The sequence below is a fragment of the Labrys sp. 22185 genome, from assembly GCF_052045555.1.
In the GTDB taxonomy this organism is placed as follows: Bacteria; Pseudomonadota; Alphaproteobacteria; order Rhizobiales; family Labraceae; genus Labrys; species Labrys neptuniae.
Genome location: NZ_JBQEPH010000008.1, coordinates 57,672 through 169,835 on the forward strand (window position 1 = coordinate 57,672; position 112,164 = coordinate 169,835).

Here is a 112,164-nt window from a genome sequence, read left to right on the forward strand (position 1 = left end):
GGCAATTGCCCGATCGTCTTCTCCTCGACCTGCGCCCTCTATGGTAACGCTCCGGCTCTTCCGGTGACCGAAACCTCTGCCACGGCGCCCGTCAGCCCCTATGGCACCACCAAACTCATCGGCGAGCAGGCTCTCCGGCACTATGACGCGGCCTATGGCCTGCAGAGCGTGGTGCTCCGCTATTTCAACGCGGCCGGCGCCGACCCCGACGGCGAGATCGGCGAGCGGCATGCGACGAGCAGCCTCGCCATACCCAAGGCCATCCGGGCTGCCCTGGGCCTCGGCCCCGCCTTCAAGCTATTCGGCACGGACTACGCCACTGCCGATGGCACCGCCATGCGCGACTACGTCCATGTCGCCGATATTGCCGATGCACATCTGCGGGCCCTCGATCACCTGCAGGCAGGACGCGGCAGCCTCACGCTCAATCTCGGCAGTGGCCGTGGCGTCACTGTACGAGAACTGCTGAAGGCGATCGAAGCCGTCACCGGACGCCCGGTACCGATCGAGCCCCGCCCCCGTCGCAGCGGCGACCCGGCCGCCCTCTATGCGAATATCGACAGGGCAACCGATGTGCTGGGCTGGACCCCGGCCAACAGCGACCTCCATGGCATCGTCGCCAGTGCCGCGGCCTGGATCGAGAAGTCGCCGGGCTGAGCGATGCCAATGGGCTCCAAACTGTAGTCGCGGCTTCCATTTGAGTAGGATTTGGCGTGTCGGCCTCCGGCTGGCATCTTGAAACAAACCGCTTGCCGGCAGGCTAAATGCCAGCCCCGCTCCATCACCTGATGGAGCTGTGAGGCTGACATCCCGAAATCGCCGAACCACAAATGCAGTTGTTGTATTAAGCTCCGTCTGTTCCCAGCAGGCGTGCATATTTGTCTGTGGCCTCGACCAGACGATGCAGCGTGCCCGGCTCGGAGAAGGAATGGCCGGAATCCTCCACCATCTGCAATTCCGCCTTGGGCCAGCGCTTGGCCAGTTCCCAGGCCGTGACCGGCGGACAGACCACGTCATAGCGCCCCTGTACGATGGTGCCGGGAATATCGGCGAGCTTGCCCGCGTCGCGCAGCAACTGCCCCTCCTCCATCCAGCCGCCATGCACGAAATAATGATTCTCGATGCGGGCGAAGGCCAGGGCGAACTGTTCCTGGGCATGGCCGGTGGCGGGGCCTTCCGGCATCAGGGTCGAGGTCTCGCCTTCCCACACGCTCCAAGCCCGGGCCGCTGCCAAGCGAACCGCAGCATCGTCGCCCGTCAGGCGCCGGTGATAGGTCAGGATCGGATCGGCCCAGGCATCCTGCGGCAGGTCCTTGCGGAAGGCTTCCCATTTGTCCGGGAAGAAATAGGAAGCGCCCTCGCGATAATACCAGTCGAGTTCCATGCGGCGCAGCGTGAAGATGCCCCGCAGCATGAGTGCCTGCACCGTCTGGGGATGGGTCTGCGCATAGGCGAGCGCCAGGGTCGAGCCCCAGGAACCACCGAACAGGCTCCAGCGCTCGACCTTCAGCACCTCCTTGCGCAGGCGCTCCATGTCAGCGACGAGATGCCAGGTGGTGTTGGCGTCGAGATTGGCATGCGGGCGGGAACGGCCGCATCCGCGCTGGTCGAACAGCAGGATGTTCCAGTGGCGCGGATCAAACAGGCGCCGATGCTTGGCCGAACAGCCGGCGCCCGGGCCGCCATGCAGAAAGGCCACCGGCAGGCCGTCGGGATTGCCGGCCAATTCCCAATAGATGGAATGGCCGTCGCCGACATCGAGCATGCCGGAGCGATAAGCCTCGATTTCGGGATAGAGCCCGCGCCTCGGCGTGCCGTCGGGCTCGCTCGAGCGATCAAACGCCATGATGAAATTCCTGCGTACTGAAGTGATCCCTGCCGATGGACGCAGGGAAGCCCTGACAATGCGAATGGCTGGCTTCGCGGGAAGCCAGCCACGGAAGTGGCTGCGGCCGACGAGGCCGGCCGCGCTGTAATCCTCAGTGCAGAATCTGGCTGAGGAAGAGCTTGGTGCGCTCGTGCTGGGGATTGGAGAAGAAGGCGTTGGGCTCGTTGCTCTCGACGATCTGGCCGGCATCCATGAAGATCACCCGGTCCGCAACTTGGCGGGCAAAGCCCATTTCATGGGTGACGCACAGCATGGTCATGCCGTCATTGGCAAGGCCGACCATAGTGTCGAGCACTTCCTTCACCATTTCCGGATCGAGAGCCGAAGTCGGCTCGTCGAATAGCATGATCTTGGGATTCATGCACAGGGCCCGGGCAATCGCCACGCGCTGCTGCTGGCCGCCCGAAAGCTGGCCCGGATATTTGTTGGCCTGCTCGGGAATCTTCACGCGCTTGAGGAAGTGCATCGCCTTTTCGGTGGCATCGGCCTTCGACATCTTGCGCACCCAGATCGGGGCGAGCGTGCAGTTCTCCAGCACGGTCAGGTGCGGGAACAGGTTGAAGTGCTGGAACACCATGCCGACTTCGCGCCGCACCTCGTCGATGCGCTTGAGGTCGTTGGTGAGCTCGATGCCATCGACGACGATCGAGCCCTTCTGGTGTTCCTCCAAGCGATTGATGCAGCGGATCATCGTCGATTTGCCTGAGCCCGACGGCCCGCAGATCACGATGCGCTCGCCCCGCTTCACGGTGAGGTTGATGTTCTTGAGAACGTTGAACTCACCATACCACTTGTTCATATCGGTGATCTGAACGGCGATCGGGCTGAGTTCTCCAGCAGTGTTTTGAGCGGCGTTAGCCATTTTTCCCCTCAACGTTTGTAACCGGTATCGAGACGACGCTCCAAGCCCTGCGAGTAGCGCGACATCGAGAAACAGCAGATCCAGAAGAAGATAGCGGCGAATGCATAGCCCGTATAGTAGGTCACGGGCGTCGCCCAGTTCGGATCGGGAATGGACGCCTCGATCGTCTTCAGGAAGTCGAAAATGCCCACGATGGCCACCAGCGTAGTGTCCTTGAACAGGGCGATGAAGGTGTTGACGATGCTGGGAATCACCAGGCGCAGTGCCTGCGGCAGGATGATGAAGATCAGCATGTAGGAGTAGTTCAGGCCCAGGGCCTGGGCCCCCTCATACTGGCCCTTGGGAATGGCCTGCAGGCCGCCGCGCACCACTTCCGCCATATAGGCCGACCAGAACAGCGCCACTCCGACGAGCACGCGCAGCAGCGAATCCGGACGCCAGCCCTCGGGCAGGAACAGCGGCAGCATGACGTTGGCCATGAACAGCACGGTGATCAGCGGCACGCCGCGCCAGAACTCGATATACATGACCGAGATGGTGCGGGCGATGGGCATGCGCGAACGCCGCCCGAGAGCGAGGAGCACACCGAGCGGCAGGGACGCCACGATGCCGACCACGGCGATCACCAGCGTCACGAGAATGCCGCCCCACAGATTGGTGGGGACATGCACCAGCCCGAAGAAGCCCCCCACCAGCAGCCAGAAGGCCAGCAGCGGGAAGACGACGAAGAAATAGAGAACGCCCCAGCCCTTCGCCCCGATCCGCGGCCAGAGCAGCCAAAGGACTCCGATGGCGGCCAGCAGGCCCGTGAGGTTGACGCGCCAGCGCTCGTCGACCGGATATTGGCCATAGATGAAATATTGCAGACGCGTCTCGACGAACGGCCAGCAGGCACCGACATGCCGCCCGACATTGGCCTCGAGGCAGGCATTGCGGTCGGTGCCGGTCCAGACGGCATCGAAGATCATGAAGCGCAGGACGCCCGGCAGCACCCAGAGCACCAGCAGCACCGCCAGAATGGTGAGGATGGAGTTGGTGACGGACGAGAACAGGTTCTTTTTCAGCCAGCCGAGCACGCCGGTGGTCGCAGCCGGCGGCGGCTGCGGCTCGAAGGTCGTGGTCGAGACGAAAGCCGGGCTGCCGGCGGCGGAAGTTGCGTCGCTCATGGCCCTACCTCTCCACCAGCGCAACGCGCTTGTTGAACCAATTCATGAAGCCGGCAATCGACAGGCTGATGATCAGATAGACCGCCATGGTGATGCCGATGCATTCGATCGCCTGGTTGGTGTTGTTGAGCACCGTGCCGGAAAACACCTGCACCAGATCCGGATAGCCGATGGCCACTGCCAGCGACGAGTTCTTGGTCAGGTTGAGATACTGACTGGCGAGCGGCGGCACGATGATGCGCATCGCCTGCGGGATCACCACCAGGCGCAGATTGTGGCTCGAGCGCAGGCCGAGGGCGCCGGACGCTTCCGTCTGGCCATGCGGCACGCCGCGGATGCCCGAGCGCACCGTCTCGGCGATGAAGGCCGCGGTGTAGATGGTCAGGCCCAGGAGCAGCGCCACGAATTCGGGCTGCAGCCGGAAACCGCCGGTGACGTTGAAGCCGCCGACCTTGGGGTAATCCATGGTGAAAGGCATGCCGGAAGCGAAGAAGGCCAGCAGCGGCAGGCCGATGACCAGCGCCAGATTGACCAGCAGCACCGGTGGCCGCTTGCCAGTCTCCATCTGCTTGCGTTTGCCCCAGATGGAGAAGCCGATGGCACCGAGAACACCGACCAGAAAGGCACCACCGACCAGACCGGCACCCGCCTGCGGCATGGCCGCCGGAAAGAAGATGCCGCGATTGTTGAGAAAGATGCTCTCGCCGAAGGTGATCGACTGGCGCACGCCCGGCAGGGGCTTGAGCACGGCGCCATACCAGAACAGCAACTGCAGCAGCAGCGGGATGTTGCGCACGACCTCGATATAGACCATGGCGATCTTGGCCACGATCCAGTTGTTGGACAGGCGGGCCACGCCGATGATGAAACCCAGGACCGTCGCAAGGATGATGCCGAGAGCGGCGACGATCAGTGTGTTGGTGATGCCGACCAGCAGCGCGCGGCCATTGGTGGACAGCGAGGTATATTCGATCGGCGTCTGGCCGATGTCGAAGCTCGCCGTGCGTCCCAGGAAGTCAAAGCCAAGCGAACGGCCCTGCCTGGCCAGGTTTTCGACGGCATTCCAAGCGCCCGTCAAGATGATGAGCAAGACGATTGCCAGCAGCACGATCTGGAAGACAACAGCCCGTAACTTCGGATTGTTGAACCAGTGGGTACGCCCGCCGCCGTCTCCCCGGTCGACTGCCAACGTCATTGTCTCATTCTCCCCAACACGCAGATAGTCCTCACCCTTTTTTACGGATTCCTCTGGAGCAAGATGCACTCACGGCTGAGCCTCCTGCCCCAACACCTTGTTTCCAGGCCAATCCGACGGATTGGCTGGAGCGTCCTTGCGATTTTGACTGCCCCCCGCCCGATCGCACGACGCTTTGAAAAACCACCCGGCAAATACGGAATGCATCTTGCCGGGGCCGTGCGCCCTCAACGAATGGGCGGTGAATATTGCAGGCCCTTGTCGGTCCATAGGGCATTGAGCCCGCGCTCGATCTTGAGCGGTGACTTCGAGCCGAGATTGCGGTCGAACACCTCGCCATAATTGCCGACCTGCTTGATGATGCGATAGGCCCATTGATTGTCGAGGCCGAGTTGCTTGCCGAAATCCCCCTCGCTACCGAGCAGGCGCTTGATGTCCGGCTTGTCGGACTTCAGCATGTCGTCGACATTGGCCTGGGTCACGCCGGATTCCTCGGCCTGGACCAGGGCAAAATAGACCCATTTGACCACGTTGAACCATTGATCGTCGCCCTGGCGCACGGCGATGCCGAGCGGTTCCTTCGAAATGATCTCGGGCAGCACGACATGCTCGTCGGGATTCTTGAGGGCCAGGCGCACGCCATAAAGCCCGGAGGCATCGGTGGTGAAGGTGTCGCAGCGGCCGGACTCATAGGCATTCTGCGCCTCGCCGATCGTGGCCAGCGTCAGGATCTGGTAGGGCTTGCCGATGCTGCGGAAATAGTCGGAGAGGTTGAGCTCGTGCGAGGTGCCCTGCTGGACGCAGACGGTTGCGCCATCCAGTTCCTTCGTCGATTTCACGCCCAGCGACTTCTTCACCATGAAGCCCTGGCCATCATAGTAATTGGTGGCGGCGAACAGGAAGCCACCGGTCTCACGCGTCAAGGTCCAGGTGGTGTTGCGCGGCAGGACATCGATCTCCGAGGCTTGCAGCGCGGTGAAACGATCCTTGGCGGAGAAAGGCACGAATTTGGTCTTGTCGGCATCGCCCAGCACGGCCGCAGCGAGGGCCCGGCAGTAATCGACGTCGAAGCCTGCCCATTTGCCCTGTTCATTGGGGATGCTGAAGCCCGCCAGCCCCTGATGGGCGCCGCAGATCAACTGGCCGCGCTGCTTGATGGTATCGAGCGTTGCCGCATCTGCCATGGAAACACTCAAGGCAGCGAAGAAGCCAACGGTCGCCGCGCAGAGTTGTTGCCTCATCAATGTCCCCCTTCGATCTCGGCCCGGCCCGACAGCGCCCCCGCCGAAGTGCCCTGCCGCCCTGTCTGCGTGCCAGCCCCGGAGGCAAACCTCCGGGGCTGGTCTTGGCGATCTCAACGGATCGGCGGGGCGTATTGCAGGCCCTTGTTGGTCCACAAGGCGTTGAGGCCGCGCTCGATCTTCAGCTTGGATTGGGAGCCGAGATTGCGGTCGAAGATCTCGCCGTAATTGCCGACCTGCTTGATCGCGCGATAGGCCCACTGATTGTCGAGGCCGAGCTGCTTGCCGAAATCACCCTCGGTGCCGAGCAGGCGCTTGATGTCCGGCTTGTCCGACTTGAGCATCTCGTCGACATTGGCCTGGGTCACGCCGGATTCCTCGGCCTGGACCAGCGCATAATAGACCCATTTGGCGATGTTGAACCACTGGTCGTCGCCCTGGCGCACCGCGATCGCCAGCGGCTCCTTGGAGATGATTTCGGGCAGCACGACATGCTCGTCCGGATTCTTGAGGGCGAGGCGCACGCCGTAGAGCTGAGACGAATCCGACGTGAAGGCATCGCAACGACCGCCTTCATAGGCGTTCTGCGCCTCGCCGATCGTGGCAACCGTCAGGATCTGGTACTTCTTGCCGAGGCTCCGGAAATAGTCGGAGAGATTCAGCTCCTGGGTCGTGCCCTGCTGCACGCAGATCGTGGCTCCGTCGAGGTCCTTGGCCGACGCCACGCCGAGCGACTTCTTCACCATGAAGGCCTGGCCGTCATAGTAATTGGTGGCGGCGAACAGAAAACCGCCGGTCTCGCGCGACAGGGTCCAGGTCGTGTTACGCGGCAGCACGTCGATTTCGGAGGACTGCAGCGCCGTGAAGCGGTCCTTTGCCGAGAGCGGCACATATTTGGTCTTCTCGGCGTCTCCCAACACGGCGGCCGCGAGAGCGCGGCAATAGTCGACGTCGAAGCCCGCCCATTTGCCTTGCTCGTTGGGGATGCCGAAGCCGGCAAGGCCCGCATTCGAACCGCAGACGAGCTGGCCGCGCTGCTTGACAGTATCGAGCGTCCCGGCATTCGCGGCCGCAACACCCAGGGCGACAAACGCACCTGCAATCGCCAGAGAAAATTGCTTCTTCATGAATGAAATCCCTTCGTCAGTGGCTGGCTTGGAGCGGGGCCGGAGCAGCACAGTCAGTCGCCACCCGAATTCCGCTCCGCAACGGTCCCTCAGGACTTATTCCGCAATTCTCAACGGATCGGCGGGGCGTATTGCAGGCCCCCCTTGGTCCACAGATTGTTGAGGCCGCGATCTATCTTCAGCACGGTCTTGGGGCCGAGATTGCGGTCGAAGCTTTCACCGTAATTGCCGACCTGCTTGACGATCCGGTAGGCCCACTGATTGTCGAGGCCGAGCTGCTTGCCGAAGTCACCCTCGGTGCCGAGCAGGCGCTTGATGTCCGGCTTGTCGGACTTGACCATCTCGTCGACATTGGCCTGGGTCACGCCGGCCTCTTCAGCCGAAAGCATGGCGTAGTGCACCCATTTGACCACGTTGTACCATTTATCGTCGCCCTGGCGCACGGCCGCGGCCAGGGGCTCCTTCGAGATGATTTCGGGAAGCACGACATGGTCGTCGGGATTGGCCATCTTGACGCGCACCGCATAGAGGCCGGAGGCGTCGTCGGTGTTGACGTCGCAGCGCCCGCCCTCATAGGCCCTTGCCGCTTCTTCCGGCGTATCGAAGCTGACGATGTTGTAGGGCAGATTGTGGGTCCGCATGTAGTCGGAGATCGTGAGCTGGCCGGTCGAACCCTGCTGGGCGCAGATCGAGGCTCCCGAGAGTTCGGTCGCCGATTTGACGCCGAGTGACTTCTTCACCAGGAAGCCTTGGCCGTCATAGAAATTCACGCCGGCGAAGAGCATGCCGGCGGTGTCGCGGCCGAGCGTCCAGGTCGAGTTGCGGTTGAGCACGTCGATCTCGCCGGACTGCAGCGCGGTGAAGCGGTCCTTGGTGGAGACCGGCACGAATTTGGCCTTGGTAGCGTCGCCCAGCACGGCTGCGGCGATTGCGCGGCAATAGTCGACGTCGAGGCCGGTCCATTCGCCCTTCTCATTGGGGGCGGCGAAGCCCGGCAGTCCGGTGTTGACGCCGCAGATCACCTGGCCGCGCTGCTTGATGGTATCGAGCGTATCGGCGTGTGCGCCGACCCCACTCAACGCCAGCGCCGCACCGGCTACCGCGGTAAGAAGTGTCTTTCTCATGGATGGAGGCCCCTGTTCGCTTCGTTGTCAGTGTAACGAGAAGGCCCTTGGACGGCTGGCCGCGGCGTCAGAACCGGGCCGCCCCACCGGGCATGTTTGACGTTTCCAAAGCTCAAAGCGCGTTCTGTCGCGAGCGCCCTCTGACTCTGGTTTCTTGTTTCGACGCGTCGTGGCGATCTTCGGCGTATCCGCCAAATCCCTCAACGCTTTAGGACAAAACACGCTTAGACGGAACGCATTTTGAACCACATCTTTGTTATCGACGACAGGGCGAGGCCTGAAACCATCGCCAGACTGTTGAACGTCGTGATTTTTTTGAACTGCCGCCACCTCTTCCTGCGTTCGCGAATGGATGTTTCGAGCGTTCCCGGTCAATGGCCGGGAGGAACGGGCGTTCCGTCGAGGAGGTATGATGACGAGCTCAACGATCCGGACATGCCTCGCCGGAGATGAGGAACGACCTGCCGGCCGTGCATGCTGAAGCGGTCATTGCAAGGTCCCCCGTATCGATCTGTCCCGCGGCAAAAGCGCCCAGCTTGTTCTCGCCGGTTACGACCTGTGCCTTGCCGCCGATTGCAAGCGCTTTGGCCGCCCACGTCAAGCGGAATTCGCGAAAAGCGGGCGAATATTCACAAAACTGGCCTGTGGAAGATGTCGCGGCCTTCGAGATTGACGCAGGGGCGGCCGGGGACGAATGTAACCGTTTCAGGACCCAATCGAATCTATCATGAAGAAGATCAGCAAGGACGAGATCGCGACCTTCGGTGAAAATACGCGTCTGGTCATCGGCGGGCGTGAACCATCCGAATATCACGGCTTCGTCAACCCGCCCGTCTATCACGGCTCCACCGTTCTCGCTCCGACGACGAAGGATCTCATCAACCACACGCCGCGCTACAGCTACGGCCGCCGCGGCAATCCGACCAGTGACGCCCTGGAAGAAGCGCTGAAGACGCTCGACGGCAGCGCCGGTGTGGTGCTGTGTCCCTCGGGGCTATCAGCTGTCTCGACCGCCCTTCTCTCCTGCCTCTCGGCCGGTGACCATTTGCTGATGGTCGATTCCACCTATCAGCCCACCCGGCAGCTTTGCGACAAGGTGCTCGGCCGTTTCGGCATCGAGACGACCTATTATGATCCGCTGATCGGCGCCGGCATCGAAACGCTCATCCGCCCGAATACGAAGGCGGTCTATCTGGAAGCCCCGGGATCGCAGAGCTTCGAGATGCAGGACGTGCCTGCGATCGCCGAGGTCGCGCACCGGCACGGTGCCACCGTACTGCTCGACAATACCTGGGCCACGCCGCTGTTCTTCGACGCCTTCGGCCATGGCATCGACCTTTCGATCCAGGCCGGCACCAAATATATCGTCGGCCATTCCGACGCGATGTTCGGCGTGGTCTCGGCCTCGCGCAAGGCCTGGCCGGCGCTGAAGGGCTTCCACGGCGATTCAGGCCAATGCGTCGCGCCCGACGACATCTATCTGGCGATGCGCGGGCTGCGCACCATGGGCGTGCGCCTGCGCCAGCATCAGGAAAGCGCGCTCAGGGTAGCCAAATGGCTGGCCAAGCGCCCCGAGGTGCAGCGCGTCCTGCATCCTGCGCTGGAGGGTGATCCGGGCCATGCCATCTGGAAGCGCGATTTCAAGGGCTCATCCGGCCTGTTCTCCATCGTGCTCCAATCGGCGCCGATGGAGGCCATCAGCGCCTTCCTGGACGATCTGAAATTCTTCGGGCTCGGCTATTCCTGGGGTGGCTATGAGAGCCTCGCCCTCCCCTTCGACTGCAAGACCTATCGCAGCGCCACCAGCTGGGATCCGGGCGGCCCCTGCGTGCGCCTGCATATCGGCCTGGAGGACGTCGCCGACCTGATCGGCGATCTCGACGCGGGCCTGGCCCGCTTCAGGGCGGCGAGGGGATAGGACGCAGGCCTGCTGCAATGCGATTCATTCAAGAAGGAAACGCTCCGAATTGTCACAGCCGGGCTTGACCCGGCAATCCGGAATCCGCACGCGCAACACTGGCTTCCGCACTCGATTGCCGGGTCAAGCCCGGCAATGACAAAGGTCGAGCAACCACATAGATGCTTAAGTGAGCTGCATTGCGGCTCTGGTGCTTTTTTGACTTCGGCAACGATGTTCTGGAACCAATAACGGGGGCCAGCCACCACCGCAGCCTCCGTCCTAACTCGAGGCGCCCTGTCCCTGCTCCCTCGCTTCCCGCTTTTCCTTCAGCACCAGCGAGACGTTGCGGATATAGATCGCAAGGCCCGAGCCCTGGCCGATGATATAGACGAGGTCGGCCCTGACCAGGGCATAGAGGAAGAGCAGGCCGCCGCCGCCGATCGACAGGATCCAGAAACTGAAGGGGATGACGCTCTTGCCAGCCCGCTCGCTCACCCACCACTGGATGACGAAGCGGGCGGTGAACAGCGCCTGGGCGAACAGGCCGAGGATCAGCCAGAAGTCGAAATTGGTGTAGAAGACATTGTGGAGATAGCCGCCGAGGGCATTCGACAACTCAATCAGCATTCTGTCCCCCTCCGCTGACATCAGGCACGCGCTTGCGCCGGCGGATCAGCCACCATACGCCGACGAGATCGAGAATGCCGACCCACAGCCTGTCGAAGAAACCGTAGTTGGAAACGCCGGTCAGCCGGGGCCGGTCGACCACATCGACATGGCCGACCTCGAAGCCTTCGCGCTTGACCAGGGCCGGCATGAAGCGATGCAGCGCATCGAAATAAGGCAGGGCCAGATAGACGTCGCGGCGGATGGCCTTGAGGCCACAGCCGGTGTCGCGCGTGCCGTCCTTGAGGACAGAAGCGCGAACCTTGTTGGCGGTACGCGACTGCCAGCGCTTGAAGCCGGTGTCCTTGCGGCCGAGCCGTTGCCCCGCGACCATGCCGGTCGCGGCGCCGCCGGCGATCAGGGCGTCGACGAGGGCGGGGATATAGGCCGGGTTGTTCTGGCCGTCGCCATCGATGGTGACCATCAGGCGGCCCCGCGCATGGCGAATACCCGTGCGCACGGCGCAGGACTGGCCGCAGGATGCCTCGTGGCGCAGGCTGCGCAGGTAGGGCAGTTCGCCCTTCAGCCTCTCCAGCTCCGTCGGAGTCGCATCGCTCGAGCCGTCGTCGACATAGACGATCTCGAAACTGCGCCCAGCCAGGGCCGCGGCGATTTCCCGGATCAGCGGCTCGACATTGCCGGCTTCGTTGCGGACCGGAACGATGACGCTGATCTCAGGCGCATTGTCTTGTGATGACATGAAGAGTCGAACCTCAGCGGCGCGCTCGCCACGCCTCGATCAGCGTCTTTGCCGCGTCTTGCCCCCGCAACGCAAGAGCACCATCGCGGTTTTGCCGGAAAACAAGCCCCCGACGACCCAGAAAGTCGGCGAACCAGAAGGTGGCGAACCAGCCGAACAGGGCGCCGGCGACCACATCGGCGGGATAATGGGCACCGAGGATCACCCGGCTGAGGCAGACCAGCCCGCCCAGCACGAACAGCCAGGGACGCCAGCGCGCCCCGCAGAGCAGGATGATCACCGCAGCCACCGTCCAGGCCGTGGTGGCATGGCCGGAGGGGAAGCTGGCATTGGCAGCGCGCCAGGAAAAGGGCTCGAAACTCCAGCTTGCGCCCGCCTCGACATGCAGCGGCCTGACTCGGCCGATCGCGCGCTTGATGACATTGACGGCAAGCCCTGTTCCCGCGATGGCGACGAAGGCAAAGGCAAGCTGCAGCCAGAGCTGGCGCAGGGCGGCATCGAGCCGTGGCGGCAACTCCAGATCGACCACGGCGAGCAGGACAAGTGCCACGCCGAGCGGAATGAGATAAAGGCCGGAATCACCGAGATAGGTGACGAAACGCGCCAGCCGCACCACAAGATGTGGCCATTCGGGCAGGATGTGCAGGGAAGCCGGATCGGCGAGCACCATCAGGGCGATGACGAGCACGCTGCCAAAGGCGATGGCGGCGGGCGTCGCCACCCGTCCGAACAGCGGCCGTGCCGGCAGGCGCGCCGGTGCCCGCAGCCGCTGGCCGAGCGCGCGCCAATTCTGCGTATGCGACCATTGACGAATGGCATTTCTCATGACGCGTGGCCGGTCTCTACAGCGCCATCGGGCGAAGGCACGAGCTTGGCGCGGCCGGCGCCGTCCCGAAGGCCAGCCCACCGCATCATGCCACTCACTTGCATTCCGTCTGCGGCAGGAAATCGAGCGACACCATCGTTCCCTTCAGGCGGAAATCGCCATAATCCAGGGTCAGGCTGCCTGAAATGCCATCGGCATAGAGCTCGAAGGACATGGTATAGACGGGGGTCTCCTCGCCGACGGCTTTCTTGGTCGGGTCGAAATAGGAAATCGTCACGGGCCAGCGATCGACGCCATCGAGTTGCTTGGCCTTGGCCTCGACGCCTTCGCGCGGCTTGTCGGGGCCGATCTTGGCACCGATCACCGCGAGGGTGTTGTAGATCTTCTGGCCGCCATCCGATCCATCATAGACCTGGCTCTCGAACACATGCTCGCCGGCCCGCGCCGCCAAGACGATCGCCTTCATCTGGCCCGTAGGGAAGAGAACCCGGTCGGACAGATCGAATTTGGTGGATTTGGGCTTCTTCAGCGCGACGCCGACCGTGCCGCTCTCGGCCCGGTTGGCCTGGCCATCGACGCTGCCATCCAGCTTCTGGTTGGTGAAATTCTGGGAATTGAAGCGGAAATTGCGCCCCTTCTCATCCTCGAACGTGGTGGAGCGCAGATCCGAGGTGTTGACGCCGCCGCCGCTCAGGCCGATTTCGGTGACCTGCCGGAAATTGAGCGCATAGCCGCTGCAGGCATTGCCCGAAAAATCATACACGATGCGCCCGCGCATGCTGTCGACGCTCGACTGGTCCTTGCGGCGGTCGAGATTGAGGTCGTAGACGGCCCGGTGCGCGACGAAGGGAACGGTCGCCGCCGCGGGGATCGCAGCGCTTGCCGCCGCCTTCTGGGGTGCAACGCTGTCCTGCGCCAGGGCCATCCCCGGCACAGCCAGGAAGAGCACGGCCGGCAGAAGCACGATCCTTGGATGGACCGGAAGTGTCATCCGCATGAAGCAAATTTCCGTTTCAAAAATCGGCATTACCATAAGTGGCATGCCCTGATGCCACAATGCTCAAAGAGCCTGCCAATCATGACGGAATTAGGCCCAAAGATTGTGCCATTCCACATTCATCAACAACACCGTTTACGATCCGTTCGCGGCCGCGATACGAACATGCCATAATGAGCCGAACTGCGAATCGCCAAGCAGAGTTGGTGCGCTTCACNAGTGAAGCGCACCAACTCTGCAAATGTCCGAAATCTTGCGGGTTATCCCTGATCGAACCTGCGATTCGATCAGGGATAACCCGCTCAGCGAAACGCATTGTGCGAGATACCGACTGCATGAGTGATACCTCCGATCTGTTCGGGAGCGACAAGCCCGCCCAATCCAAGACGAGCACCGACAAGGCTGAGAATACGAAGCGCCCCTCGACCCAGTCGATCGCGGCCGCCTTGAAAGCGGGCCTTGCCCCCAAGCCCGCCGCGGCGAAAGGCGGCGAGGACGGCTATGGCGCTTCCTCCATCCGCGTGCTCGAGGGCATCGAAGCCATTCGCATGCGCCCCGGCATGTATATCGGCTCGACAGGGCCGGAAGGCGACGGCCTGCACCATCTCTTCGCCGAGGTGATCGACAACTCGATGGACGAAGCTGTGGCCGGCCATGCCACCTTCATCGATGTCGAGCTCACCGCCGATGGCTTCGTCTCGATCACCGACAATGGGCGCGGTATCCCGGTCGAGCCCCATCCCCAATTTCCGGACGAGTCGACCCTGCAGGTCGTGATGACCAGGCCGCATTCGGGCGGCAAGTTCAACTCAGACGCCTACCAGACCTCCGGCGGCCTCCACGGCATCGGCGTCACTGCGGTGACCGCCCTGTCGGAGCTCATGGAGGTGGAGGTGGCGCGGGGGCGCGAACTTCACCGCCAGCGTTTTGCCCGCGGCGTGCCGCTCGGCCCGGTCGAGCATATCGGTGCTGCCCCCAATCGCCGCGGCACCCGCGTGCGCTTCAAGCCGGACATCGAGATCTTCAAGCACGGCATCGCCTTCGATCCCATGCGCCTGTTCAAGATGGCGCGCTCCAAGGCCTATCTCTTTCGCGGCGTCGAGATCCGCTGGAAATGCGCGCCGGAACTGCTGGCCGGCCACAGCGACGTACCGGCCGAGGAGAGCTTCAAATTCCCGCGTGGCCTGGAAGACTATCTGCGCTCGGCCAGCGAGGGCCTCGAACTCGTCACCGAGCAGATGTTCTCCGGCCGCGTGCCCAAGCCGGAGGGACACGGTTCGGTGGAATGGGCCATCGGCTGGTTCGCCGAGGACGAAGGCTATGTCTCCTCCTATTGCAACACCGTGCCCACCCGCGAAGGCGGTACCCATGAGGCGGGCCTGCGCATCGCCCTGCTGCGCGGCCTGAAGGATCATGCCGAGCGGATCGGCAACAAGCGCGCCAACCAGCTCACCACCGAAGACGTGATGGCCTGCACGGCCGCCATGCTCTCGGTGTTCATCCGCGAGCCGGAATTCTCGTCCCAGACCAAGGCCAAGCTGGTGACCACGGAAGCCAGCCGCATCGTCGAGCAGGCCTTGAAGGATGCCTTCGACCATTGGCTGGCCTCGATGCCCTCCCAGGCCGCCAAGCTGCTCGACTTCGTGGTCGAAAGGGCCGAGGAGCGCCTGCGCCGCCGGGCCGAGAAGGACGTGGCCCGCAAGACCGCCACGCGCAAGCTGCGCCTGCCCGGCAAGCTCGCGGATTGCTCGAACAATGCCGCGCAAGGCTCTGAATTATTTATCGTCGAAGGTGATTCCGCCGGCGGCTCCGCCAAGCAGGCGCGTGACCGCGCCAACCAGGCGGTGCTCCCCTTGCGCGGCAAGATCCTCAACGTCGCCAATGCCGGCAAGGACAAGCTCGCCCAGAACCAGCAATTGCAAGATCTGGGGCAGGCGCTCGGCTGCGGCATGGGCACGCAATATCGCGACGATGATCTGCGCTACGAGAAGATCATCATCATGACGGACGCCGACGTCGACGGCGCCCATATCGCTTCGCTGCTGATCACCTTCTTCTGGCGCCAGATGCCGCGCCTGATCGAGCGCGGGCACCTTTATCTCGCCGCCCCGCCGCTTTACCGCCTGACGCAGGGTACCAAATCGCTCTATGCGCGCGACGATGCCCATAAGGACGAGCTGGTGAAATCGGCCTTCAAGCCCAATCAGAAGATCGAGATCGGCCGCTTCAAGGGCCTGGGCGAGATGATGCCGGCGCAGTTGAAGGAAACCACCATGGACCCCAAGAAGCGCACGCTTCTCAAGGTGATGGTGGTTGACGAGGAGCGCGCTGAAACCTCCAGCTCGGTGGAACGGCTGATGGGCAACAAGCCCGAAGCCCGTTTCGCCTTCATCCAGGAACAGGCGGCCTTCGCCGGCGAACTGGTCGATATCTGAGACCGAGTGGCATTGGCGTGCTCCCGACAGGGGAGCACTTCTCCGGGTGCGCGGACGTCTCGTCCGCCTTTCTCTGCAAACGAAGCGGTCCAGGAACGGGTGAAACGTCCGCGCACCCGGGCATTCGCCGCGTCGAGGCTCAGGTCTCGAAATCGCCGAAGATGTCCTGGAGCCGCGTCAGTTGTTCGACACGCTCGCTGACCTCCTCGCCCAGCACGACGATGACATTGCTCAGCATCAGGTCGAGCACGGCCGTGATCGTCGCCGCCCCGTCCCAGAGCGGGCCGTGGGATCCCGGCACCACCAGGCAGATATCGGAGACTTCCGCGCCCCAGGGGCAGAATTCGTCGGTGATCATCACCACCTTCACGCCGGCGCGGCGCGCCTCGATCGCCAGGGGCCGCGCCTTGGAGGCGAAGCGGCGGACGTCATGCAGGAAGAGCAGCCTGCCGCTCACCGAGCCGTCGAGCAGTTCGGCATAGGTGCCGTTCAGCCCGTCAACGAATTGCACGCGCGGCCGCGTGTAGGAGAGCTGGCTGGCGAAATATTGGGCGATGCCCCGCACATTCTGATAGGCGGCGACATAGACCTCGCTTGCGCCGACCAGGGCCTCGATGGTCTGTTGCCATTCGGCCGAGGTCGTCAGCCCGTAGATCTGGCCGAGATTGTCGATCTGCTGCTGGATCAGGCCGGCCAGCAGCTTGCCGCCGCTGATATCTTCGCGCAGCCGGTCGACCGGTCCCTTCACCTGCCAGGCCGGATTGGAGCTGCCGCGCCGCAATTCACGCTTGAGCTGGTCGAGACCGTCGAAGCCCATGCGCCGGAGAAAACGCCCCACCGTCATCGGCGACAGCTCAAGGCGTTCGGCAATCGACTTGGCAGTCTCGAACGGAAGATCGGCGATGTTCCGTTCGAGATAATTGGCGATCAGCTTGTCGGACTTCGACCGCCGCAATGCCTCGTCTTGCAGGAGCTTCAGGATACGTTGCGCCACATCACCTCCCCAGGGCGTGCCGTCGGCCTCACTGGGCCGTCTTGACCTTGGTCCAGACGCGGTCCAGCTGGCGAATGCCGGGGCCGAGATCCTGGAAGATCTGCAGCCTCTGCATGGTTTCCTGCGGCGGATTGATCTCCTTGCTATTCTTGATGTTGTCGGGGGTCAATTGCCGGGCCGGCAGATTGGGCGTGCCGTTGGTCTGCTGCGAGACGTTCAGGGCCGCAATCTCGGGCCGGGTGTAGAATTGCAGGAACTTGATGGCGTTCTGCTTGTTCGGCGCCGATTTGAGGACGCAGATATCCTCCTGATACATGGTGGCCCCCTCCTCCGGGATCACGAAGCCGAGATCCTTGGGGTTGCCGAAGACGTCGATCATCGCGCCGATGAAGAAATGCGCCGCAGCGACATCGCCCGCCCCCACCATCGGGCGTGCGTCATAGGTGAAGGCGGCAACCTGCGGCTTCATGGCGATCATGGTCTCGGCCGCCTGCTGCAGTTCGGCCGGATCGGTCGAGTTGACCTTGTGGCCGTTGAGGATCAGTCCGACCGCGAGCACCTCGCGCATGTCGTCGAGCAGGGTGAATTTCAGGCCCTTCGCCTTCACGGTGGCGAGCAGATCCTTCCAACCGGTGACATCCTTGCCCAGCACCTTGCGATTATAGAGTATGCCGACCGAACCGAAGGCATAGGGCAGGCAATATTCGCCCTTCGGATCGCTCTTGGCCCTGAGGAAGCTGGGCTCGATATTCTTGAAACCCTCATAGGTGTCGATATCGGTCTTCTCGAGGAGACCGAGCTTGTCCATGATGTCCTGCATGTGGACCGACGGAAAGACGATGTCGTAGCCCGTCGCCCCGCCCTGGATCTTGGCGAGCATCTCTTCGTTGGAAGAGTAGGTGGAGAGATTGACCTTGATCTTGGTCTCTTCCTCGAACTTCTTCAGCACTGCCGGATTGATGTATTCGCCCCAATTATAGACGTTGAGCTCCTCCGCCCGGGCGCTGCCCGCCGCCAGCAGCGCCGCCATCGACAGGGCCAGGCCTGCGCACCAGGCGCGCCGCTTCGTCCGGCCTCGAGCGGCCGCATCAATGGTCTTGGTCATCGAAATTCTCCTCTGGTGACTTGCGCCCGGCACGAACCTCCAGGGTCCGATTTTCCTTCGCGCTTTGCAGGCCACGGCTTCTGTCGGCCGTTGACTTCACCCGATAAATGGTATCCAAATATCTTAACATAACAAGAGTTATTTTGATAACATTCCGAGGGAAGACAGATGCAGGACCAGATCGTCCGGCTGGTGGGAGCGGCCAAGGCCTTCCCCACCCCGGAAGGGCGCAGCGTGACGGCACTGGACGCGATCGATCTCGATGTGCGCCGCAATGAGTTCCTGACGCTTCTGGGGCCCTCCGGCTGCGGCAAGACCACGCTGCTTCACGCCATCAGCGGTTTCGTCGAGCTCGATTCGGGAAGGATCCTCATCGACGGGGAGGACATGACCGAGCGCCCGCCCTATCGCCGCCCCGTCAATACCGTCTTCCAGAACTACGCCCTCTTCCCGCATATGACGGTGGGCGAGAACACCGGCTATGCCCTCGAAATCGCCGGCGTCGGCAAGGCCGAGCGCCTGCAGCGCGTCACCGCCGCATTGCGCATGGTCGGCCTGGACGGCACCGAAAGCCGGCGGCCGCGCCAGCTATCCGGCGGCCAGCAGCAGCGCGTCGCCCTCGCCCGGGCCATCATCGCCCGGCCCAAGCTCGTCCTTCTGGACGAACCCTTGTCGGCGCTCGACAAGAATCTGCGCCAGGCCATGCAGATCGAGCTCAAGACGCTGCAGCACGAGCTCGGCATCTCCTTCATCTTCGTGACCCACGACCAGCAGGAAGCCCTGACCATGTCCGATCGCGTGGCCGTGCTTTCAGGCGGCCGCATCCAGCAACTCGACACGCCGCGCAACGTCTACGACCACCCCGCCAATGTTTTCGTCGCTACCTTCGTGGGCGCCAGCAACCTGTTCGAGGGCGAGGTCCGGGGTGATGAACTGGTGACGGAAGACGGCACGACGATCCGCCATCGCACGGTGCGGACGCCGGCATCCGGCAACGCCACCGCACTGATCCGCCCCGAGCAGTTCCTCCTGGCTGACAATGCCGCCAGTCTTCCCGGCCTCGATATCGAGCTCAGGCAGATCGTCTTCGTCGGCTCGTCCTTCGAATTGTTCGGGCATACGGTACAGGGCAGGCCGATTGTGGTCGAAGTGCCTGCCACGCGCCGCGAGGCCGTCGGAGCCATCGAGCAAAGCCGCCGGGCGCGGATCTCCTACGATCCCGACGCCGTCCATCTCATCGAGCCGAGCGCGAGCGCCTGACATGTCCATCGCCAGCCGCCGCCGCGTCGAACTTTCCCTGCTGCTCGGTCCTGTCAGCGTTTTCCTCGCGCTCTTCTTCCTGGTGCCGCTTGCCATCATGATGGTCACCAGTTTCCTCGCCCCGGGCCTCTATGGCGGGGTGGAATGGAGCTTCTATCCGCATAATTTCGGGCGCATCCTCGGCTTTGCCGATCCGGCCTTCGAGGAATTCGATCCGATCTACATCGCGATCTTCCTGCGCTCCCTGAAGATCGCCGCCTTCACGGTGCTGACCGCCTTGACCGTGTGCTATCCGGCTGCCTTCTGCATCGCCGGCCTGCCGGCGCGCTGGAAGAATTTCTGTCTCTTCCTGATCACCCTGCCCTTCTTCACCAGCCTGATCGTGCGCCTGTTCGTCTGGGTGCTGATCCTGCGCCAGACCGGCCTGGTCAACGAGGCGCTGCTGTCGAGTGGACTGATCGCCCGTCCGCTCGATCTGATCTACACCGACGGCGCCATCATCTTAGGCATGGTCTATGTCTACATCCCCTTCATGTTCATGCCGGTCTATGCCAGCGTCGAAAAGCTCGACTGGACGCTGGTGCGCGCCTCGCTCGATCTCGGCGCCGGACCGGTCCGCACCTTCCTGCGCATCATCCTGCCTTTGACCGCACCCGGCATCGCCGGCGGCGCCATCATCGTCTTCATCCCGGCGCTCGGCAATTTCGTGGTGCCGGCCATTCTCGGCGGCGCCAAGGTGATGATGCTCGGCAACCTGATCGAGCAGCAATTCCTCTCCGCCCGCAACTGGCCCTTCGGCTCAGCGCTGGCCATGATGGTGATGAGCGTGATGCTCGTGCTGCTGATCGTCTATGTCTTCGCCTCCAGCCGCCGCCCCGCGGCGGCGATCCAGGGAGGCAAGGCATGAAAGCCGTCCGCTTCCTCGCCCGTGGCGGCCTCGTCGCCTATACGGCCCTGTTCTTCGCCTTCATCTATGTGCCTCTCGCGGTCATCGCGGTCTATTCGTTCAACGCCAATCCGGTGAACATGATGACCTGGAGCGGCTTCACCACCGAGTGGTACGCCCAGGTCCTTGGTTTCAAGACCGCGATCTCGGAGAGCGCCCTTTATATCGAATCGACCGACCAGCTCCTGCGTGCCGTCAGGAACAGCCTCGTCATCGCCGGGGCGACCACGGCGATCGCCACCATCTTCGGCACGGCGCTCGCCATCGCCCTGCACCGCTATGCCTTCTTCGGTGCCCGCTTCTATCGAGCCTCGCTGTTCATGCCCATGCTGATGCCGGACATCGTGCTCGGCATCGCCCTCTTGATCTTCTTCGTCAATGCCGGCATCGAGCTCGGGCTGAAGACGATCATCATCGGCCAGTGCACCTTCCTGATCTCCTATGTCTTCATCGTCGTCTCGGCCCGGCTCGCCGGCATGGACCGCACGCTGGAGCACGCTTCGGCCGATCTCGGCGCCAATGAATGGACGACCTTCCGCAAGGTGGTGTTTCCGCAGCTTCTGCCCGGCATCGTCGGGGGGGCGTTGCTCGCCTTCATCATCTCGATGGACGATCTGGTGATCACCTATTTCATCGCCGGCGTCGACGTCACCACCTTGCCGATGTTCATCTTCGCCATGCTTCGCCGCGGCATCAAGCCGGAGATCAACGCGATCGCCGTGATGATGCTCGCCTTCTCCTTCGTGGTCGCCTCGCTCGGCCTCTACCTCCGCTCCCGCCAGAATTGACCAGCATGACACAAGCCAATCCTCCCGGGCGCAAGCCCCGTGCCCGCGACCTTGGCCTGCCTTTCTCCGGCAGGACAGGGCCACACAATGCCATCACCGATGTCGAAGGCGTGGCCGTCGGCTTCACCACGATCCTGGAAGACAGTCCCCGCCCTGGTCGCAAGCGGCCTTTGCGCACGGGCGTCACCGCCATCCTGCCGCATGCCTCCTCGCCGACGCCGGTGCCTGTTTACGCCGGCGTGCACCGCTTCAACGGCAATGGCGAGATGACCGGCACGCATTGGATCGAGGATGGCGGCAGCTTCATCGGGCCAGTCGTGATCAGCAACACCCACGCCATCGGCATGGCGCATCACGCCACGGTGAAATGGATGCTCGAGCGCTATGCCTCGACCTATGACACCGACGATTTCCTCTGGATCATGCCCGTCATCGCCGAGACCTATGACGGGGTGTTGAACGATATCAACGCCCTTGCCGTGTCCGAAGCCGATGTCCGCGCCGCCCTGGACAGCGCCGCCGGCGGCCCGGTCCGCGAAGGCAATTGCGGCGGCGGCACCGGCATGATCACCTATGGCTTCAAGGGCGGCACCGGCACGGCCTCACGCATCGTCGACTATGACGGCACCGCCTATACCATCGGCACGCTGGTGCAGGCCAATCACGGCCAGCGCGATTGGCTGACCATTCGCGGCGTGCCGGTGGGCGAGCATCTTCGCGACGGCACGCCGCAGAGCCAAATGCAGGAGCGCGGCTCGATCATCGTCATCATCGCCACCGACCTGCCGCTTGCCCCGCACCAGCTCCAGCGCCTGGCACGCCGGGCTGCCATCGGCATCGGCCGTAACGGCACGCCCGGCGGCAACAATTCCGGCGACATCTTCCTGGCCTTCTCCACCGCCAACGCCAGACCCATGCTGCACCGTGCCCCGTCGCGTTTCGGCATCGAGATCCTTAACGACGAACGGCTCGATCCGGCCTATCTCGCCGTGGTCGACAGCGTCGAGGAGGCCGTGGTCAACGCCATGCTCGCCGCCGAGGATGCCGGCGGCACGCCCTATGATCGTTTCCTGATCAAGGCCCTGCCGCACCCGCTCCTGATGGAGCTGATGCGGCGCTATGGTCGGGTGGCGTGAGGGCTTGCACTTTCAGCGCAAGGGCAACCGCTTGTAGCGACCCGGCTCTTCCGGGTCGTGATGCTGGCTGTAAGGCCCCTCCTCCAGGAACAGCCTGTGACAGAAGGCGAGCTTGTCCTTCGACAGGGTGACGCCGAGGCCGGGTCCTTCCGGTACGGCGACGAGATTGTCGACCGGCGCGAAGACCCCCTCCTCCACCACGTCGTAAGGCTGCATGCGAAACAGCGACTGGCTGGGCTCGCGCAGATGGGAGAAGGCAGCGCTCAGATGCAGATAGACGGCGCTGCCGATGCCGGTATTGGCGCTGTAGCACCAGAAATCGATGCCCATCGCCTCGCAGGCGCCGATGAAGCGCACGGTGCGGCCGATGCCGCCATGCACGTTGACGTCGGTGACGATGGCATCGGGCACGCCGAGCGCCACTGCCTTCTGGATATCGACATTGTGCCCCGAGAAGGGAATGGCGGTGTGCCGGCGCAGGCTCGCCATCTCCTCGAAGGTGGCGCAGGGCTCCTCCCAGTTGCGGATGTCGAGATCCTCGATGCGGCTGGCGATGCGTTTGGCCTCCGTCACCGAATAGGCCATGTTGGAATCGATGCGGATGATCGCATCGGGTCCGAGCTGCCGGCGCATCAGCCTGAGCGCCTCGATGCTCGGCTCGGGATCGCGGGTGCAGAGCTTGCCCTCGAAGATGGTGGTGCCGAACCGCTCCTTCAGGCCAACGCAATAGTCCGCCACGGCCTCCGGCGTGAGTTCGCCGCCCTTGCCGTTTCTGGCCTGGCGAAAGCCGAAATAGTCGGCGAAGGCGATCTTCTTGCGCACGGCCCCGCCGAGCAGGTCGTAGAGCGGGCGGCTCGCCGCCTTGCCCTTGATGTCCCACAGCGCCGTCTCGATGGCGGCGAAGGCCCGGATCGAGGCGAAGTCGACATTGGAGGTCACGCCGCGCCAACTCGGCAGGCTGGCGAGTTCGGCGCCGGCGACGTCATGGGCATCGCGCCCGATCAGGGCCGGCGTCATCCGCTCGACGATGGCGCAGGCCTGCCAGGAGGCGGCTTCGCCGAGCCCGGTGATGCCTTCGTCCGTCTCCACCTCGACGACGCAGCGCGAGGATCCCGGCAGCCAGCCAAAGGACCACCAATACGGCGCCTCGATCGGCAGGTTGATCGGCGTGGCACGGATGGCGGTGATCTTCATGGGATGGGGGTCCTGGCGGGCTGGGAGAGGTAAGCTGTGGCGGGGATGAGGAGGATTGGCAAGTACCCTGGGAGCGCGGACTTCCAGTCCGCTCTTGGAAACGCCGCCTTATCAGAAGAAAGAGGCGGACAGGATGTCCGCGCTCCATGCACCTATTCCAATCGGCGCCGGAACAGCCAGCTGGCCGCCGCCAGCGAAACGGCCGCGATGACTGCCATCGGCCAAGTGTTGGCGAGCACGGCGTCGAAAGGCAGGTCGCGCAGGAACACGCCCTTCACGATCACCAGGAAATAGCGCAGCGGGTTGATCACCGTGATCGGCTGCAGCCAGGCCGGCATGTTCTCGATCGGCGTGGCGAAGCCGGACAGCAGCATGGCCGGCACCAGAAAGAGGAAGGCCCCGAGAATGGCCTGCTGCTGGGTGGTCGACAGGGCCGAGATGAACAGGCCGATGCCGGCCACGGCGAGGAGATAGAAGACCGCGCTGCCGTAGAGCAGCAGCAGGGAGCCGCGTAGTGGCACCCCGAAGATCAGGACGGCGGCCACGATGTAGACGGTCAGATGGAAGGTGCCGATCAGCATGGGCGGCAGCACCTTGCCCAACATGATTTCATGCGTCCGCAACGGCGAGACCATGAGCTGATCGAAGGTGCCGAGTTCCCGCTCGCGCGCGATCGACAAGGCCGTGACGATCAGCCCGATCAGGAGCGCGATGGCCGCCACCAGATTGGGCACCATGAACCATTGGAAGATCAGGTTCGAGTTGAACCAGTTGCGCGCGACCACGTCGATGGCCTGCCCTCCGGCCGCTTTGCCGAGGGCGGTATCGGCGCCGAGGCCGGCGGCGATCTGGTTGAGATAGCCCGCCACGATCTGGGAGGCATTGGACTTGCGGCCATCCAGGACGAGGCCGAGATCGGCCGGCCGGCGCGCCTCGATGTCGCGCGAGAAGGTCGGGCCGATCTCGATGGCGGCGATGACCTCCTGCCTGTCGATGGCGGTGCGCAGTTCTCCCGGATCCTGCGTGCGGCGGACGGAACGGAAGGTGGGCGAGCCTTCGACGCGCCAGATGAGCTCCTGGCTCCAGGCGCCATTGTCGCGGTTGAGCACGAGAACATCGACATTCTTCACCTCCAGCGTGGCGGCGAAAGAAAACACCAGGAGCTGGAGAATGGGCGGCACCACCAGGATGATGCGGCTCTTGGGATCGCGCAAAATCCCCAGCAACTCCTTGATGATCAGGGCCTTGAGGCGAATCCAGGCCATCTCAGCCGATCCTCTTGCGGGTGCTGCGGGCCGCAGCCAGGAAGAAGACGAAGCCGATGAACAGCATCACCGCGATGGCCTTGAGAAACATCGGCCAGATGTCTCCGGCCAGGAACACCGATTGCAGGCTGGGAATCAGATAGCGCACGGGCAGGATCAAGGTGATCCACTGGATTACCTGAGGCATCGAATTGATCTCGAACAGGAAGCCCGACAGCAGGAAGGCCGGCAGGAAGGCCGAGATCAAGGCGAGTTGCGAAGCCAGGAACTGGTTCTTGGTGGCGGCCGAGATCAGGAGCCCTTGTCCAAGCGCCGGGATCAGGAAGCTCGCCGACAGGGCATAGAGCGCCAGCAGTGAGCCCCGGAACGGCACGCCGAACAGCAGGACCGCCACCAGCACGCACAGGGTCATCGAAGTCAGGCCGAGCAGAAAATAGGGTATGAGCTTGCCGGCCAGCAATTCAGCGGCGCTGACCGGCGTCGCCATCATCGCCTCCATGGTGCCGCGCTCCCATTCGCGGGCCACCACCAGCGAGGTCAACAGCGTGCCGATCAGCGCCATGACGATGGCGATGGAGCCGGGAACCAGGAAGTTTCGGCTGGTCAGCTCGGGGTTGAACCAGAAGCGCTGTTCCACCTCGATCGCCGGCCGGCCGACGCCGCGCTCGCCGCCCCGGATCGCCGCCCAGCTGGCGATGACGCCGCGGGCATAGTTCTGCACGAAATTCGCATTGTTCGGATCGGAGCCGTCGACGAGGACCTGGATCGCTGGCCCGGTGGCGGAGGCGAAATCGGCGGCAAAAGTCGAGGGAATGACGATGATACCCTTGATCCGGCCGAGGATCAGCGCCTCCTCGAAGTCGCGCCGGTCATGCCCCTGCTCGACCTCGAAATAGCCGGAGGCCTGGAAACTCGCGGCAATGTCACGGGTCAAAGGCGACGGATCCTCGACCACCAGCCCCACCCGGGTGCGGGTGGCGTCGAGCGACACGCCATAGCCGAAGAGGAAGAGCAGAATCAGGGGCAACACGAAGGCGATCAGGATGGAGCTGGGATCGCGGACGATCTGATAGCTTTCCTTGCGAACCAGGGCGGCGAAGCGCAGCAGCCGGGCGGAGCGGTCCGCCGCGACGGATGGCTGCGCGGTTTCCCCCGCCGCCGTAGAGCGCCCTGGTCCGTGCTCGCTCATGCCGCCTTGGCCTCCGAACCCTTGGCCTCCGAACCCTGCACGAGCGCGACGAAGGCATCCTCCATGGTCGGATCGGGATTGCCGGCATCGGCCACCCGTGCCTTGAGTTCGTCAGGCGAACCCAGCGCGATCGAACGCCCGCGATAGATCAGCGAAATCCGGTCGCAATATTCGGCCTCATCCATGAAATGGGTGGTGACCAGCACGGTCACGCCCTTTTCGACCAGCGCATTGATATGGGTCCAGAATTCGCGCCGCGTGATCGGATCGACACCTGATGTCGGCTCGTCGAGGAAAAGCGCTTCGGGCTCATGCATGACGGCGCAGGCGAGCGCCAGGCGCTGTTTGAGGCCGAGCGGCAGATCCTTGGCGGACATGCTCCGGCGCCCTCCGAAATCGAAGATCTCGGTCATCAGTTCGATGCGCTCGCGTTTGCGCGCGCCGGTCAGGCCATAGACGCCGGCAAAGAAGGCGAGATTCTGCGCCACGCTGAGATCGCCATAGAGCGAGAATTTCTGGGCCATGTAGCCCAGGCGATTGCGGGCCTCGGCCGAGTCGCGCCTGAGGTCGAAGCCGGCGACGCGCCCCTCGCCACCGGTGGGCTTGAGCAAGCCGCACAGCATCTTGAAGGTGGTGGACTTGCCGGCACCGTTCGGTCCCAGGAGCCCGAAGATCTGGCCGCGTGGGATCTCGAAGGAAATGTCCTGTGCGGCGGCGAAATCGCCAAAATGCTTGGTCAACCCCCGCGCCTCGATCACGGGCTGGCCTTCCTCGACGGGCAGCGCCCGCGTCGCCTCGGCAAGGAGCGAGCGTCCGCCGGGGCCGCCGCCGAGCAGGTCGACGAAGGCATCCTCGAAGCGCGGCTGTATCGGCTGCGGCTTTGCGCGGGCACCCGCGGCGCGCGCCGCCTCCTCGGCAAGGCCTGCCTCCTGCCCGGTCACCAGCCGGATGGCCTGGCCCTGAATGACGCCGTCGACGACCCCCGGCACGGCGAGCGCCCGCGACAGCGCCGGACGGCGGCGGCCCTCGATATCGCCGAGACGGAACACCCGGCCTTCGACCTTGCCGGTAAGTTCGGAGGGCACGCCGGTAAACAGCAGCTTGCCCCGATTCAGCAAGAGCACGCGGTCGCAGGCCTGGGCCTCGTCGAGATAGGCGGTGGACCAGACGACGCCGATGCCCTCATGGGTCAGGTCCTCCACCATCTTCCACAGGTCCCGCCGCGAAATCGGGTCGACGCCGACTCCGGGCTCGTCGAGCAACAGCAGGCGCGGCTTCTTGAGAAGCGCGCAGGCGAGGCCGAGCTTCTGCTTCATGCCGCCGGATAGCCGTCCCGCCAGGCGCGTGGTGAAGGAGGCCAGATCGGTGAAGGTGAGGAGTTCATCGAAGGTGGCGGCGCGTTCCGTTTTCGGCAGCCCGCGCAGATCGGCGTAGAGATCGAGATTCTCCTGCACCGAGAGGTCCTCATAGAGACCGAAGCGCTGGGGCATGTAGCCGATCGCCGCCTGGATCGAGGCCGCATCGCGGGCGGTGTCGAAGCCGAGCACCCGCAGGCTTCCCTGATCGGGCAGCATCAGGCCCGTCATCAGGCGGATCAGCGTGGTCTTGCCGGCACCGTCGGGGCCGACAAGCCCGGTGATCTCGCCCGGCCGGATCGAAGCCTCGATGCCGTCGAGCGCCTGGATCGCCTCGCCGAAGCGCTTGCTGACACCGCAAATCTGGACGACCGCGTCGGTCATGATCCCTAGCCTTTCAGGGCTTGCCGCCCGGCTCGGCGGCCGTATCGGCGAGGCGCACCGTCACCGGCATGCCCTGCAGGAGCGCATTGTCGGGCTCGTCGACCACGATGCGCAGGCGATAGACCAGATCGGTGCGCAGTTCCGGCGTCTCCACCGTCTTCGGCGTGAATTCGGCGACCGGTGAGATGAACCCCACGCGTCCCTTGTAGCGCTTGGCCGGATCGGTATCCGAGCGCACTTCCACCATCGTACCGGTATGGACGCGCCCGAGATCGGTTTCGGCGATGAAGGCCCGGATCCAAACGGGTTTGGTGAGCGACAGCACGAAAGCGATGTCGTTGGGCGCCAGGATCGCTCCCTTCTCGTGGACGCGCGAGAGGATGACGCCATCGGCGGGGGCAACCAGGATCGTATCGGCGGTGGTCGTCCGGGCAGAGGCGAGATTGGCCTCCGCTGCCTCCAGGCTGGCCTTGGCAGCCGCGATATCCTCAGCGCGCGTGCCCAACTCCAGCAGGGTCAGGGCTTCCTTGGCCGCGTCGACCCGGGCTTGTGCCGCATCACGCGCGGCGACCGCCTGGTCGAGACCGCCCTGGGAAACGGTGCCGCTCGGCCGAAGCTGGAAGGACCGGGTGTAGCTTTGTTCGGCATTGATGAGATCGGCCTGGCGTTCGGCGAGTACGGCCTTGGCCTGTGCGATCTCGGCAGCGCGGGGACCGGCCTCCAGCTTGGCGAGCGTGGCGCGCTGGCTGGCCGCCTGGGCCTGCGCCACCTCGACCAGGTCCTGATACGGCCTGACGTCCAGGCGAGCGAGCGTATCGCCGGCCTTCACGCTATCGCCCTCGTCCACCAGAGTCTCGGCAAGTCTGCCGCTGACGCGAAAACCGAGCTGCACTTGGCGGATGTCGACATTGCCATAGAGCACCAGTTCCTTCCCGGTGCGTTCGACCCAGCCCATGCGCTGGGGCAGATCGAACCACCAGCCGGCGAACCCGGCACCGGCGATTGCGAGCAGGACGACGGGAATGGCAGCTTTCTTCATGAGCGGCCTCCTTCCGCAACCAGCGCGGCAACGAGTTCGCCGGCATGGCGCCGTACGGTTTCGACCTCGTCGGCGCCAATGGTGTCCCAGGCGAGATGACGTTTCACGGCCGCATGCGCGACGCGGAAGACCATCAGGCCGCCGAGCAGGGAAAGGGTGCGCAGCCTGACATGGCGGGAAGTCCCCTCCTCGCCGAGGATGATGCCCACCAGCAGGCTCGCGGCCTCGAGCATGGGCTTCATCACCTGTGCAAAGATACGCTCGAAAGCCTCCGTCGGTTCCATCTGCTCGCGAATGAGGAAACGCGCCAGCGGCTCGGATATCGGTCCGATGAACAGGGTCGCCATGGTTTGGGTCAACTCGGTCAGGAAGGCCTGTGCTTCCTGCCGGTCGATGGCGCCTCCCCCGCGCGCGGCTTCGGCAAGGCGAGCCCGGATATGCCCGCCCAAACCGCCGACATGGGATGAAATCAGGTTGGCAATATGGTCCGCGGTGGCGACATAGAGCCCTTCCTTGGAGCCGAAATAGTAGGTGATCGCCTGCAGATTGACGCCGGCGGCATCCGCCAGCATGCGGGTCGAAGCACCGTCGAAGCCATAACGGCCGAACACGCCGATCGACGCATCGAGCAGCTTCTCACGGGTTGCATCGCCTCGGCCGTTCGAGGCCGGAGGAGGAGATTGTTTCTTGACCATGACGCAACCCATAGACGAAATTTGCATTTCAATCAATCGATTGAATTATACAATTGGAAGATAACACCCCGAATGACGGGCTGGCGAGGTCAAGTCTGGCGTAGGCCAGCCACACCGAGGTCCCAGGGTATTGCTGGCGACATTTTCCTTGAAACATTTCCACGGGGATGGACATTGGCAACCCAAGGCGAAACGAAGCAGGCCAGATGACGCAACTCGACGAATATGCGCAGGGTGACGGCACCAAGAAATCGAACCGGCAAGCCGAACTGCTGCGGCTGCTCGAGCGCAGCCATTACCTCTCGATCGAGGAAATCGCCGAACGTTTTGCCGTGACGACCCAGACAGCCCGTCGCGACATCGTCGCGCTGGAAGCCACCGGCCAGGTGCGCCGCCTGCATGGCGGGGCCACGATCGCCACACCGGTGGATGCCGTCACCCGCCGCCAGCGGCGCATCGAAAACGCCTCGCAGAAGGCCCAGGTGGCAGCTCTCGTCGCCCAGGCTATTCCGGACGGGGCCGCCGTCTTCATGGACACCGGAACGACCTGCGAAGCGGTCGCCTATGCGCTGCTGCAGCGGCGAGACCTGCGGATCGTCACCTATAGCCTGCGGGTGGCCACCATCTTCAGCGAGAATTCCAGTTTCGCCCTGGCGATTCCCGGCGGCTCCGTGCGGCCGGTGGATGGTGGCGTTTTCCGGGAGGATACGGCTGACTATATCCGCCGCTTCAAGTTCGACTTTGCCGTGATCTCGGTCAGCGGCATCGACCAGGCCGGCGACATCTGCGACGACGACCTGGCCGAGGTCTCGGCCGTTACCGCCGCCCTGGCGCAGACCGAGCGCACCATCCTGGCCGTGGACAGCACGAAATTCGGCAAGCGTGCGCTGGTCAGGCTCGGCTCCCTCGAGGATGTCGACATCCTGGTCAGTGACGACATTCCCGCCCCCTTTCGCGACAGGGTACACCGCAGCGGCGTGGAAACCCGTGTCGCCGTCGCGGACGCGCAGGAAGCCCCTCTCGAATTGTAGCGGTCAGCGTCGCCTCGCAGCCCATGACCGCGACGTGACGGCGGCGCCGATGCCGTGGCTTTGAACATCGACACGGCGGCGCCGGAAGAGGCATCACCCGTCTCGGCGATGCCAAGCTGCCGTACCGAGCACATGAGCACCACCAATTCTGGTTGTTTTGGTCCGGGACTTGCATCAGACCAGCTTGGCATCGATGGCCAGCCACACGAGATGGGCATCATTGCGGGCACCGAGCTTGGTCTTGATCTGATAATGGTAATTGCGAACCGTCTTGAGGCTGAGATGCATGGACGTGCTGATCGCCTCGGCCGACCAGCCCGATGCGACCAGGCGCAGAATCTCGGTCTCGCGCGGGCTGAGCTCGGCCAGCGGCGATGAGGCATGGGTGAGGCGTTCGGCCGCGATCTCGCGCGCCACGTCATTGCTCATCGCCCGTTCGCCCTTGGCCACCAGGGCAACGGAATTGACGAGCTCGGCGGCATCGCTGCCCTTGGTGACATAGCCGGCGGCCCCCGCCTCGAACGCCTTGAGGGCGAAAGCGGCCCCGCTGTGCATGGTAAAGATGAGAACCCGGGCGGCATGATCCCATTGGCGGATATGGCGCAAGGCTTCGATGCCGCTGAGGCCCGGCAGGGAAAGATCCATCACCACCACGTCGGGCTTGGCTTTCCGGTAGGCCTCATAGGCCGAAACGGCATCGCTGGCTTCGGCCACCACGCGATAGCCGGGCACCTTTTCGAGCAACCGCCGATACCCCTCCCTGACGACGGGATGGTCATCGACCAGCAGGATGCTGAGATCGCTCATGCCGGGACAGGCTGGGCCGGGCCGCGCATCCGATTGGCGCGATCCGCAAGCAACGGAATGATTGCAGCGATGCGAACGCCGTGTCGCGCCTGGCCGATGGAAAGGCTTCCGCCCAGTGCCGTCACCCGTTCCCGCATGCCGAGAATTCCATGCCCGGCCTCCATGGTCAGCCGTAGCGGATTGCCGCCGCCGTCATCCTCGACGCTGAGCTCGACAGCGCCCCCCTCCTGCAGGCCTGTTCGCTTGACGAACAGGCGGATATCGCGCGGCTTGCCGTGGCGCGCGGCATTGGTCAGGCATTCCTGTGCAATGCGATAGATGCTGAGGGCGATGGCGTGCGGAAGGCCGGTGAGATTGCCGGCGATATCAAGGTGGAATCGGGCGCGCGTGGTGTTGCCGACATTCCAGCCAGCCACGAGTTGGGCCAGACTGGCCTCCAGGCCCAGTTCCTCGAGCTCCTGCGAACGCAACCGTTGCAGGGTGCCGCGCAAGGTCGCATTCATCCGCCGGGTCACTTCGGCGATGGATCGAGCGTCCTTGGCAATCTCCGGCCGGTCCTCGGCCTCCAATTCGATGGCGCCGGCAAGGGCATTGACGGCCGCCAGACACTGGCCGAATTCGTCATGGAGATCGCGCGCCAGCGTGCGTCGTTCCTCCTCCTGCACCTGGAACAGGCGGTTGGTGAGGGCGACGCGCTGGGCCGTGGTCTCGGCCAAACGGCAGGTGAGATCGTTCAAGGCGCCGGCGATGCGATCGAATTCCGCCGTCCGGTAGCCGGGCAGACGATAGCCGTAATCCCCACGTTCGAGGCGGCGCAGGCCGGCGACGATGGCACGCGCCGGCAGAAGGGACTGGCCGATAAAAAGCCCGGCGAGTACGCCGATGGCGACCGCCAGCAGGCCCGCCACGCTGAGCACGATGGTGATGCGGTCCCAGGCCAGCCGCACGGCGGCACCGTGGTCGGGCACGGCCTCGATCGTGCCGGCCTGACGCTGGCGGTCACTGAGGGGGCGCTCGACGGCCTGGTTGGGCCCGAACAGCCAATCATAGGACGTTTCGAACCAGGCCGGCGCGGGACGGCCGATCGTCTCGAGCTGGCTGCACAGGCGCCGGGGCGCTTCCTGGCCGAGCGTGACGGTTATGCATATGCCCGGCGAAATCACCTTCATCGTCACGATGGTGTTCCAATCGGGCAAGGGCAGGATGAGGTTGCGCGAAAGTCCGCCGCGCCAGAGCAGCTCGCGCCAATAGAGAGCTTCCAGCGCTTTGGAGACCCGCTCGGCCGAGGCGCGTGTCTCCGTTTCGGTGGCATGGCGCGTATCGTGCAAGACCCAGCCGATGGCACAGGCGAGGCAGAGAACGATGGCGGCTGCGAGCCGCAAAACCAGATGACCGAAGAGGTTCATGGCCCACTCTTGCTGGATCGACCCCCTCGAATAGTGAGCATGGCCCACAGGGCTGGCAAGCACAAAGGCTGCGAGACGACGCCCGGAAGCCAATGTCGGGCAAAATGCCCAAATGAGATCGGGACCTCTACCCAGGCTGCCGGCTTTCACCGTTGCTAGCCTGGAACATGATCCATCGATCCATAGCAACCGTCAGCAAGTCCCCTGAGTCCAAACGTCCAATGAGTCCGACCGTCCCATGAGCGAGCGTCAACCGCGCCTTTCCGGTGCAGATCCCCTGCTGCCCTGGCTCATCTTTACCGGCGTCAGCATCTTCGCCTTCCTCGTACTCTGGTATTTTGGCTTCATCGCCAAGATGATCGACGAGGACAGGACCTATATCTCCGTTGTCATCGTCCTCCTCTATGTCGCAAGCAGTCTACATTGCCTGTGGCGTATCGTTTTCATCGGGCGCGAGGGGGAGGCTGCCCGCCGCACGGCCCAGTGGGTCATTCGAGGTGGCAAGTCCGCCCTGGCGACCATGGGTTCGGTGCCCGACGGAAAGCTTGGGCAAGGCCTGGTCGCCGGCCACATACGCGACCTCGTCACCAAGGCCCACCTGCAAGGCTCGGCCCGCCTCGACCAAACCTTGCTGTTGCGTGTCCTCGCCGACCGGCTGCGGGGTTCCAACCGCTATGGTGCCTTTGCCAGCGATACGTTGATGAAGCTCGGGCTGCTCGGCACCATCGTCGGCTTCATCATGATGCTGGCTCCGATCGCCGGGCTCGACACCGACAGCAAGGAAGCCGTGCGCAGTTCGATGTCGCTGATGAGCGGGGGCATGGCGGTTGCCATGTACACGACGCTGGTAGGCCTGATCGGTTCGATCATGATCAAGGTGCAATATCATTTCCTCGACGGCGCCACCTCGCGCATCTTCTCCTTCGCGGTCGATCTCACCGAAGTCCATGTGATTTCGGCGCTGGAAGCGCAAAGGGCGCCGGGATGATCGATGACTTCGATCTCCACGGACGGGAAGAAGCCTTCGACCCGTTCAGCGTGGTGCTGTTCAAGGCCCTGCAAGTCATCGCCTTCCTGTTCTTCGTGGTGTTCATCATCATTTCCCCCAAGGCCAATGAGGGCAAGGTCGACAGCAAGGCCGAGTTCATCATCACCATGGATTGGCCCGACAATCATCCCGACGACATGGACATCTTCGTCCAGGATCCCCTCGGCAACATCGCCTGGTACCGCCGGCGCGAAGCGGGTTTCCTGGTGCTCGACCGCGACGATCGCGGCGGCCTCAACGATTTCGTCATCGTCAACGGGCGCAAGCAACAGACCAAGGTGCGCGAGGAGCTCGTCAGCATTCGCGGTTTCGTCGCCGGCGAATACACCGTGAACGTCTATCACTTCACCGCCCTGACCAAGCAGCCGGTGCCGGTGACGGTAACGGTGCAAAAGCTCAATCCGGTCGCCAAGATCGTCGCCCGGGAGACGATTGAAACGGCTGACGGGGGAAGCGAGCAGACCGCCATACGCTTCACCATGGACGCGCAGGGCGAGGTCACCGGCACCAGCCGAGAGGCCAAGTCGATCTTGCGCGGCATGCACAATGCCTGGAGCAAGAATCTATGACCGCGGCAATGACGGTGGGCGGCGATCATGCTTGAGACCAACCTGCTCTGCCTGGTGCTCGCCTATGTCTTCCTCAGCCTCCTGATGCTCACCGTGCTGATCGGGCTGGCATTGCCGCGTCTGGTCAAGATCGGCGCGATCGTCGTGGCGAGCCTGTTCTATGTCGTCGTGTTCTTCTCGATGCAAGGCTTGCTGGGCTGGTCGGCACCCGTCGGCGTGCCGGCCCGCTTTCAGGTGCTGTGGACGAGGATCGTCGAACCCAATGTCGTCCAGGGCGAAACCGGTGCCATCCATCTCTGGCTCGAGGAGCTGGATGCGGCCAACCTGCCGACCGGCGAGCCGCGCGCCTATCGCCTGCCTTATACGACGAACCTCGCCGGCCGGGTGGCCAAGGCGCAAAAGGAGATCGAGAAGGGCAATCTGCAGGGGGGACGCGCGGAATTTTTCGGAACGGGAGCATCGCAAAGCGTCCCCACCGGCCCGCTGCAAACCGGAGCACCGCCCGGAGGGGATCCTTCCGGCGGCGGCCTGTTCGACCCGGCTTTTCTCGGTGGGCAATCGCGCAACGTCGATCTCGTGCCGCTACCGAAACCGGCGTTGCCGCCGAAGGACATGCCCTGACACTGCCTTGCCGTTCATCGCGGCAGCGACGCTGCCTTCCATGATCTGAACCATGCGGTCTTCAACAGAATTGGAAATGGGACATGCCGGACACGAAGGACGACAATGTCCAGGGCAAACTTCTTCTGAGGGGCGGAGCCCTTTGGCTCATCGTTGCCCTTGTCCTTGCCTGGTGCCTGGTGGGACTGGCCTTGCAACTCCCGGGATTCGGTGCTGTCTTCCCCGGAAAATATCAGCGTGACCTGCAGGCGCATATCGACTTTCTCTTGATGAGCGCGCTGCTTTTGGGCTTCTACGGCACCAGGATCGCGCTGCCATGGCATATCCGCTGGGCCATGGTCATCGGTGCGTTCACAAATTCGATGCTCTTCCTGCTGATGGCCATCTTTCCTGCCCTGGACCCGACCGGCCCGTCGCCCGTCACGGGATTTGCCCGCACGATTTTCATCGGCCTCAATCTGTTGAGCTTCTTGATCACCAGCTATGGCTTTGGGCGTGGAGCTGTCCTGGCCTTGCGATCGACCTTCACACGCTGATCGCTCTTTCAACCGGCCAAACGACGAGGGGGTGAAACGCCGGTGCGTTTCACCCCCTCGGATGTTCGGTAGCCGTCCTTGCGAGGCAGGCTATTCCGCGCCGGCTGGTGCGTCGGGCTCGCGCTGCGGCGGTCCCTTCGGCTTGGCCTTCGGTTTCTTGGCCGAGGCCTGACTGTTGTCGGCCACCACCGGTTCGGGTTTGGGCTTGGCCGGGCCTGCGGGATATTCGAAGCCCAGTTCCTGCCTGCCCTCTTCGTTGGTGACAACCGTCACCCGCACGGCGCCGCCCGACTTCAGCCGGCCGAACAGCACCTCGTCCGCCAGCGGCGTCTTGATCGCCTGCTGGATCAGGCGAGCCATCGGCCGAGCACCCATGAACTCGTCATAGCCATTGGCCACCAGCCAGGTGCGGGCATCGTTGGAGAGTTCCACCGCGACATGGCGATCGGCAAGCTGCACTTCGAGCTGCGCGATGAACTTGTCGACGACCTGGCTGACGATCTCCTGCGACAGGTGGTCGAAGGCGATGGTCGCATCCAGGCGGTTGCGGAACTCCGGCGTGAACAGGCGGTTGATCGCCTCGGTGTCGTCGCCCTCGCGTTTGTTCTTGGTGAAGCCGAAGGCCGCCTTGGCCAGATCCGCCGCGCCGGCATTGGTGGTCATGATCAGGATCACATTGCGGAAGTCGACGCTCTTGCCGTTGTGATCGGTGAGCTTGCCGTGATCCATCACCTGCAACAGGATGTTGAACAGGTCCGGATGGGCCTTCTCGATCTCGTCCAGCAGCAGCACGCAATGCGGATTCTGGTCGATGCCGTCGGTGAGCAGGCCGCCCTGGTCGAAGCCGACATAGCCGGGAGGCGCACCGATCAGGCGCGACACCGTATGGCGCTCCATATATTCGGACATGTCGAAGCGCAGCAGGTTGATGCCGAGCACCGAGGCAAGCTGGCGGGCGACTTCGGTCTTGCCGACGCCTGTCGGCCCCGAGAACAGATAATTGCCGATCGGCTTTTCGGGATCGCGCAGGCCGGCACGGGCCAGCTTGATGGCAGCCGAAAGCTGCTTGATCGCCTTGTCCTGCCCGTAGACCACCCGCTTGAGGTTGGTCTCCAGATTCCTCAGCGTCTCCGTATCGTCCTTCGACACGGTCTTGGGCGGGATGCGCGCCATGGTGGCGATGGTCGCCTCGATCTCCTTGACGCCGATCGTCTTCTTGCGCCGGCTTTCAGTCACCAGCATCTGCGAAGCACCGGTCTCGTCGATGACGTCGATCGCCTTGTCCGGCAACTTGCGGTCATTGATGTATTTGGCCGAGAGCTCCACCGCCGCCTTGATGGCGTCGTTGGTGTAGCGCAGCTTGTGATATTCCTCGTAATAGGGCTTGAGGCCCTTGAGGATCTCGATGGTGTCGGGGATGGAGGGCTCCGCCACGTCGATCTTCTGGAATCGGCGCACCAAGGCGCGGTCCTTTTCGAAATACTGGCGGTACTCCTTGTAGGTGGTCGAGCCGATGCAGCGCAGCAGGCCGGCGGCCAGGGCGGGCTTGAGCAGATTGGAGGCATCCATGGCCCCGCCCGAGGTAGCGCCGGCGCCGATCACCGTATGGATCTCGTCGATGAACAGGATCGCGCCCGGATAGGCCTCGATCTCCTTCACCACCTGCTTGAGGCGCTCCTCGAAATCGCCGCGGTAGCGCGTGCCGGCGAGCAGCGTGCCCATGTCGAGCGCGAACACGGTGGCGCCGCGCAGCACTTCCGGCACGTCGCCTTCGATGATGCGGCGCGCGAGGCCCTCGGCGATCGCCGTCTTGCCGACGCCGGGATCGCCGACGAACAGCGGATTGTTCTTCTGCCGGCGGCAGAGCACTTGGATGGTGCGCGTAATCTCGCTGTCGCGCCCGATCAACGGGTCGATCTTGCCGTCCCGGGCCTTCTTGTTGAGATTGACGCAATAGGCGTCGATGGCGTCCTGCTTCTTCTTGGACGCATCCTCGCCATTGGCCGTCGCCTTCGGGCTGTCGCCATCGGTCTCGTCGACGCCGCGCGGTGCCTTGGCTTCCGACAGGCCAGGACGCTTGGCAATGCCGTGCGAGATGTAGTTCACGGCGTCATAGCGCGTCATGTCCTGCTCCTGCAGGAAATAGGCGGCATGGCTCTCGCGCTCGGCGAAGATCGCCACCAGCACGTTGGCGCCGGTGACTTCCTCGCGGCCCGAGGACTGCACGTGAATGACCGCGCGCTGGATGACGCGCTGGAACCCTGCCGTCGGCTTGGCGTCGTCGCGGCCGTCGGAGACCAGATTCTCCAGTTCGGTGTCGATATATTCGACCAGGTTGCGGCGCAGAATGTCGAGATCGACATTGCAGGCCCGCATCACAGCCGCCGCGTCCTGATCCTCGATCAGGGAGAGCAGCAGATGTTCGAGAGTCGCATATTCGTGATGGCGCTGATTGGCAGCGGCCAGAGCGCGATGGAGGGACTGTTCGAGGTGTCTTGAAAAGGATGGCACGATCAGTTCCTCACTTTTCTTCCATGACGCATTGCAGCGGATGCTGATGCTTACGGGCAAAATCCATGACTTGAGTCACCTTGGTCTCCGCGACCTCATAGGTGTAGATGCCACACTCTCCCACGCCATTGTGGTGAACATGCAGCATGATGTGGGTGGCACCGTCACGATCCTTGTTGAAGAAGCGCTCCAGCACCTCGATGACGAATTCCATCGGGGTATAATCGTCATTCAGCAACAGGACCCGGTAGAGTTTGGGGCGTTTGGTCGCCGGCCGCGTCTTGGTGATCACGGCCGCGTTAGTGCCCTCACCGCCACCTGGAGCTCGGGGTTCGCGGGCCATGCCGATCAGGGGAAACGGCTTGTGCGCGGCGCTCACTGCAATATCCAGAATCGTTGAATCTTCCATTTCGACAACTGCAATCGCCTGCAGCCTAACATGATCTCGACGAGGAAAAAGGCTTCCACGAACTGAATTTATGATCGCCCCCGACTTTCCGCTAGTGCGACAACGCGCAATAATGGGTTCCACGTTCCGAACAGCGGGTGAAGTGCCTCTTTTTCATTCATTCTCAACCAATCGGACAATCATGCGACCAAAATGCCGCGCTGGCTGGGCACTTAACCGATCCGTAACCGCGTCCGCCTAGGTTCATTGACTGTGTCGTCCCTGCAGCGGCACGGTGAGACGGCCTCCCTCCGGCAACGGGGTGGGGTGAGCCCCGGACGAAGGGCGAATGAGACCACCGGTCTCGCAGGGACATGTAATGGACGGTGCGGTCGCGCCGGTGAGTATTGGGGACTTTGCATGCTATCGCGTTGGATCGGGGGCGGACTGGCCCGGACCACCACAATGGTTGCAGCCGGCTTGGTAGTGTTCACGACAACCCTGGCCTTTCATCCGGATGAAGCGGATGCGCGCCGCCGCGGCCATCATGCCGCCCCGGCGCAGAAATCGATGAAGCATGCGCGCAGCAAGCGCGTGCGCTCGGAATCGGCCGCCTCGGCCATTCCCGCCGACATGCGCAACAATCCGCGCTATGCCGCCATCGTGGTTGACGTTAAGACCGGGCGCACGCTCTATGAGGCCTCCCCCGAAGCCTTAAGGCATCCCGCTTCCATCACCAAGGTGATGACGCTCTATCTCCTGTTCGAACAGTTGCAGGCCGGCCGGCTCTCGATGGCGACCGAGCTTCCCGTTTCCGCCCACGCCGCCTCCCAGTCCCCCACCAAGCTCGGCCTGCGCGCCGGCCAGACCATCCGCGTCGACGACGCCATCAAGGGCATGGTGACGCGCTCGGCCAATGACGCCGCCGTGGTGGTGGCCGAAGCCCTCGGCGGCTCGGAAGGCAATTTCGCCAACTACATGACGCGCAAGGCCCGTGCGCTGGGCATGTCGCGCACCACCTTCGTCAACGCCTCCGGCCTGCCCGATAACCGCCAGATCACCAGCGCCCATGACCTCGCCATCCTCGGCATGGCCATCCAGAAGCGCTTCCCGAACTATTATCGCCTGTTCTCGACCCGCAGCTTCGTCTATCGCGGACGCCCGATCCCGGGGCACAATCGCCTGCTGGGTTCGGTGGAAGGCGTCGACGGCATCAAGACCGGCTACACCAATGCCAGCGGTTTCAATCTGCTGACCTCGGTCAAGCGCAACGACAGGCAGTTGGTCGCCGTGGTGATGGGCGGCCGCAGCGCCGCCTCGCGCGACGTCGTGATGCGCCGCCTGATCGATGCCTATCTGCCCGTCGCCTATGCCGGCAATGCGGTCGACCGCTCCGCCACCCAGGTCGCCCGGGCCGAACTCCCAAACGATGCCGAGCCTATGGCCGCACCGCCCCGCCCGCCGGTTGTCCGGCCGGCCGTGGTCGCTGAAGCGCCGAAGGCCCGCCAGGCTGCTCCGGTGGCGGCGCCGATGCCGCCCGAAATCGTCGGGGACGCGGCGCCCGCTTCCGCTCCGCAGGCCCGCCCCCAGCCCGTTCCTGCCAAGCCGGTCATGGCCTTCGCGGCGCCCAGCACCCCGAGCATGCGTTGGGTCCAGGGTCTCCAGCCGGTCACGACCGCGCCTGCTACGCCGCCTGTTCGCGCCGGCCAGAGCAGCGAGGCCAGCCCCGACACCACCGCCACGGTGCAGAATGTCCGCACCGTTGCCATCACCCGTGATTCCGTCGCCTTGGCCGCGCCGCAGCGCAGCGGCTGGATCATCCAGATCGGCGCAACCGACAGCGAAGGAGCCGCCCGGCAGTTGCTGTCCAGCGCCAAGGCAGCCGGCAACAAGGCGCTCTCCTCCGCCCGCCCCTTCACCGAGACGGTCAGCCGCAACGGTTCGACCCTGTGGCGGGCACGCTTTGCCGGCTTCAGCGATCAGAACCAGGCCCAGTCGGCCTGCAGCGCCCTCAAGGCGGCCTCCTTCGCCTGCGTTGCCGTGAAGCTCTGATCCTTCGGCCAGAACAAGTATTCCCGTTCAGGCGCGGCCTTCTTCGGACAGGCCGCGCCTTTGTTTTGCGGGAATTGCGCTTTCACACAGAAGGCGCAAAGCAAGGGGGCGATAAACAAGACACCCTGCGATTTCGCTTAGTCGCAGGGAACGCAAAGACACTTCCAGCCCACGGCTTGGAGCCAGCAAGCGCTCAGTCTTGAACGCCGTTGGCCCCAGGATAAAAGCGGCTTTCGCCGGAACACACTTTGCGCTGGGAAAAGGTCGCAAGCTTAATCGTTGCGTAACCATGTTCTGCGACGCTCAAGCATCGTCGGAACCGAGCAAGTTCGGTGGAGTTAGCGTCAATGGCCTTCAAGAAGCATGTCCCTGGCCCGGTTGACACGAGCAGCCATCTGCGTCGTGCCCCCCTTGTCGGGATGGATTTTCTTCATGAGCGCCCGGTGCGCTCGACGAATTTCCTGGGCGCTCGCCCCCGGCTGCACCCCAAGGATCTGGTAAGCTTCCTGCTTCGTCATCGCGTCGGACGCCGCCGCTCCGAAGCCCCGCGCGTGCACATCATCCTTGAAGTGTTCACGCCATCCGGCAAGCCTGCGGTCCAGATAAGCTTCAAGGATTGAACGACCGACAAAGTCGGCGGCGATCTCCGCCCGCAGTTGCATCAGTTCCCCTGCCCGCATGGCCGAAAGGCGCCGGCCCGAAAAACGCCCGCGAATGACCTGCCCGTCCACCGGCTGCCTGCTGGCGTCGAGCATGATCACCAGATCCGCGGTGCGTACCGAGCTTGGTCTCGTCGTCGAACCCGGAATGACGCCATCCGGCAATTGCGGCAGCCAGCCTCGCATGCCCGCAGCCAGGACCAGCAGAGGCAGCCCCATGCCCCAGACGCCGCGTGTCAGCAGATAGAGGCCGAAGGCAAAGGCAAGGAAACTGCCGCCGCGCCGCAGCAGGCTGTCCAGGACCGGCGTCTTCGACAGCATGCCTGGCTTGAGAAACGGCCACAGGCAGAACAGCACCACGCATGCGAAAATAAGCTGGCCCACTTTTATCCGATCTGCGAAACAGCCATCGATTCGAATCTTGGAATCCGAGTCTTGCCAGTTGAGCGTTCCCCGAGCAAAGCGCGTTTAAACGCAAACGCGGCCTTGCTCAAACTCTTTGGTTCGACGCGTCCTGGGATTTGGAGTGACCGCCAAGTCACAAGACGCTCCAGAACCCTGGTCAAGCGAATACGACACTATGCACCTGCGGAGTAAGGGATGGCACGCCAAACCCTGGTGGTTCGAACCGTGGCGGAGTTGCGCCAAGCCGTGAAACGCTTTCGCGAGGTGCAGGAGACGGTCGCCCTGGTGCCGACCATGGGCGCCCTGCATGACGGTCATATCACCCTGGTGCGGCAGGCCCGCCAGCGGGCAAGCCGGGTAGTGGCCACGATCTTCGTCAATCCGACCCAGTTCGCGCCGACCGAAGATCTCGCCAAATATCCCCGCACGGAAGCGGCGGATCTAGCCAGGCTGCGGGATGTCGGCTGCGATCTCCTGTTCGCTCCCGACGCCAGCCAGATCTATCCGCACGGCTTCGCCACCACGGTCTCGGTTGCCGGGCCGGCGCAAGCCGGGCTGGAGGACCGCTTCCGCCCCGGCCATTTCGCCGGCGTGGCGACGGTGGTGGCCAAGCTGTTCTGCCAAAGCGGCGCCGATTTCGCCCTGTTCGGCGAGAAGGACTATCAGCAGCTTTGCGTCGTCACCCAGATGGCGCGCGACCTCGATTTGCCGATCACGGTCGTCGGCATCCCCACCGTGCGTGAAGCCGACGGATTGGCGATGTCGTCGCGCAACCGCTATCTCGCGCCGGAACAGCGGGCCAAGGCCCCTCTCCTCCATCGCACCCTCCGGCAGGTCGCCGATGCCCTGATCAAGGGCGCCGACATCGAAGCCGCCCTGGCATTCGGGCGCAGTGCCATCACGGCCGGAGGCTTCGAGCTCGATTATCTGGAAGCACGGCAGGCGGTGAGCCTCGCCCCGGTTACCGGACTTGCGGAGGGGCCGGTGCGATTGCTGGTGGCTGCCCGGCTGGGTGCGACCCGCCTCATCGACAATATCGGCGTCGAGACGCCCCGGCATTAACCAAATTGCCGTCGGGAAAGGTGACGAAACCGTGGCAATCATGCCACGCATCCCTTCGTTGCCCGCGCGTGTTTGAAAACGGGAAATCGTGGTTAATCCACCGTTAACATGAGATTTTTCAAAGAGTTACGACAGCTCATACCCCGTCCGGATCTTGTTTTTTCTGCGGCAAGAGCGTTGTGCGGCCCCTGCCCTTGTGCGAAGTTGGCTTCGGGAACGGGTAATTGGCCCTGCTCTCTGGGTAAACATCCGGTGGCGGGCAAAACGGGTCTGAAGATTGTGATGCGCTTCGGGATCAGGATCAGGTCGAATTTGAGCCGAATGGCCCCTAAAGCCGCCTTGGCCGCCGTGGCGCTCGCAACGGCATTTCTGCCGCATTCGCAGGCTGCCGCCGCCGGCCACAGCGCCATGCCGATCTATGCTCCCGTGGGCGATGTCACCACCCCGCCCTCTGGCTATCTGCAGTTCTGCAAGGACAATCCGGCCGACTGCAAGTCGGGCTCGCAGGAAGCACGCGATATCGTGCTCTCGCGCCAGGCCTGGAAGGATCTGATCGCCCTGAACGACCAGGTCAACAAATCGGTCAAGCCCGTCACCGATCTCGACAATTACGGCAAGGTCGAATGGTGGGCCTACCCCACCAATGGCAAGGGCGACTGCGAGGACTATGTCCTGCTCAAGCGCAAATTGCTGATCGACGCCGGCTGGCCGCGCTCGGCCCTGCTGATCACCGTGGTGCGCGACAAGAAGAACGAAGGCCACGCTGTCTTGATGGTGAAGACCGACCGCGGCGAGTTCGTGCTCGACAATCAGGAAACCAAGATCCTGTCCTGGCGCGCCACCGGCTATCGCTACGTCAAGCGCCAGTCGCAATCCGACCAGAATGCCTGGGTCTCGCTCGGCGACACGCAGACCACCTCGATCGTGTCGGCCAAGGGCAACTGAGTTTTTTCCGGGTGCGCGGACGTCTCGTCCGCCTCTTCCCCACGGCGCGTGTCATGTTTCCAAGAACGGACGAGACGTCCGTGCACCCGGAAATACGCTCCCCGCGACTTAATCCACCCTCTTCAACCCCTTGGCAAAGCGCTTGGCGTTGGCGACATAATGCGCCGACGACTGCCTGAGCTTGGCGACGGCTTCCGCGTCGAGAGGACGGAGCACTCGGGCCGGCGAGCCGACGATCAGCGAATGATCCGGAAATTCCTTGCCTTCGGTGATCAGCGCATTGGCGCCGACCAGACAGCCCTTGCCGATGCGTGCGCCGTTCAGGATGGTGGCCCCCATGCCGATAAGGCTGCCGGCACCGATGGTGCAGCCATGCAGGATGGCGGAATGGCCGATCGTGCAATCCTCACCGATGGTGAGGGGAAAGCCGGGATCGGAATGCAGCACGGCACCATCCTGGATATTGGAGCGCGCACCGACGGTCATCGGCTCATTGTCGCCGCGCAGCACCGCACCGAACCAGATATTGGCGTCCTCTGCCAAAATCACGCGACCGATCACTTGCGCATCGGGCGCAAGCCAGTAGCGGCCGTCGGCCGGCACCGACGGCGCAATATCGTCGAGCGCATAGAGGGGCATGGCAGAGCTCCGTTCCTGGGATCGCTGGCGTCCTCGCCTATGAGCGCTAACGCTGTGGTCGTGGCGTAGCATGGGATGGTCGATCTCCAGATCGACCATCCTGAAAACATCACGCGTGATTATGGACGAAGATGGCCGATCTGGAGATCGACCCTCCGTGTTTCATGCGCTCCGACCAGTAAAGCCAGCGCCCAATACCCGCGATCCCGCAAATAGCCGATCAGTCCTCGAGGTCGATGTCGAGGATCGCCATGTGGAAGTCGTAGGAGGTCTCTCCATCTTCCTTGTCCTCGGAGACCACGCCGATCGACTCCTCGCCGATATAGACTTCCGCGCTGTCAGTCTTGCGGGCACGAGGCACGACGCGAATGGTGGCATTGCCGAAGGTGCGACGAAGATAGGCTTCGACGCGCTGCATGTCTTTCTTGTCCACTAGACTTCCTCGGTTGAATGCGCCGGGCGACTTTGCCGCCCCGCCATCCCCGGGCTTTGCCATGCCGAAGCCTGCTTCGCAAGAGAATGCGGGCCGACACCCTGTGCAATCGAGCAAGTTAGGGCATGCCGAAGGCGGGAAACGCGCAATCTCCGCAGATCATCGGATTGATCGAAAGCTGATGCGATGGCGAACGATCGCGGGACGGGATCATCGCATCGAAAAACGGCTGCCAGTTTCCGGTGGAAACGATGCGGCGATTGGCTCTTGCGGCATCCGTTCCGTTTCCGACGCTGTTTGCGATGCCACGGTCACCTCACGCTCATTAGAACACCGGCCCGACGATGGTGAGCAGATTGTCGTATATTCGACGCAGCCTCGGACGCTTCTCGACGTCTTGTTCATCGACCTGCGTCGACGACGAAATATAGATATCCTGCCGGGCCCGAACATCGCCGGAGTTCTTGTCCGAATAGAAAAGGATGTTGTTTTCGAAATTGAGATAGAGACTGCGGAAATCCATGTTTGCCGAGCCCACCAGCGTGAGCTGGCCGTCCACGACCACGGTTTTCGCATGGAGGAGGCCGCCATGATATTCGTAGATCTTCACGCCCGATGCGAGAAGCCGCGCATAATGCGCCTTGCTGATCGCGCTCACGACATGTGAATCGTTCCGGGCAGGAAGAATGAGGATGGTCGTCACCTTACGGCGCGCCGATGCCATCAGGCTGGCGAGAAGCTGCAGATCCGGGACAAAATAGGGTGTCGAGATCACCACCTCCTGCTGGGCGCTCTGGAGCAACGAGACGAACACGTCCGACATCGACCCTTTCGGAGACATCGGCCCCGTCCCGAAGGCCGCCGCCGCGCAGTCCCCCTCCAACTCTCCCGGGAAGGGTTCGCCGAGCAGGCTGGACAGGTCTTCGCCATATTCGACGGCCCAATCATTGGCGAAGACGAGTTGGTTCTGGCGAGCCACCGGACCTTCAAACCGAAGCATGATGTCGATCCAGGGCGCGAACCGCGGCTTGATACGGAACTCCGGGTCCGCACAGTTCTGGCTGCCGCAATAGGTGATGCTGTTGTCGACGACGACGATCTTGCGATGGTTGCGCAGATCCGGGCGGCTGATCGATGCCAGCGACACACCGAGAGAGGACACCAGCGAGACGCAGAGCTTGATGCCCGATTGCTTCATCGCGGCCCAATAAGCGGAGCGGATGAGATCGCGCGATCCGAAGGCGTCCACTACCACACGGCAGGTGACGCCGCGCGCTGCCGCCCGCCGCAGGGCCTCGACGACGAGCCTGCCATTATTGTCCGTCAGCCAAATGTAGAACGAAACGTGGATGGTCTCTCGGGCGAGGTCGAAATCGCGGACCATGTCGCGGATCGCGGCGTCGGAGTCGGCGGCTAGGCTCGCCACGTTCCCGATTGCGGCCCCGCATCCGTTCAAGGACGCGCAGGTCTCGAATACCGGCCTGTACCGATCGGGAATGAGGCCGGAGGACATGCCGGCCGACATGGCGGATATGTTCGCTATGGGCTGTTCCCAGACCGTAGCGGCCCGCCGGCGGAAACTGCGCGCCATCCAGGGCTCGCCCAGAAAAAGATAAACCACAATTCCGATGATCGGAAAGCCGATGAGCACGAAGAACCACGCGGCGCGCGCGTCTGAACTCATGTCATCGTTGAGCAGCACCCGGCAGAGAACCGCTACGTGCACGGCAAGGACGAGCGCCAGGGCTAGGAGGTGATGCCACATGATATATCCTGCTCGGGAAGCGACCGGGCGAAGCGCGATATAGGCTTAAAGAACGTGCCTGAAACCCTGAAGGATTGCGATCAAATGGACGTCACTTTCGCTGCGAAGTTCCTGGGCGCGCTGTTCGCCATCATGAATCCCTTTATCAACCTGCCGATCTTTCTCAGCATGGTGAGCACCAAACCCGTCGCTCAACAGCGCGGCATGGCGGTGACGATACTGTTCTATACGGCAGCGATGTGCATCGTCATTTCAATGTTTGGCGGGTACATCATCGCTTTTTTTGGCGTCACCATTGCCTCTTTCCGCGTCGCCGGTGGCCTGGTGCTTCTTGGCATCGCCTTGTCCATGCTGAACGGCAGGCCGGTCACCTCGCACGAAAGGGGCGAGCAGGAAAAACAAGCCGACAGGACGGCTGAAAGCGATACGGACGGTGATCTGGCGTTCTATCCGATGACATTTCCGATGGTCGTGGGACCGGGCACCATGGCCACGCTGATCGTCTACGCAGCGCAAACCCATAACGCCGCGCAATACGCTTCGTTTGCCCTCGTGCTTGCGAGCGTCCTGCTCGCCCTGTTCATCGTCCTGTTCTTCGCCGCCGAGATTGGCGAACTCCTCTCCGCCAAGGTGCGGGTCATCATGACCCGGATCATGGGCATGATACTTGCTGCGATCGCGGTCGAAATGGTCATCGAGGGAGCCAAGGTGATGTTGCCGGGCCTGGCTTGAGAGGCACGGAAATGCTGCAGATCTAGGCGACGATGAAATGACGGCTCGGCTCTACGAGCCGAAGGGCACGAAACAGGGGGAACCGTCATCCTCAACTCCTTCGAGAAATGGAGCGGGATCGGCCATCTTAGCCTGTCGTCGCGAATGACCCACCCTACAGTACCAGACCCGATTTCGAATCGGATCTGGTACTATAGGTTATTGTTGTCGCATCGTTTTTGCCAAAAACCGGCATCCACTTTTCGGCACGATGCTCTAGAGCCCGACGTCATGCCAGAAGATGTCGTCCGGCAGCGGACCATGCAGGATCTGGTCCATGCTGCGCGACGGCTCGGCGCAGCCCGCCTCCCCGACCACGCGGGCCGGAACGCCCGCCACGGTCGTATTGCGTGGCACCGCCTTGAGCACGACGGAGCCCGCCGCCACGCGGGCGCATTGGCCGATCTCGATATTGCCGAGGATCTTGGCACCCGCCCCGATCATCACGCCGCGGGCGATCTTGGGATGGCGGTCGCCGGACTCCTTGCCGGTGCCGCCCAGCGTCACGTCCTGCAGGATGGAGACGTCATCGCCGATCACCGCCGTTTCGCCCACCACCAGGCCGGTGGCATGGTCGAGGAAGACACCGCGCCCGATCGGCACGTTCGGATTGATGTCGCACTGGAACACGGCCGAGGAACGGCTCTGCAGGTAGAGGGCGAAATCCCTGCGCCCCGACTTCCAGAGCCAGTGAGCCAGGCGATGGGTCTGCAGGGCGTGGAATCCCTTGAAGTAGAGGATCGGCTCGATATAGCGATTGGCGGCCGGGTCGCGATCGATCACTGCCGCAATGTCGGCGCGGATGGCCGAGGCGATGCTCGGATCAGCCTCGAGTGCCTTGCCATAGGCCTGGGCGATCAGGGTCGCCGGCATGTCCGAATGATCCAGGCGCGAAGCGATGCGCTGCACCACGGCGCTTTCCAGCGAATTGAGCTGCAGGATATTGGCGAAGATGAAGCTGGAAAGCTGCGGCTCGGCATGGGTGACCGCTTCAGCCTCGGCCCGTACGCGGCTCCAGACCGGGTCGACGATTTCAAGCCCATGGGAAACCAGGCGCTTCGACTGATTCATCTGCCTATCCGCTGAATGGAAGGTATCTCCTTCCTTTTTAGCGCAGTGATGCCGGCAGTGCCAATGTTCATTTAGACGCCCTGCTCTGCGAGGAATGCCAAAACGCCTTGCTTGTAGACCTTGTCGCCGACGGCGGGGTTGTGATCGCGGTTGGGAATGTCGAGCACGGCGGCATTGGGCATCATCGCGGCCAGTTCCTGCGCGGAGCCGGCGATCGGGTCGCGCGTGCCGACGGCGATCAGGGTCGGCTGCAGGATTCTGGCGACCTCGGCCGGATTGAGCTGGACCCGCGAGCCACGGATGCAGGCGGCCAGGGCCCGCCGGTCCGCACCGCTCTTGTCGGCAAAGGCACGGAACATCCGCCCGATCGCATCCGGCACGTCGTCGAGCGAGGGCGCCTCCATGGCTGCCGCGATGGTGGGCGGCAGGGCCTCACCCTGCACGAGCCGCACGCCCAGGCCGCCGAATATAACCGCATCCACGCGCTGGGGATGCTCGAGCGCGAGGAAGGCCGTGATGCGGGCGCCCATGGAATAGCCCATCACCGCCGCCGAGCCGATGCGCAGATGATCGAGCAGCGCGACGGCATCGCCTGCCATCGCAGCAGGATGGTAGGCGGCCGGATCGTAGAGCTTTGAGGAAGCGCCATGGCCGCGATTGTCGAAGGCGATCACCCGCCGGCCCTGCCTGGTGAGCAGGTCGACCCAGCCGGTGTCGACCCAGTTCACCTGATGATTCGAACCGAAGCCGTGGATGAGAAGGATGGGCTCGCCTTCTCCTTCGTCGATATAAGCGATTTCGACGCCGTCATGATCAAAACGCTGCATCGGCGCGGTTTTCCTTTGCTCTTGCTCCCAATAGCCCCTATCGCATCCCGTGCGGCACCGCTATGGTCCGCGCGAGAGAAAATGACGGAGCCCAAGTCCCAGCGCGGGCTCCAAATCGCGGACTGAAGATCGATGGCAGGCCATTCCATTCCCCATTTCCAAAATGACCTCGGCTTGAAGGTCATTCGCGTCGGCTCGAAGGAATTCATGTGCCAGGGCGCGAGCGTGCCGTTCGACCACCCCCACATCTTCATCGATCTCGGTTCGGATGACGAGGCGGTGTGCTCCTACTGCTCCACGCTCTTCAAATATGATCCCAAGCTGCCCGAAGGCATGTCGGAGCCGGCGGCCTGCACGGTGAACGCCCACGCCGCTTGAACCGGCCATGGATATCGCGATCGCCGGCGCCGGCATCGGCGGGCTGACGGCCGCCCTGGCCCTGGCCCGGCGCGGCTTTGCCGTCGAGATCTACGAGCGCGCCGCGGCGCTCGAGGAAGCCGGAGCCGGCATCCAGCTCACGCCCAATGCACTCAACGTCCTGTTCGGCCTTGGCCTCGGCCCCGCGCTCGAGGCGCATATGGTGGTGATGGATACGGTGCGTATCCGCAAGGGCGCCACCGGCGGCCTGATCCAGCAAATCCCGCTCGGCCAATGCCGCCAACGCTGGGGTGCGCCCTATGGCGTCATCCATCGCGCCGACCTGCAAGCGGTACTGGTGGCGGCGGTGCGCCAGCGCGGCATCCCGCTGCATCTGAGCCGAGAGCTGCATTCGGTCCGCCAGGACCAGAAGCGGGTTATCCTCTCCTTTGCGGCTGGCGCCCCTGATGTCTCCGCCCGTATGCTGATCGGTGCGGACGGCGTGTGGTCGAAATTGCGGCCCCTGCTCGGCCTCGAACAGCCGCGTTTTGCCGGAAGGCGGGCCTGGCGCGCCGTGATCCCGATGCAGGACGTCCCTGTCCTGTTTCAGGGCCTCATGACCGGGCTCTGGCTCGGCGACAATGCGCATTTCGTGCATTACCCCGTGCGGTCGGGCCAGGCCCTCAATCTCGTGGCGGTGACATCGGCCGAGGATGCCGGCCCCGGCTGGTCGACGCCGCAGCCCCTGCAGACGCTGCTGCCGCATTATGCCGGCTGGGACGGACGCCTGCGCGCTCTGCTCGCCATGGTGCCACAATGGCGGACCTGGCCGCTGTTCGAAGGCCGCGCCGACGGCCGGATCGCCACCGGCCGCATCGCCCTGATCGGCGACGCCGCCCATCCCATGCTGCCCTTCATCGCCCAGGGCGGCGCCGCGGCCATCGAGGACGCGGCCGAACTGGCTGCCCAACTCAGTGGCGCCGACGACAATGATGTTCCCGCCCGCATACAGGAATGGTCGCGCCTGCGCCTGCCGCGTGTCGGCCGGATCCAGGCCGAGGCACGCAGCAATGGCGAACGCTATCACTGGCGCTGGCCCCTCGCCGCCGCCCGCGATCTCGGCCTTTCGGCCCTCGGCGGCCGGCGCCTGCTGGAGCGCTATGACTGGCTCTATGGCTGGAAGCCGACAGAAACGGCTTGAGCCGATACGATTCCGGCCCTAAGCAAGGCCGGCGCTGCGGACGTGGCGAAATGGTAGACGCAGCAGACTTAAAATCTGCTTCGGGAAACCGGGTGCGGGTTCGAGTCCCGCCGTCCGCACCACCCCAGCCGACAAGCTAGGAAAAACCAGGAGGCGAAGCAAAGGGTCATCGCGCTAATAAGAGAGTATAGATTGCTCTTTCGTTTGGCTCGTCTCGTTTATTGCTTGGGACCTTCAATAATTATTCGCTCGGCATAGACGATGCCCTGCATCTATTCGCAGCGATAGGTGACGCTGATGGGACCATTGGCCCGTCTGTAGACTAGCTGGCTCTGGGTAACGCTGACGACGGTGACCGGGATTGACCCGTTGGAACTCTGGACGATGCAGCGTGGGACCATGTTCCAATAAGGTTGCGCAAAGTTGATTGTGCAGGTTGCCGGCCCCGCACGGGGACCCGCATCATTGACCGTGCCAGAATTGTTGGAAGAACCGGGAGACACAGACGAGCCGGCACCGCACAGGGCAGCGCTCGTCGTCGCCAAGCCACGCTTGAAAATCTCCATGTCGTAATAGGTATAGGTGCGTTCCGTACTTTCGATCGGAAACCCACCGGCAGGATCCGTCTCCGTATAGTACGCATTCGCTGGCGGGACGAACCGGGCACCGGGAGAGCGCCACCTTGTCCCATATTCCGTGACCGTGTTGGGCCTCATCCAGAATTGGAAATCCAAGTCCGGGTGATGATAGTTGCTGAAGTAGAAAAAGCCTTTGGTGACCTTAAGGTGCGGCAAGCCAATCTGATTGTTGGCAAAGACGACGTCACTGGTGCGGGAGTTGAGCCTGAAGACACTTTCCACGGTAGCCCCCGCTGCATCCGAAACATAGATGTTGTTGTTCTCCATGCGAATCGAGGTGGTGCCGATGTCAGCTTGGCCCGACACGCCGACATCGCCACCGAACTCGAAAAGGGATTTGTTGTCTGCCCAGTTGCTCGTGGACGGCTTGGGGTAGATCAACCAGAGACCGTCACGGACGATGACGTGGGTTCCCCCGCGCATCTGGACGAATTGGCCGATAGCCTCCCCCGACATGTCTTCGAACTTGAAGAACAGGCCGCCATATCGGCGATCATCGGAGGTCACCGTGATGCAATCCTGGCTATGCCCGCAGCCAGAGTTACGGATGGTAAAGTCTTCAAGGCCGACCGTTCCTGCGGGCTTTCCCGCCACGAGCGACTTCAAATAATATGCCTGGCGGAATGCCTGAACCCCGCTGTCGTAGATCTTGTTCTCGAAGGACGCCGTTCCCTCGTAGTAGAAGCCAATGCCGGTGTTCTTGCGCTCATTATCTGGATTGTAGCACTGGACGCGCGTCAACATGGTACCTTGAGGATCGGTCAACCTCAGGCAGTTGTTGAAGCCAACGACCCTGACATTGTCCAAACGGGTCCAGTTCGCTTTCCTGTCATAGAGCGCCCAAGCCGCACTCGTGGTGGACTGATAGGCCGTGTCCAGGGTGAGATCGATATTGCGAAGCTCAAGGCGAGATCGCTGCGAAGCGCCGGCGCAGTGTTCAATCCCATTGCCGCTATGCTTCACCACTATCTTGGTGACGCCATTATAGGATAACAGACTCTCCCCCTGGATAATTACAGCCTTATCGCAAAGGACCAGAGGCTTGGTGAACGCGATCGTTCCAGGACCGAGTCGAAGAATGACGTCGCCCACGGAAGTCTGGATGGCCGAGGCAATGGCCGCTTCATCAATGTTGTCCGTGAGGGCCTGGGCTCCAGGCAAGACGGCGCGCCATTGCCGGAGAGTCCATCCGGCTGTATTGCGGCCATTGAGATTCATCACCCCGGAGAGCGGGCGGCTGACGCCATCACCCACATATCCATAGCCGCCCAGATCCTTCTCTGTGACTTCTCGCGCCTTGAGAGCTCCTGATGAGCCGCTCAATGTTCCCTTGACATCGGGGCACCCCTGACGCGTGCCTTCGACTACCGTTGCGTTGTTAACGGCCCCAATGCCGGAGCACCGTGAAGCACTGGCAGGGTTCATTTGAAGGACTTGATCGCCACCAGATTGTATCTGCGCGAACGCCGGCCCTGCACATAGAACAACGAGGAGCGTCGCGATGAAGGGAATCATGATGATCGGTCCCTCGATGTCGTGACCATGTTGAAGGTGGTGTAGCGCGCTGAAACGCGACACAAGCAGCTGGTTCCCGCAGATTCGGCAGCGTGCATCTTGTAGGATCTCGCGCCAAAGGTCTCGGAAAGAAAGCGTTCCGCCGTTCCTGTTCCCGCTCGAGAGGATCGCTATCCAAACGAGGAAAAGCATTCCGCCACGAGCCAGGCCATCAACGGCTCGCCTTTCGCGCCCAGTTCTCGCTCGCCCGGCCAGACCAGTCCGTAATGCGTGCCGTCGGCCCAGAAACCGGCGGGCGCGATGAGGCGGCCTCGCTTGAGGTCGTCGGTTGCCAATACCAGCGGGCCGAGGGCCACACCCAGGCCCGCCGAGGCCGCTTCCATCATCAGGAAATGGTGGTCGTAGAAGCGGATCTCCCTCGGGCGCGGCCGGTGGGGATGGCGCGCCAGCCAAGTCGGCCAGGCGTCGGGGCGCGTTCTGGTGCCGAGGCCGATATAGGCGCCCTCCTCGAAATCGGCGAGGCGGTCGGGCACCATCACCGGTCCGACCTTTTCGGCGAACAGGCGCCGGACCTGCCAGGTCTCGGGCATGGCGAAGTCAAGGCGGCGGATGGCGAGATCGATGCGCTCGCGCGCGAAATCGATCGAGCCGCCGCCGACCGAAAGATGCAGGGCGATCGCCGGATGGGCTGCCTGGAAGCCGCCCAGGCGCGGGATCAGCCAGCGCATCGCCACCGAGGGCTCGCAGGACAGCACCAGGGCATCGTCCTGCGTCGCTGCGGCGCGCAGGCTCTGAACGGTGGTGCGCAATTCGCCGAAGAAGCGGTTCACCGTCAGGAACAACGTCTCGCCCGCCGCCGTCAGCTTGAGGCCACGCCCGCTCTTTTCGAACAGTTGGAAGCCCAGTTCCTCCGAGAGCTTGGCGATGCGCCGGCTGACCGCCCCATGCGTCAGCGCCAGCGCGTCGGCGGCAAGGCGCACCGAACCCAGCCGCGCCGTGGCCTCGAAGGCGCGCAAATCATCGAGGGAGGGAATGACGGAGCGATCCATTGGTGATCTAGTATCACCGGTTCCGGCCAGAAACTATCGCTTTTTCCGGGCTCGATTTCCTCGATAATCAAGCCATGCAAACCATTCCCTCCGAAGACGCCGGCTTGGCCGGCAGACTGCAGCCGGATATCGGCTCGTCTGCAGCCTCCCGGCCGCTTGCCATCACCATGGGCGATGCCGCCGGCATCGGGCCCGAGATCATCGCCAAGGCCTTTGCCGAGGGCTGCGGCCCCTGCGTCGTCTATGGCAGCGCCGGCGTGATGACCGATGCCGTGGCCCGCCTTGGCCTGGCATTGCGGGTTCGCAGCATCGCCGAGCCGGAGAAGGCCCGGTTCAACCCTGATGTCATCGATGTCGTCGACGCCTGCGACATCCACGAACCTCCGCCGCTCGGCAGGATCAGCCCGGCCTGCGGCAAGGCAGCCTTCGATGCACTGTTAGCGGCCATCGATGCCGCCAAGGCCGGAACGGTGAAAGGCATCGTCACGGCCCCGATCAACAAGGAAGCGCTGGCGGCAGCGGGCCTGTCCTACCCAGGCCACACCGAGATCCTGGCCGCCCATGGCGGGGCCGCGCGGGTGGCGATGATGCTGGCCAATGACGAGATCCGGACAGTTCTCGTCACCATTCATACCGCGCTGCGCCTTGCCATCGAACAGGCCGATTTCGCAGCGCAGATGGCGGCGATCCGTTTTGCGCATGAAGGCGGGCGGGCGCTCGGCATTCCGGCGCCACGCATCGCCGTCGCCGGCCTCAATCCCCATGCCGGCGAAGGCGGCCTGTTCGGCAACGAGGAGATCGAGATCATCGCGCCGGCCATCGCGGCGGCACGCCGCGAGGGCATCGACGCCAGCGGCCCCTGGCCCGGCGACACCGTGTTTTTCCAGGCCCGGCGCGGCCGGTTCGACGTGGTGGTCGCCCAATATCACGACCAGGGGCTCATTCCGATCAAATATCTCGGGCTGGATCGGGGCGTTAACATCACACTGGGCTTGCCTTTCATCCGCACCAGCCCCGATCATGGAACGGCGTTCGACATCGCCGGACAGGGCATCGCGGATCCTGCAAGCCTCATGACCGCCATCGCCTATGCCCGGCGTCTCATTGCGGCCAAAGCCGATACTGAAAGAGAGAGGGTCTCCTGATGGGTCTTCGCTTCATCTTCATGCTCACCCGCAACGACCAGACTGTCGAGGATGCGGACATGCATCTTCAAACGGCACTGAAACTCGGGATCCGCCATATCGGCTTCAAGGATATCGGCTTGCCGATCGAGCGGCTCAAGGACCTCAGCCGGATGATCCGGGCGGGTGGTGCGACCTCCTATCTCGAAGTGGTCTCGCTCGATCGCGACAGCGAACTGGCCTCGGCCCGGGCCGCTGTCGAGATCGGTGTCGATATCCTGCTTGGCGGCACGCATGTCGAGGAGGTGTCGGCGATCGTAAGAGGCACCCGGATCCGCTACTGCCCCTTCCCCGGCCGCATCAGCGGCCATCCCAGCGTGCTCGAGGGCAGCATCGAGGAGATCGTTGCCAGCGCCCGCAAGCTCGCGGCCCATGAAGGCGTACACGGCCTCGACCTGCTGGCCTATCGCTCAAGGGAAGATGTGCCGGCGCTGATGCAGGCCGTGTGCGCCGCGGTGTCCAAGCCCGTCTACATGGCCGGATCGATCGAGACGCCCAGCCAGATCGCGGCGGTGAAACAAGCGGGCGGCATGGGCTTCACCATCGGAACCGCCGCGCTCGACGGGCGCTATCCGGCCGAGAGCAAGGATGTGGCGGGCCAGCTTGCCGCCATCATGCGGGATGTGGCGGAGATCAACAACCATCTCTCCCCCTATCACAAGCAGAGCCTTACCTCAGCTTTCGGCGCCTTTGCCGACACCGCTTCGCCCCGGATTGCCGGGCGGATCAACGACATCGAGATCAAGCTCGCCAAGGTCGAGGCCGAATCGGGCTGGCATTTCAACGCCAGGGAGGACGCCTTCCTGCTGGTGCACAAGGGCCGCCTGCTCATGCGCTTCCGCGACCGCGACGAGGTCGTCGAGGAGGGCGATTTCATCATCGTGCCGCATGGGGTCGAGCATTGTCCGGAGGCGCTGACCGCCGAATGCCAGATCGTGCTGATCGAGCCGCCGCGCAGCCACGCCTGAACGCTGCGCCGGACTGCAATGCTCAGTCCGCGCTCCCCTCCTCCGCTCGTCCCCTCGCCTCGACGATCGCGGACTGCAGGGTGAACAGGCGGTACAAGGTCAGCGCCGCCTTGTAGGGATCGCCATCGCAGTCGCGGATGATGCCGTCCAAGGCTGCCGCTTCCTCCGCGGTCGCCGGCACGACCTCGTCCGCAAAGAGCACTTTCGGATCTATCGCCATCCCTGCCTCCCATCCTCGACTCAGCGCGAAATTAGCCGGGAAGCCAGGCGTTGGCCAGCATTTTGTTCTTGAATTGTTCTTATTTGAAATTCCGCCGCGCCGGACGAAAAAGCCCGGCGGAGCCGGGCTTCTCATACCGTCGCAGTGCGGTTGATCAGAACTTGTAGCTGATACCGGCCGTAACCGTCGTCTGGTTCCAATCCGCCTTCACGCGGCCATCGGGCGTCGCGTAGCTCTTCTTGTTGAAGTCGCTGTAGCGCACTTCCAGGCGGCCGATCCAGTTCTGGGTGAAGGCGTATTCGGCGCCCAGGCCCACCGTCCAGCCGATATGGGTATTGCTGGAATCAGCACCGGCCGTGGAGAGCTTGGCATTGGCCAGGGCCAGGCCGCCGGTGGCGTAGATCAGGATGTTGTCGAAGGCATAGCCGACACGGGCCCGGGCCGAGCCCTGCCACTCGGTCTTCAGCTTGAGCGTGCGCGCAATGTTGCCGTTGTAAAGGGCATGGGCGCTGCCGTTCAGGTTGGAGTAGTCGATGTCGCCTTCGACGCCGATGACGAACTCGTTGATCTGGTAGTTGTAGCCGGCATGGGCGCCGCCGATGAAGCCGCTGAGATCGAACTTGTCTGCGGTTCTTGACAAGAGTTCCGCCACCGCAGTGGTCGTCGGCGTCACATTCGGAAACAGCTTGCTCTGGTCGTCATTCTCGCGGCCCCAGCCATAACCGGCATGCAAACCCACATAGGGGCCGCTCCAGTTGTAAGGTGTTACCACCGGCGCAACCGGCTCGACGGCCTGCGCGGCCAGGTCGGCGGCATAGACCGAAGTCGAGCAGAGCAAGGCAGAAAGGCCGGCTATGGCGAAGCAAATCGTACGCATCGAATCCCCCTCGTAAAATGCGATACAAGCTATACTTTCAGGGCAAGTAAAAGTCGGTGACATATCGGCAACAGACAAAATTAATTCGGCATCATAGCACCGCCATCGATGATTGCCTTGCCGGCGGATTTGGCCAGGGCTTGCAAGTCCTCGCCCGCTCGTGCTCTGCATCCTGCCATGCGGATCGTCCACGCCACGGCGGTGGATCCCGACCATGAAGAGGCAACAGGAGAAGGGATGAGCGAAAGCACTATCTCGATCACGCTTTGCGGCATCGACCTCGCGCTGATCTATCCCGACGATCTGGACGAAGAGATCTGGCCCTATTTCTGGCATGTCGCCCATGACGGCCAGCCGGAGGCTCCACCCGCGACCTTGCGCCTCTACCGCCAGGCCTCTGGCCGGCTCGAGATCTATCGTGACGGCGCCCTGGTCTGGAAGGATCTGTCCTGGCCGGAGGCCCTGCATCCCCTGCTCGACGAGATCGGCCGCGTGGTGGCCGCGGCGTCCATCCGCCCGGTTCTGCGTGCCGCGGCGGTCGCCTATGACGGCAAAGTGGTGCTGATTGCCGGCCCTCCCGGCTGCGGCAAAACCGGCCTGGCAGCCTGGCTCGTCGACAAGGGCTTCCAGTTCCTCGCCGACGATCTCGTCTGCCTCGGGGATGCGGAGGCGTCCGTGAGGCCGGGCTCGCTCGCCCTCGCGCCGCATGCGCAGGCATCGGCCCGGATCCTGTCTTCGCCGGCCTTCATCGATGCCTATGCCAGCCTCACCCAGGCGGGCGCCGTAATCAAGCCGGAGGCCCTGGCGGAGGGGCATGCGGCCGAGTGGCCCTGCGCCCTCGTCCTCATCCCGCAACGCCACGAGGGCGCCGAACCCGACCTGCAGACGATCTCGACCGACAGGCGCCGCTTCTTTCTCGAACTCGCCCAGCATCCCGACCAGCGCATATCGGCTGCGACCGAAGCCAGGCTCACCGATTTCGCCCGGCAGGTCCCGGTGGTCAGGGCCCGCTTCGGCCGGCCCGGCGACTGGCTCGACAACTTCCTGCGCCGCACGCTCGATGCCGGTCTGCCATCGGCGAATGCGGTCCACCAGCACAAGACCGAGGCGCGCCAGCAACTGGAGGCCGTGGCGGCGGTAACGGCGCGTCCGGTCGGCGACTGGTTCTTCCCCAAGCCGGCCCTCGCCGCACCGCGCAAGTGCCTGAGCATCGGCATGGCGACGTTCGACGACTATGACGGGGTCTATTTCACGCTGCAGGCCTTGCGGCTCTATCATCCCGAAGTCGCCGACGATCTCGAACTCCTGGTGGTCGACAACAATCCGAACGGGATGTGCGGCGACGCCCTGCGACGCCTTGCCAAGGGTTCGGGCGGGTTTCGCTATATTCCGGTATCAGAGAGCATCGGCACCGCCGTACGCGATTTCGTGATGCAGGAAGCCGCTGGCGAGCATGTTATGTGCCTCGATTGCCACGTCCTGCTGGTGCCGGGCGCGTTGGCCAGGCTGCTCGACTATTTCGAGCAGCATCCCGGCAGCAACGACCTGCTGCAAGGACCGCTGGTCAGCGACGACCTCACGAGCCTTTCCACCCATTGGAAGGCGGAGTGGGCCGGGGGCATGTATGGCACCTGGGCGCTCGACGCCGCTGGCAGGGATCCGGAGGCGCCGCCCTTCGACATCCCGATGCAGGGGCTCGGCCTCTACGCCTGCCGCCGCGCGGCCTGGCCGGGTTACAACAAACTCTTCCGCGGCTTTGGCGGCGAGGAAGGCTATATTCACGAGAAATTCCGCCAGGCTGGCGGGCGCGCCCTATGCCTGCCTTTCCTGCGCTGGATCCACCGCTTCGACCGACCGATGGGTGCGCCTTATACGATCAGCTGGCACGACCGTATCCGCAACTACATGATCGGCTTCGACGAGCTCGGGCTGCCAATGGACGAGATGCTGGCCCATTTCCGCGAGCATGTCGGCCCGAGCGCGGAGCCGATCATCCGCAATTGCTGGGAGGAACTGGAACGGCTGCACATCGCGCAGCCGGGCTGATGCCATATCATCCCGAGAAGAGCGAGAAGAGTTGGTACCAACGCCGCGCTTTCAGCGCGCCGATGTCAGCCCTCGGTGCTCTGGGCGATCGGCGGCTGGAAGGCAAGGCCCATGTCCCAGGGGAAATAGATCCAGGTATCCTGGCTGACCTCTGTGATGAAGGTATCGACCAGCGGGCGGCCGAGCGGCTTGGCGTAGACGGTGGCGAAATGCGCCTTGGGCAAGCGGTCGCGCACCACCTTGGCTGTGGAGCCGGTGTCGACGAGATCGTCGACCACCAGGATGCCTTCGCCGCCATTGGCAGCCAGCTTCTCGTCGACGTCCTTGAGCACCTGCAGGCCGCTCTGGGTCTTGTAGTCGTGATAGGAGGCGATGCAGACGGTCTCGATCAGGCGGATGCCGAGCTCGCGCGAAATGATCGCAGCGGGGACGAGGCCGCCGCGCGTGATGCAAACGATGGCATTGAAGGGGCCGCTGCCGGACAAGCGCCAGGCAAGCGCGCGCGCATCGCGGTGGAACTGATCCCAGGATACGGGGAAGGCCTTGTCGGGCTTCGGCGAGTTCATGATCCGGTCCCTAGCAAAAAATTCACCAGCTTCATCCACGGGTGGATGAAGCTGGTGAATTTTGCAAATGTTAAAAATCCTGCAAAGTATGGCTTATCGGGTTTCCGATCCGACGAGCCATAATTTGCGGGTTCGCGGGTCGCTCTTCATAGCGGTGAAATCGAACGGATCAAGCCCAGTTTTCGCCCTTCCACGCCATTTTACGAGCCAATCCCGGAAAAATCGGTGATCAGCGCTTGATGGTGGCGACCATCGCCTCGATGTCGGCCTTGGCGGCAGCGACCTTGGCGGCATCCTTGCCCCGGATCACCAGCTGGGTCTGGAAGCCGGCCGGGCCGAAGGAGGGATAGGAGCCGATCGAGACCTCGGGATGAGCCAGCGCGATCGCCGCAAGCGGCTCGGCGACGGCGCCCTCGCCGATCCCCGGCCCCGGCGAAACGCTGTCGGACAGCGTGATGGCGCCCGTACGCATCCTGAGGATGGCGTTGTCCAGCATGCGCTGCATGATGTTGGGCACGCCCGCCATCACGATGACATTGCCCAGCATGAAGCCGGGTGCCGCGGAGACGGGATTGTCGACGAGCTCGGCCCCATCCGGAATACGCGCCATGCGCAAGCGGGCCGGCGTCAGGTTTGCGGCACCGCCATAGTGCCTGGTCATCACCTCGACGGCGCGCTGGTCGATCTCGATGCCGACCCCGAAGGCCTTGGCGACGGAATCGGCCGTGATGTCGTCATGGGTCGGCCCGATGCCACCCGTCGACAGCACATAGTCATAGCGTACGCGCAGGGCATTGACGGCCTCGACGATACACTCCTCCTCGTCGGGAACGACGCGCACCTCCTTCACGTCCACCCCCGCACCCGTGAGGAATTCGGTGATGTAGCCGATATTCTTGTCCTTGGTGCGACCCGACAAGATCTCGTCGCCGACGACGAGAATGGCGGCCGTCACGGATACCGGAGAGGCTTGCTCGGGATTTGCAGAGAGCGTTTCCATAGGCATTTCCGAATGATGTCGCTGTCGGGTTCCGGCGGGTTGCGGCCGGCCGTCACTCGATGACAATACGCGGCGGCTGGCGTTGATCAACACCCTCCCCCGACAGACCGGCCCAGACCTGCGCCGCGATCCGGCGATAGATGCCGGCCTCGGCACTGTCCGGCAAGGTCGCAGTCACCGGCCTGCCGGCATCCGAGCGTTCGCGCACCTCCATGGACAGAGGCAGTTCGCCGAGGAAGGGCACGCCGAGCTTCTCGGCCTCGCGCCGTGCCCCGCCATGGCCGAAGAGATGGCTGACATGGCCGCAATTGGGGCAGGAGAAGGTGGACATGTTCTCGATGATGCCGAGGATCGGCACGTTCACCTTCTGGAACATGCCGACGCCGCGCCGGGCGTCGATCAAGGCAAGATCCTGCGGCGTCGAGACGATCACCGCGCCGGCCAAAGGCGTGTTCTGCGCCATGGTGAGTTGCGCATCGCCCGTACCCGGCGGCATGTCGACCACCATGACGTCGAGTTCGCCCCAGACGACATCGCGCAGCAGCGTGGTGAGCGCCGACTGCACCATCGCGCCACGCCAGATCATCGCGGTCTCCTGGTCGACCAGGAAGCCGATCGACATCGCCTTCACGCCATAGGCTTCGAGCGGGATGATTTTCTTGTCGGCATTCTGTTCGGGCTTGTCGGTCAGGCCGAGAAGTTTTGGAACAGATGGTCCAAATATATCGGCATCGAGCAGCCCGACGCTCAGCCCCTGCGCTGCGAGGGCAATGGCGAGGTTGCAGGCGGTCGTCGACTTGCCGACTCCGCCTTTGCCGGAGGCGACGGCGACGACGCGCTTCACGCTGGGCAGCACGGGCGGCCGCTGCTGCGGCGCATTGTGCGCGGCAGCCTGCGCCCGCGGGCCCGGCGGCTCCTGGCGCGCCGTGCCGGCCGGCCGCTCGGCCGTCAGCCCCACCAGGACATTGGTGACGCCGGGAAGGCCGCGTACGGCACTCTCCGCCGCAGCACGCACCGGTTCCATGGCCCGCGCCTCGGTGGGATCGATGGCAATGGCAAACATCACCTTCGAACCATCGATGCGGATTTCGGTCAGCCGGCCGGTCGAGGGCAATGATTGGCCGCTTGCCGGCAGCTTGACGAGTTCGAGGGCGCGGATGACATCGGCTGGCGTCAGGGACAAGGAAAAATCCTCACGAAGCAAGGGAAGGCTGCAGCAGTGCGGCCCCGGAAGTTGCCCTCAAAATTGGGGACTACGGCCGGGTCATGCAACCACCGCTGACCTTGGATCGTAGGATAATAGGGCTCGCCCGTACGATTCTCCTATCGGACAGATTGCAGCAAGGGCACCCGGGGCAGGCCCGGCCACGCAAGGGGCAGGAAACAGGGGTTCGCAGGACCGCCTATAAACCAAAAGCAGCTTGACCACGACACGCGCCAGCGAGACATTCCACGCCGTCATGTCCGTTCAGGGTCGGGGGACGCTTGGGCAGCACCATGCGGCTTTGCCAGCGGGTGCCTGCATTCCAGGAGTGACCGGCGATGCCTGTCATCGACCTCGATGTCATCCGCAATGCTGAAATCCATGACGAGCCCTACCGCCACATCATCGGCGAGGGTTTTCTCCAGAAGAACAAGATCCCGTCGCTTCGGCAGGACTTTCCGGCCATCGACAAACCCGGCTTCCTGACCGTTTCCGACATTGCGCTACGAGGCAGCTTCCGGGAGCTGGTCGAGGAACTCGAAAGCAGCGCGATGGCCCAGTCCCTGTCCGAGAAGCTCGGCCTCGATCTCGATCCCCTGCCCCGGCTGACGACGATCCGCCGGCTTTCGCAACTCAAGGACGGGCGCATCCATACCGACAGCGAAAGCAAGCTCGCCACCTTCCTGGTCTATATGAACGATGGCTGGAAGGAAGGTGAAGGCGGATGCCTGCGCGTGCTGAACGGGCCTGACAATTTCGACGACATGACGGCCGAGATCTCGCCCGTCATGGGCTCCTGCTTCGGCTTTCGCCGGGCCGCCAACTCATGGCACGGCCACAAGCCCTTCGCAGGCGAGCGGCGCGTCGTCCAGATCACCTGGCTTAAGGATGCCGGCGAACTCGAACGCAAGAAGAAGCGCAACAGCGTGGCCCAGTTCTTCAAGGGCATCTTCGGGCGTTGAGGGCATTCTCCAGAAAGGCCGGCAGGCTTTCCGTTCGAGAAACGGCGCGAGAACAAGGAGCTCGAGCAGGGTCGGATTCGAAGAAGACGTACCTCGCTCCAAAGACGCAGCATCGGAAGATGCCAGCCCCTCTCCCGGCCGCCGCGCAAGTGCCCTCAGGCAGCGCTGCGCGCAATCAGCGCAAGCATGAACAGCACCATGGCGAGCGCCGAAGCCGCGGTCCTGACGCTGTTCCAGAATGTCCAGTCCACCAGATAACGCTGCCAGAGTTCCCCGGCCTCGATCGTCTCCGGCTTGACCACGGCGATGGCATCGTTGAGCGGTACGTTCAGAGCCATGGTCACGCCGATGCAGGCGATAAGATAGACCAGGCTGCCAAGCAGCAGCAGTTTGCCGCTCCACTCTCCCAGCCAGAGCCAGGAACCCAGGGCAAGTCCGAGACAAAGCACCGCCGTGCCCATGAAGGCCAGCATGAAGCCGGGATTGATCACGGTGACGTTGATCGCCTGCATCGCCGCGATGCCGCTCGCCGGAGCGACGCGGCCAAGCGCCGGCATGACGAAATTGGAGAAGGCGAAGAAGATGCCGGCGACTACGCCGCTGCCGACGGCAGCGATGAACGTGGTGACGTAGAGGCTGCGCTCAAGCATGGCTTCCTCCCCAGATGCCGGTGGCGGCAGTGCGGGCGACATAATCGGCGAAGCGGCGCGGCTGATGTCCCAGAGCGCGTGCGACGCCGTCGGCAATCGGCTCGTTGCGGCCGTCGAGCACGGTAGAGAACAGATAGGTGACGAGATCGACGACCTCCGGCGGCAGGCCCTGCTCGACCAGGCCGGCGCGATAGGCCTCCTGGGAAACCGGCACATAGTCGATGCGGCGTCCGCAAGCCTCGGCAATCGCCGCGATGGCCTGCTGGAAGGTCAGGGCTTCAGCACCGGTGATCTCATAAAGCTGGTGGGAATGCCTGGCATCCGCAAAGGCGGCCACTGCGATTTCGGCGATGTCGTCGGCATCCACGAAAGGCTCCGGGGCGAGCGTGTCAGGCAGAACAATCTCCCCCGCCAGGATGGCGTCGAGGAAGAAATTCTCGCTGAAATTCTGGAAGAACCAGCTGCAGCGCAGGATCGTCCAATCGAGGCTGGTGGCCCGCAGCGCCTCTTCCGCGTCCTGGGCCTCCGGCTCACCCCGCCCGGACAGCAGCACGATCTTGCCGACACCGGCCGCCCTGGCTTCGGCGAAGAACCGGCTCACTGCCGCGACCGCTCCGGGCAGGGCGAGGTCGGGCTGATAGGCGACATAGACGGCGGCGATACCGTCAAGGGCGGCGGCCCAGCCTTCCGGCCTTTCCCAATCGAAGGCCGGCTGCGCCTTGCGCGAGCCGAGGCGCACCGTCCGCCCTGCCTTTTCCAGCCCTTCGACAACCCGGCGCCCCGTCTTGCCGGTTCCGCCCAACACCAGCACTGCGCCCTTGGACCAGTGATCATTTGCCATTTCGACCTCCCGCTGATAAACATGAGTAATTCTCATATTTGAGAATGTGATAATTACTCATGTTTTCGCTGTCAAGCCATGCCTGCAAAAAGATCTCCTGCCGCCTCCCCCGCAGAGGCAAGTACAGCAACCCTTCCCCGGCGCGCGCCGGTCCAGCAGCGCAGCCGCGAACGCATGGACAGGATCCTGGCGGTGGCAACGGCAATGATCGGGGTACGCGGCAGCGACCAGTTGAAGATGGGCGAGGTCGCCGAACAGGCCGGCATCTCCATCGGCTCGCTCTACCAATATTTCCCCGACAAGAGCGCCATCATCCGCAGCCTCGCCGAGCGCTGCAGCGCCGAGAGCCGCCGCTGTATCGAAGACGCCCTGACACCAGTTCAATCGCTGGCGGAGCTGGAAGCGGCCTATGGTTCGCTGATCGACGTCTATTACGACATCTACCGGGCCGAGCCGGTGATGCGCGACATCTGGTCGGGCACGCAGGCCGACAAGCAGCTCGCGGCCCTCGAACTCGCTGAAAGCCGCATCTGCGGCGGCATGCTGGCCGATGCCATGGCGCGGGCCCACGGGGCGGCGGATGCTTCAACCTATGCCGCCACCGCTTTCACGATCTGGCAGCTCGGGGAGGCAACCATGCGCCTGGCGGTCTCGGTGGACGAAAAGGAAGGAGCGGCCATCGTAGCGGCCTTTCGCCGGATGACTTTGCGGGAAATCCTGGCACCAGCGCGGTCATAGCTTCTGGGATCGCGGACGTCCTCGCCCGCATCTGGAAACATTGCGGGTGATGACAACGAAGTTGCAGGCTGGAAGCCCATAGGCGCTAACTTAAGTTGAGAATGCGCCGATTTCTTACCCTCCCCTGGAGGGGGAGGGTAAAGGGCCCGCACCTCATCCGCAAAGTTAGCGCCTATGGGCTGGAAGCCTGCGATCCCAAGACGATCACAAGGCAGCCATGCGATATTCAGAATTCTCTTTCCTGTCCGCATCCCCAGATGGCATAAGAATCCTACATGTCTAATCAGGTAGTTTCATGAGCTTCATCGACGCAGAACTGTCTCCCCAGCGCAAGAACGGCCAGATCAAGATCCATGGTCCGGAGGCCTTTGCCGGCATGCGCGCGGCAGGCAGGCTTGCGGCCCAGGGGCTGGACCTGATGGTGGACGCGGTCAAGCCAGGCATCACCACCAACCAGCTCGACCGGATGCTGTTCGAATTCGCGATGGACAACAAGGCCTACCCGGCCACCCTGTTCTATCGCGGCTATCGCAAGTCGAGCTGCATTTCGCTCAACCATGTGGTCTGCCACGGCATCCCGGACGACAAGCCCCTCCAGGATGGCGTCATCCTCAACATCGACTATACCGTGGTGCTCGATGGCTGGCACGGCGACTCCAGCCGGATGTATGCAGCCGGCGACATCGCCCGCCGGGCCGAGCGGCTGATGGAAGTCACCTATGAGGCGATGATGCGTGGCATCAACGTCATCAAGCCGGGCGCGACCACCGGCGATATCGGGTATGCCATCCAGAGCTACGCCGAAGCCGAGCGCTGCTCGGTGGTGCGCGATTTCTGCGGCCATGGCCTCGGCCGCTTGTTCCACGACGAGCCCAACATCCTGCATTACGGCCGGCGCGGCGAAGGCGTGGTGCTCAAGCCCGGCATGTTCTTCACGGTGGAGCCGATGATCAATCTCGGCCGGCCGGACGTGAAGGTGCTCAATGACGGCTGGACCGCGGTCACGCGTGACCGTTCGCTCTCGGCGCAGTTCGAGCACAGCGTCGGCGTGACCGAAACCGGCGTCGAGATCTTCACCCTCTCCCCCGCCGAGTTGAACCAGCCACCCTACGCCAAGGCTGCCTGAATGAAGAAGGGGCGCTCGCCTTTGCCGGACGCCCCCCTTCCCGGCCTGGGCGAAGCACCCCTGTTCCCGTCAGCCGGCGAACCGGTGGAGCCGCACTATCACGGCCATCGCGAGAGGCTGCGCCAGCGCTTTGCCGAGGCCGAGGGCCGGCTGCCCGACTATGAACTCCTTGAACTCCTATTGTTCCGTTCCATTCCGCGCCGGGACGTCAAGCCGCTCGCCAAGGCGCTGATCGCCCGCTTCGGCTCGCTGGCGGAAGTGCTGGGCGCGCCGATCGCCCGGCTCAAGGAGGTCGGCGGCGTCAGCGACGGAGTGGCCGGCGACCTCAAGATCGTCGAGGCGGCCGGCCATCGCCTTGCCAAGGGCGGCATCGCCAAGCGGCCGGTGCTGTCGACCTCGGCGGCGCTCATCGACTATTGCCGCAGCACCATGGCTTTCGCCGAGCGCGAAATCTTCCGCATCCTCTTCCTCGACACCAAGAACGGCCTGATCGCCGACGAGGTGCAGCAGAAGGGCACGGTCAATCATACGCCTGTATACCCGCGCGAGGTGGTGAAGCGGGCGCTGGAGCTTTCGGCTACCGCGCTGATCCTCGTCCATAACCACCCCTCCGGCGATCCTTCGCCGTCCTCGGCGGACGTTTCGATGACGCGCACCATCGCCGATGTCGCCGGGCCGCTCGGCATCGTGGTACATGATCACATCATCATCGGCCGCGACGGCCATGTCAGCCTGAAGGCGCAACGCCTGTTCTGAAGGGTGCCCCGGCACCATCCTCGCCGGAGACGGCCATGCGCACCAAAGCCATGTTCCAGCGCATCGCTCTGATCAAGAAAATCCAACGAATTCCCTGGCAAACGCCCTCGCCCGACCGACCCGGAGCCTGGGGCATTCCCATTCGGCATGGGAGCATCAGGGCCGGATGATGGTGACGCCAAGTGCGCGGAAAGGTTCGACGGCCTGATCGGGCGTATCCTCCTCCACCAGCATCGCGTCGATCTCCTCCATCGTCGCGACCTGAAAGGGCGAAGCCGCTCCGATCTTCTCCCGGGACGCCAGCACCACCGTTTCCGCGGCCTGCCGGCACAGCGCCCGCTTGATGGCCGCCTCCTCGCTGTCACCGGTGGTGAGGCCGATCTCGGCATGGATGCCCGTCACCCCCATGAAATAGATGTCGGCCCGGATGCGTGCGATCGCCTCGGCGGCGACGGCCCCCACGGCGACCATGGAGTGGCGGAACAGCCGGCCTCCGATCAGTTCCACCTCGATGCCGGCATGGCCGGCAAGCTCGACCGCCACGTTCGGACTGTGGGTCACCACCATGGCCTTGAGACCGGGGGCGAGATGGCGCGCGAGCTGTACCGCAGTGGTACCGCCGTCGAGCATCACCACCTGTCCCGGGCGCACCAGGCGCGCGGCCGCCCGGCCGATGGCGACCTTGCCGGCCACCGAAACCTCGCGGCGCTGGACGAGATCGCCCATGGCCGGTGAGGCCGGCAGGGCCCCGCCATGCACACGCTGCAGCAGCCCCTCGCCCGCCAGTTCGCGCAGATCCCGGCGGATGGTGTCCTCCGACAGGTCGAGTTCCCGGCTGACCGCCTTGGCGACGACGCGCCCGTCCCGGCCGAGGACCTCGAGAATATAGGCCTTGCGCTCGCTTGTGAGCATGATGCCGCCGCCTCACGAATTATCTTGACTTCGCACGAAACTGCACGAATTTTGAAATCCATTCAAGGTCGTTCAAGATATTTCGTGCAAAGAGGCTGTCATGAGCGTGGCGGATCGGGTGCGTGTGGAGGATGTCGAACTCCTCTCCGACGATTGGTATGTGCTGAAGAAAACCACGTTTCTCTATCGCCGCGGCGATGGAAGCTGGCAAAGGCAGAGCCGGGAAACCTATGACCGCGGCAACGGCGCCACCATCCTGCTCTACGATCCTTCGCGGCGTACTGTCGTCCTGACGCGACAGTTCCGCTATCCGGCCTTCGTCAATGGCTGGGACGACCTCCTGATCGAGGCCCCGGCCGGCCTGCTCGACAATGCCGGGCCGGAGGAGCGCATCCGCGCCGAGACGGAGGAGGAAACCGGCTTCCGGATCCGCGAAGTCCGGCGCGTGATGGAGGCTTATATGAGCCCGGGCTCGGTGACCGAGAAGCTCTATTTCTTCGTCGCGCCCTACAGCCCGGGCGACCGTGTCGGCACAGGCGGCGGCCAGGCTGAGGAAGGCGAGGACATCGACCTCCTCGAACTCGATATCGACGAGGCGCTGGCGATGATCGCGCGCGGCGAGATCCGCGACGGCAAGACTATCATGCTGCTCTATCATGCCGCCCTGCATCTTTTCGGCAGAGCGGCGGCGGCAGCATGACGCTACAGTTGCGTATTCTCCGGGGAGCGCCGGATCTGGAGTGTCAGGCGCGAAGGCAGGCTGCTCCAGCTACCGATCCGTCTCGATCACGATCTTGCCGAAGGCACCGCGGTCGAGATGATCGAGTGCGGCCGGGAGCTCGGCGAAACCGTAACGCCTGTCGATGACAGGCTGGAGGCCGAGGGTGTCGACGGCCCGCACCAGATCCTCCTGCGCCCGTCGATGGCCGACACCGATGCCCTGGACCGTCAGCCCCTTGAGCATCAGGGGCACGACCGGCGCGGAAACCTCGACGCCTTCCAGCACACCAATGACGGAGATGCGCCCGCCCATCGCCGCTGCCTGGACGGACTGCCCCAGATTGGCGCCTCCGGCAATTTCAAGGATGTGATCGGCACCGCGATCTCCCGTCAAACGATGGGTGGCCTCCACCCAGGCCTCGCGGCTGCGATCGATGCCATGGTCGGCCCCAAGCTCGCGGACCCGCACCAGCTTGTCGGCGCTGCCGGAGGTGACGATCACGCTCGCCCCGGCAGCCTTGGCGATCTGCAGCCCGAACAGCGAGACGCCGCCGGTGCCCTGTACCAGCACGGTCTTGCCGGCCAGGGGAGCTCCGCGCTCCACCAGCGCGAACCAGGCGGTCAGCCCGGCTACCGGCAGGGTGCTCGCGGCAGCATCATCAAGTGTGGCGGGCGCGAAAGTGAACCAGTCCTCGGGAAAGGCGACATAGTCCGCAAGCACGCCTGGCCGCATGCCCCCCAAGGTGCGATAGGGAGGCACCCGGGCCGTACCGTCGTTCAGCCCGTCGATCCAGCCGGGAATGAAGGTGGAGATCACCCGGTCACCCGGCTTGAATCGCGTGCTTCCCTCTCCGACGGCCTCGACGACACCCGCCATGTCCGACGCCGGGGTGAAGGGAAAGGCCAGGGGCTGGCCGAAGCCGGTTTCGATCACCAGCTTATCGCGGTAGTTCAGGGAAACGGCAGCCACTTTGACCAGGACTTCGCCCGCCGCCGGCCGGGGCTTGGCGACATGCTCGAGCACGAGCCGATCGCGCCCTATTGCGTTCATCGACCACCGTTTCATCTGTTCCGTCATGACCGTCTCCATCGAATTCAGGGAGCCGGCACGGTAATGTTGAATTTCATGCACCAGTGGCGATATAATTTCCGATCATTGGTTCCTAGCTATCTACAAGATCGCCCTTGCCATGGTGGATCGTCTCAACGGTGTCTCGGTCTTCGTCGAAGCGGTGGAAGCCGGCGGCTTTGCTGCGGCTGCGCAGCGGCTCAATTTGTCGCGCTCGGCGGTCGGCAAGTCGATCGCCCGGCTCGAAGAACGCCTGGGAGCCCGGCTGTTCCATCGCACCACGCGCAGCCAGGCGCTGACCGAGGACGGCCAGGTCTTCTATGAGCGCTGCCTGAGGGCATTGGCCGAGATCCGCGAGGGCGAGGCCATGCTCGACAGCGGTCGGCGCGACGTCGGCGGCCGGCTGCGCGTCACCATGCCGGCCCTGTTCGGACGGGCCTGCGTCGCGCCGCTCTTGCTCCGGCTCGCCGCCCAGCATCCGGCCCTGGAGCTCGAGCTCAATTTCAACGACAGGCGCGTCGACCTGATCGAGGACGGCTACGACCTCGCCATTCGCAACGGCGCCCTCGAATCCGACGTGAACCTGATCACGCGCCGTGTCGCCCAGCAGCGCATGACCGTGTGCGCCGCCCCTGCCTATCTGCGCGAGCATGGAGCGCCGCTCACCCTGGCCTCCCTCGCCGACCACCACGCCATTCTCTACGGGCGCTCGGGCCAACCCCGCTCATGGCTGTTTCCGGTGATGGGCGGGCCTGCCGTCGAAATCATGCCCCCGAGCCGTTTCATCTTCGACTCCCTCGATGCCGTCGCCGATGCCGCGGTGGCCGGAGCAGGCCTTGCCTGGATGCCGTGCTGGCTGGTGGCCGAGCGTGTGCGCAAGGGCGAGCTGATCCGGGTACTGACCGAACATCCCGGCCTGGTCTTCGACGTGCACGCCCTTTGGCCGCGCTCCCCCGTGCTGCCGCTGCGTGTGCGGGCCGCCATCGACATTCTGGCTGCGAACCTCTCGCGCCTGATGAGCAATGAAGTCGGCCTCTGAAGGCGCAATGCGGGTCATCCGGGAAGAAAACGTTCCGAATTGTCATAGCCAGGCTTGACCCGGCTATCCAGAAGCCTCCTGCGCAACGCGGGGACCCAGGCTGGATTGCCGGGTCAAGCCCGGCAATGACAAAGGTCGAGCAAACACGAGGACACTCAGGTGCACCGCATTGGCCTCTGAAGACGCGCCTTCCCGGACCGATCGCTAATCCTGCCGTTCGCTGCCTTCCAGGTGCGAGAACGCCATCCCCTTGCCATCGGGCGCGAATGGGGTTATCCAGTATTTAATTAACATATTAAGTATCAAGAAATCCAGGTCGATCTTCTCGGCAAGCATGCTTCGAGGCGACAGATCGGGAGCGACAGGAGGAAGCCATGGCAAACCAGGGCTATTCGCAGGGTGATGTCGCCGGCCGAGATTTCGCGATCGACGCGGATATCCAGGCCGTCGGCAATGCGATCCATCGCGTCACGGCGTGGCGGATCATGCCCCTGCTGCTGGCCTGCTACGTCTTCGCCCATCTCGACCGCATCAATATCGGCTTTGCCAAGCTGCAGATGACGTCCGATCTCGGCTTCAGCAACACCGCCTATGGCCTGGGGGCCGGCCTGTTCTTCGTGGCCTATGCCCTGTTCGGCGTGCCGAGCAACATCATGCTCGACAAACTCGGCCCGCGGCGTGGCATCACCCTCATCATGCTCGTGTGGGGAATTCTCTCCGCCTCGACCTTCCTGATCAGCTCCGCCCTGCAGTTCTATGGCCTGCGCTTCCTTCTCGGCATCGCCGAAGTGGGCTTCTTTCCGGGCGTCCTCGTCTACATCAATCGCTGGTTTCCGCAGCGCCGGCGCGGCCAGGTCACGGCGCTCTTCGCCCTTGCCGTGCCGGCCGCCGGCCTGCTCGGCGGCCCGATTTCGGGCAGTATTCTGGAAAGCTTCCACGACATCGCCGGCCTGCGCGGTTGGCAGTGGATGTTCCTGCTCGAAGGCCTTCCCGTCATCGCGCTGGCCTTGGTGGTCTACGCAGCGCTCCCCGACACCGTGCGCGATGCCTCCTGGCTGAGCCAGCCGCAGAAGGAACATCTGATCGCAATCCTCGCCGCCGAACAGAAGCCGACGGCGAATGTCTCGCTGTCCCAATGCCTTCGCGATTCCCGGGTCTGGCAATTGGTCGGCATTTATTTCGCCGTCATGCTTGCCGTGAACACGATCGCTTTCTGGACACCGGCCTTGATCAATGGCGCCGGTATCACCAGCGATATGACGATCGGGCTCCTCAGCGCCATCCCCTATCTGGCGGGCTGCATCTTCATGCTTGCCACCGGCCATTCCTCGGACAGGTTCAGGGAGCGCCGCTGGCATCTTTGCATCCCTCTGCTCATGGCAGCCGGCGGCCTCGGGCTCATCGGCTTCGATCCCGGCAACCCGGTATCGGCCATGGTTGGCCTGACGATCGCCGGCATGGGTGCCAGCACCTCCCTGCCCCTGTTCTGGCAATTGCCGCCCACCGTGATGTCCGCCGCCGTCCTGGCGGCCGGCATCGCCTTGGTGAGTTCGCTGGGCAATGTCGCGGCTTTCCTCGCCCCCTATTTCCTTGGCTGGATGCGCGACGCGACTCAGAGCTCATCGCTCGCGCTCTATTGTCTTGCGGTTCTCATCGCGATTGGTGGCCTCGCCGTCCTGCGCCTGCCGGCTTCGCTCGTGAATCCCCGCTGACCAAAGGCCGAGGACGCATCGACTGCGGCCGAGGCCTCAGCCGCCATTTCAGGCAAACAATGCCAGCAGGGAAGGCAAGATGCCTCCGCACTAGGCAAATCTGCAATTCTGCCCATGATCTCGCCAATCGATCTACGCAGATCGCTTGCCGCCTTGCACGATCTCGCTCAATGTAACGCCAGATTGCACGTCTGGAGGGATTGCATGGCGGCGTTCGACGAGATGACCCTGAGCGACGGCGCTATACGTCCCGCCTATGCCGATCTCGCGCAATGGCTCTCCACGGCCCCCAAGGAATTGCTGACCCACCGACGCAACGAGGCCGAGCTCTTGTTCCGGCGCATCGGCATCACCTTCGCCGTCTATGGCGACAAGGATGGCGCCGAACGCCTGATCCCCTTCGACATCATCCCCCGCATCCTGGCGGCCCAGGAGTGGAACACGCTCAAAAGCGGCCTCGAACAGCGCGTGCGTGCGCTGAACATGTATATCAAGGACGTCTACGGCAAACGCGAAGTGGTGCGCGCCGGCGTGGTGCCGGAAGACCTGATCTTCAACAATCCGGCCTTCCGCCCCGAAATGGCGGGCCAGAGTGTGCCCCATGACGTCTATGTCCATATTGCCGGCATCGACATCGTGCGCGTCGACGCCGACACCTTCTATGTGCTCGAGGACAATGCGCGCACACCTTCCGGCGTCTCCTACATGCTGGAGAACCGCGAAGTCACCATGCGCCTGTTCCCGGAAGTGGTGGCGCGCCATCGCATCGCCCCGGTCGAGAATTACACGGACGAACTGCTCGCTACCCTGCGCTCGATCGCCCCTCGCACGGCCTCGCGCGATCCGGTCGTGGTGCTCCTGACGCCGGGCATGTACAATTCGGCCTATTACGAGCATTCCTTCCTGGCCGACCGCCTCGGCATCGAGATCGTCGAGGGGCGTGATCTCTTCGTGCGGGACGAAATCGTCTATATGCGCACCACCGAAGGGCCTCGCCGGGTCGACGTGATCTATCGGCGCATCGACGACGACTTCCTCGACCCCCTCGCCTTCCGCCCGGATTCGGCCCTCGGCGTTCCCGGCCTGATGACCGCCTATCGCGCTGGCAACGTCACGCTGACCAACGCCGTCGGTACCGGTGTCGCCGACGACAAGGCCGTCTATTCCTACATGCCCGACATCGTGCGCTTCTTCCTCGGCGAGGAGCCGATCCTGCAGAATGTGCCGACGCATCGCTGCCGCGAGCCTGAGGCGCTGGCCTATGTGCTCGACAATCTCGAAAGTCTGGTGGTCAAGGAGGTCTCGGGATCGGGTGGCTACGGCATGCTGATCGGCCCGCACGCCAGCAAGGCCGAGATCGCCGACTTCAGGGCCAAGCTGAAGGCTCATCCCTTCGGCTACATCGCCCAGCCCACCTTGGCGCTCTCGACCTGCCCTTGCTATGTCGAGGAGGGCATCGCGCCTCGCCATGTCGATCTCAGGCCCTTCGTCCTCACCGGTTCGGACAAGGTCCGCATCGTGCCCGGTGGCCTGACCCGCGTGGCACTGAAGCAAGGCTCTCTGGTGGTGAACTCGAGCCAGGGGGGCGGCACCAAGGATACCTGGATCCTGGATCGGTGATATCAGCCATGCATCGCTCGCCCTCCTTCTCCCGTTCCCTCTCGCCCGGACATTGAGCCATGCTGTCGCGTACCGCCGATAACCTGTTCTGGCTGGCCCGCTATGTCGAACGGGCCGAATATCTCGCCCGCATCCTCGATGCCGCCTACCGCCTGTCGTCCCTGCCGGCCTCCTATGGCGGCTTGACCACGGAATGGGAAAGCGCGGTGGAAACGGCCGGATGCGGCCCCGCCTTCTTCGCCGCCTATGAGGAGGCCAATGAGCGGACCGTCACCGAGTTCCTGGCCTTTTCCGCCGAGAACCCATCCTCGATCCGCAACTGCTTCGAGATGGCGCGTACCAACGCCCGCGGCGTGCGCACCGCCCTCACGGCGGAGATGTGGTCGACTATCAACGACGCCTGGCTCCAGCTCAAGCGCTATGACCCGGCCCGGATGAGCCGCGAGGAAATCTCCCGCTTCCTCGACTGGGTCAAGGGCGTCTCCCTGATGTTCGACGGCTCGGCCTACCGCACCATGCTGCGCAACGACGCCTACGCCTTTGCACGGCTCGGCCTGTTCCTCGAACGCGCCGACAACACGGCCCGCATCCTCGACGTCAAATATCATGTTCTGCTGCCGCCCTCGGAAAGCGTCGGCGGCAGTCTCGACTATTTCCAGTGGACCGCCATCCTGCGCGCCGTCTCCGCCCTTACCGCCTATCACTGGGTCTACAAGGAAAGCCTCAAGCCCTGGCTCGTCGCCGATCTCCTGACCCTGAACACACAGATGCCGCGTTCGCTTGCTTCATGCTATGAGAACCTGAATGGGAATCTCGACCAGCTCGCCCAGGTCTATGGCCGGCAGGGTCCCGCCCAGCGTCTGGCTCGCGTGACCCAGTCGCGCCTGCAGAATCTGAGCATCGACGAGGTTTTTCAATCCGGTCTGCATGATTTCATCACCGACTTCATCACCGACAACAACAATCTGAGCACGGCGATCGCCGAGCAATATCTGATCTGACGAACCCATGCGCATCTGCGTTGCCCACGAAACCGTCTATCGCTACGAGCGGCCGGCCAAATCCGTGATCCAGACCCTGCGGCTGACCCCGCGCTCGCATGACGGCCAGCATGTGGTGCGTTGGCGCATCGACGTGGACCAGGATGTCAGGTTGAGCCAGTCCGAGGATGCCTTCGGCAATATCAGCCATGCCTTCACGGCGATCGGCAGCATCGAAAGCCTGCGCGTGCGCGTGGAGGGCGAGGTCGAGACCCACGACAATGCCGGCGTGCTGCACGGCGTGATCGAGCGTTTCCCCGTCGCCCTCTATCTGCGTGATACCGACCTCACCCAGGCCGACGCTCCGATCCGGGACTTCGCCCACCGGAGTGCCGGAACAGCGGGAGGCGGGCTTGCCGCCTGCCACGCCTTGATGCAGGCGATTCATGATCGCATCGAGGTCAGTGGCGACCCGAAGCAGCCGGCAGTGGGCCTGACGCAGGCATTCGCCGCCGGCAGCGGTGTCGCGCAGGACGCCAGCCATCTGTTCATCGCCTGCGCCCGGACGCTCGGCCTACCCTCGCGCTATGTCAGTGGATTGCTCTGGCAACCGCCGACGCAGCAGGGCAGCGCCGGCCATGCCTGGGCAGAGGCCTATGTCGAGGGCCTGGGCTGGGTTGGCTTCGACCCGGCGCTGTCGGTCTGTCCGACCGTCCAGCACATCCGCGTCGCGGTCGGCCTCGATTATCTGGGCGCGGCGCCGGTACGGGGCGCCCATTACGGTGGGGAAGGCGAAAGCCTGGAGGTCACCGTCGATATCGGTGAAAAGGGAGAGCGTCCTCAGGCGCAGCGCCAGTCGCAGAGCTGATCAGACCCGGTGCTTCACCGGCTATCGCTGACGCCAGATATCGCTGAGCAGATGATCCGCTGCCATGCCCAGGCCGCGCGCGATCGGCACACGCACGATCGGCATTGGGCAGTCTCTCAAGGCCGGCTTGAATCGTGTTCGTGCTCGTAGCGTCGCACCAGGCCCGGCCGCAATTTCGGAGCCAGTTTGCTGACGGCGAGCAAGACCAGTATGCCGAAGACATAGCCCACCTGCAGGGCGACGGCGATGGCCACCATGTCGATCAAAGCGGTCCCCAAGCCGAAACCGGCCATCCAGATGATGAGGGCGCTGCCGATCGAAGCGATCAGGGCAATGATCGTGAATGCCAGTACCGGAACAAAGGTCCCGCATACCACGCCCAGCACCATCGCGACGATGACAGGCCAGATCACGAACATAGGTCTCTCCAACTATCCCGTTGGTCTGCTACGAAACTCGGCTTTCATTCTACCTGTCTGTAGCGGGATCGATCTTGCCGATACTGGGCCCCCGGAGTCTAGCAAAAACTCCTTCGAAAGAAGGGGGCTGGCTTTTTTTACCTGGAACCGACTTCCATACATGACGATTTCGGACAGTGGGTTCTTTCGACGAAAGAAGCAATGCCCTATTCGGATGAGGTAGGCGTTATATCGGAACAGTGCACACAGCTGAATGACGGCAGGGCCGCAAGGCTGCCGGTATGCGCCGCCAATGGCATCTGCCAGCACAGGCGGTGTCAGTCCGAATGCTTCGCGTCGGCAAGACGAGAGGGATCGATCACCTTGCCGGGATTCATGAGATCCGCCGGGTCGATAATCGCCTTGATCGCGTGCATCAAGCTGAGCTTGACCGGATCCGCCGTGGCATAGAGGGCATGGATGCGCTTGGAACCGACGCCGTGCTCGGCCGAAAACGAGCCGCCGCGCTGACGGATGCCGCCATAAAGCACCGCTTCCACCCCGGCGATGTCGTCCGCTGTCAGCGCGTCTTCCGCCCGGTTGAGCATGATATGGAGGTTGCCATCGCCCAAATGGCCGAAGACGAAGGGAGCGAGCCCCGGCGAGACGCCAGCAAGGCCGGCGACGCTGGCGCGCACATAGTCGTCCACTTGCGACAGAGGCAGCGAGACGTCGAAGCTGGGTGAATTGGGATGGTCGACATAGATGACGGCCGATTCCTCGCGCAGCCGCCAGATCGCCTGCTCCTGCGCCAGCGAGCTTGCCAGGACGGCGCTGGTCTCGGGATGGCTTTCCAGCAATTCCTCATAGATTGCAGCCAGTTCCTCCTGCAGCGCCGCTTCGTCGGCACCGCCGAGGGAGAGGATGAGATAGATCCGGTGTTCCATGGAGAAATCCGGTGCCGACCAGGCGAAATGGCGGGCGGCATAGCGGAAATAATCGGCCCACATCGCCTCGGCCGCGCGCAATTCGCCGACCCGTGCGTCGAGTGCCCGCCGGATGGCGGCCAGAGCGGCGGGCACCGAGTCGAAACCGAACAGGGCCACGGCATGGGCCGGCGGTACGGCGTCCAGCTTGATCGCGACCTTGGTGACGATGCCGAGCGTTCCCTCGGCACCGATCAGCAGGTGCTTGAGATCATAACCCGCCGAATTTTTCACCACCCGGGTGAGGTCGGAATAGACGGAGCCATCCGGAAGCACCGCCTCCAGGCCGAGGATGCGATGGCGCATCACGCCGTTGCGGAAGGCCATGATGCCACCGGCATTGGTGGAGATCATGCCACCGATGGTGGCGGAGCCGCGCGCCGGCAGGTCGATGCCGGGCTCGAGGCGGTGGACGAGCGCGGCCTCCTGCAGGGCCTGAAGCGTGCAGCCGGCTTCCACCACGGCGACGCGCTCATCGGCGCCGAGCCGCTCGATCCTGTCGAGGCGGCGGGTCGAGACGACGATCTGTCCCGCCGTCGAGACACCGCCGCCGACGAGCCCGGTGCGTCCGCCCTGCGGCACCATGGAGACGCCATGCCGAACGCACAGCCCCACGATGGCGGCCACCTCCCCGGTCGTCCCCGGCGAGACGACGGCGGAGGCGCCGAGATTGTGCGGTTCCTCACCCGGATCGAGCTCGGCGATCGCAGCACCGGTGCGGATATTGGCGGCGCCTACCGCCGAGGCGAGATCGGACAGAAAGCCTGCCGGCAGCGCGTTTTCCTGCTCGATCATCGCCTTACCTCATCGTCTTTCGCCGTGGGCGCTCAAGCCGCGCGGCGCAGGGCCTGCGCCATGCAGTGGATGCCGCCGCCCGTCTTGGATATCTCGCTGGTATCCACCGCCGCAACCTCGAATCCGCGGGCCTTGAGCTGACCGATCAGGCTCTTGCTCGCCGTGGGTGCGATGATGCGATCATTGCCCAGCGACATGAAGTTGCAGCCGAGTGCCATGGTGTCCTGGAACGGCACGTCGATGATCTCGTGGCCCTTGGCCTTGAGCCAGTCGACGATCCCCGGTTCCGTGCAGGCCAGGCATACCGCGGTCAGCTTCGGGGCGATCGGCACCACCATCAGGTCGATATGGACGTAATATTCGTCGATGAAGGCGAGACGGACCTCCCAGCCTTCCTTCTCGAACCACTCGGCGACCTGGCGGGCGCCCTCCTCCTGGGTGCGGGCACCGCCGCAACCGATCAGCACGCAGCCTTCCTCGATCACGTTGAAATCACCGCCCTCGAAGGTCCCTGATGTCACCATGTCGTAGATCGGGATGCCCATCTTCTCATAGGCACGGATGGCGGCGTAGTTCTCGCCGCGGCGCCACCAATTGGCCATGGCGGTGATGACGACGCCATAGGGGGTCATCACGCTGGAATCGCGCGTATAGACCTGCATCGGCAGTTCGACTTCCGGCTCCAGCCAGTGGATGTCGACGCCGAAATGCTCATAGGCCGAAGCTAGTTCCTTGTGCTGGGCCTGCGCGGTCTGGATGTTGCAGGGCGCCTCGCGCAGATGCTTGCGCGACAGGGAGCTGGTCGCCATGTGCCTCAGATAGGCCGGCGAGCCGAGCAGGACGTCGGTCAGCCTGTCGGTCTCGTTGCGAAAGCCCCAATGCTTGAGCGGCTTGGTGCCGCCGGCAAGGTTGCGGCGGCGCAGGGTGAAGGCGTCGTCGACATGGATCTGTTCGATGCGGTTCATGGTCGTTTCCCTTTTCATCAGGTGGGGATCCACCATTCGCGCCCGCGAGTGGTGGTGACATATTCGGGCCAGCGGAAGCCGATCGGCGGCGGATAATCGGCCAGCGGCGGAATCCAGCTGGAGCCGCCGATACCGCCGCCGGTACGTTCTTCGAATTCACGGCGGGCAGCGGCACGCGCCTCCCCGTCCTCGATCAGGCGCAGGGCCGAAAGCGCGATCGTCTTGGCGGCCGTCGTCACCATCGGATCGATGGTGGCCGGCATGCCGCCGAGCGCATTCATCACCCAGCCCGGATAGGTATAGCCCTCCGGCGCCCTGAGAGCCGGCCGGGCCACATAGAAGCGGGCCGTCGGGGCATGCCAGCTCATGTCGGTATAGTCGTCCGACGTCGAGTTGAGCTGGGAGGGCGGCAGGTCCCGCCGCAGGATCGCCTCGGCTTCCTGAGGGGCGATCAGGCGCTCGCATTCGGCCAGGAAGGGCTCTTCCATCGGTTCCAGGCCGAGATTGACCTGGATCTCGCGGGCGAGCCGGCAGGCTTCTTCGCCCCAGCGCGGCGCTCCCACCGTCGACATCGCGTCCCACACGACATTGGCGATGGCGTGGTTGGCCAGGCCCGGGCGCGACTTGCATACCCAGTGGCGTTCATAGCGGCAGCCTGTCATCTGCGCCGCCATCTCGGCATTACGGTCGAGCATGGCGGTTGCCTGCTCGGCCATGTCGAGCGTGGGCATGCGCATCATGTATTGGATTTCGGCGAGGCCCGCGGGAAGATTGTCCGCCGTTGCCTGGCCGGCCGTCAGGATCGCCTCGCTGATCGACCAGCCGCCCTGGTGGGTCAGCATGGAGTCGCGCAGGGCCTTGGAGGCCATGTACATCATCATCAGCGCGTCATTGGCGCCGGGCGCGCGCACGGCCGAATGCGACTGCGGGATCGGCGCGCCGGCGGCCCGGTTCCAGGCCTCCGGCTCGTCGCAGACGAAGCGATAGATCATCGAATAGGCGGCGCCGCAATGGGTATCCCAGCGCACCGTATTGCACATCGGCAGCATGTAGAAGGGATGGAAGGAGAGCATGCCGTCGAGGCCGTCATAATAGCCCTTTGCGGCATGGAGGGGCTTGGAGCCCCTCACCTTCTCGGCCGGTTCGCCCGTGAAGCGCAGCGTGCCGGCAAGGCCGTGGCGCTCCATTGCCTGCTTGGTGGCGAGCAGCCCGCCCAGGCTGGAGGTGCCGAGCGCCGAATGGGGATCGGTATGGCCGCCGGCGTGCTCGCTGAGCCCCGGCCGCGGGCGCTTGACGGTCGCCGCATCCTGGCAATTGCCGGGCACCGCGTCATATTCGGCATACATGCCGATGGTCGGCCCGCCCGGCTTGCCGGTCCAGTGCGCGCAGAAGGCGGTCGGCATGCCGGCCGAGCCTTCCTCCACGGTAAAACCGTGCCGGCGCAGGAGATCGACATACCAGCGGGCGGATTGATATTCGCGCCAGGCCGTCTCGCCGAAATCGAAGATCGTGCGTGTCCAGGTCGACAGGTCGCCGGCGATGGCATCGACATGCGCAAGCGCCGTTTGCTGAGCTGAACTGGTCACTTCCTACCTCCCTGATTGACGGGGAGGATAAGCGGTGAACATCACTATCAAAAAGTGATATGTTTTGCCTGTTTGAACAAATTCCATTCACCTTTAGGCAATCTTGCCCGAAATCTGGTGAGAGATTTCCGGAGTTCCCTTGCGCATTCCCTCCACCCAGGCCCTGCGTGCCCTCGACAGCTTCGCCCGCCACGGCAGCGTCTGGCGTGCCGCCGAAGAGCTCTTTCTCACCCGCAGCGCCGTCAGCCACCAATTGCGCCTGCTCGAGCGCGATCTCGGCTTCGACCTGCTGGAGCGCAACGGCAAGGGCGTGATGCTGACCGCCCGCGGCCGCCACTATGCCAACGAGGTGCGCAAGGCCCTCACCGTCATCGGGGATGCCTCGCTGCAATATGGCGACAAGGGCGTCGCCGGCACGCTGCAGGTGAGCTGCACGCCCGGATTTGCCTCGCTTTGGCTATGCACCCATATCGCCGAGTTCCAGGAAATGTATCCGGACGTGTCGTTGCGCGTGGTGACGCCGCGGCGGCTCGACGACGTCTCCAACCCCGATGTCGACCTCTTCATCACCTTCGGCGACGGCAATTGGCCCAATCGGGCGGTCGAGTTGCTGTGCGAAGTCCAGTTCACGCCATTATGCAGCCCGGCTTTGCTCAACAAGGTCGGCGGTCTCAACGAACCCTCGGACGTATTGAGGGCACCACTGCTTCACCTGGGCGATTTCGACGATTGGACGCGCTGGCTGGCCCTTGCCAATGTCGAAAATCCCAATGCCGAATGCGGCATGATCTTCTCCGACATGAATCTCGTCTTCGCCGCCGCTACCGCCGGCCAGGGCATCGCCATGGGGGATGAACTCACCTGCCGTACCGCCATGAAGGCCGGCCAGTTGATCCGCCCCTTCGACCTCGCCATCAAGTCGCCGCGCTCCTATTTCCTGGTGATGGAGCATGCCAAGATCGGCCATGCGGTCTCGCGGGCCTTCGCAGACTGGTTGAAGTCGGCCTTGGCGCAGACGAGCCCGACATACCGCCCCAACTATGGCTGAACGGCTGTAGCGGGCTACCTGTTGGGGTGAATCAAATTTTTCCCCAGAGGCAACAACATTCAATTGTCGTGAACGATAATCACGCTTAGGCTTTAAACGGTTTTCCAAAGCGTTTTGCGATTTGACGAAATCGGCAAGAACCGCAAAGACGCGTCGAAACAAGGAATCGGAGCAAAACGCGTTCATCCCTGAATGCGCTTTGCTCTAGGAGGACATGCATGGCGCAAAACGGCGGGGTAGCGCCCGGCAAAGCAGCCGGTCATTCGGGCATCGAACACGCTGCCGAGATCCGGGCCGAAAGCATCGGCAAGACATTCGGCAAGTTCGAGGCGCTCAAGGGCGTTTCCCTTACCATTGCCCGCGGCGAATTCCTCACCCTGCTCGGCCCCTCGGGCTCCGGCAAGACCACCTTCCTGATGATCCTCGCCGGCTTCGAAAAGCCGACGGTCGGCCGCCTCACTCGCGACGGCACCGATATCACCACGCTTTCCGCCGAAGAACGCGCCTTCGGCATGGTGTTCCAGGGCTATGCGCTGTTCCCACATATGACGGTGGAACAGAACATCGCCTTCCCCCTGCATATCCGCAAGGTGCCCGGCGACGAGATCCGTCGGCGCGTCGGCGAGATGGTGGCGCGTGTCGGCCTGTCCGGTCATGGCCACAAGCTTCCTGCCAAGCTCTCCGGCGGCCAGCAGCAGCGCGTGGCCCTGGCGAGGGCTCTGGTATTCGAGCCGCCCGTGCTCCTGCTCGACGAGCCCTTCTCGGCTCTCGACAAGAACATGCGCAACTCCATGCAGGACGAGGTCAAGCGCCTGCATGAAGAGCTCGGTACCACCTTCATCTTCGTCACGCACGACCAGAGCGAGGCGATGGCGCTGTCATCGCATGTAGCGATCTTCAACCAGGGCCAGCTCCTGCAGGTCGGCACGCCGCAGGAGGTCTATGAGAAGCCGACCAACCGTTTCGTCTCGGAATTCCTTGGCGACATCAATCTCCTGCCGCTGCACGACGTCCAGCGGGAAGCCGGCAACGCCCGCGGCTCCTGCGACGGAGCCCTGCTCGACGTGCCGTCCCAGAGCCATATTGGCAAGACTGGCATCCTGGCGATCCGCCCCGAGCATATGGATGTCTCGGCCAGGCCGCAGGTGGAATCCCTCAACTGCCTGGCCGGCACCGTGACGGCCTCGACCTATCTCGGCTCGGCCACCAAACTGTCCCTGACCACCAAGAGCGGCACGCCGGTGAGCCTGACGCTGCCGACGGATCGCGCAGCGGAGGCCTTGGCAAACGGGCCGGACCTTTGGCTCACCTGGCCCAAGAGCAAGGGATTCCTGTTGCCGGAAGATGCGTAAAGCAACTGCTTCTCCTGCAATAAAACACCGTAAAAAAACAAATAATTATAACGAAACTCTCACCATCCGCCTTCGCATACCCAACAGGGGAACATCGGCTATGAATGAAGCCTTCCAGAAAGACTGTCTCGAAATCCTCGCCTCGAAGGTCGAAGCCGGCCAGATCAGCCGCCGGCGTTTTGCCCAGTTCGCCGCCATGGTCCTCGCCGGCGCTCCCTTCGCCCTGCGCACCGGCCCGGCCCGCGCCGATGGCGGCCAGCTCGTCCTCGTCAACTGGGGTGGCGATGCCATCAAGGCCTATGACGCCGCCTATGGCCAGCCCTTCCAGCAGGAAACCGGCATCACCGTGAAGGAAGACGGCACCGGCCCGACCGAAGGCGGCATCACCGCGCAGTTCAAGAGCGGCAAGCCGACCTGGGACATCGTGGACGCCGACCCGTTCTCCGCCATCTCTCTGGGCAAGCAGGGCATGCTCGAGCCGATCGACTACAAGGTGGTCGACAAGTCGAAGTTCCGGCCTGGCTTTGGCTGGGAACATGCCTCCTCGACCTATTTCTTCTCTTATGTCATTGCCTATGACGCCTCCAAATTCGGCGACAAGCCGCCGACCGGCATGGCCGATTTCTTCAATGTGGAGAAGTTCCCCGGCAAGCGTTCGCTCTACAAATGGGGCGCCGGCATGTGGGAGGCGCTGCTGCTCGGTGACGGCGTGGCGCCGGAGAAGCTCTATCCGCTCGATCTCAAGCGCGCCCACGACAAGCTCGCTGCCTTCAAGGACAATGTGGTGTCCTATTGGGGTGGCGGCGCCGAAAGCCAGCAGGTGTTGTTGAATGGCGATGCCTCGATGGCGCTGATCTGGTCCACGCGCGCCTCGGTGCTGGAGAAGGATTCGGGCGGCCAGATCAAGTTCATCTGGGATCAGGGTCTGATCTCGCCCGGCGCCATGGCAGTGATCAAGAACAATCCCGGCGGCAGGGACAATGCGATGAAGTTCATCGCCAGCGCGCAGGATCCCAAGAAGCAGCTGGTGATGTTCGACATGCTCGGACAGGGCCCCGCCAATCCGGCCACCGATGCCCTCATCCCCGCCGACCAGAAGCGCCTCAATCCGGTCGATCCCGCCAATATGAGCAAGCAGATCGCGCTCGACATGAACTGGTATGCCGAAAATTACGGCGCCGCGCTGGACGCCTACACCAAGATCATCTCGGCCTGACCTTTCATCCACTGCCCGGGCGGCCTCAAAGCCCGGGCAGTGAAGACATGCGAGAGCTTTGATGCGCAAGCCCTTGTCTTCACTTTCATTCCTGGTTCTGGCAGGGCCGTTGCTGGCGTTCCTGACGCTGGTCTATCTCATTCCCTTCCTCGGCGTGGCCCAGTGGAGCATCACGCTGCCCGAACCCGGATTGACGCAATATCAAAGGCTTGCCGGCGACCCGCTGGTGCTCTCGGTCTTCCTGCGTACCTTCCGCATCTGCGCCATGGTGACGGTGATCACCGTCATCGCCGCCTATATGATCGCCTATGTCTGGGTGCGTGGCACGCCGCTACAGCAGCGCCTGGCGGAATTGTGCATCCTGATCCCCTTCTGGATCTCCGTGCTGACCCGCGCCTTCGGCTGGCTCGCGCTACTCTCCAATCGCGGCCTGGTCAACAGCTGGCTCCAGAGTCTCGGCTTCATCTCGGAGCCGCTGACGCTGGTGCGCAACGAGTTCGGCGTCATCATCGGCATGACGCATTTTCTCATTCCCTTCGCCGTGTTTCCGCTGGCCTCGGCCATGCGGAGCCTGGACGAACGCGTCTTTCTGGCCGCTCGCGGCATGGGTGCCGGTCCGCTCCGCATCTTCTGGAAGGTCTTCGTGCCGATGACCTTTTCCGGCATCATCGGGGCCACGCTCATCGTCTTTGTGTTCGCCCTCGGCTTCTTCGTCACGCCCGCCATTCTCGGCGGCGGCCGCAGCGTGATGGTGGCCGAACTCATCTATCTGCGCATGTTCCAGAGCCCGGATTGGGGCCTCGGCGCGGCGATCAGCGTCACGCTGGTGGTGATCGTGGCAGCGCTGATGGCCCTGCTGTTTCGCTATGCCCGCCTCGGCGATACGGGAGTGTCCAAATGACATCGCATCGCCCCGGCCTGATCGCCCTCACCGCGGCGGCCCTCGTCGCCGTCTTCCTGCTGCTGCCGCTATTGGCCGTGGTGCCGGTGTCGTTCACGGCAGCCCGCTACCTCTCCATGCCCAACGGCAACTACGCCCTGACCCATTACCGTACCCTGTTCACCAATCCGGACTGGGCGAATTCCATCCTGCTCAGCATCCGCATCGGCGTGGTTTCGAGCGCTCTCGCCACCACGCTGGCGACCCTGTTCTGCGTCGGCATCTGGATGTTTCGTCCCCGCTTCGCCGCCGCCCTCGTCGGCTTCGTGCTGCTGCCGATGATCGTGCCGCCGGTCGTCTCGGCAATGACGCTCTATTTCCTGCTCACCGGCCTGTCCCAGGTCAGCTCCCTCGTCGGCTTCGACACCTGGCTCGGCGTGGTCCTCGCCCATGTGGTGATGATCGTCCCCTTCTGCGTGGTGCTGATCATGGTCTCGCTCAGCCAGGTCGACCGCCGCATCGATCTCGCCGCCCGCGGCATGGGCGCCAGCGTCTGGCAGCGCGCCACCCGGATCATCCTGCCCAACATCAAGTTCGGCCTGCTGACCGCGGCGATGCTGTCCTTCGTGCTGTCCTGGGAGGAAATCGGCGTCACCCTCTTCATCACCAGCGTGAATGCGATCACCCTGCCCCGGCTGATGTGGAGCGGGGTGCGCGACAACATCGATCCGGCGATCGCCTCGATCTCCGTCATCCTGATCGTGCTGACCACGCTGGTGCTCATCATCCGCATGGTCTATTCGAGCCTGCGCTCGGCGCCGAAGCATTAGGTCCCCTGCCGCTTTTTGCCGCTCTCCCGACCGGCCTTGCGCCCGTAGGCGGCAAACGAATCTTGCTCTATGGGAAGGGCGTGGCAGCCTGAAGGTTCAGGCTTGCTTGGGGGGCACCGCCGACAGGCGGTTTGGGAGTTCAGTCGATGACCTATTGCGTCGGGATTTCGGTTCGCGAGGGCCTGGTGATGATCGCGGATACGCGCACCAATGCCGGCATCGACAACATCGCGACATTCCGCAAGCTGCATGTGTTCGAAGAGCCGGGCGAACGCGTCCTGGCGGTGTGCACCTCCGGCAACCTTTCGGTGAGCCAGGCCGTGCTGGACCATATCCAGGAGGGCCTGGAAAATCCCGATACCGGCGCCGTCGATACGCTGATGAGCATGCCCAGCATGTTCAAGGCCGCCCAGCTGATCGGCCGGGCCATTCGCCAGGTCTACGCTACCGATGGCCGCAGCCTGGAGGAGCACAACAGCCGCTTCGACGTGGCCTTCCTGTTCGGTGGGCAGATCAAGGGCGGCAAGATGCGGCTCTTCATGATCTATTCGGCAGGCAATTTCATCGAGGTGACGGCCGACACCCCCTATCTGCAGATCGGCGAGCACAAATATGGCAAGCCGATCCTCGATCGCGCGGTGAACTACGAGACGGAAATGCCGGACGCCCTCAAGGTCGGCCTGATCTCGATGGACTCCACCATGCGCTCCAATCTCGGCGTCGGCATGCCGATCGATATCCTCACCGTGCGGCGGGACGCGCTCAAATCCGAGATCAGCCATCGCATCGAGCCGGGCGAGCCCTATTTCCACGATCTGCGCGAGCGCTGGTCGGCGGCCTTGCGGGCCGCCCACATCGCCATTCCCAGGCCACCCTACATCATCGGCAAGACGGGCGTGCTCGACACGCCCTGAACCGGAGCGGATCGGGGCGTGCCTTGCTGGAGCAGGCGGCCGGAACGCCCCGGAAAATCCGTCAAATCTGGAATGACGTTAAACAAGAACGTGATGGTTCGTGATCGCCGAACTGGCCGCACGGGCTGGAAAGTCGTGTCTGACTAACCTAAGGCTGCGTTCCCCTCAGCGACCACGGACGGAGCAGCATGTCGCAATCCTCGACGCAATCGACCCTCCAGGCCTATGCGCCGACCATTCTTTCCCTCGTACGCATCGTCGCCGGCCTGATCTTCCTGGCCCACGGCACCCAGAAGCTGCTCGGCTTTCCGGCGCTCCCGCCCGACCGCGAGATCCCCGTCTTCGGCCTGATGTGGTTCGGCGGCATACTTGAGGCCTTTGGCGGGCTGCTGATCGTGATCGGCCTGTTCACCCGCCCCGTCGCCTTCATCCTTTCCGGGCAGATGGCCGTGGCCTATTTCATGTTCCACGCGCCGAAATCCTTCTTCCCGGCCCTGAACGGCGGCGACGCCGCCATCCTCTACTGCTTCCTCTTCCTCTATTTCGTTTTCGCCGGCCCGGGATCGATCAGCGTGGACGCGGCACGCAAGCGGTAGAATCGAACCACACCCATCGCCCGGGTGCCCAGATCCGCCATGGATCGACAAGATGAGGATGAGGCGCTAGGTTGCGCTCCCTGAATCGGCACAGGGTCGACCTGGGTTTGAAACCAGACCCATCTCTTCCCGGGCCGATCCTCCCCACCATGGAGATGACTGCCCCGGTCATCGGGGCCTGTCGCCCGGAGCAATAAGCGCGGTTGTCAAACGCCTTAGTTCGGGCTCCTAATTTCCAGACGCCGCGCGATTTTTCGGGGGGCTTCCACCCGATCGTGCGGCGCGTGGTGGGGATCATGGCCAATACCGGGCCTGTGCCGGTCGCTCACGCGATCCGGCCCGGGTTCGCTTCTGCCTGGACTGGATGGAATGAAATCGACGCTGCTTTCGATCGCCCTGATCGCCCTTGCCCTGACACCCGCCTCAGCACGCCAGAACGTCAAGCCCGGCCGGACCGAAGCCGGCCTCGCCAAACTGGCCCCGGCCGACCGGTTTCAGCAGGCCTGCGACATCGAGTTGATGGAAAGGCTGCGCCACGAATCCCGCCCCTACAAGCCCGACAGCGTGATCGCCTATGCGCTGGGCGATCCTCATGTGACGGGCGACACGCTCAAGGGCGACGGCGGCGCCTTCCGCAGCGGCGGGATCTGGTATCAATATTCCTTTACCTGCGAGGCGACGCCCGATCGCATGAAGGTGATATCGCTGGAATACAGGGTCGGCGAAGCCGTCCCGCGCGACGAATGGGATTCCCACGGCCTCTCCATCCACTGATCCCCTTCAACCCCGGATAGGCGAACGGGCATGGGCAAAAACGGTTTGATCGGCGTCATTCGTCGGATCCAGCGCTTTCCGGTCAAATCCATGGGCAGCGACATCGTGGGCACGGCGGAGCTGCGCTGGAACGGCCTGGCGGGTGACCGGCAATATGCCTTCGTGAAAACCAATGATCGAGGCCGCTTTCCCTACCTCACCGGCCGGGATCTGCCCGATCTCCTGCTCTACCGCGCCCGTTACCTCAAGCCGGAGGATCCCAAAACCTCGACGCTGGTCGTGCACTCCCCCAAGGGCGGCGAATACGACATCGACGATCCCGCCTTGTGCCGGGAATTGAGCGAGGCGGCTGGCGAGCCCGTGCACCTGATGCAGCTCGGCCGAGGCCATTTCGACAGCGCCGTCATCTCTCTGGTGAGCACGACGACGGCCGGCCGCCTGGCGCAGGCCCATGGCGGCGATATCGATCTGCAACGCTTCCGCATCAATCTTCTGATAGAACCCGCGGATGCCGAGAGCTGGGAACGGGATTGGCTCGACAAAAGGGTCACCATCGGCAACCGGGAGGTCCGCCTGCGCACCGACCGGCCGATCGAGCGCTGCGTGATGATCACCCTCGATCCGCAGACGGCCCAGCGCACTCCCGCGATCATGAAGACAGTCGCACGTCAGTTCGCCAACCAGATCGGCATTTACGGCACCGTCGAGCAACCGGGAACGATCGGCCTGGGCGACAGCATCCGTTTCAGCGATTGAGCGGCTCAGATGGCTTGGCCGCCCGAGACCTCGATCCGCTGGGCGTTGACCCAGCGATTGGCGTCCGACAACAGGCTCGCGATCATCGGCCCGATGTCCTCCGCCACTCCGGCTCGCCCAAGCGCGGTCATCTGCGCAAAGATCTTGTTGATGCTGGGATCGTCGCGAACGGCACCACCGCCGAAGTCGGTCTCGATCGCGCCCGGCGCCACGGTATTGACCGCAATCCGCCTTTCACCCAGTTCCTTGGCCAGATAGGTCGACAGAACCTCCACGGCCCCCTTGGCCGCGGCATAGGCTGCATAGCCTGGATAGGACACGCGTGTCAGGCCGGAAGATAGATTGACGATGCGACCGCCATCCGCAATCAGCGGCAGCAGGGCCTGGGTGAGGAAGAAGACGCCCTTGAAATGGACGTTGACCAGGGCATCGAACTGCGCCTCGGTCGTCTGGCCGATCAGGGCGTAGTCGCCATGGCCAGCATTGTTCACCAGATGATCGAATGTCCCCCGCGACCACGTGTCGTGCAGCGTTGCCCGCACCCTTTCGGTGAAGGCGGCAAAGGCTGCGACGTCACCTGTATCGAGTTGAAAGGCGATCGCCTTCCGGCCCATGGCCCGGATTTCAGCGACGACCGCCTCGGCATCCTCGCTCTGGCTGCGATAGGTGAGGATGACATCGCCGCCAAGGCGGGCAATATTGAGGGCGGTGCTGCGGCCAAGACCGCGACTGGCCCCGGTTACGAGTGAAATCCTGGTCATCGGGCAAACTCCGTTGGTGTGACGGCCTCCGATATCGGGCCAAACCTGCCTTCGGTGTTGCTGGAATCTCGATGTTTCTTGCCTAATCCTCCAAGAGACATGCAGGACGGACGCGAAGCGAGTAGGCTGTCACCATGACCGCCCTGCTTGAAGCCATCCGCCGCCATGCCCAAGTCCACGCCGACTCGAATGGTATCGCGGCCACGCCGATTCCGGGTCTCACCACCGTGCGGGCGACGGCGCCCAGCGGCCTGGTTCATGCCATCTCCCGCCCCCTCGCCTGCCTTGTGCTGCAGGGAAGCAAGCATGTCACCATGGGCATGCAGGCTTTCGACTTCGCGGCTGGCGATTCCCTGCTGATCACCGCGGATGTGCCGACCGTGAGCCAGATCACCCACGCCAGCGCCATGGCTCCCTATCTGTCGCTGGTGCTGGAGCTGGACGCTGCCGTGATAGCCGATCTGGCTGCGCAGATGAATGCCTTTGGCGGAGCCGACCATGCCCCGGTACGCGTCCAGCCCACCGATGCCGAGGTCGCCGACGTGGCACTACGGTTGATGCATTTGCTCGATCGACCGGCTTCGGTGCCGGTGCTGCAAGCCCAACTCGTGCGTGAGATGCATTACTGGCTGTTGGCCGGCCGTCACGGTACGGCAATACGACGACTGGGTTGGCCCGATGGCCACGCACAGCGCATCGCACGTGCCGTCGCGATACTGAGGGCCGAATTCATGCAGCCCTTGCGGGTCGAGCGCTTGGCCGCGGCTGCCGGCATGAGTTCCTCCTCATTTCACCAGCATTTTAGGTCGATAACCTCGCTCTCTCCCCTGCAATTCCAAAAGCAGCTGCGCCTGATCGAGGCCAGGCGATTGATGCAAGCCGAGGGTATGGGCGCGAGCGGGGCGGCATTCTCGGTCGGCTATGAGAGCGTTTCCCAATTCACTCGCGAATATGGCCGGTTGTTCGGCCTGCCGCCGGTTCGCGACACCAAGGCAGCAAGGGAACGCGCTCGAACGGCCGCCTGAATATCGACGGGACTGTCGCCGGCGCCTCAGAAGATGGCCAGTGCGCCCTGGAAGATGAGATAGCCGAGCCCGGCCGTGATCAACAGGCCCACGCTGGTAGCGATATAGCCAGCCAGGATGACGGCGCCATCGCGCTCGACCAGGCCGAGGCCGAGGATGCAGATGGGAATGCCGAGCGGGATGTTGCCGATGATGGGGATCGGCAGCAGCAGGGCAAGGCCCAGCACCAGGGCGACAATGCCAACGATCCGCCGGGACCGCGCGTCGGCGAACAGATGCAGGCGCGGCTTGGCAAAACGCTCGACCCACTGGATCCAGGGCTCTGCCTTGGTGACGATACGCTGCAGATCCTTGCGGGCGAAGCTGCGTTTGGCCAGGAATTGCGGCAGCCAGAGATTGTCGCGCCCCATCACCATCTGCGCCGCGATCAGGGCGACGATGATGCCGCAGATCACCGGAATGCCCGGCGGCATCGGCAGGCAGTTGGGTATGCCGAAGAGCAAGAACAGAATACCGAAGGCGCGGTTGCGCATGGCGGCCGTCAGGTCGCCGAAATAAATGCGCTCCTCTCCTTCCGCCGAGGCAATCGCCGCAAGGAGTTCGGATGTTCTGGGGTTACGCGGTTCCAAAATTAGGCTGACTCGTGGGATCCTTGCCGGGCTTATAGTGGGACTCTGCGACAATTTCGAGATGATTGTGCGAGCGAACGCTAAACGGGGCGCGGCATTTGCGGATGGGTGTTGTGCTTTTGCCGCATAGTTCCCTTTGCAGCACAGCATTCCATGCTGCATTGCAAGACCCCGCACTCGTGCTGTCTTGTCGCAGGCGCCCTTTGCCGACCTTGTTCGAAAAATCGCAAAAATCGCGAAAAACCCCGCAAAAACGACCCTCAACTTTTCGAGCTTGTCACTTGACCACCGAAAAACGGGGGTCCAGACTGGAATCATTCCGATCTGCTTCATGAGAGTCCTTGGTTCAGACCACCAAATGAATGGTGGCGAACGCAGAGGGGACAACAGATCGCGAACCGGTTGGAGGACCCCATGGCTTCCGTTTCGCTTCTCGTCAATGGACGGGAAATTACGGCTGATATTGACCCACGTACTTTACTTGTCGAATTTCTGCGCGAGCACCTCAGGCTTACCGGCACCCATGTCGGCTGCGATACCAGCCAATGTGGTGCTTGCGTGGTGCATATCGACGGCAAGGCCGTCAAATCCTGCACCACCCTCGCCGTCCAGGCCAGCGGCGGCTCGGTGACCACCATCGAGGGCCTCGCCAACAACGGCCAGCTCCATCCGATGCAGGAAGCCTTCCGCGACAATCATGGCCTGCAATGCGGCTTCTGCACGCCCGGCATGATCATGACCTCGGTCGCCATGGTCGACCGACTCGGCGGCGATCTCGACGAGGCCACCATCCGCCATGAGCTGGAAGGCAATATCTGCCGCTGCACGGGCTACCACAACATCGTCAAGGCGGTGGCGGCAGGAGCCAAGGCCATGACCGAAGGCCAGACGCTGCAGGCGGCCGAATAGTCGTTCTCTCCCGGACTGCGTCACCCAACTGTTCGCGGCAGCCCAAAATGCCGTCGATCGACGCTCCGGACCTCGATCATTTCATCGACTCTCTCGGCGAAGCCTTTGTTTGCCGGGGATTATTCCAATCCCATGGCGTTTTGCGACCCGAGGAAATCGGGCCAGACCGCAAAACGCGTCGAAACAGCGAATTGGAGCAAACAAGCGTTCACGCCTGAACGCGCGCTGCTCCAGGGGAGAGAACGTCATGAACGCCACGGGCGTGGGCGCACCAGTGCGCCGCAAGGAGGACTTCCGGTTCATCACCGGCAAGGGCAATTATACCGGCGACATCAATCGCCCGGGCCAGGCCCATGCCTATTTCCTGCGCTCGCCGCATGCGCATGCGACGATCAAGTCGATCGACATCAGCCAAGCCCGCAAGCTGCCAGGTGTCATCGAGATCCTCACCGGCGAGGATTTGGCGCAGGACAAGATCGGCGGCTTGATCTGCGGCTGGATGATCCACTCTAAGGACGGCTCGCCGATGAAGGCCGGCGCCCATCCGGCGCTGGCCCAGGGCAAGGTGCGCTATGTCGGCGACCATGTCGCCGTGGTGCTTGCCGAAACCCTGGCGCAGGCCAAGGACGGTGCCGAGGCCATCAACGTCACCTATGAGCCGCTGCCGGCCAGCGTCGATACCGCCAAGACCCAGGCCAAGGACGCGCCCCAGGTCCATGCCGAGGCCGAGAACAACACCGTGTTCCAATGGCATCTCGGCGACAAGACGGCCTCCGACGCCGCCTTCAAGGCAGCCAAGCACATCACCAAGCTCGACATCCTCAACAACCGCCTGGTGCCCAACGCCATCGAACCGCGTGCCGCCGTCGGCGACTACGATTCCGGTACCGAGGCCTATACTCTTTATACCACCTCGCAGAACCCGCATGTCGCCCGCCTGGTGCTGTCGGCCTTCATCGGCATCGCACCCGAGCACAAGCTGCGCGTGATCGCCCCCGATGTCGGCGGCGGCTTCGGCTCCAAGATCTTCATCTATGCCGAAGAGACGGTGTGCGTGTGGGCTGCCAAGCGCATTGGACGCCCGGTGAAATGGACCGGCGACCGTACCGAGGCCTTCCTCGCCGACGCCCATGGCCGCGATCACGTCACCCGCGCCGAACTCGCCATCGACGCCAACAACAAGATCACCGGCCTGCGCGTCCACACCATCGCCAATCTCGGCGCCTATCTCTCGACCTTCTCCTCCAGCGTGCCGACCTATCTCTATGCGCCGCTGCTGTCGGGCCAATACGACATCCCGGCGATCTATGCCGAGGTCGACGGCGTCTACACCAACACCGCCCCGGTCGACGCCTATCGCGGCGCCGGACGGCCGGAGGCGACCTTCGTGGTCGAGCGCCTTGTCGAGGTGGCGGCGCGTGAACTTGGCCTCGATCCGGCCAAGTTCCGCAAGAAGAACTTCGTGAAGTCCTTCCCGCACCAGACCCCGGTCATCATGACCTATGACGCCGGCGACTATAATGCCTCGCTCGACAAGGCGATGGAGTTGCACGACGTCAAGGGCTTCGGCGCCCGCCGCCGCGCCTCCGAGCGGGCCGGCAAGCTCAGGGGCCTGGGCTATTCGGCCTATATCGAGGCATGCGGCATCGCGCCCTCCCAGGCGGTGGGCTCCCTCGGCGCCGGCGTCGGCCTGTGGGAATCGGCGGAGATCCGCGTCAATCCGATCGGCACGGTCGAGGTGCTGACGGGCTCGCACAGCCATGGCCAGGGCCATGAGACCACCTTCGCGCAGTTGGTGTCCGACCGGCTCGGCATCCCCATCGACTCGGTCGCCGTCGTGCATGGCGATACCGACAAGGTGCAGTTCGGCATGGGCACCTATGGCTCGCGTTCCGGCGCGGTCGGCATGTCGGCCATCGTCAAGGCGGTCGACAAGGTCATCGCCAAGGGCAAGAAGGTCGCCTCCTATGTGCTGGAGGCCTCCGAAGGCGACATCGAGTTCAAGGATGGGCGCTTCTCGGTGGCCGGCACCGACAAGGGCCTGGCTTTCGGCGAAGTGGCTCTGCAGGCCTATATCGCCCACAAATTCTCGGGCCAGGACCTTGAACCCGGCCTCAAGGAAGGCGCGTTCTACGATCCCACCAATTTCACCTTCCCGGCGGGCGTGCATATCTGCGAAGTCGAGATCGATCCCGACACCGGCGTCACCACCATCGCGCGCTGGACGGCGGTGGACGATTTCGGCGAACTGATCAACCCGATGATCGTCGAGGGCCAGGTGCATGGCGGCATCGCCCAGGGCGTCGGCCAGGCCCTGCTCGAGGGTGCGGTCTACGACAAGGACGGCCAGCTCCTGACCGCCTCCTTCATGGACTATTGCATGCCGCGCGCGGACGACCTGCCCTCCTTCAATGTCGGCATGACCAAGACCACCTGCCCCTCCAACCCGCTCGGCATCAAGGGCTGCGGCGAGGCGGGCGCGATCGCGGCACCGCCCGCGGTGATGAACGCCATCACCGATGCCATCGGCCTGGAAGACATCGCCATGCCGGCTTCGCCCCAGGTGGTGTGGAACGCCGTGCAGCGCGCCGCCAAAGGCAAGAAGGCGGCGGAATAACGGGGGCGGGTCTTCTCAGCTCCATCGGCACACCGATGGAACGGGACCCGCCAGGAACCTCCAAGCTACGAGAATCAGGCGGGTCTGAAGACCCGCCCCCCACTTCAACCCTGGGAGCCTCCCATGTATCCGTTCACCTATCAGCGCCCAACCTCCGTGCGCGGGGCCGTCGCCGCCCTCGCCAAGGCGGAAGACGCCAAACTGCTCGCCGGCGGGCACACCTTGCTGCCGACCATGAAGCAGCGCCTCGCCAGCCCCACCACCCTGATCGACCTCACCAAGATCGAGGGCCTCAGCGGTATCGAGGTGAAGGGCCGCAATCTCGTCATCGGCGCCACCACGCCGCATGGCGACGTGGCTGCGAGCGCCACGGTCGGCGAAGCCATCCCGGCTCTCGCCGCTCTCGCCGGCATGATCGGCGATCCGGCGGTACGTTCGCGCGGCACCATCGGCGGCTCGCTCGCCAACAACGATCCGGCCGCCGATTATCCGGCGGCGGCCCTCGCCCTCAACGCCACGATCATCACCAACAAGCGCAAGATTCCGGCCGACGAATATTTCACCGGCCTGTTCGATACCGCGCTGGAGGAAGGCGAGATCATCACCAAGATCTCCTTCCCCATTCCGGCCAAGGCAGCCTATCAGAAATTCCCCAATCCGGCTTCGCGCTACGCCCTGGTCGGGGTGTTCGTGGCCAAGAAGGGAAGTTCGGTGCGCGTCGCGGTCACCGGCGCCGGCTCCGATGGCGTGTTCCGCCACACCAAGGCCGAAGAAGCGCTGTCGTCGCGCTTCCATGCCAAATCGCTCGACGGGGTGAGCCTCTCGTCCAAGGGGCTCAACGGCGACATCCACGCCAGCGCCGACTACCGCGCCCACCTGATCGGCGTGCTGACCAAGAGAGCCGTCGCAGCCGCCAAGTGACCGACCCAAAGCGTTTTGCTCCCCGGGAGCGCGGCCCTCATTTGCGCTCCCGTCTCCTGCACCGACCGAAAGCGCGCGCATGCCCGCATCTTCAGGAACCATGCCCGAAGCCGAATTCTCCACCGATTTGGCCAAGACCCGCTTGACGGTCCTCGTCGCCAACATCACCACGCTGGGGGTGGAGGCCATCGTCAACGCCGCCAATACCTCCCTGCTCGGCGGTGGCGGCGTTGATGGAGCCATCCACCGTGCCGCCGGGCCGGAGCTGGTGGCGGAGTGCCGTACGCTGAACGGTTGCAAGGTGGGCGATGCCAAGATTACCGGGGGATACCGGCTGCCGGCCCGTCATGTCATCCATACCGTTGGCCCGGTCTTCAATGGCGGCGCCCAGGGAGAGGCCGACAAGCTCGCCTCCTGCTATCGGCGCAGCCTCGAAGTCGCCGCGGCCAATGCCATTGCCTCGATCGCCTTTCCGGCCATTTCCACCGGGATCTACCGTTACCCGGCGGACGAAGCGGCCACGATCGCCGTCGCGACCGTCATCGATACCTTGCCGCTGCTGTCGGCGCCCCCGTCGCTCGTCGTGTTCTGCTGTTTCGATGCGGGCACGGCCACCCATTACCGCCAGGCCTTCGTCGATGCTGGCCTCGCCCCCTTCTGATCGGGCCCGATCAGGATAACTCTGCAGGATCTCAAAGACTTGCGGAGTTTTTCGACATTGCCCATTCATGGGCCCCATCGAGAAATTCCGCTTGGCAGGGACTCGTCCTATAGTGCCGGCAGATTTCAGGAGTTTGCCTTGCCTGCCTCCCTTCCCGCCTCCATCGACGCAACAGCCGCCCTGCTCGCCAAAGCCGACTACGTAGCCGGGCGCGACCTCGCCACCGTCTTGTTCCTCGCCTTGCGCATGGGCCGCCCGCTTTTCCTGGAAGGGGAAGCGGGCGTCGGCAAGACCGAGATCGCCAAGGTGCTGTCTGCGACGCTGGGCCGCTCCCTGATCCGCCTGCAATGCTATGAAGGCCTCGACATCGCCTCGGCGGTGTATGAATGGAACACCATGGCGCAGATGATCGAGATCCGCCTGGCCGAGGCCGGCGGCAATGTCGACCGCGCCAGCCTCGGTTCCGATCTCTTCTCCGAACGCTTCCTGATCGCCCGGCCCATCCTGGAAGCGGTACGCCCCCAGGCCGGTGGTGCGCCGATCCTGCTGATCGACGAACTCGACCGCACCGACGAGGCCTTCGAAGCCTATCTCCTGGAGGTTCTTTCGGATTTCCAGGTCACCATTCCCGAATTCGGCACGGTCAAGGCGGAAGCGCCGCCCATCGTCGTGATCACCTCCAACCGCACCCGCGAGATCCATGATGCCCTCAAGCGGCGCTGCCTCTATCACTGGGTCGATTACCCCAGCGCCGAGAACGAACTCGAGATCCTGCGCCGCAAGGTGCCGCATGTGCCTGCCAAGCTGTCGCGCGAGCTGATCGGCTTCGTGCAGGCGCTGCGCCGGGAGGACCTGTTCAAGGCGCCGGGCGTCGCCGAGATGCTGGACTGGGCCACCGCCCTGACCGAGCTCGATGCCGTGGCGCTCGATCCCGCGCTCGTCTCCGACACGCTCGGCGTGCTCTTGAAATATCAGGACGACATTGCCCGCCTCTCCGGCAGCCAGGCCAAAAGGCTGATCGACAGCGTCAAGGCCGGGGCGCAGGCCCATGCCTGACATCCCGCCTGCCGAAACAGCGCCCCCCGAGATCGGCAGGCTTGCCGACAACATCGCCTATTTCGGCCGCCTCCTGCGCGACGCCGGCCTGCCGGTCGGCCCGGCCAGCGTGCTCGATGCCATCCGGGCGGTGGAGACAGCCGGTCTCGGGGGCAAGCAGGATTTCTACTGGACACTGCACAGCGTCTTCGTGACGCGGCACGAACAATCGCTGCTCTTTCGCCAGGCCTTCGAATTGTTCTGGCGCCAGCGCGCCCTGACCGAAAAACTCATCGCCATGATGTCTCCCCAGGCGGTGGCGATGAAGGAACCGCCCAAGCCCAAGGCCGGCGCGCAGCGCGTCAACGATGCTTTCTACAAGGAGCCGCCGCGCGCGGTGGAGGAGAAGAAGCTCGTCGAGTTCGACGCGCGCCTGACCATGTCGGAGCGCGAGATCCTCAAGGAGCGGGACTTCGCCCAGATGACCGCGGAGGAGATCGCTGCCGCCAAGAAGGAAATGGCAGGGCTGCGCCTGCCTTTCGACAATGTCCCGACACGCCGCCTCAGGCCCGGAGGCAGCGAGGTCATCGACCTCAGAAGGACGCTCAGAGCCGCCATGCGCAGCGGCGGCGATCTCGTATCCATCGCCTATCGGCAGGCCGGCGAGAAGCACCCGCCCCTCGTGGCGCTTTGCGACATATCCGGATCGATGGCGGACTATTCCCGCCTGTTTCTGCATTTCCTGCATGCGATCTCGGAAAAGGGCCGGCGCGTGCATGCCTTCGTGTTCGCTACGCGGCTGACCAACATCACGCGTTCGCTGAGGACGCGCGATCCCGACGAGGCCCTCGAACATGCTTCCAGAGCCGTCAAGGATTGGGATGGCGGCACCCGCATCGCCCATTGTCTGGAGCGCTTCAACAAGGACTGGTCGCGCCGCGTGCTCGGCCAGGGCGCCACGGTGCTGCTGATCACCGATGGGCTGGAGCGTCAGGTCGATCCCGGCCTTGCCAAGGAACTCGACCGTCTGCATCGTTCCTGCCGCCGCCTGATCTGGCTCAATCCCCTGCTGCGCTTCGACGCCTTCGAAGCGCGCGCGGCCGGCATCAAGGCCATGCTGCCGCATGTTGACGAATTCAGGACCATTCACAATCTCAAGAGCATGGGCGACCTGGTCAAAGCCCTCGACCGCAGAGCCGACGCCGCCGCCGATCCCAGGAGCTGGTTGAAACGCGTTGGTTGACGGGCCCTGTAGCTGACGTAGGGAGGAAACACTCCGAATTGTCATAGCCGGGCTTGACCCGGCCATCCAGAAGCCCCCGCGCTGCGGGGCCCAGGCCTGGATTGCCGGGTCAAGCCCGGCAATGACAAAGGTCATGCAAACTCCAGGGCGCTCGAGTGAACTGCATTGCGGCTGAAAGGCCCGTCTCAAGGAGCAATTTCGATGAGTGATACCACCAGCAATTTCGCTTCCGACACCGACATCCTCGCCAGTGCCCAGCAATGGCGCGAACAGGGCAAAGGGGTCGCCATCGCCACCGTAGTGGAGACCTGGGGCTCGGCGCCGCGCCCGACGGGCTCGAACCTGGTGATCGACGAGGACGGCAATTTTCTCGGCTCCGTTTCCGGCGGTTGCGTGGAAGGCGCCGTGGTCACCGAAGCACTCGATGTTATTCAAGAGGGTAAGCCGCGCCTGATCGAGTTCGGGGTCGCCGACGAGACCGCCTGGCGGGTCGGCCTGTCCTGCGGCGGCACCATCCGGGTCTATGTCGAAAAACTGGACTGAAGGCCGCTTTCCTTCGCAATATTTGTCGCAGGCTCCGCCATGAAACTTGCCACCCTCCAGGCCCTCAACCAGGCCAAAGCCACCCGCAAGGCCGTTCTTCTCGTCACCGATCTCGAGACCGGCGAGGAACGCCTGGTCGAGGAAAGCGCGATCCCGGCCGATCCGCTGGCCTCCGTGCTGTCGCAGCAATTGCGGCAGGGTCGCTCCGCCACGGTCGAGCAGGATGGCAGGCGCCATTTCATCACCGTCCACGTGCCGCCGGTACGCCTAGTGATGATCGGCGCCGTCCATATCAGCCAGGCGCTGGTCCCCCTGGCCCGCCTCGTCGGCCAGGATCCTGTTATCGTCGATCCGCGTACCGCCTTTGCCACGCCAGAGCGCTTTCCCGACGTCAAACTGTTCGCCGAATGGCCCGATGTCGCCTTGCCGCCCCTCGGCATCGACCGTTACACCGCCTTCGTCGCCCTCACCCACGACCCGAAGATCGATGATGGGGCGCTGATCCATGCGCTCGAACGCGAGTGCTTCTATGTGGGGGCGCTGGGCTCGCGCAGGACGCATGCGCGCCGCATCGAGCGGCTGTGCGAGGCCGGTGTCGGCGAGGCCGCGCTGGCGCGTATCCGGGCGCCCATCGGCCTCGACATCGGCGCTATCAGCCCGGCCGAGATCGCCGTCTCGATCATGGCAGAGATTACTGCCGCGCTTCGACTGGAGAGTGGCGAGAGGCAACCCAGGTCGCCTGTCCTGTCAAAACCCTGTTATAAGTGACTGTGTTTCCATGTTTTTCGGCGAGATTTCCATAGACCGGGCCCAGGGCGGCGTTGCTGTCCATTCGATCCGCAAGGGGGGGCTTGTCCTCAAGAAGGGCACGCATATCGGGCCAGCCGAAATCGAGGCGCTGCGCCGCGAAAGGGTCGAGTCCATCGTCATCGCCAGGCTCGATCCCGGCGATGTCGGCGAGGATATCGCCGCCGAGCACATTGCCACCAGATTGGGAGGTGAAGGCGTGCGCGTGGCCGAGCCCTTCACCGGCAGGGCCAATCTGTTCGCCGAGCAGGCCGGCGTGCTGGTGATCGACCGTGACGGCGTCGACCAGGTCAACGCCATCGACGAAAGCATCACCTTCGCGACCCTCCCTGCCTTCGATCCCGTCAAGGCCGGCGAAATGATCGCAACCGTCAAGATCATCCCCTTTGCAGTCGAGGCGCCGACCTTCGAGCGCGCGCTTGCGAGCCTGGGTGCCCCGATCATCCGGATCGCTCCCTTCCGCCCGCTCAAGGTAGCCGCCATCTCCACTTTGCTGCCGGGCCTGAAGGAAAGCGTGATCGCCCGCACCCTGCAGGTGCTGAAGGAACGCCTGGCGCCGGCCGAGGCCACACTCGTCCTCGACGAAAGGGTGCCGCATCAGGCCCCGGCGCTGGCGCTTGCCCTCGATCAAGCCAAGGCAGCTCAGGCCGACCTCACCATCATCTTCGGCGCTTCGGCCATTGCCGACAGGCGCGACGTCATCCCCGCAGCCATCGAAATATCGGGCGGCACGGTCGAACATTTCGGCATGCCGGTCGATCCAGGCAATCTCCTGCTGCTGGGGCGTTCCGGCGCCATGTCGGTGCTGGGCGCGCCAGGTTGCGCGCGCTCGCCCAAGGAGAACGGCTTCGACTGGATCCTGCACCGCCTGCTGGCCGGCCTGCCGGTCACCCGCGCCGATATCGTCGGTCTCGGCGTCGGCGGCCTGCTGATGGAGATCGTCAGCCGTCCCCAGCCGCGCGCAGCGGCCGGGAAGACGGGCGAGAGCCCTTCTCACGTCGCGGCCATCGTCCTGGCTGCCGGCCGCTCCACGCGCATGGGCGGGTCGAACAAGCTTCTGGAGGATTATGCCGGCAAGCCGCTGGTCCGTCATGCCGTGGAAGCGGCGCTTGCCAGCAAGGCGGGTTCGGTCACGGTGGTCACCGGCCATCAGCAGGCCGAGGTTCGCGATGCCCTGGCCGGACTGGCTGTCTCCTTCGTGCACAATCCGGACTTCGCCGAAGGCCTCTCCACTTCCGTGCGCGCCGGCATCGCGGCCCTGCCCGCCGAATGCGACGCTGCCCTGATCGCGCTGGGCGACATGCCGCTGGTGGATGCCGCCCTGCTCGATCGGCTGATATCGGCCTTCGAACCGGACAAAGGCGCCCTCATCGTGCTTCCCGTCACCGAGAGGCAGCGCGGCAATCCCGTGATCTGGGCACGGCGATTCTTCGACGAATTGCAGGCCATCGAGGGCGACGCCGGAGGCCGGCAGATCCTCAAGGCCAACGGCGATGCGGTGGTCGAGATTCCCGTCTCTTCGAGCGCCGCAAGCTTCGACGTGGACACGAGGGAGGCGCTCGCGCAATTGCGACAACTCCCGACCTGACATTTTGTTGCTCGCCCCGCCGCCGCAACATTCGCGCGCAAGGGGTGTGCGCAATTATTCAGCAATATTCTTTCCCCTGATGAAGGATAGTATGGCCATCGAAATTTTTGTGTGGATCTAGACGAAATCTAACAGCCGTTACACGTCTGCACGACTGGAGCCATTCAGCCGCTAAATCGTTTTTTGGGCGTTACTGGTGCAAAATTGACGCTTCTAACGCCAGCCGACGCTAAAAAATTCGTCGGGCTGCATAAATATTTCGTGATTTCCAGAAACTTCGCTTTCGAGACCATCGCGGTGATTGTCAGTTTGCAAAGCGCTTGCTATGACAGGAAATCGTCGAATGACTGCCTGTCTCTTAGGCAAAAATCCCGCCAAAGGGAGACCAGGAGAAGCAAGGACGGCGTCGACAGAGGGGAAAGTTTGTAGACGATGGCAGAGTTTTTACAGCAGCTCATCAACGGGCTGGCGGTAGGATCGCTATATGGTCTTATCGCCGTAGGTTACACGATGGTGTTCGGCATCATCGGCATGGTGAACTTCGCTCACGGCGATCTGTTCATGCTCTCCGCGATCATCGCATTCATCTGTTTCGTGATCCTGGTAACCTTGCTCGGACTTTCGTCGGTCATCGTGGCCTTGCTGGTGGTCATGGCAATCGGCATGGTCCTCACCAGTATCTGGAACTGGGCCATCGAGCGCATCGCCTACCGCCCGCTGCGTGGATCCTTCCGCCTCGCTCCGCTGATCTCCGCCATCGGCGTCTCCATGGCCCTGTCCAATTTCGTACAGGTCAGCCAGGGCGCCGAATCCAAGGCGATCCCCCACGCCGTGGACGCTGCCCTCAGCGCGAAATATCAGATCTGGTCGGAGGTCACCTCGGACGGACGTGCCATGGACGCCTCGCTCTCGCTCAAGGCCATCCTGATCTTCGTCACCACGGCGGTGCTGCTGGCAATCTTCTGGTACATCGTTTCCCGGACCTCGCTCGGCCGCGCCCAGCGCGCCTGCGAGCAAGACCGCAAGATGGCCGCCCTGCTAGGCGTCGATGTCGACCGCACCATCTCGATCACCTTCATCATGGGCGCCGCCCTCGCCGCCGTCGCCGGCCTGATGTTCCTGGTGCTGTACGGTTCCGTGAACTTCCGTGACGGCTTCGTGCCCGGGGTCAAGGCCTTCACCGCCGCGGTGCTGGGCGGCATCGGCTCCCTGCCCGGCGCCGTGCTGGGCGGCATGCTGATCGGCCTGATCGAAAAACTTTGGGAAGGATCCTTCGAGGGCGACGTAGCGGCCTATCGCGACGTCGCCGTGTTCTCGGTGCTCGCCATCACGCTGATCTTCATGCCGCAAGGCCTGCTGGGACGCCCCGAAGTGGAGAAGGTGTGATCATGGCCGAATCCGATACCACGCGCATTTCATCGGCCGAGCTGTTCAAAGATCTCATCTTCTGGGCAGCGGTCTCCACCTGCATGTTCCTGCCGGTGGTGGGGCTGACGACCTATTCGGACCAGGCGACCAACAGTTTCCGCCTGAATTTCCTCAACCCCGATTTCGGCTTCGGCAAACGCTTCGGCGGCCTGATCACCACTGCCGTGATCGTCGGCCTCATCCTGGCTGTCCGCCTCTTCGTGCTGCTGCGCCCGCAGCGCCCGGAACACAAGACCCCCTCCAAATTCGCCCAGACCATGTCGCGGATCGGCATGTCGCCCTGGGTGATGTGGTTCGGAGCCGGGCTTGCGATCGTCTTCCCCCTCGTCATGCTGGGTACCCTCGGCGACAAGGGCTCGCTGAAGTGGATCGACAGCTACGGCATCCAGATCATGATCTACATCATGCTGGGCTGGGGCCTGAACATCGTGGTCGGCATGGCCGGCCTGCTGGACCTGGGCTATGTCGCCTTCTACGCGGTCGGCGCCTATTCCTACGCGCTCCTGTCGGTCTATTACGGCATGACCTTCTGGGAATGCCTGCCGATCGCAGGGTTCCTCGCCGCGCTCTGGGGCATCATCCTCGGCTTTCCCGTGCTGCGCCTGCGCGGCGACTATCTCGCCCTCGTCACGCTGGCCTTCGGCGAGATCATCCGCAGCGTGCTGGTGAACTGGAAATCCTTCACCCACGGCAATGACGGCATCACCTCGATCAAGCCGCCCACCTTCTTCGGCATTCCCTTCACCGCCGGCCCCAACGGTTTTGCCAAGACCTTCGACCTCGCCTTCTCGCCGATCCACGGCAAGATCTTCTTCTATTATGTCATCCTCATTCTCGCAGTGATGACGGCCTACATCACCAGCCGCATGCGCAGGCTGCCGGTTGGCCGCGCCTGGGAAGCCTTGCGCGAGAACGAGATCGCCTGCCGCTCGCTCGGCATCAACACCACCACCACCAAGCTCGCAGCCTTCGCCAGCGGCGCCCTGTTCGGCGGTCTCGCCGGCGCCTTCTTCGCGGCCAAGCAGGGCTTCATCAATCCCGAGAGCTTCGTGTTCCAGGAATCGGTGATGGTGCTCGCCATCGTCGTGCTCGGCGGTTCGGGCAGCCTGCTCGGCGTGGTCGTGGCAGCGGTCCTGCTGGTCGGCGGTTCGGAGATCCTGCGTGAGCTCACCTTCATGAAGTGGATCTTCGGGCCCGACTTCGACCCGAGCCAGTATCGCCCCATGATCTTCGGCCTCGCCATGGTCTCGATGATGCTGTGGAAGCCGCGCGGTCTCATCTCCAACCGTGCTCCCACCGTCTATCTGAAGGAACGCAAGATCGTCTCTGGCGCCCTCGTACAGGAAGGTCACGGATGAGCGCGCCCGAGAACAACGACATGATCGATCCCGCCCTCGCCTCGCACGCCCATCCCGAACAGCACTGGCACAGCGACCCGATTCTCAAGGTCGAGAAGCTGACCATGCGGTTCGGAGGCCTCACCGCCGTAAATGCCGTCTCCTTCAATTGCGGCCGGGGCGACATTACTGCCCTGATCGGCCCCAATGGCGCCGGCAAGACCACGGTGTTCAACTGCATCACCGGCTTCTACAAGCCGACGGAAGGCCGGATCGGCCTGCGTCACGGTTCGGTGGCGGCCTGGGGCGAATTCGATGCCCTGACCGCCACCACCCAGCAAAAGCTCAGCCATGGCCAGGACACGCTCTATCTGCTCGAGCGCATGCCCGACTTCATGGTCTCCCGCCAGGCCAAGGTCGCCAGAACCTTCCAGAACATCCGCCTCTTCGCGGGCATGACGGTGCTGGAGAACCTGCTGGTCGCCCAGCATGTCCACCTGATGCGCGCGTCGGGCTTCTCCGTCTTCGGCATTCTCGGCCTGCCCACCTACAGCCATGCCGAGAAGGCTGCGATCGAGAAGGCGAAATACTGGCTCGACAAGACCGGCCTGATGGCCCGAGCCGACGATCCGGCCGGCAGCCTTCCCTATGGCGACCAGCGCCGCCTGGAGATCGCGCGCGCCATGTGCACCGAGCCGGTGCTGCTTTGCCTGGACGAACCGGCCGCCGGCCTCAATCCGAGGGAAAGCCTCGATCTCAACAAGCTGCTGCGCACGATCCGCAGCGATCACGACACCTCTCTTCTCCTGATCGAGCATGACATGTCCGTGGTCATGGAGATTTCGGACCATGTGGTGGTGCTCAATTACGGCACCAAGATCTCGGACGGCACACCCGAGCAGGTCCGCAACGACCCAGCCGTGATCGCCGCCTATCTCGGCACCGACGAGGAAACGGAGAGTTGAGCATGTCCTCGCCCCTGCTGGCCGTCCGCGGCGTACACACCTATTACGGACAGGTCCACGCTCTCAAAGGTGTCGACGTCGACATCAACCAGGGCGAGATCGTCACCATCATCGGCGCCAACGGCGCCGGTAAGTCGACCTTGATGATGACGGTCTTCGGTTCGCCCAAATGCCGTGTCGGTTCGATTTCGTTCGACGGGCAAGACATCACCCACATGCCGATGCACCTGATCGCCCGGCTGCGTATCGCCCAATCCCCCGAGGGACGGCGGATCTTCCAGCGCATGACGGTCTACGAGAACCTGCAGATGGGAGCCGAGATCGACGGCAATGCCCATTTCGCCGACGATCTCGAGCGCATGTACACGCTCTTCCCGCGTCTGAAGGAACGCGCCAGCCAGCGCGGCGGTACGCTTTCGGGCGGCGAACAGCAGATGCTGGCAATTGCCCGCGCCCTGATGAGCCGGCCGCGCCTTTTGATGCTGGACGAGCCCTCGCTCGGCCTGGCACCGCTGATCGTCAAGCAGATCTTCGACGCGGTGCGGGTGCTCAACGAGACGGAGAAGCTGACCGTCTTCCTCGTCGAGCAAAATGCCTTTCATGCCCTGCGCCTGGCGCATCGAGGTTATGTCATGGTCAACGGCCAGATCACCATGTCCGGCACCGGCAAGGAACTGCTCGCCCGGCCCGAGGTGCGCGCAGCCTATCTGGAAGGGGGTCATTGAGATGGAAACCTACCTCTACGAGGACAGTCCCTTCGTCTTCGTGCTGGTCACGCTGCTGATGGGTGGCTGGGCCGCCTGGATGACCGGCAAGGCCAGCGCCTCGACCTGGAGCCGCTACCCGATCCTGTTCTTCTATCTGGTGCTGCTGACCATGGGCGTGCGCTTCCTTCACCAGGCGCCGTTCGGGGGCAACATGTTCTCGCCCTATTATTTCGTGGTCGACCTCGTCATCATTCAGCTCATCGGTCTGTTGTCCTATCGCGTCCGGCTCGCCAAGCAGATGGTCGGCAAATATGGCTGGATGTTCCAGCGATCGGGTGCGCTTGGCTGGAGTGCACGATCGAGCGCAGAATGACCGAATACAAGCAACAAGGAAATCGGATGAGCTGTACGCGCAACTTGGGCTGACGGCCTCGTTCACGTCCTGACTATCCGCAGACCGGAGCCGCAAGCTCCACCAATCCACTGGGAGAACGACATGAAAAAAGTCTGGTTGACAGGCGCAGCGCTGGCGGCAGGCCTGCTGCTCAGCACGTCCGCCTTCGCGCAGATCAAGATCGGCATCGGCGCACCGATCACCGGTCCGAGTGCAGCCTCCGGAGCCCAGATCAAGCAGGGCGCGGAACTCGCCATCAAGAACATCAACGCCGCCGGCGGCGTGCTCGGCCAGAAGCTGGAATCGACCGTCGGCGACGATCAGTCCGATCCCAAGCAGGGCGTTTCGGTCGCCAACAAGTTCGTCGGCGACGGCGTGACCTGGGTGGTGGGACACTACAACTCCGGCGTGACCATCCCCGCTTCCGAGGTCTATGGCGACAATGGCATCGTCGCCATCACCCCGGCCGCCACTAACGAGAAGGTGACCGACCGCAAGCTCTGGGGCATGTTCCGCACCTGCGGCCGTGACGACCAGCAGGCCAAGGTCTGGGTGGATTACGTCAAGGCCACCTATCCCGGCAAGAAGGTCGCCATCGTCCATGACAAGACCACCTATGGCCAGGGCCTGGGCGAAAATGCCAAGAAGCTGATGGCTGCCGACGGCATGAAGGAAGTCCTGTTCGAAGGTGTGAACACCGGCGAGAAGGACTACTCGGCCATCGTCACCAAGCTCAAGGCGGTTGGCGCCGACGTGCTGATCTATGGCGGCCTCTACACCGAAGCAGCCCTGATCCTCAAGCAGCTGCGTGACCAGGGCATGCAGACCGTGATGGTCTCCGGCGACGGCCTGGTCTCCTCTGAATTCGCCACCATCGGCGGCGATGCCGTGATCGGCACCCAGATGTCCTTCGCGCCCAAGGCCGAGGATGATCCGTCCAACGCCGCCATCGTCAAGCAGTTCAAGGACAGCGGCTTCACGCCGGAAGGCTATACGCTGAAGGCCTATGCTGCCGTGCAGGTCCTGGCCCAGGCCGCGGAAGAAGCCAAATCGGCCGATCCGCAGAAGATGGCCGAGGTGATGCATTCGGGCAAGGCCTTCAAGACGGTGATCGGCGACGTCTCCTATGACGACAAGGGCGACATGAAGCAGATCGACTACGTCATCTTCTCTTGGAAGAAGGGTCCCGACGGCAAGATCGACTTCTTCCAGAACAAGTGACCTGCCTTCATTCTTCGTAATATCTCAATCGCCCCGGTTCGCTGGGGCGATTTCTTTGGAGGCCTCCTATTCGCGGCTCGGATCGGGCCGCGACATGGGACATGACGCAGGGGGAGATGGCCAGGCTGCCCTCCCCTTTGCGAATTCGCCTGAATTTCCGTGACAAGCCGCTGGAAATTTAGACAATGGCGTCATCGGGCGCAGCCGAACCGGTCCAGAAAAGAACGGTCTGCGCCCAGTACAACAGGGAAGAACCCCATGAACAAACTTTCATTGGCCGGCGCTGTACTCGCAGCGGGCCTCGCCTTGGGCAGCAGCGCGCAGGCGCAGATCAAGCTCGGCGTCGGTGGCCCGATGACCGGCCCCGCTGCTTCCTACGGCCTGCAGGCCAAGGCAGGCGCCGATATGGCGGTGAAGGACATCAACGCCAAGGGCGGCGTGCTCGGCCAGAAGATCGAGATCAGCGTCGGTGACGACCAGGCCGATCCCAAGCAGAGCGTCTCGGTCGCCAACAAATTCGTGGGCGACGGGATAACCTGGGTTGTCGGCCACGTCACCTCCGGCGGTGCCATCGCCGCCTCGGATGTCTATGCCGACAACAACATCATCAACATCACTCCCTCTGCCTCCAGCGAGAAGCTGACCGATCGCGGGCTGTGGAACACCTTCCGGACCTGCGGCCGCGACGACCAGCAGTCCAAGGTATGGGCGGACTATGTCCTGGCGCATTTCAAGGACAAGAAGATCGCCATCGCGCACGACAAGCAGACCTATGGCGAAGGCCTGGCCAAGGGCGCGAAGAAATACCTCAACGATGCCGGCGTGAAGGAAGTCCTCTATGAAGGCGTGAACGCCGGCGAAAAGGACTATTCCGGTCTCGTTACCAAGCTGAAGTCCAGCGGCGCCGACGTGCTGCTGTGGGGCGGCTACTACACCGAGGGCGCGCTGATCCTCAAGCAGCTGCGCGACCAGGGCGGCAAGACCATCATGATGGGCGCCGATGGCCTCAACTCACCGGAATTCGCCACCATCGGCGGTGACGCCGTGGTCGGCACGCTGATGACCTTCGCGCCGAAGATCGAGGATTATCCGGCGAATGCCGACCTGGCGAAGCGCTTCCGCGAGGGCGGCACCGATCCGGCCGGCTTCACCCTGCTGGCCTATGCCGGCGTGCAGGTGTTGGCGCAGGCGGCCGAAGAGGCCAAGTCCGCCGATCCGCAGAAGATCGCCGAGGTCATGCATTCGGGCAAGAAGTTCCAGACGGTGATCGGCGAGATCTCCTACGACAAGAAGGGCGATCTGGCTCAGCCGGCCTACGCCATCTACACCTGGAAGAAGGCTGCGGACGGCAAGATCGCCGCGGAGCAGAACCCCTCCTGAGGCGCCTCGCCTCCTATCGTAATGACGACCATGACCCGCTCCGGTTCACCGGGGCGGGTTTTTATCTGGGCCGGACAGACAGCAACAGCCCCTTTGCACTCGCAAAAATGGGGAAGCACGGAGTGTCAATCTCCACAGCTCCATCATTTTGACGGAGCGAGATTGACATCTTTTTCCGACAGACGATCCTCTACGAGAGTGTCAATCAGGAGATTGACACTCCAAAAGCGAACCGATCCCTCGATATCAGCCGAGCTTGCTGAGGATCGGAAAGGTGTTCTGTAGCCAGATGGCGAAATCGGCCATGCCGCCCGTCAGGAAGGCAATGCCGGCCACCACCAGCAGCCCGCCCATCGCCTTCTCCACCGTGCCGAGATGAGCCCGGAAGCTCCGCAGGAAGCGCATGAAGGGGTTCATGGCAAAGGCGGCCACCACAAAGGGCAGCCCCAGGCCGAGCGTGTAGATGGCGAGCAGGGTCACCCCCTGGCTGACGCTGCCGTCCTTGCCGGCCACGGCGATCACCGTGCCGAGCACCGGACCGATGCACGGGGTCCAGCCAAAGGCAAAGGCGAGGCCCATCACGAAAGCGCCCCAGGGGCCGGAGCCGGTGCCGGCCTGCAGGCGGGCCTGGCGATAGAGCAGCGAAATGCGGAAGACGCCGAGGAAATGCAGGCCCATGGCGATGATGACGATGCCCGCCAGCAGGTAGAACGGGTCGATCGAATTGGCCCAGGAAGCGGGAAGAATACCCTTTTCGGCCAGGCTGCTGAGGCCACTGGCCATCGCCCGGCGCAGGACGAGCAGATAGGAGGCGCCAGCGCCGAGCGAGATGAAGATGGTGGCAAGGCCGGCGACGAAACACAGGGCCGAGATCACCGCACGACGGCGGACACCCTTATCGATGGTCTGCCCTGTCATCTCATCCAGTGTGGAGCCGGCCAGGAAAGTCAGGTAGGGCGGCACCAGCGGCAGCACGCAGGGAGAGAGGAAGGAGAACAGGCCGGCCACGAACACGGCAGGCAGGGTAATATCGGCCATGGACCCATCCAGAACAGGCATTCACGCGTCAACACCACCTTCCGGCGGCGAAGCCCCTGCTCTAGCGCGCCCACGCCTTTTGCCCAAGCCCGTTTCGTCAAACTCCCTGTCTCGTGATCGGAAGTGATGTCGCAGGGCCTCGTTACCTGAGCCTGCGGACTCGGGCTAAGAAGCGCATGGACCTGGGCGTCGAGCGAGCGTTTCTTCCGGGCACACGGGCACATCTTACCCGTTCTTGGAAACACCGTGTTCGCGAGCGAGGAAAACGGGCAGGATGCCCGTGCGCCCGGAGTTCGCGCTTCACCCCAAGCGGTTGTCTCGCCCTACGGCGGGTGCGAAGCTGCCGACGAACGGAGGCTGATTCATGCGCAATCTCATCACGGATGTCGCCGGCGTGCTGGTCGGCAATGCCGAAGACGCCGCGATTGCCTCCGGCACGACGGCGGTGGTGTTCGAGGAGCCGGCGGTCGCCGCCGTCGATGTGCGTGGCGGCGCACCGGGAACGAGGGAAACCGATCTGCTCGCCCTGGAGCGGACGGTCGAGCGGATCGACGCCATCGCCCTGTCGGGCGGTTCGGCTTTCGGCCTGGAAGCCGGTGCCGGCATCGGAGCCCTTTTGGCGGAGCAGGGTCGTGGTTTCCAGGTCGGCGCCGTCAGGGTTCCGATCGTGCCAGGCGCCATCCTGTTCGACCTTCTCAATGGCGGCGACAAGAAATGGGGACGCTTTCCGCCCTATCGCGAACTCGGCTTCACTGCGGCCGAGGCGGCGGGCGACACCTTCGCCCTGGGATCGTCGGGCGCCGGATTGGGCGCTACCACAGCCGGCCTGAAGGGTGGTCTCGGCTCCGCCTCGGTGCGCTGCGGGCGCCATGTGGTCGGGGCGCTGGTCGCGGTCAATGCGCTCGGCAGCGTCACCATCGGTGACGGCGCCCATTTCTGGGCGGCGCCCTATGAGCAGGCCGGGGAATTCGGTAGCCTCGGCCTGCCGACACCCTGGCCCGACGACGCGCTGGCGCTGCGCCACAAGGCCATGCAGGCAGGCAACACCACGATCGCCGTGGTGGCAACGGATGCCGTGCTCACCAAGGCCCAGACCAAGCATTTTGCCGTGATGGCGCAGGATGGCCTTGTCCGCGCCATCCACCCGATCCACACCCCGCTCGACGGCGACACCGTGTTTGCCGCCGCCACGGGGCGCGTGGCGCTGGCCGAACCGATCGGCGACCTGATCGCCCTGGGCACGGCGGCGGCGCATGCCCTGGCGAGGGCCTGTGCCCGTGCCGTCTACGAGGCGAAAGCCCTGCCCTTCCCCGGAGCCTTGCCCAGCTGGCGGGATCGTTTCGGAGGGCGATGACGGACCGACATCGGGAGGAAGTCGATTGCCTGGGACCGCAGGCGTCCCGCCTGCTCTTGAAAGCGACGCCTTTGCAGGAAGGAAGATGCAGGCGAGACGCCTGCGGTCCCAGAAGGATGCTCCCTCAACGATTGCAATGGACGGCCGGCTCTGGCAGGTACTGCCCGTTCACCGCGACCGTCACAGCCCAGGATCCGCCATGTCCCGCCCGATCATCATCGCCCCCTCCATTCTCTCCGCGGATTTCGCGGCGCTCGGCGCAGAAGTGCGGGCGATCGAGGAAGCCGGTGCGGATTGGGTGCATTACGATGTGATGGACGGCCATTTCGTGCCCAACCTCACCATCGGCGCGGGTGTAGCCGCTGCCCTGCGGCCGCATGTCCGCACCAAGCTCGATGCCCATCTGATGATCTCGCCGGCCGATCCCTATCTCGACGATTTCGCCAGGGCCGGTTGCGACACCATCACCGTTCATGCCGAAGCAGGCCCGCATCTGCATCGCTCGCTGCAGCACATCAGGAAGCTCGGCAAGCGCGCCGGCGTGGCGATCAATCCGGGCACCTCGCCCGAAGTGGTCGACTATGTGCTCGATCTCGCCGGTCTCATCCTGGTGATGACGGTCAATCCCGGTTTCGGCGGCCAGGCTTTCATTCCCGAGACCCTG

General features: G+C 63.6%; 105 protein-coding genes, 1 tRNA gene and 1 pseudogene (2 of these 107 running past the window's edge). 60 read left to right on the top strand and 47 right to left on the bottom strand.

Annotation, left to right across the window (positions count from 1 at the left end):
* On the top strand, nucleotides 1–657 hold the 3' portion of the coding sequence (galE, locus tag ACTJKX_RS17120) for a UDP-glucose 4-epimerase GalE (protein ID WP_440725973.1). Its footprint begins 321 nt before the window's first position; only the last 657 of its 978 coding nucleotides appear in the window; its start codon lies off the left edge, out of view; its stop codon occupies nucleotides 655–657.
* 187 nt (nucleotides 658–844) lie between these two features.
* On the opposite strand, the gene pip is transcribed toward galE, so the two are convergent.
* From pip to ACTJKX_RS17155, 7 genes are all read right to left on the bottom strand, one after another.
* A complete protein-coding gene (gene pip, locus ACTJKX_RS17125) occupies nucleotides 845–1,846 on the bottom strand; it encodes a prolyl aminopeptidase (protein WP_367622514.1) in 1,002 nt (333 codons plus the stop codon).
* A 133-nt stretch (nucleotides 1,847–1,979) separates the two neighbouring features.
* The gene (locus ACTJKX_RS17130; protein ID WP_068295475.1) at nucleotides 1,980–2,750 is read right to left on the bottom strand and encodes an amino acid ABC transporter ATP-binding protein; all 771 of its coding nucleotides are present in this window, start codon (nucleotides 2,748–2,750) and stop codon (nucleotides 1,980–1,982) included.
* An 8-nt stretch (nucleotides 2,751–2,758) separates the two neighbouring features.
* The gene (locus tag ACTJKX_RS17135; RefSeq protein WP_440725974.1) at nucleotides 2,759–3,916 is read right to left on the bottom strand and encodes an amino acid ABC transporter permease; all 1,158 of its coding nucleotides are present in this window, start codon (nucleotides 3,914–3,916) and stop codon (nucleotides 2,759–2,761) included.
* A 4-nt stretch (nucleotides 3,917–3,920) separates the two neighbouring features.
* Complete coding sequence (locus ACTJKX_RS17140; protein WP_311940400.1) at nucleotides 3,921–5,111, bottom strand: amino acid ABC transporter permease; 1,191 nt, start codon at nucleotides 5,109–5,111, stop codon at nucleotides 3,921–3,923.
* Between the two features lie 227 nt (nucleotides 5,112–5,338).
* On the bottom strand, nucleotides 5,339–6,352 hold the full coding sequence (locus ACTJKX_RS17145; RefSeq protein WP_440725975.1) for an amino acid ABC transporter substrate-binding protein: 1,014 nt from the start codon (nucleotides 6,350–6,352) through the stop codon (nucleotides 5,339–5,341).
* Between the two features lie 113 nt (nucleotides 6,353–6,465).
* Complete coding sequence (locus ACTJKX_RS17150) at nucleotides 6,466–7,479, bottom strand: amino acid ABC transporter substrate-binding protein (RefSeq protein WP_311940404.1); 1,014 nt, start codon at nucleotides 7,477–7,479, stop codon at nucleotides 6,466–6,468.
* 110 nt (nucleotides 7,480–7,589) lie between these two features.
* Nucleotides 7,590–8,603: an amino acid ABC transporter substrate-binding protein gene (locus tag ACTJKX_RS17155; RefSeq protein WP_311940406.1), complete on the bottom strand. Its 1,014-nt coding sequence runs from the start codon at nucleotides 8,601–8,603 to the stop codon at nucleotides 7,590–7,592.
* A gap of 727 nt (nucleotides 8,604–9,330) precedes the next feature.
* Between ACTJKX_RS17155 and metC the strand changes: the two genes are divergently transcribed.
* Nucleotides 9,331–10,521, top strand: a complete 1,191-nt coding sequence (gene metC, locus ACTJKX_RS17160) for a cystathionine beta-lyase (RefSeq protein ID WP_440725976.1) — start codon at nucleotides 9,331–9,333, stop codon at nucleotides 10,519–10,521.
* Nucleotides 10,522–10,782: 261 nt separating this feature from the next.
* On the opposite strand, the gene ACTJKX_RS17165 is transcribed toward metC, so the two are convergent.
* The 4 genes from ACTJKX_RS17165 to ACTJKX_RS17180 form a co-directional block, all read right to left on the bottom strand.
* Nucleotides 10,783–11,130 carry a lipid-A-disaccharide synthase N-terminal domain-containing protein gene (locus tag ACTJKX_RS17165; RefSeq protein ID WP_068295489.1) on the bottom strand — a complete coding sequence of 116 codons (348 nt, stop codon included), beginning with the start codon at nucleotides 11,128–11,130 and terminating at the stop codon, nucleotides 10,783–10,785.
* Entirely contained in the window at nucleotides 11,120–11,869 is a 750-nt protein-coding gene (locus tag ACTJKX_RS17170) for a glycosyltransferase family 2 protein (RefSeq protein ID WP_415087182.1), read from the bottom strand. The genes ACTJKX_RS17165 and ACTJKX_RS17170 overlap by 11 nt, the downstream gene beginning before the upstream one ends.
* Before the next feature lie 13 nt (nucleotides 11,870–11,882).
* A complete protein-coding gene (locus ACTJKX_RS17175) occupies nucleotides 11,883–12,695 on the bottom strand; it encodes a phosphatase PAP2 family protein (RefSeq protein WP_440725977.1) in 813 nt (270 codons plus the stop codon).
* A gap of 94 nt (nucleotides 12,696–12,789) precedes the next feature.
* A complete protein-coding gene (locus ACTJKX_RS17180) occupies nucleotides 12,790–13,692 on the bottom strand; it encodes a cell envelope integrity EipB family protein (RefSeq protein WP_440725978.1) in 903 nt (300 codons plus the stop codon).
* Between the two features lie 335 nt (nucleotides 13,693–14,027).
* Here ACTJKX_RS17180 and parE point away from each other — a divergent pair, with 335 nt between their 5' ends.
* Nucleotides 14,028–16,127 carry a DNA topoisomerase IV subunit B gene (gene parE / locus ACTJKX_RS17185; protein ID WP_394309375.1) on the top strand — a complete coding sequence of 700 codons (2,100 nt, stop codon included), beginning with the start codon at nucleotides 14,028–14,030 and terminating at the stop codon, nucleotides 16,125–16,127.
* A gap of 139 nt (nucleotides 16,128–16,266) precedes the next feature.
* Here parE and ACTJKX_RS17190 read toward each other — a convergent pair whose 3' ends face one another.
* Nucleotides 16,267–17,121, bottom strand: coding sequence for a MurR/RpiR family transcriptional regulator (locus ACTJKX_RS17190; protein ID WP_440725979.1), 855 nt, complete (start codon nucleotides 17,119–17,121; stop codon nucleotides 16,267–16,269).
* 28 nt (nucleotides 17,122–17,149) lie between these two features.
* Nucleotides 17,150–18,226, bottom strand: coding sequence for a polyamine ABC transporter substrate-binding protein (locus ACTJKX_RS17195; protein ID WP_440725980.1), 1,077 nt, complete (start codon nucleotides 18,224–18,226; stop codon nucleotides 17,150–17,152).
* A gap of 168 nt (nucleotides 18,227–18,394) precedes the next feature.
* On the opposite strand from ACTJKX_RS17195, the gene ACTJKX_RS17200 reads away from it, so the two are divergent.
* From ACTJKX_RS17200 to ACTJKX_RS17215, 4 genes are read left to right on the top strand one after another with little or no spacing between them, the layout of a single operon-like run.
* Entirely contained in the window at nucleotides 18,395–19,486 is a 1,092-nt protein-coding gene (locus tag ACTJKX_RS17200; RefSeq protein WP_440725981.1) for an ABC transporter ATP-binding protein, read from the top strand.
* Nucleotide 19,487: 1 nt separating this feature from the next.
* Complete coding sequence (locus ACTJKX_RS17205; RefSeq protein ID WP_440725982.1) at nucleotides 19,488–20,393, top strand: ABC transporter permease; 906 nt, start codon at nucleotides 19,488–19,490, stop codon at nucleotides 20,391–20,393.
* Complete coding sequence (locus ACTJKX_RS17210; protein ID WP_367622501.1) at nucleotides 20,390–21,220, top strand: ABC transporter permease; 831 nt, start codon at nucleotides 20,390–20,392, stop codon at nucleotides 21,218–21,220. Before ACTJKX_RS17205 ends, ACTJKX_RS17210 begins: the two co-directional genes overlap by 4 nt.
* A gap of 5 nt (nucleotides 21,221–21,225) precedes the next feature.
* Nucleotides 21,226–22,356, top strand: coding sequence for a DmpA family aminopeptidase (locus ACTJKX_RS17215; RefSeq protein WP_440725983.1), 1,131 nt, complete (start codon nucleotides 21,226–21,228; stop codon nucleotides 22,354–22,356).
* 12 nt (nucleotides 22,357–22,368) lie between these two features.
* On the opposite strand, the gene ACTJKX_RS17220 is transcribed toward ACTJKX_RS17215, so the two are convergent.
* The 6 genes from ACTJKX_RS17220 to ACTJKX_RS17245 all read right to left on the bottom strand — a co-directional run bounded on the left by ACTJKX_RS17220 (nucleotide 22,369) and on the right by ACTJKX_RS17245 (nucleotide 29,477).
* Nucleotides 22,369–23,550, bottom strand: a complete 1,182-nt coding sequence (locus tag ACTJKX_RS17220; RefSeq protein WP_440725984.1) for a mandelate racemase/muconate lactonizing enzyme family protein — start codon at nucleotides 23,548–23,550, stop codon at nucleotides 22,369–22,371.
* Between the two features lie 152 nt (nucleotides 23,551–23,702).
* Nucleotides 23,703–24,815: an ABC transporter permease gene (locus ACTJKX_RS17225; RefSeq protein WP_440725985.1), complete on the bottom strand. Its 1,113-nt coding sequence runs from the start codon at nucleotides 24,813–24,815 to the stop codon at nucleotides 23,703–23,705.
* Nucleotide 24,816: 1 nt separating this feature from the next.
* Entirely contained in the window at nucleotides 24,817–26,004 is a 1,188-nt protein-coding gene (locus ACTJKX_RS17230) for an ABC transporter permease (RefSeq protein WP_311938939.1), read from the bottom strand.
* On the bottom strand, nucleotides 26,001–27,743 hold the full coding sequence (locus ACTJKX_RS17235) for an ATP-binding cassette domain-containing protein (RefSeq protein ID WP_440725986.1): 1,743 nt from the start codon (nucleotides 27,741–27,743) through the stop codon (nucleotides 26,001–26,003). Before ACTJKX_RS17235 ends, ACTJKX_RS17230 begins: the two co-directional genes overlap by 4 nt.
* Nucleotides 27,744–27,756: 13 nt before the next feature.
* Nucleotides 27,757–28,782: a secretion protein HlyD gene (gene hlyD / locus ACTJKX_RS17240; protein ID WP_394309394.1), complete on the bottom strand. Its 1,026-nt coding sequence runs from the start codon at nucleotides 28,780–28,782 to the stop codon at nucleotides 27,757–27,759.
* Nucleotides 28,779–29,477 carry a CerR family C-terminal domain-containing protein gene (locus ACTJKX_RS17245; protein ID WP_440725987.1) on the bottom strand — a complete coding sequence of 233 codons (699 nt, stop codon included), beginning with the start codon at nucleotides 29,475–29,477 and terminating at the stop codon, nucleotides 28,779–28,781. Before ACTJKX_RS17245 ends, hlyD begins: the two co-directional genes overlap by 4 nt.
* Nucleotides 29,478–29,683: 206 nt before the next feature.
* Between ACTJKX_RS17245 and ACTJKX_RS17250 the strand changes: the two genes are divergently transcribed.
* Nucleotides 29,684–30,508, top strand: a complete 825-nt coding sequence (locus ACTJKX_RS17250) for a DeoR/GlpR family DNA-binding transcription regulator (protein WP_440725988.1) — start codon at nucleotides 29,684–29,686, stop codon at nucleotides 30,506–30,508.
* A gap of 174 nt (nucleotides 30,509–30,682) precedes the next feature.
* On the opposite strand, the gene ACTJKX_RS17255 is transcribed toward ACTJKX_RS17250, so the two are convergent.
* Together ACTJKX_RS17255 and ACTJKX_RS17260 are read right to left on the bottom strand one after the other, a co-directional pair.
* Nucleotides 30,683–31,315 (bottom strand): response regulator, encoded by a 633-nt coding sequence (locus tag ACTJKX_RS17255; RefSeq protein ID WP_068295513.1) that lies wholly within the window; start codon nucleotides 31,313–31,315, stop codon nucleotides 30,683–30,685.
* Nucleotides 31,312–32,721 carry a histidine kinase gene (locus ACTJKX_RS17260; RefSeq protein WP_068295515.1) on the bottom strand — a complete coding sequence of 470 codons (1,410 nt, stop codon included), beginning with the start codon at nucleotides 32,719–32,721 and terminating at the stop codon, nucleotides 31,312–31,314. The genes ACTJKX_RS17255 and ACTJKX_RS17260 overlap by 4 nt, the downstream gene beginning before the upstream one ends.
* 238 nt (nucleotides 32,722–32,959) lie before the next feature.
* On the opposite strand from ACTJKX_RS17260, the gene ACTJKX_RS17265 reads away from it, so the two are divergent.
* The 4 genes from ACTJKX_RS17265 (at nucleotide 32,960) to ACTJKX_RS17280 (ending at nucleotide 35,495) form a co-directional block, all read left to right on the top strand.
* On the top strand, nucleotides 32,960–33,709 hold the full coding sequence (locus ACTJKX_RS17265; RefSeq protein WP_440725989.1) for a MotA/TolQ/ExbB proton channel family protein: 750 nt from the start codon (nucleotides 32,960–32,962) through the stop codon (nucleotides 33,707–33,709).
* Nucleotides 33,706–34,338: a hypothetical protein gene (locus ACTJKX_RS17270; protein ID WP_440725990.1), complete on the top strand. Its 633-nt coding sequence runs from the start codon at nucleotides 33,706–33,708 to the stop codon at nucleotides 34,336–34,338. Before ACTJKX_RS17265 ends, ACTJKX_RS17270 begins: the two co-directional genes overlap by 4 nt.
* A 27-nt stretch (nucleotides 34,339–34,365) precedes the next feature.
* Nucleotides 34,366–34,959 (top strand): hypothetical protein, encoded by a 594-nt coding sequence (locus tag ACTJKX_RS17275; protein ID WP_068295521.1) that lies wholly within the window; start codon nucleotides 34,366–34,368, stop codon nucleotides 34,957–34,959.
* A gap of 83 nt (nucleotides 34,960–35,042) precedes the next feature.
* Entirely contained in the window at nucleotides 35,043–35,495 is a 453-nt protein-coding gene (locus ACTJKX_RS17280; RefSeq protein ID WP_440725991.1) for a hypothetical protein, read from the top strand.
* Between the two features lie 90 nt (nucleotides 35,496–35,585).
* Here the strand turns inward: ACTJKX_RS17280 and clpA are convergent, their stop codons facing one another.
* The gene (gene clpA / locus ACTJKX_RS17285) at nucleotides 35,586–38,006 is read right to left on the bottom strand and encodes an ATP-dependent Clp protease ATP-binding subunit ClpA (RefSeq protein WP_311938918.1); all 2,421 of its coding nucleotides are present in this window, start codon (nucleotides 38,004–38,006) and stop codon (nucleotides 35,586–35,588) included.
* 10 nt (nucleotides 38,007–38,016) lie between these two features.
* Nucleotides 38,017–38,349 carry an ATP-dependent Clp protease adapter ClpS gene (clpS, locus tag ACTJKX_RS17290; RefSeq protein WP_082980075.1) on the bottom strand — a complete coding sequence of 111 codons (333 nt, stop codon included), beginning with the start codon at nucleotides 38,347–38,349 and terminating at the stop codon, nucleotides 38,017–38,019.
* A 465-nt stretch (nucleotides 38,350–38,814) separates the two neighbouring features.
* Here clpS and ACTJKX_RS17295 point away from each other — a divergent pair, with 465 nt between their 5' ends.
* Complete coding sequence (locus tag ACTJKX_RS17295) at nucleotides 38,815–40,446, top strand: D-alanyl-D-alanine carboxypeptidase (RefSeq protein WP_311938916.1); 1,632 nt, start codon at nucleotides 38,815–38,817, stop codon at nucleotides 40,444–40,446.
* 344 nt (nucleotides 40,447–40,790) lie between these two features.
* Here the strand turns inward: ACTJKX_RS17295 and ACTJKX_RS17300 are convergent, their stop codons facing one another.
* Entirely contained in the window at nucleotides 40,791–41,489 is a 699-nt protein-coding gene (locus tag ACTJKX_RS17300) for a DnaJ domain-containing protein (RefSeq protein ID WP_440725992.1), read from the bottom strand.
* 216 nt (nucleotides 41,490–41,705) lie between these two features.
* Between ACTJKX_RS17300 and panC the strand changes: the two genes are divergently transcribed.
* The gene (gene panC / locus ACTJKX_RS17305; RefSeq protein WP_440725993.1) at nucleotides 41,706–42,572 is read left to right on the top strand and encodes a pantoate--beta-alanine ligase; all 867 of its coding nucleotides are present in this window, start codon (nucleotides 41,706–41,708) and stop codon (nucleotides 42,570–42,572) included.
* Between the two features lie 321 nt (nucleotides 42,573–42,893).
* The gene (locus tag ACTJKX_RS17310; protein WP_376717704.1) at nucleotides 42,894–43,517 is read left to right on the top strand and encodes a transglutaminase-like cysteine peptidase; all 624 of its coding nucleotides are present in this window, start codon (nucleotides 42,894–42,896) and stop codon (nucleotides 43,515–43,517) included.
* Between the two features lie 108 nt (nucleotides 43,518–43,625).
* On the opposite strand, the gene ACTJKX_RS17315 is transcribed toward ACTJKX_RS17310, so the two are convergent.
* The 3 genes from ACTJKX_RS17315 to cls all read right to left on the bottom strand — a co-directional run bounded on the left by ACTJKX_RS17315 (nucleotide 43,626) and on the right by cls (nucleotide 46,354).
* Nucleotides 43,626–44,156 (bottom strand): gamma carbonic anhydrase family protein, encoded by a 531-nt coding sequence (locus ACTJKX_RS17315; protein WP_311938911.1) that lies wholly within the window; start codon nucleotides 44,154–44,156, stop codon nucleotides 43,626–43,628.
* Nucleotides 44,157–44,376: 220 nt separating this feature from the next.
* Nucleotides 44,377–44,574: a DUF3126 family protein gene (locus tag ACTJKX_RS17320; RefSeq protein WP_245196728.1), complete on the bottom strand. Its 198-nt coding sequence runs from the start codon at nucleotides 44,572–44,574 to the stop codon at nucleotides 44,377–44,379.
* 340 nt (nucleotides 44,575–44,914) lie between these two features.
* Entirely contained in the window at nucleotides 44,915–46,354 is a 1,440-nt protein-coding gene (gene cls / locus ACTJKX_RS17325) for a cardiolipin synthase (protein WP_440725994.1), read from the bottom strand.
* A gap of 84 nt (nucleotides 46,355–46,438) precedes the next feature.
* On the opposite strand from cls, the gene ACTJKX_RS17330 reads away from it, so the two are divergent.
* Nucleotides 46,439–47,086 (top strand): MarC family protein, encoded by a 648-nt coding sequence (locus ACTJKX_RS17330; RefSeq protein ID WP_440725995.1) that lies wholly within the window; start codon nucleotides 46,439–46,441, stop codon nucleotides 47,084–47,086.
* A gap of 255 nt (nucleotides 47,087–47,341) precedes the next feature.
* Here the strand turns inward: ACTJKX_RS17330 and cysE are convergent, their stop codons facing one another.
* Together cysE and ACTJKX_RS17340 are read right to left on the bottom strand one after the other, a co-directional pair.
* Nucleotides 47,342–48,196 carry a serine O-acetyltransferase gene (gene cysE / locus ACTJKX_RS17335; protein WP_311938904.1) on the bottom strand — a complete coding sequence of 285 codons (855 nt, stop codon included), beginning with the start codon at nucleotides 48,194–48,196 and terminating at the stop codon, nucleotides 47,342–47,344.
* 71 nt (nucleotides 48,197–48,267) lie between these two features.
* Complete coding sequence (locus ACTJKX_RS17340; RefSeq protein ID WP_440725996.1) at nucleotides 48,268–49,023, bottom strand: alpha/beta fold hydrolase; 756 nt, start codon at nucleotides 49,021–49,023, stop codon at nucleotides 48,268–48,270.
* A gap of 132 nt (nucleotides 49,024–49,155) precedes the next feature.
* Between ACTJKX_RS17340 and ACTJKX_RS17345 the strand changes: the two genes are divergently transcribed.
* The 3 genes from ACTJKX_RS17345 to ACTJKX_RS17355 all read left to right on the top strand — a co-directional run bounded on the left by ACTJKX_RS17345 (nucleotide 49,156) and on the right by ACTJKX_RS17355 (nucleotide 50,703).
* The gene (locus tag ACTJKX_RS17345; RefSeq protein WP_311938901.1) at nucleotides 49,156–49,401 is read left to right on the top strand and encodes a zinc-finger domain-containing protein; all 246 of its coding nucleotides are present in this window, start codon (nucleotides 49,156–49,158) and stop codon (nucleotides 49,399–49,401) included.
* 7 nt (nucleotides 49,402–49,408) lie between these two features.
* Entirely contained in the window at nucleotides 49,409–50,581 is a 1,173-nt protein-coding gene (locus tag ACTJKX_RS17350) for an FAD-dependent monooxygenase (RefSeq protein ID WP_440725997.1), read from the top strand.
* Nucleotides 50,582–50,617: 36 nt separating this feature from the next.
* A tRNA-Leu gene (locus tag ACTJKX_RS17355) sits at nucleotides 50,618–50,703 on the top strand.
* Nucleotides 50,704–50,853: 150 nt separating this feature from the next.
* On the opposite strand, the gene ACTJKX_RS17360 is transcribed toward ACTJKX_RS17355, so the two are convergent.
* Nucleotides 50,854–52,734 carry a hypothetical protein gene (locus ACTJKX_RS17360; RefSeq protein WP_440725998.1) on the bottom strand — a complete coding sequence of 627 codons (1,881 nt, stop codon included), beginning with the start codon at nucleotides 52,732–52,734 and terminating at the stop codon, nucleotides 50,854–50,856.
* A 170-nt stretch (nucleotides 52,735–52,904) separates the two neighbouring features.
* Nucleotides 52,905–53,783, bottom strand: coding sequence for a LysR family transcriptional regulator (locus ACTJKX_RS17365; RefSeq protein ID WP_440725999.1), 879 nt, complete (start codon nucleotides 53,781–53,783; stop codon nucleotides 52,905–52,907).
* A gap of 74 nt (nucleotides 53,784–53,857) precedes the next feature.
* Between ACTJKX_RS17365 and pdxA the strand changes: the two genes are divergently transcribed.
* Together pdxA and ACTJKX_RS17375 are read left to right on the top strand one after the other, a co-directional pair.
* Nucleotides 53,858–54,928: a 4-hydroxythreonine-4-phosphate dehydrogenase PdxA gene (gene pdxA, locus ACTJKX_RS17370; RefSeq protein WP_440726000.1), complete on the top strand. Its 1,071-nt coding sequence runs from the start codon at nucleotides 53,858–53,860 to the stop codon at nucleotides 54,926–54,928.
* Complete coding sequence (locus ACTJKX_RS17375) at nucleotides 54,928–55,935, top strand: cupin domain-containing protein (protein WP_440726001.1); 1,008 nt, start codon at nucleotides 54,928–54,930, stop codon at nucleotides 55,933–55,935. The genes pdxA and ACTJKX_RS17375 overlap by 1 nt, the downstream gene beginning before the upstream one ends.
* 22 nt (nucleotides 55,936–55,957) lie before the next feature.
* On the opposite strand, the gene ACTJKX_RS17380 is transcribed toward ACTJKX_RS17375, so the two are convergent.
* Complete coding sequence (locus tag ACTJKX_RS17380) at nucleotides 55,958–56,155, bottom strand: hypothetical protein (RefSeq protein ID WP_311938888.1); 198 nt, start codon at nucleotides 56,153–56,155, stop codon at nucleotides 55,958–55,960.
* A gap of 154 nt (nucleotides 56,156–56,309) precedes the next feature.
* Nucleotides 56,310–57,032, bottom strand: a complete 723-nt coding sequence (locus ACTJKX_RS17385; protein WP_440726002.1) for an outer membrane protein — start codon at nucleotides 57,030–57,032, stop codon at nucleotides 56,310–56,312.
* A 237-nt stretch (nucleotides 57,033–57,269) separates the two neighbouring features.
* Between ACTJKX_RS17385 and ACTJKX_RS17390 the strand changes: the two genes are divergently transcribed.
* Nucleotides 57,270–59,078 (top strand): glycosyltransferase, encoded by a 1,809-nt coding sequence (locus tag ACTJKX_RS17390; RefSeq protein ID WP_440726003.1) that lies wholly within the window; start codon nucleotides 57,270–57,272, stop codon nucleotides 59,076–59,078.
* Nucleotides 59,079–59,143: 65 nt separating this feature from the next.
* Here the strand turns inward: ACTJKX_RS17390 and gpt are convergent, their stop codons facing one another.
* The 3 genes from gpt to ACTJKX_RS17405 form a co-directional block, all read right to left on the bottom strand.
* Nucleotides 59,144–59,644, bottom strand: coding sequence for a xanthine phosphoribosyltransferase (gene gpt, locus ACTJKX_RS17395; RefSeq protein WP_105862778.1), 501 nt, complete (start codon nucleotides 59,642–59,644; stop codon nucleotides 59,144–59,146).
* A gap of 229 nt (nucleotides 59,645–59,873) precedes the next feature.
* Complete coding sequence (locus tag ACTJKX_RS17400) at nucleotides 59,874–60,644, bottom strand: competence/damage-inducible protein A (protein WP_440726004.1); 771 nt, start codon at nucleotides 60,642–60,644, stop codon at nucleotides 59,874–59,876.
* 52 nt (nucleotides 60,645–60,696) lie between these two features.
* On the bottom strand, nucleotides 60,697–61,827 hold the full coding sequence (locus ACTJKX_RS17405) for an Mrp/NBP35 family ATP-binding protein (protein ID WP_440726005.1): 1,131 nt from the start codon (nucleotides 61,825–61,827) through the stop codon (nucleotides 60,697–60,699).
* Nucleotides 61,828–62,186: 359 nt separating this feature from the next.
* Between ACTJKX_RS17405 and ACTJKX_RS17410 the strand changes: the two genes are divergently transcribed.
* Nucleotides 62,187–62,810, top strand: a complete 624-nt coding sequence (locus ACTJKX_RS17410; protein WP_367626690.1) for a 2OG-Fe(II) oxygenase family protein — start codon at nucleotides 62,187–62,189, stop codon at nucleotides 62,808–62,810.
* A gap of 155 nt (nucleotides 62,811–62,965) precedes the next feature.
* On the opposite strand, the gene ACTJKX_RS17415 is transcribed toward ACTJKX_RS17410, so the two are convergent.
* Complete coding sequence (locus ACTJKX_RS17415; RefSeq protein WP_367626691.1) at nucleotides 62,966–63,460, bottom strand: anthrone oxygenase family protein; 495 nt, start codon at nucleotides 63,458–63,460, stop codon at nucleotides 62,966–62,968.
* A complete protein-coding gene (locus ACTJKX_RS17420) occupies nucleotides 63,453–64,301 on the bottom strand; it encodes an NmrA family NAD(P)-binding protein (protein WP_367626692.1) in 849 nt (282 codons plus the stop codon). Before ACTJKX_RS17420 ends, ACTJKX_RS17415 begins: the two co-directional genes overlap by 8 nt.
* Before the next feature lie 174 nt (nucleotides 64,302–64,475).
* Here ACTJKX_RS17420 and ACTJKX_RS17425 point away from each other — a divergent pair, with 174 nt between their 5' ends.
* The 3 genes from ACTJKX_RS17425 (at nucleotide 64,476) to radC (ending at nucleotide 66,921) form a co-directional block, all read left to right on the top strand.
* Nucleotides 64,476–65,039: a TetR/AcrR family transcriptional regulator gene (locus ACTJKX_RS17425; RefSeq protein ID WP_440726006.1), complete on the top strand. Its 564-nt coding sequence runs from the start codon at nucleotides 64,476–64,478 to the stop codon at nucleotides 65,037–65,039.
* Nucleotides 65,040–65,334: 295 nt separating this feature from the next.
* Entirely contained in the window at nucleotides 65,335–66,165 is an 831-nt protein-coding gene (gene map / locus ACTJKX_RS17430) for a type I methionyl aminopeptidase (protein ID WP_415085750.1), read from the top strand.
* The gene (gene radC / locus ACTJKX_RS17435; protein ID WP_440726007.1) at nucleotides 66,166–66,921 is read left to right on the top strand and encodes a RadC family protein; all 756 of its coding nucleotides are present in this window, start codon (nucleotides 66,166–66,168) and stop codon (nucleotides 66,919–66,921) included.
* A 156-nt stretch (nucleotides 66,922–67,077) separates the two neighbouring features.
* Here the strand turns inward: radC and ACTJKX_RS17440 are convergent, their stop codons facing one another.
* Nucleotides 67,078–67,833 carry a DeoR/GlpR family DNA-binding transcription regulator gene (locus ACTJKX_RS17440; protein ID WP_440726008.1) on the bottom strand — a complete coding sequence of 252 codons (756 nt, stop codon included), beginning with the start codon at nucleotides 67,831–67,833 and terminating at the stop codon, nucleotides 67,078–67,080.
* A 100-nt stretch (nucleotides 67,834–67,933) separates the two neighbouring features.
* Here ACTJKX_RS17440 and ACTJKX_RS17445 point away from each other — a divergent pair, with 100 nt between their 5' ends.
* Nucleotides 67,934–68,533 (top strand): NUDIX domain-containing protein, encoded by a 600-nt coding sequence (locus ACTJKX_RS17445; protein ID WP_311938862.1) that lies wholly within the window; start codon nucleotides 67,934–67,936, stop codon nucleotides 68,531–68,533.
* A gap of 69 nt (nucleotides 68,534–68,602) precedes the next feature.
* On the opposite strand, the gene ACTJKX_RS17450 is transcribed toward ACTJKX_RS17445, so the two are convergent.
* Nucleotides 68,603–69,631 carry a zinc-dependent alcohol dehydrogenase family protein gene (locus tag ACTJKX_RS17450; protein WP_440726009.1) on the bottom strand — a complete coding sequence of 343 codons (1,029 nt, stop codon included), beginning with the start codon at nucleotides 69,629–69,631 and terminating at the stop codon, nucleotides 68,603–68,605.
* A gap of 115 nt (nucleotides 69,632–69,746) precedes the next feature.
* On the opposite strand from ACTJKX_RS17450, the gene ACTJKX_RS17455 reads away from it, so the two are divergent.
* From ACTJKX_RS17455 to ACTJKX_RS17475, 5 genes are all read left to right on the top strand, one after another.
* Nucleotides 69,747–70,661 carry a LysR family transcriptional regulator gene (locus tag ACTJKX_RS17455; RefSeq protein WP_440726082.1) on the top strand — a complete coding sequence of 305 codons (915 nt, stop codon included), beginning with the start codon at nucleotides 69,747–69,749 and terminating at the stop codon, nucleotides 70,659–70,661.
* A 374-nt stretch (nucleotides 70,662–71,035) separates the two neighbouring features.
* Nucleotides 71,036–72,373 carry an MFS transporter gene (locus ACTJKX_RS17460; protein ID WP_440726010.1) on the top strand — a complete coding sequence of 446 codons (1,338 nt, stop codon included), beginning with the start codon at nucleotides 71,036–71,038 and terminating at the stop codon, nucleotides 72,371–72,373.
* A 204-nt stretch (nucleotides 72,374–72,577) separates the two neighbouring features.
* Nucleotides 72,578–73,993 (top strand): circularly permuted type 2 ATP-grasp protein, encoded by a 1,416-nt coding sequence (locus ACTJKX_RS17465; RefSeq protein ID WP_311938855.1) that lies wholly within the window; start codon nucleotides 72,578–72,580, stop codon nucleotides 73,991–73,993.
* A 59-nt stretch (nucleotides 73,994–74,052) separates the two neighbouring features.
* A complete protein-coding gene (locus ACTJKX_RS17470; protein ID WP_311938853.1) occupies nucleotides 74,053–74,994 on the top strand; it encodes an alpha-E domain-containing protein in 942 nt (313 codons plus the stop codon).
* Between the two features lie 7 nt (nucleotides 74,995–75,001).
* The gene (locus ACTJKX_RS17475) at nucleotides 75,002–75,841 is read left to right on the top strand and encodes a transglutaminase family protein (protein WP_440726011.1); all 840 of its coding nucleotides are present in this window, start codon (nucleotides 75,002–75,004) and stop codon (nucleotides 75,839–75,841) included.
* 116 nt (nucleotides 75,842–75,957) lie between these two features.
* Here ACTJKX_RS17475 and ACTJKX_RS17480 read toward each other — a convergent pair whose 3' ends face one another.
* The 4 genes from ACTJKX_RS17480 to ACTJKX_RS17495 form a co-directional block, all read right to left on the bottom strand.
* On the bottom strand, nucleotides 75,958–76,260 hold the full coding sequence (locus ACTJKX_RS17480) for a hypothetical protein (protein ID WP_440726012.1): 303 nt from the start codon (nucleotides 76,258–76,260) through the stop codon (nucleotides 75,958–75,960).
* A 317-nt stretch (nucleotides 76,261–76,577) separates the two neighbouring features.
* Nucleotides 76,578–78,020 carry an FAD-binding oxidoreductase gene (locus ACTJKX_RS17485; protein ID WP_440726013.1) on the bottom strand — a complete coding sequence of 481 codons (1,443 nt, stop codon included), beginning with the start codon at nucleotides 78,018–78,020 and terminating at the stop codon, nucleotides 76,578–76,580.
* Between the two features lie 32 nt (nucleotides 78,021–78,052).
* Entirely contained in the window at nucleotides 78,053–78,985 is a 933-nt protein-coding gene (locus ACTJKX_RS17490) for a dimethylarginine dimethylaminohydrolase family protein (RefSeq protein ID WP_311938844.1), read from the bottom strand.
* A gap of 17 nt (nucleotides 78,986–79,002) precedes the next feature.
* On the bottom strand, nucleotides 79,003–80,571 hold the full coding sequence (locus ACTJKX_RS17495) for an amidohydrolase (protein WP_394309514.1): 1,569 nt from the start codon (nucleotides 80,569–80,571) through the stop codon (nucleotides 79,003–79,005).
* A gap of 139 nt (nucleotides 80,572–80,710) precedes the next feature.
* Between ACTJKX_RS17495 and ACTJKX_RS17500 the strand changes: the two genes are divergently transcribed.
* From ACTJKX_RS17500 to ACTJKX_RS17540, 9 genes are all read left to right on the top strand, one after another.
* Nucleotides 80,711–81,619 (top strand): LysR substrate-binding domain-containing protein, encoded by a 909-nt coding sequence (locus ACTJKX_RS17500; protein ID WP_367626701.1) that lies wholly within the window; start codon nucleotides 80,711–80,713, stop codon nucleotides 81,617–81,619.
* Nucleotides 81,620–81,837: 218 nt separating this feature from the next.
* The gene (locus ACTJKX_RS17505; RefSeq protein ID WP_440726014.1) at nucleotides 81,838–82,971 is read left to right on the top strand and encodes an ABC transporter ATP-binding protein; all 1,134 of its coding nucleotides are present in this window, start codon (nucleotides 81,838–81,840) and stop codon (nucleotides 82,969–82,971) included.
* Between the two features lie 100 nt (nucleotides 82,972–83,071).
* Nucleotides 83,072–84,187 carry an ABC transporter substrate-binding protein gene (locus ACTJKX_RS17510; protein WP_440726015.1) on the top strand — a complete coding sequence of 372 codons (1,116 nt, stop codon included), beginning with the start codon at nucleotides 83,072–83,074 and terminating at the stop codon, nucleotides 84,185–84,187.
* A gap of 61 nt (nucleotides 84,188–84,248) precedes the next feature.
* Nucleotides 84,249–85,088: an ABC transporter permease gene (locus tag ACTJKX_RS17515; protein WP_367626704.1), complete on the top strand. Its 840-nt coding sequence runs from the start codon at nucleotides 84,249–84,251 to the stop codon at nucleotides 85,086–85,088.
* Entirely contained in the window at nucleotides 85,085–85,897 is an 813-nt protein-coding gene (locus ACTJKX_RS17520; protein WP_311938831.1) for an ABC transporter permease, read from the top strand. Before ACTJKX_RS17515 ends, ACTJKX_RS17520 begins: the two co-directional genes overlap by 4 nt.
* A gap of 146 nt (nucleotides 85,898–86,043) precedes the next feature.
* A complete protein-coding gene (locus tag ACTJKX_RS17525; protein WP_311938829.1) occupies nucleotides 86,044–86,811 on the top strand; it encodes a proteasome-type protease in 768 nt (255 codons plus the stop codon).
* A gap of 188 nt (nucleotides 86,812–86,999) precedes the next feature.
* Nucleotides 87,000–87,407: a DoxX family protein gene (locus ACTJKX_RS17530; RefSeq protein WP_440726016.1), complete on the top strand. Its 408-nt coding sequence runs from the start codon at nucleotides 87,000–87,002 to the stop codon at nucleotides 87,405–87,407.
* Nucleotides 87,408–87,776: 369 nt separating this feature from the next.
* Nucleotides 87,777–88,181, top strand: coding sequence for a DUF930 domain-containing protein (locus tag ACTJKX_RS17535; protein WP_311938825.1), 405 nt, complete (start codon nucleotides 87,777–87,779; stop codon nucleotides 88,179–88,181).
* A 30-nt stretch (nucleotides 88,182–88,211) separates the two neighbouring features.
* Nucleotides 88,212–88,937 carry an MOSC domain-containing protein gene (locus ACTJKX_RS17540; protein WP_440726017.1) on the top strand — a complete coding sequence of 242 codons (726 nt, stop codon included), beginning with the start codon at nucleotides 88,212–88,214 and terminating at the stop codon, nucleotides 88,935–88,937.
* 5 nt (nucleotides 88,938–88,942) lie between these two features.
* Here the strand turns inward: ACTJKX_RS17540 and ACTJKX_RS17545 are convergent, their stop codons facing one another.
* Entirely contained in the window at nucleotides 88,943–89,698 is a 756-nt protein-coding gene (locus tag ACTJKX_RS17545; protein WP_440726018.1) for an SDR family NAD(P)-dependent oxidoreductase, read from the bottom strand.
* A 134-nt stretch (nucleotides 89,699–89,832) separates the two neighbouring features.
* On the opposite strand from ACTJKX_RS17545, the gene ACTJKX_RS17550 reads away from it, so the two are divergent.
* Nucleotides 89,833–90,723 carry an AraC family transcriptional regulator N-terminal domain-containing protein gene (locus ACTJKX_RS17550; protein ID WP_394309526.1) on the top strand — a complete coding sequence of 297 codons (891 nt, stop codon included), beginning with the start codon at nucleotides 89,833–89,835 and terminating at the stop codon, nucleotides 90,721–90,723.
* Between the two features lie 26 nt (nucleotides 90,724–90,749).
* Here ACTJKX_RS17550 and ACTJKX_RS17555 read toward each other — a convergent pair whose 3' ends face one another.
* Nucleotides 90,750–91,352, bottom strand: coding sequence for an exopolysaccharide biosynthesis protein (locus ACTJKX_RS17555; RefSeq protein ID WP_105862748.1), 603 nt, complete (start codon nucleotides 91,350–91,352; stop codon nucleotides 90,750–90,752).
* A 414-nt stretch (nucleotides 91,353–91,766) separates the two neighbouring features.
* Here ACTJKX_RS17555 and ACTJKX_RS17560 point away from each other — a divergent pair, with 414 nt between their 5' ends.
* The 16 genes and pseudogenes from ACTJKX_RS17560 to ACTJKX_RS17635 all read left to right on the top strand — a co-directional run bounded on the left by ACTJKX_RS17560 (nucleotide 91,767) and on the right by ACTJKX_RS17635 (nucleotide 109,108).
* Nucleotides 91,767–92,261 (top strand): (2Fe-2S)-binding protein, encoded by a 495-nt coding sequence (locus ACTJKX_RS17560; RefSeq protein ID WP_311938816.1) that lies wholly within the window; start codon nucleotides 91,767–91,769, stop codon nucleotides 92,259–92,261.
* 247 nt (nucleotides 92,262–92,508) lie between these two features.
* The gene (locus ACTJKX_RS17565) at nucleotides 92,509–94,878 is read left to right on the top strand and encodes a xanthine dehydrogenase family protein molybdopterin-binding subunit (protein ID WP_311938814.1); all 2,370 of its coding nucleotides are present in this window, start codon (nucleotides 92,509–92,511) and stop codon (nucleotides 94,876–94,878) included.
* A gap of 123 nt (nucleotides 94,879–95,001) precedes the next feature.
* Nucleotides 95,002–95,799 carry an FAD binding domain-containing protein gene (locus tag ACTJKX_RS17570; protein ID WP_311938812.1) on the top strand — a complete coding sequence of 266 codons (798 nt, stop codon included), beginning with the start codon at nucleotides 95,002–95,004 and terminating at the stop codon, nucleotides 95,797–95,799.
* A gap of 79 nt (nucleotides 95,800–95,878) precedes the next feature.
* Nucleotides 95,879–96,460 carry an O-acetyl-ADP-ribose deacetylase gene (locus ACTJKX_RS17575; protein WP_437178716.1) on the top strand — a complete coding sequence of 194 codons (582 nt, stop codon included), beginning with the start codon at nucleotides 95,879–95,881 and terminating at the stop codon, nucleotides 96,458–96,460.
* Between the two features lie 138 nt (nucleotides 96,461–96,598).
* Entirely contained in the window at nucleotides 96,599–97,516 is a 918-nt protein-coding gene (locus ACTJKX_RS17580) for an AAA family ATPase (protein WP_311938810.1), read from the top strand.
* Complete coding sequence (locus ACTJKX_RS17585) at nucleotides 97,509–98,738, top strand: vWA domain-containing protein (RefSeq protein WP_440726019.1); 1,230 nt, start codon at nucleotides 97,509–97,511, stop codon at nucleotides 98,736–98,738. The genes ACTJKX_RS17580 and ACTJKX_RS17585 overlap by 8 nt, the downstream gene beginning before the upstream one ends.
* Before the next feature lie 201 nt (nucleotides 98,739–98,939).
* Nucleotides 98,940–99,281, top strand: coding sequence for an XdhC family protein (locus tag ACTJKX_RS17590; RefSeq protein ID WP_068299280.1), 342 nt, complete (start codon nucleotides 98,940–98,942; stop codon nucleotides 99,279–99,281).
* A gap of 39 nt (nucleotides 99,282–99,320) precedes the next feature.
* Nucleotides 99,321–100,049 carry an XdhC family protein gene (locus ACTJKX_RS17595; RefSeq protein WP_311938805.1) on the top strand — a complete coding sequence of 243 codons (729 nt, stop codon included), beginning with the start codon at nucleotides 99,321–99,323 and terminating at the stop codon, nucleotides 100,047–100,049.
* A 10-nt stretch (nucleotides 100,050–100,059) separates the two neighbouring features.
* Nucleotides 100,060–101,676, top strand: a complete 1,617-nt coding sequence (locus ACTJKX_RS17600) for an NTP transferase domain-containing protein (protein ID WP_440726020.1) — start codon at nucleotides 100,060–100,062, stop codon at nucleotides 101,674–101,676.
* A gap of 432 nt (nucleotides 101,677–102,108) precedes the next feature.
* A complete protein-coding gene (locus tag ACTJKX_RS17605; protein WP_394309538.1) occupies nucleotides 102,109–103,062 on the top strand; it encodes a branched-chain amino acid ABC transporter permease in 954 nt (317 codons plus the stop codon).
* Nucleotides 103,063–103,265: 203 nt separating this feature from the next.
* Nucleotides 103,266–104,462: pseudogene (gene livM / locus ACTJKX_RS17610) on the top strand (high-affinity branched-chain amino acid ABC transporter permease LivM); the annotation flags it as partial.
* Between the two features lie 20 nt (nucleotides 104,463–104,482).
* Nucleotides 104,483–105,406, top strand: a complete 924-nt coding sequence (locus tag ACTJKX_RS17615) for an ABC transporter ATP-binding protein (RefSeq protein WP_367626720.1) — start codon at nucleotides 104,483–104,485, stop codon at nucleotides 105,404–105,406.
* A gap of 2 nt (nucleotides 105,407–105,408) precedes the next feature.
* Nucleotides 105,409–106,131 carry an ABC transporter ATP-binding protein gene (locus ACTJKX_RS17620; RefSeq protein ID WP_311938799.1) on the top strand — a complete coding sequence of 241 codons (723 nt, stop codon included), beginning with the start codon at nucleotides 105,409–105,411 and terminating at the stop codon, nucleotides 106,129–106,131.
* Nucleotide 106,132: 1 nt separating this feature from the next.
* On the top strand, nucleotides 106,133–106,486 hold the full coding sequence (locus ACTJKX_RS17625) for a DUF6867 family protein (RefSeq protein WP_311938797.1): 354 nt from the start codon (nucleotides 106,133–106,135) through the stop codon (nucleotides 106,484–106,486).
* 123 nt (nucleotides 106,487–106,609) lie between these two features.
* Nucleotides 106,610–107,728 carry a branched-chain amino acid ABC transporter substrate-binding protein gene (locus tag ACTJKX_RS17630; RefSeq protein ID WP_068299299.1) on the top strand — a complete coding sequence of 373 codons (1,119 nt, stop codon included), beginning with the start codon at nucleotides 106,610–106,612 and terminating at the stop codon, nucleotides 107,726–107,728.
* A gap of 258 nt (nucleotides 107,729–107,986) precedes the next feature.
* Entirely contained in the window at nucleotides 107,987–109,108 is a 1,122-nt protein-coding gene (locus ACTJKX_RS17635) for a branched-chain amino acid ABC transporter substrate-binding protein (protein WP_440726021.1), read from the top strand.
* Between the two features lie 246 nt (nucleotides 109,109–109,354).
* Here the strand turns inward: ACTJKX_RS17635 and ACTJKX_RS17640 are convergent, their stop codons facing one another.
* Nucleotides 109,355–110,146, bottom strand: a complete 792-nt coding sequence (locus ACTJKX_RS17640; RefSeq protein ID WP_311938792.1) for a cytochrome c biogenesis CcdA family protein — start codon at nucleotides 110,144–110,146, stop codon at nucleotides 109,355–109,357.
* Nucleotides 110,147–110,510: 364 nt separating this feature from the next.
* Here ACTJKX_RS17640 and ACTJKX_RS17645 point away from each other — a divergent pair, with 364 nt between their 5' ends.
* Nucleotides 110,511–111,500 carry a P1 family peptidase gene (locus ACTJKX_RS17645; RefSeq protein WP_440726022.1) on the top strand — a complete coding sequence of 330 codons (990 nt, stop codon included), beginning with the start codon at nucleotides 110,511–110,513 and terminating at the stop codon, nucleotides 111,498–111,500.
* Nucleotides 111,501–111,699: 199 nt separating this feature from the next.
* Nucleotides 111,700–112,164, top strand: partial view of a ribulose-phosphate 3-epimerase gene (rpe, locus tag ACTJKX_RS17650; RefSeq protein WP_440726023.1) — the 5' portion only. It continues 207 nt past the right edge of the window; the window shows 465 of its 672 coding nt (coding positions 1–465); the start codon lies at nucleotides 111,700–111,702; its stop codon lies off the right edge, out of view.

Coding starts and splice junctions, on each gene's coding strand:
- pip (WP_367622514.1), bottom strand. CDS start 1,846: ATGGCGTTTGATCGCTCGAGCGAGCCCGACGGCACGCCGAGGCGCGGG.
- ACTJKX_RS17130 (WP_068295475.1), bottom strand. CDS start 2,750: ATGGCTAACGCCGCTCAAAACACTGCTGGAGAACTCAGCCCGATCGCC.
- ACTJKX_RS17135 (WP_440725974.1), bottom strand. CDS start 3,916: ATGAGCGACGCAACTTCCGCCGCCGGCAGCCCGGCTTTCGTCTCGACC.
- ACTJKX_RS17140 (WP_311940400.1), bottom strand. CDS start 5,111: ATGACGTTGGCAGTCGACCGGGGAGACGGCGGCGGGCGTACCCACTGG.
- ACTJKX_RS17145 (WP_440725975.1), bottom strand. CDS start 6,352: ATGAGGCAACAACTCTGCGCGGCGACCGTTGGCTTCTTCGCTGCCTTG.
- ACTJKX_RS17150 (WP_311940404.1), bottom strand. CDS start 7,479: ATGAAGAAGCAATTTTCTCTGGCGATTGCAGGTGCGTTTGTCGCCCTG.
- ACTJKX_RS17155 (WP_311940406.1), bottom strand. CDS start 8,603: ATGAGAAAGACACTTCTTACCGCGGTAGCCGGTGCGGCGCTGGCGTTG.
- metC (WP_440725976.1), top strand. CDS start 9,331: ATGAAGAAGATCAGCAAGGACGAGATCGCGACCTTCGGTGAAAATACG.
- ACTJKX_RS17165 (WP_068295489.1), bottom strand. CDS start 11,130: ATGCTGATTGAGTTGTCGAATGCCCTCGGCGGCTATCTCCACAATGTC.
- ACTJKX_RS17170 (WP_415087182.1), bottom strand. CDS start 11,869: ATGTCATCACAAGACAATGCGCCTGAGATCAGCGTCATCGTTCCGGTC.
- ACTJKX_RS17175 (WP_440725977.1), bottom strand. CDS start 12,695: ATGAGAAATGCCATTCGTCAATGGTCGCATACGCAGAATTGGCGCGCG.
- ACTJKX_RS17180 (WP_440725978.1), bottom strand. CDS start 13,692: ATGCGGATGACACTTCCGGTCCATCCAAGGATCGTGCTTCTGCCGGCC.
- parE (WP_394309375.1), top strand. CDS start 14,028: ATGAGTGATACCTCCGATCTGTTCGGGAGCGACAAGCCCGCCCAATCC.
- ACTJKX_RS17195 (WP_440725980.1), bottom strand. CDS start 18,226: ATGACCAAGACCATTGATGCGGCCGCTCGAGGCCGGACGAAGCGGCGC.
- ACTJKX_RS17200 (WP_440725981.1), top strand. CDS start 18,395: ATGCAGGACCAGATCGTCCGGCTGGTGGGAGCGGCCAAGGCCTTCCCC.
- ACTJKX_RS17205 (WP_440725982.1), top strand. CDS start 19,488: ATGTCCATCGCCAGCCGCCGCCGCGTCGAACTTTCCCTGCTGCTCGGT.
- ACTJKX_RS17210 (WP_367622501.1), top strand. CDS start 20,390: ATGAAAGCCGTCCGCTTCCTCGCCCGTGGCGGCCTCGTCGCCTATACG.
- ACTJKX_RS17215 (WP_440725983.1), top strand. CDS start 21,226: ATGACACAAGCCAATCCTCCCGGGCGCAAGCCCCGTGCCCGCGACCTT.
- ACTJKX_RS17220 (WP_440725984.1), bottom strand. CDS start 23,550: ATGAAGATCACCGCCATCCGTGCCACGCCGATCAACCTGCCGATCGAG.
- ACTJKX_RS17225 (WP_440725985.1), bottom strand. CDS start 24,815: ATGGCCTGGATTCGCCTCAAGGCCCTGATCATCAAGGAGTTGCTGGGG.
- ACTJKX_RS17230 (WP_311938939.1), bottom strand. CDS start 26,004: ATGAGCGAGCACGGACCAGGGCGCTCTACGGCGGCGGGGGAAACCGCG.
- ACTJKX_RS17235 (WP_440725986.1), bottom strand. CDS start 27,743: ATGACCGACGCGGTCGTCCAGATTTGCGGTGTCAGCAAGCGCTTCGGC.
- hlyD (WP_394309394.1), bottom strand. CDS start 28,782: ATGAAGAAAGCTGCCATTCCCGTCGTCCTGCTCGCAATCGCCGGTGCC.
- ACTJKX_RS17245 (WP_440725987.1), bottom strand. CDS start 29,477: ATGGTCAAGAAACAATCTCCTCCTCCGGCCTCGAACGGCCGAGGCGAT.
- ACTJKX_RS17250 (WP_440725988.1), top strand. CDS start 29,684: ATGACGCAACTCGACGAATATGCGCAGGGTGACGGCACCAAGAAATCG.
- ACTJKX_RS17255 (WP_068295513.1), bottom strand. CDS start 31,315: ATGAGCGATCTCAGCATCCTGCTGGTCGATGACCATCCCGTCGTCAGG.
- ACTJKX_RS17260 (WP_068295515.1), bottom strand. CDS start 32,721: ATGAACCTCTTCGGTCATCTGGTTTTGCGGCTCGCAGCCGCCATCGTT.
- ACTJKX_RS17265 (WP_440725989.1), top strand. CDS start 32,960: ATGAGCGAGCGTCAACCGCGCCTTTCCGGTGCAGATCCCCTGCTGCCC.
- ACTJKX_RS17270 (WP_440725990.1), top strand. CDS start 33,706: ATGATCGATGACTTCGATCTCCACGGACGGGAAGAAGCCTTCGACCCG.
- ACTJKX_RS17275 (WP_068295521.1), top strand. CDS start 34,366: ATGCTTGAGACCAACCTGCTCTGCCTGGTGCTCGCCTATGTCTTCCTC.
- ACTJKX_RS17280 (WP_440725991.1), top strand. CDS start 35,043: ATGCCGGACACGAAGGACGACAATGTCCAGGGCAAACTTCTTCTGAGG.
- clpS (WP_082980075.1), bottom strand. CDS start 38,349: ATGGCCCGCGAACCCCGAGCTCCAGGTGGCGGTGAGGGCACTAACGCG.
- ACTJKX_RS17295 (WP_311938916.1), top strand. CDS start 38,815: ATGCTATCGCGTTGGATCGGGGGCGGACTGGCCCGGACCACCACAATG.
- panC (WP_440725993.1), top strand. CDS start 41,706: ATGGCACGCCAAACCCTGGTGGTTCGAACCGTGGCGGAGTTGCGCCAA.
- ACTJKX_RS17310 (WP_376717704.1), top strand. CDS start 42,894: ATGGCCCCTAAAGCCGCCTTGGCCGCCGTGGCGCTCGCAACGGCATTT.
- ACTJKX_RS17315 (WP_311938911.1), bottom strand. CDS start 44,156: ATGCCCCTCTATGCGCTCGACGATATTGCGCCGTCGGTGCCGGCCGAC.
- ACTJKX_RS17320 (WP_245196728.1), bottom strand. CDS start 44,574: ATGCAGCGCGTCGAAGCCTATCTTCGTCGCACCTTCGGCAATGCCACC.
- cls (WP_440725994.1), bottom strand. CDS start 46,354: ATGTGGCATCACCTCCTAGCCCTGGCGCTCGTCCTTGCCGTGCACGTA.
- ACTJKX_RS17330 (WP_440725995.1), top strand. CDS start 46,439: ATGGACGTCACTTTCGCTGCGAAGTTCCTGGGCGCGCTGTTCGCCATC.
- cysE (WP_311938904.1), bottom strand. CDS start 48,196: ATGAATCAGTCGAAGCGCCTGGTTTCCCATGGGCTTGAAATCGTCGAC.
- ACTJKX_RS17340 (WP_440725996.1), bottom strand. CDS start 49,023: ATGCAGCGTTTTGATCATGACGGCGTCGAAATCGCTTATATCGACGAA.
- ACTJKX_RS17345 (WP_311938901.1), top strand. CDS start 49,156: ATGGCAGGCCATTCCATTCCCCATTTCCAAAATGACCTCGGCTTGAAG.
- ACTJKX_RS17350 (WP_440725997.1), top strand. CDS start 49,409: ATGGATATCGCGATCGCCGGCGCCGGCATCGGCGGGCTGACGGCCGCC.
- ACTJKX_RS17360 (WP_440725998.1), bottom strand. CDS start 52,734: ATGATTCCCTTCATCGCGACGCTCCTCGTTGTTCTATGTGCAGGGCCG.
- ACTJKX_RS17365 (WP_440725999.1), bottom strand. CDS start 53,783: ATGGATCGCTCCGTCATTCCCTCCCTCGATGATTTGCGCGCCTTCGAG.
- pdxA (WP_440726000.1), top strand. CDS start 53,858: ATGCAAACCATTCCCTCCGAAGACGCCGGCTTGGCCGGCAGACTGCAG.
- ACTJKX_RS17375 (WP_440726001.1), top strand. CDS start 54,928: ATGGGTCTTCGCTTCATCTTCATGCTCACCCGCAACGACCAGACTGTC.
- ACTJKX_RS17380 (WP_311938888.1), bottom strand. CDS start 56,155: ATGGCGATAGATCCGAAAGTGCTCTTTGCGGACGAGGTCGTGCCGGCG.
- ACTJKX_RS17385 (WP_440726002.1), bottom strand. CDS start 57,032: ATGCGTACGATTTGCTTCGCCATAGCCGGCCTTTCTGCCTTGCTCTGC.
- ACTJKX_RS17390 (WP_440726003.1), top strand. CDS start 57,270: ATGAGCGAAAGCACTATCTCGATCACGCTTTGCGGCATCGACCTCGCG.
- gpt (WP_105862778.1), bottom strand. CDS start 59,644: ATGAACTCGCCGAAGCCCGACAAGGCCTTCCCCGTATCCTGGGATCAG.
- ACTJKX_RS17400 (WP_440726004.1), bottom strand. CDS start 60,644: ATGGAAACGCTCTCTGCAAATCCCGAGCAAGCCTCTCCGGTATCCGTG.
- ACTJKX_RS17410 (WP_367626690.1), top strand. CDS start 62,187: ATGCCTGTCATCGACCTCGATGTCATCCGCAATGCTGAAATCCATGAC.
- ACTJKX_RS17415 (WP_367626691.1), bottom strand. CDS start 63,460: ATGCTTGAGCGCAGCCTCTACGTCACCACGTTCATCGCTGCCGTCGGC.
- ACTJKX_RS17420 (WP_367626692.1), bottom strand. CDS start 64,301: ATGGCAAATGATCACTGGTCCAAGGGCGCAGTGCTGGTGTTGGGCGGA.
- ACTJKX_RS17425 (WP_440726006.1), top strand. CDS start 64,476: ATGGACAGGATCCTGGCGGTGGCAACGGCAATGATCGGGGTACGCGGC.
- map (WP_415085750.1), top strand. CDS start 65,335: ATGAGCTTCATCGACGCAGAACTGTCTCCCCAGCGCAAGAACGGCCAG.
- radC (WP_440726007.1), top strand. CDS start 66,166: ATGAAGAAGGGGCGCTCGCCTTTGCCGGACGCCCCCCTTCCCGGCCTG.
- ACTJKX_RS17440 (WP_440726008.1), bottom strand. CDS start 67,833: ATGCTCACAAGCGAGCGCAAGGCCTATATTCTCGAGGTCCTCGGCCGG.
- ACTJKX_RS17445 (WP_311938862.1), top strand. CDS start 67,934: ATGAGCGTGGCGGATCGGGTGCGTGTGGAGGATGTCGAACTCCTCTCC.
- ACTJKX_RS17450 (WP_440726009.1), bottom strand. CDS start 69,631: ATGACGGAACAGATGAAACGGTGGTCGATGAACGCAATAGGGCGCGAT.
- ACTJKX_RS17460 (WP_440726010.1), top strand. CDS start 71,036: ATGGCAAACCAGGGCTATTCGCAGGGTGATGTCGCCGGCCGAGATTTC.
- ACTJKX_RS17465 (WP_311938855.1), top strand. CDS start 72,578: ATGGCGGCGTTCGACGAGATGACCCTGAGCGACGGCGCTATACGTCCC.
- ACTJKX_RS17470 (WP_311938853.1), top strand. CDS start 74,053: ATGCTGTCGCGTACCGCCGATAACCTGTTCTGGCTGGCCCGCTATGTC.
- ACTJKX_RS17475 (WP_440726011.1), top strand. CDS start 75,002: ATGCGCATCTGCGTTGCCCACGAAACCGTCTATCGCTACGAGCGGCCG.
- ACTJKX_RS17480 (WP_440726012.1), bottom strand. CDS start 76,260: ATGTTCGTGATCTGGCCTGTCATCGTCGCGATGGTGCTGGGCGTGGTA.
- ACTJKX_RS17485 (WP_440726013.1), bottom strand. CDS start 78,020: ATGATCGAGCAGGAAAACGCGCTGCCGGCAGGCTTTCTGTCCGATCTC.
- ACTJKX_RS17490 (WP_311938844.1), bottom strand. CDS start 78,985: ATGAACCGCATCGAACAGATCCATGTCGACGACGCCTTCACCCTGCGC.
- ACTJKX_RS17505 (WP_440726014.1), top strand. CDS start 81,838: ATGGCGCAAAACGGCGGGGTAGCGCCCGGCAAAGCAGCCGGTCATTCG.
- ACTJKX_RS17510 (WP_440726015.1), top strand. CDS start 83,072: ATGAATGAAGCCTTCCAGAAAGACTGTCTCGAAATCCTCGCCTCGAAG.
- ACTJKX_RS17515 (WP_367626704.1), top strand. CDS start 84,249: ATGCGCAAGCCCTTGTCTTCACTTTCATTCCTGGTTCTGGCAGGGCCG.
- ACTJKX_RS17520 (WP_311938831.1), top strand. CDS start 85,085: ATGACATCGCATCGCCCCGGCCTGATCGCCCTCACCGCGGCGGCCCTC.
- ACTJKX_RS17525 (WP_311938829.1), top strand. CDS start 86,044: ATGACCTATTGCGTCGGGATTTCGGTTCGCGAGGGCCTGGTGATGATC.
- ACTJKX_RS17530 (WP_440726016.1), top strand. CDS start 87,000: ATGTCGCAATCCTCGACGCAATCGACCCTCCAGGCCTATGCGCCGACC.
- ACTJKX_RS17535 (WP_311938825.1), top strand. CDS start 87,777: ATGAAATCGACGCTGCTTTCGATCGCCCTGATCGCCCTTGCCCTGACA.
- ACTJKX_RS17540 (WP_440726017.1), top strand. CDS start 88,212: ATGGGCAAAAACGGTTTGATCGGCGTCATTCGTCGGATCCAGCGCTTT.
- ACTJKX_RS17545 (WP_440726018.1), bottom strand. CDS start 89,698: ATGACCAGGATTTCACTCGTAACCGGGGCCAGTCGCGGTCTTGGCCGC.
- ACTJKX_RS17550 (WP_394309526.1), top strand. CDS start 89,833: ATGACCGCCCTGCTTGAAGCCATCCGCCGCCATGCCCAAGTCCACGCC.
- ACTJKX_RS17560 (WP_311938816.1), top strand. CDS start 91,767: ATGGCTTCCGTTTCGCTTCTCGTCAATGGACGGGAAATTACGGCTGAT.
- ACTJKX_RS17565 (WP_311938814.1), top strand. CDS start 92,509: ATGAACGCCACGGGCGTGGGCGCACCAGTGCGCCGCAAGGAGGACTTC.
- ACTJKX_RS17570 (WP_311938812.1), top strand. CDS start 95,002: ATGTATCCGTTCACCTATCAGCGCCCAACCTCCGTGCGCGGGGCCGTC.
- ACTJKX_RS17575 (WP_437178716.1), top strand. CDS start 95,879: ATGCCCGCATCTTCAGGAACCATGCCCGAAGCCGAATTCTCCACCGAT.
- ACTJKX_RS17585 (WP_440726019.1), top strand. CDS start 97,509: ATGCCTGACATCCCGCCTGCCGAAACAGCGCCCCCCGAGATCGGCAGG.
- ACTJKX_RS17590 (WP_068299280.1), top strand. CDS start 98,940: ATGAGTGATACCACCAGCAATTTCGCTTCCGACACCGACATCCTCGCC.
- ACTJKX_RS17595 (WP_311938805.1), top strand. CDS start 99,321: ATGAAACTTGCCACCCTCCAGGCCCTCAACCAGGCCAAAGCCACCCGC.
- ACTJKX_RS17600 (WP_440726020.1), top strand. CDS start 100,060: ATGTTTTTCGGCGAGATTTCCATAGACCGGGCCCAGGGCGGCGTTGCT.
- ACTJKX_RS17605 (WP_394309538.1), top strand. CDS start 102,109: ATGGCAGAGTTTTTACAGCAGCTCATCAACGGGCTGGCGGTAGGATCG.
- ACTJKX_RS17615 (WP_367626720.1), top strand. CDS start 104,483: ATGATCGATCCCGCCCTCGCCTCGCACGCCCATCCCGAACAGCACTGG.
- ACTJKX_RS17620 (WP_311938799.1), top strand. CDS start 105,409: ATGTCCTCGCCCCTGCTGGCCGTCCGCGGCGTACACACCTATTACGGA.
- ACTJKX_RS17625 (WP_311938797.1), top strand. CDS start 106,133: ATGGAAACCTACCTCTACGAGGACAGTCCCTTCGTCTTCGTGCTGGTC.
- ACTJKX_RS17630 (WP_068299299.1), top strand. CDS start 106,610: ATGAAAAAAGTCTGGTTGACAGGCGCAGCGCTGGCGGCAGGCCTGCTG.
- ACTJKX_RS17635 (WP_440726021.1), top strand. CDS start 107,987: ATGAACAAACTTTCATTGGCCGGCGCTGTACTCGCAGCGGGCCTCGCC.
- ACTJKX_RS17640 (WP_311938792.1), bottom strand. CDS start 110,146: ATGGCCGATATTACCCTGCCTGCCGTGTTCGTGGCCGGCCTGTTCTCC.
- ACTJKX_RS17645 (WP_440726022.1), top strand. CDS start 110,511: ATGCGCAATCTCATCACGGATGTCGCCGGCGTGCTGGTCGGCAATGCC.